The organism is Streptomyces sp. NPDC055400 (assembly GCF_053644375.1).
Genome location: NZ_JBSHLM010000012.1, coordinates 227,903 through 340,044, shown reverse-complemented (window position 1 = coordinate 340,044; position 112,142 = coordinate 227,903). Strand labels below are relative to the sequence as shown.

The following is a 112,142-nucleotide window of genomic DNA, read 5'->3' as shown; positions in this document are numbered from 1 at the left end:
CCGCCGCCATCGCGGCCACGCCCGGCTCGGCGGCGACGGCTTCGCTGAGCGTCGTCTTGTTGGGCACGTAGTTCATGGTCCTGGCCAGGTCCTTCTGCCACTTCTCGCCGACCAGGGCCTTGACGACCGCGACGGCTCCGTCGCGGTCGTCGGTGTTCTCGGGCACGACCAGGTCGGAGCCGCCGGTGAAGACGGACCCGGGCTTGGCCGCCGTCTTGCCGGGGATCGGGAAGTAGCCCAGCTTTCCCTTGAGTTCGGGGTTCTGCTGCTCGACGGCCTGGGCGACGCCGGGCACGGCGACGATCTGGCCGACGTCGCCCTTCGCGAACTCGCCCGACTGCGGAGGGTGTTCCTCGTCGGCGTCCTTGGGCCCGTGGCCGAGCGCCTGGAGCTGCCGGTAGAACTCCATGCCGCGCAGGGCCGCCGGTGACTGGAGGCTGCCCTCCCAGATGCCGCCGTCCTCCGTGGCGAGGTCGCCGCCCTCGTCCCAGATGAATCCGGCGAGCGTGTACCAGTCCTGGCCGGCCAGGTAGATGCCCTGGTCACCATGGGCGTTGAGACGCCGTGTGTCGTCGAGCCACTCGGCGCGGGTGCGGGGCGGCCTCTTGATGCCCGCCTTGGCGAACAGGTCCTTGTTGTAGATCACCACTCGGTTGGCCGCGTACCAGGGGATGCCGTACTGGTGCGAGTGGAACATGCCGGGTTCGGCGAGTCCGGGCAGCCACTCCTCCATGCCGAAGTCGCGCGCGGACTCCAGGCTGAGGTCGAGCAGTCCGCCCTCGTCGACGTACTGGGGCACCTGCGTGTTGCCGACCTCGATGACGTCGGGCGCCGGTCCGTCCGCCGCGTCGCCGCTGGCCGTGGCGCCCTTGTCCTGGGTGAGGGCCGCGCTCACCTTCTCGCCGATGCCGGTCCACTCCTGGATACGGATGTCCAGGCGCAGGCCGGGGTTCTTGTCCTCGAAGCTCTTGGTGAACCGATTGAGGAACGCGTCCGACGCGCTGTCCTTCATCAGCCAGACGGTCACCGTGCGCTCCTCGTCGCCCGCTCCTGGCAGATAGCCGCAGCCCGTGAGCAGCGAGGCGGACACGAGGGCGAGGGGGACGAGGGACGCGGCGGCACGGCGGTACTTCACGTGGGTCACTTTCTGCCTGCGGACAGGGAGGGGAGGCCCGACGTGGGGGTGAGCGTGACGCTCGCACGGGTGTGGCTGGATTTTGGTATGGACCAATCGAACGGTCAAGGGGGTGACGGCGGGTAAGTCGAACATCTGCGCTCTCGCTCGCGGTCCACGGTGACCTGAGGCACCGTGGAGGGACGTCCACCGCACGGGCCGAGGAGGCCTTCATGTCCAATCACACGTACCGGGTCACAGAGATCGTCGGCACCTCCCAGGAGGGCGTCGACCAGGCCATCCGCAATGGCATCGACCGCGCCTCCCAGACGCTGCGCGGCCTGGACTGGTTCGAGGTGTGCCAGGTACGCGGCCACATCGAGAACGGGCAGATCGAGCACTACCAGGTCGGCCTGAAGGTCGGCTTCCGGCTGGAGGACGAGGCCTGAGCGTGCGCGCCGGGGCCACTCAGTTCCGGCTCTGAACCCGCGTGCAGAGTCCGCTCAGCTCCGGCCCCGAACCCGCATGCCGGGTCCGCTCAGGTCCGCCCCGCGCGCTCCTGGGCGTCCTTCAGCGCCTCGGAACCGCTCGCCCAGCGGGCGCGTACGACGGTGAAGCCCGCCCGTTCGGCCTCGTCGCACACGAGCTGGTCGTCGTCGACCAGCATGCGCACCTCGCGGCCGCGGGAGAGCGTGCGCAGCGTCTCCAGTTTGGTGCGGCGCGCGGGCCTGCGGTCGTCGTTGCGGCGCATCCGGACGCGCCGCTCGGGCAGGCCCTGTCCGGCGAGCCAGGCCACCGTGTCGGCACGGCACCGCTCCGGCCTGCCCGTGAGGTAGACGACCTCGCGCTCGAGGGCGCTCTCCAGGGCCGGCTCGACGCCGCGCGCGAGCGGCGGATCTTCGGGCGCGGCCCCGAAGAAGGCCGACCAGTCACGCGGGGTGCGCTCCAGGAAGCGCTGCCGGTGGGCCGTGTCGGCGCGGGTGTTGTCGAGGTCGAACACGGCCAGGGGCCTGGCGAGAGGTCTGCTGTTGCCGATCACACGCCGAGCGTAGGGAATCCTGAAGAGGCACAGGCGTTGAACGGTGTGTGAGCTCAGTGATCGCATCGACCCGGTTCTCCGTCCTCGACCGTTCGCGCACCCGTGAGGGGCACGACGGGCCCTCGGCGCTGCGCGACACCGTGCGCTTCGCGCGCGAGCTGGACGCGCTCGGCTATCACCGCGTCTGGGTGTCGGAGCACCACGGGGTGCCGGGCGTCGCGGGGTCCGCGCCGACCGTGCTCGCCGCGGCGGTCGCGGCCGCCACCCGCACGATCCGGGTCGGCACCGGCGGCGTGATGCTGCCCAACCATCAACCCCTGGTGGTGGCCGAGCAGTTCGGGGTCCTGGAGTCGCTGTTCCCCGGGCGGATCGACATGGGTCTCGGCCGTTCGGTGGGCTTCACCGGCGGGGTACGCAAGGCGCTCGGGCGGGACAAGGATGCCGCCGGCACGGACGACTTCGCGGCGCAGCTCGCCGAACTGCTCGGCTTCTTCCGGGGGACCTCCGCGACCGGGGTACGCGCACGCCCCTCGGACGGGCTGGCCGTCCCGCCGTTCGTGCTTGCCATGGGCGAGGGCGCGACGATCGCCGCCGAGGCCGGAGTCCCGATGGTGATCGGCGACCTCAGGAACCGCGAGAAGATGCTGCGCGGAATCGACCACTACCGAGCCGCGTTCCGGCCGTCCGCGTGGGCGGGCGAGCCGTACGTCGTCGTCTCGGGGACGATCGCGGTCGCCGGGAGTCCGCAGGCGGCCCACCGCCTGCTGGTCCCGGAGGCCTGGTCGATGGCGTACTCCCGCACCCACGGCACGTTCCCGCCGCTGCCGCCCGCCGAGCGCGTGGAGGCGCTGACGATGACGGCGAAGGAGCGGGACTTCTACGAGTCCGGGCTGCGCGGCCACATCGCGGGCACGCAGGACCAGGTCGCGGACGGGCTGGAGACCCTGATCAAGGAGAGCGGCGCGCAGGAGGTCCTGGTCACGACCAGCTCGTACGACCGCGAGGGCCTCCTGGAGTCCTACCGCGGGCTCGCCCGGGTCGCGGGGCTGCGCCGGGCCTAGAATCGTGGGGTTTGCCCCCTCGCGTGACAGCACATCCAGCGCCCTACGGAGCCCGCCCCATGCACGAGCCCGACCACGATCCGTTCGTCCGTGTGCGGGGTGCCCGTGAGCACAATCTGCGGGGCGTCGACGTGGACATCCCGCGCGACGTGCTCGCCGTCTTCACGGGGGTCTCCGGCTCCGGGAAGTCCTCGCTCGCCTTCGGCACCATCTACGCCGAGGCACAGCGCCGCTACTTCGAGTCCGTGGCCCCGTACGCGCGCCGGCTCATCCACCAGGTCGGTGCGCCCAAGGTCGGCGAGATCACCGGGCTTCCGCCGGCCGTCTCGCTCCAGCAGCGCCGCTCCTCCCCCACCTCGCGGTCCTCCGTCGGCACGGTGACGACGCTCTCGAACTCGCTGCGCATGCTGTTCTCGCGCGCGGGCGACTACCCGCCCGGCGCGGAGCGGCTCGACTCCGACGCCTTCTCGCCGAACACGGCAGCGGGGGCGTGCCCCGAATGTCACGGGCTCGGCGTGGTGCACCGCACGACGGAGGCGCTCCTCGTACCCGACCCGTCGCTGTCCCTGCGCGAGGGCGCGATCGCCGCGTGGCCGGGTGCCTGGCAGGGCAAGAACCTGCGCGACGTCCTGGACGCCCTCGGGTACGACGTCGACCGGCCCTGGCGTGAACTGCCTCAGGGCGAACGCGACTGGATCCTGTTCACGGACGACCAGCCCGTCGTCACCGTGCACCCCGTGCGGGACGCGGGCCGGATCCAACGCCCTTACCAGGGCACGTACATGAGCGCGAACCGCTACGTGCTCAAGACGTTCGCGGATTCCAAGAGCCAGACGCTGCGGACGAAGGCCGAGCGGTTCCTCGACAGCGCGCCGTGTCCGGTGTGCGGTGGGGCGCGGCTGCGGGCCGAGTCGCTCGCGGTGACGTTCGGCGGACGGACGATCGCCGATCTCGCGCGTCTGCCGCTCGCGGACCTGGCGGAGATCCTCGACGCCCCCGGCGACGCCTCGGAGACGGCGCGGGTCCTCACCGGCGACCTCCTGGCCCGGATCGCCACCGTCGCCGAGCTCGGCCTGGGCTATCTCAGTCTGGACCGTGCCACACCCACGCTGTCCGCCGGTGAGCTCCAACGCCTGCGCCTGGCCACGCAGTTGCGCTCCGGACTCTTCGGCGTGATCTACGTGCTCGACGAGCCGTCGGCGGGCCTGCACCCGGCCGACACGGAGTCGCTCCTCACCGTCCTCGACCGGCTCAAGGCGGCCGGCAACTCGGTGTTCGTCGTCGAGCACCACATGGATGTCGTCCGCAAGGCCGACTGGCTCGTCGACGTCGGCCCGCTCGCGGGCGAGCACGGCGGCCGCGTCCTGCACAGCGGCCCCGTCGCGGACCTCGCGTCCGTCGCGGAGTCGGCGACGGCCCGCTTCCTCTTCGGCCGCGAGCGCGTGCCCGTGCGCACGGTGCGGGAGCCGCGCGGCCGGCTGAAGGTCGGCCCGGTGACCCGGCACAATCTGCGCAACGTGTCCGTGGACGTACCGCTGTCCACGTTCACGGCCGTCACCGGCGTCTCCGGGTCCGGGAAGTCCACGCTCATCGGCTCGATCACCGAGGACCTGGAGGGCGTGGGCCGCCTCGTGGTCGTCGACCAGAAGCCGATCGGGCGCACCCCGCGCTCCAACCTGGCCACATACACGGGCCTGTTCGACGTCGTACGCAAGGTGTTCGCGGCCACCGACGAGGCGAAGGCCCGCAAGTACGGCGTGGGGCGCTTCTCGTTCAACGTGGCCGGCGGCCGGTGCGAGACGTGCCAGGGCGAGGGCTTCGTCAGCGTCGAGCTCCTCTTCCTGCCGAGCACGTACGCACCCTGCCCGGACTGCGGCGGCGCGCGCTACAACGCCGAGACGCTGGAGGTCACCTACCGGGGGCGGACCATCGCCGAGGTCCTCGATCTGACGGTGGAGAGCGCGGCGGAGTTCTTCGCGGACACTCCGGCCGTGGCGCGCAGCCTCGGCACGCTGCTCGATGTCGGGCTCGGCTATCTGCGGCTCGGGCAGCCCGCCACCGAGCTCTCCGGCGGGGAGGCCCAGCGAATCAAGCTGGCGAGCGAGTTGCAGCGCGGGCGGCGCGGTCCCACGTTGTATCTGCTCGACGAGCCGACGACCGGTCTGCATCCGGCCGATGTCGACGTTCTGATGCGGCAGTTGCACGGGCTCGTCGACGCCGGGCACACCGTGGTGGTCGTCGAGCACGACATGGCGGTGGTCGCGGGCGCGGACTGGGTGATCGACCTGGGGCCGGGCGGCGGCGACGCGGGCGGCCGGATCGTCGCCGCGGGGCCGCCGACGGAGGTGGCGCGGGCGAGCGGGAGCGCTACGGCTCCCTATCTCGCCCGTGCCCTTCCGCCGGGCGCTGTGCCGGAAGCGCGGTCCTGAACCTGCGGGCCGTACGCGGCTGGTCGCTCCCCCAAGTTCTCGGCTCCGCTCGAACAGGGGGACCCCCATCGCGGCGGAGCCGCGTATCGGCACAGCCCGCGCCCCCGAAGCACCGGAGTTCGCCGTACCCCCTTCGGCGAGTCCTCAGGCCACCAGCACGGTGTGGGTCCTACGGGGCCGGCCCGTCGTCCCCGGCTCGGCGGCCCGGGCCAGCGAGCGGCGGTCGAGGTGAGAGCCCGGCGGGATCACGTCCCGTATCTCGACCTCGGCCACCACCCCCCGTGTCGACGCCACCCGCCACAGCGAGGCGAGCAGCGTGTCGTCGCCGACGAACGCGGCTGCGGTGCTGGCCGCCCCGTCCGCGAGCCGGTACCGGAGGCGGACCGGCTGGACCGGGACCCCCGCGTCCAGCGCGGCCTGGAAGACGGCGCGCCGGAACTGCCCCTGCGCGCGGCCGCACCAGGTGCTGCCCTCGGGGAACGCGACGACCGCGGAGCCGGCCCGCAGCGCCTCGGCGACGCGGGCGACCGTGTCCGGGAGGGCACGCAGCCGGTCCCGCTCGATGAACAGGACGCCGCCGCGCGCGACCACCGGCCCGGCCAGGGGCCACCGCCCGATCTCCGCCTTGGCGAGCATCCGGGCCGGGCGCACGGCGCCGAGCAGCGGGATGTCCAGCCAGGAGATGTGGTTGGCGACCAGGAGCAGACCGCCGGTGGGTGCGGCGGCGGTGCCGGTGACGCGGACCTGGACCCCGATGGCCCGCGCGATCGCCCGGCACCACCACCTGACCAGTCCGGCGGGGATCCGCCCGCCGAGCGGTGACAGCGCGATCCCGGTCAGGACCAGGACAAGGACCGCCGTCATCCGCAGCACGGCCCGGGGTACGGCCGTCGCGGACCCCGCCGGCTCCACGCATGCCTTCGGGGTGCAGGGCGCGCTGGGCAGCCAGACGCTCATCAGGCCGGGGCGAGAGAGAGGAAGTGCCGCAGATAGCGCGGGTTGACCCGGCGCATCGACAGCAGCACGTACAGGTCGGCGACCCCGAAGTCCGGGTCGTGGGCCGGCTCCGCGCACACCCAGGCGCCGAGGCGGAGGTAGCCGCGCAGCAGCGGCGGAAGCTCGGTGCGGGCGGGGAACTCCACACGCTCCGCGTTCCACGGCAGCAGCGCTCGTACGCGGTACTCCTCGGGAGCCAGGTACTTGGTGCGCACGCGGTCCCAGGTGCCCGCCGCGAGGGCGCCGCCGTCGGCCAGCGGGATGGAGCAGCAGCCGGCCAGCCATTCGTGGCCGCGGTCGACCATGTAGCGGGCTATCCCGGCCCAGATGAGCCCGATGACGGCGCCGTCCCGGTGGTCGGGGTGCACGCAGGAGCGGCCGACCTCGACGAGGCCTGGCCGGATCGCGTCGAGAGCGGTCAGATCGAACTCGCCCTCCGAGTACAGTCGTCCGGCGACGGAGGCCCGCTCCGGCGGCAGCAGCCGGTAGGTGCCGACGACCTGGCCGGTCACCGTGTCGCGGACGAGCAGGTGGTCGCAGTACGCGTCGAAGGCGTCGACGTCGAGGCCCGGATGCGGGGTGGTGAGCAGGGCGCCCATCTCGCCCGCGAAGACGTCGTGCCGCAGCCGCTGCGCGGCACGGACGTCGTCCTCGTCGCGGGCCAGGGTGACGGTGTAGCGGGTGGGTGCCTCGGGCTGTGGGGGACGGTCGAGCGTGGTGACGCCGGTCATGGCTCTCTCCTGGTCACGGGCCGGTTCGGCGGAGCGGTGGGCGGGCCGCACTGTCGTACGGCCTGCCGCTCCTGTTCTTCCGATACCGGTTGTCGTGTACGTGACCTGTGACAGGAGAGGGGATGTGGGGATGTTGAATGCCAGGAGCGCCGGTGAAAGCGAGACGGGGCCGGGGATGAGCACCACTCCCGGCCCCGCCCGTCCGCACATTGACGGCGAACGACGTACGGCTAACGCCTGCCCGCCTTACGGGTCGCGCGCAGCCATTCCCTGTTCATCCCGGTGATGGAGACCAGCGGGATTCCCTTCGGGCAGGCGGTGGCGCACTCACCGGTGAGGGTGCAGCCGCCGAAGCCCTCGGCGTCCATCTGCCCGACCATGTCTAGGACGCGGGTCTCGCGCTCGGGCGCGCCCTGCGGCAGGACGTTGAGGTGGTTGACCTTCGCCGAGGTGAACAGCATCGCGGAGCCGTTCGGGCAGGCCGCCACGCACGCGCCGCAGCCGATGCACTCGGCGTGCTCGAACGCGAAGTCCGCGTCGGGCTTGGGCACGGGCGTGGCGTGCGCCTCGGGCGCGGCCCCGGTCGGCGCACTGATGTAGCCGCCGGCCTGGATGATCCGGTCGAACGCGGTGCGGTCTACGACGAGGTCCTTCACCACGGGGAAGGCGGAGGCGCGCCACGGCTCGATGTCGATCGTGTCGCCGTCCTTGAAGGACCGCATGTGGAGCTGGCAGGCGGTGGTCCGCTCGGGGCCGTGCGCGTCGCCGTTGATGACGAGCGAGCAGGCTCCGCAGATGCCCTCACGGCAGTCGTGGTCGAACGCGACAGGGTCGTCGCCCTTGAGGATGAGCTCCTCGTTGAGCGTGTCGAGCATCTCCAGGAACGACATGTCCCGCGAGATTCCGTCCACGTCGTACGTGGACATGGCGCCTTCGGCGTCGGCGTTCTTCTGGCGCCAGACGCGCAGGGTGAGCTTCATGCGTAGCTCCGCTGAGTGGGGTGGACGTACTCGAAGACGAGGTCTTCCTTGTGCAGGACGGGGGCGTCGCCGGTGGCAGTGAACTCCCAGGCGGCCGCGTAGGAGAACTCCTCGTCGCGGCGGGCGGCCTCGCCGTCCGGGGTCTGCGACTCCTCGCGGAAGTGGCCGCCGCAGGACTCGGCGCGGTGCAGCGCGTCGAGACACATGAGCTCGGCGAGCTCCAGGTAGTCGACGATGCGGTTGGCCTTCTCCAGCGACTGGTTGAACTCCTCGCCGGTGCCCGGCACCTTGATGCGCCGCCAGAACTCCTCGCGGATCTGCGGGATCCGGTCGAGGGCCTTGCGCAGGCCTTCTTCCGTACGGGCCATGCCGCAGAACTCCCACATGAGTTCGCCGAGTTCGCGGTGGAAGGAGTCGGGGGTGCGGTCGCCGTCGACGGCGAGGAGGAGGTTGATCCGGTCCTCGGTCTCGGCCAGCACGTCCTGGACGACGGGGTGTTCGGCGCTCAAGGCGTCGTCGATGGAGTGGTGCGGGTTGCGCGCAAGATAGTCGTTGATGGTGGACGGCAGGACGAAGTAGCCGTCGGCGAGACCCTGCATGAGCGCGCTGGCGCCCAGGCGGTTGGCGCCGTGGTCGGAGAAATTGGCCTCGCCGATCGCGAACAGGCCGGGGATGGTGGTGGAGAGGTCGTAGTCGACCCACAGGCCGCCCATCGTGTAGTGCACGGCGGGGTAGATCCGCATGGGCGTCTCGTACGGGTTCTCAGCGGTGATCCGCGCGTACATGTCGAAGAGGTTGCCGTACTTCTCCTCGACGGCCTTCTTGCCCATGCGGCTGATCGCGTCGGCGAAGTCGAGGTACACGCCCTGGCCGCCGGGGCCCACTCCCCTGCCCTCGTCGCACACGTTCTTCGCGGCGCGCGAGGCGATGTCGCGGGGCACGAGGTTGCCGAACGCCGGGTAGATGCGCTCCAGGTAGTAGTCGCGCTCGCCCTCGGGGATCTCGTTCGCCGGGCGCGTGTCGCCCTTCGCCTTCGGTACCCAGATGCGTCCGTCGTTGCGCAGCGACTCGCTCATCAGCGTCAGCTTCGACTGGTGGTCGCCGGTGCGCGGGATGCAGGTGGGGTGGATCTGGGTGAAGCACGGGTTGGCGAAGTAGGCGCCGCGCCGGTGCGCCCGCCAGACGGCGGTCGCGTTGGAGTTCATGGCGTTCGTCGACAGGTAGAAGACGTTGCCGTAGCCGCCGGACGCGAGGACGACGGCGTCGGCGAAGTACGTGTCGATCTTCCCGGTGATCAGGTCGCGGGCGACGATGCCGCGCGCCTTGCCGTCGACGACGATCACGTCGAGCATCTCGGTGCGCGCGTGCATCTCGATGTTCCCTGCGGCGATCTGCCGTGACAGCGCCTGGTAGGCACCGAGGAGAAGCTGCTGGCCCGTCTGGCCGCGGGCGTAGAACGTACGGGAGACCTGGACACCGCCGAAGGAGCGGGTGTCGAGCAGGCCGCCGTACTCGCGGGCGAACGGGACGCCCTGCGCGACGCACTGGTCGATGATCTCGACGGAGATCTGCGCGAGGCGGTGGACGTTCGACTCGCGGGCGCGGAAGTCGCCGCCCTTGACCGTGTCGTAGAACAGGCGGTGGACGGAGTCGCCGTCGTTGCGGTAGTTCTTCGCGGCGTTGATGCCGCCCTGCGCGGCGATCGAGTGGGCGCGGCGCGGGGAGTCCTGGTAGCAGAACTGGACGACGTGGTAGCCCTGTTCGGCCAGCGTGGCGCCCGCGGAGCCGCCGGCCAGGCCGGTGCCGACCACGATCACGGTGTGCTTTCGGCGGTTGGCCGGGTTGACCAGCTTCGCCTCGAAGCGGCGGGTGTCCCAGCGCTCGTTGACGGGGCCCTCGGGGGCCTTGGTGTCGACGACCGGCTCACCGGTCGCGTACTCCGCGTAGGAATTCATGGGTCAGCTCACCACTCCGGTCATGACGCCCACGGGTACGGCGATGAAGCCGGCCGTGAGCAGCAGCGCGAGAACATTGGCGACGGTCTTCAGGACGCGGTCGCGGGTCGCGCTGCCCACGCCGAGGGTCTGCGCCGCGCTCCAGAAGCCGTGCTGGACGTGCAGGCCGAGGGCGAGCATCGCGACGATGTAGACGACGTTGCCGTACCAGGTGGAGAAGGTGTCGATCACGTTCTGGTACGGGTGGCCCGGCTGGAAGCCGCCCGGGTGCGCGGTGCCGGTCGTCAGGTCGAGGACGTGCCACACGATGAACAGCGCGAGGATGATGCCGCCCCAGCGCATCGTGCGCGTGGCGTAGCTCGAACGCGCCTTCTTGTGCACGTACTTGGCCGGGCGGGCCCTGATGTCGCGCCGGCTCAGCTGGTACGCGGACGTGGCGTGCGCGACGACGGCGGCCACGAGCACGACGCGGACGAGCCACAGCGTCCACTCGTAGTGCATGAACGGCTCACCGACCGTGCGCAGCCAGTGGGCGTAGTGGTTGAACTCGCCCGGCCCGAAGAAGATCTTCAGGTTGCCGATCATGTGGACGACCAAGTAGAGCAGCATGATCAGGCCGCTCACGGCCATCACTGTCTTCTTGCCGACGGACGAGTCCCAGAGCGTACGCGTCGTGGACGGCCGTCGGTCCGTCCGTGTTGCCAGAGCCATGTCACGCACGCTAGAGCCGAAGGGCCCGATCGGTCCAAGACATGGTCCGGCTCATTTCCATAGGCGCAGACTATCGAGCGATTACTGTGGGGGTCATGCAGTTCCAGCAGCTCCAGTACTTTGTCGCGGTTGCCGAGACCCGGCACTTCACCCGGGCCGCCGAGGTGGTCCATGTCGCCCAGCCGTCGCTGTCCCAGCAGATCCGGTCCCTGGAGCGGGAGCTGGGCGCGGATCTCTTCCTGCGCGCCCGCGGGAACATCACGCTCACCGACGCGGGCGAGGCGCTCCTGCCGCTGGCCCGCCGCATCCTCGCCGACGCGGACACGGCGCGGCAGGAGGTGCAGGAGCTGGCGCAGCTCAAGAGCGGCCGGGTGCGGCTCGGCGCCACGCCCTCGCTGTGCACGGGCCTGCTGCCCGATGTACTGCGCGGCTTCCACGACCGGTATCCCGGGATCCGCCTGATGATCGAGGAGGGCGGCTCCCACGACCTCGTACGCGAACTCGCGCGCGGCGCGCTGGATCTGGCTCTTGTGGTGCTGCCGCTGCCCGCGCCGGCGCCGGCGCTGACGACCGTGGAGCTGCTGCGGGAGGATCTGGTGGTCGTGTCCTCGCCTGATGCGCCGCGGCCCGGGCGGGGGCGGTCCGTGCGCATTGCCGATCTTGAGGGCGAGCGGCTTGTGATGTTCCGGCACGGCTATGACCTGCGGGAACTGACCGTCACCGCGTGCCGGGCGGAGGGGTTCGAGCCGGACTTCGCGGTGGAGGGCGGGGAGATGGACGCGGTGCTGGGGTTCGTGCGGGCGGGGCTCGGGGTGGCCGTCGTGCCGCATATGGTCGCGACGCGGGCGGGGGCCGATCTGCGGGTGACTCCGCTCGCCCGTCCCGGGCTGCACCGGACGATTGCGCTGGCCCATCGCAGCGATGTGGCTCCGCCTCGGGCCGCGCGGGAACTTCAGCGGATGTTGCTGGAGGGGTGACGTGGTTTTGGGCGGGGGAATGTGTGCGGGTGATTTTTGGGGGGTTTGCGCAGTTCCCCGCGCCCCTGGATTGCGGGGCCTCCGCGGCTTGGTCGGGTGCCGGTGCGTCGTGGGGATTTGCGCCGTTTCCCGCGCTCCTGATTGCGGGTTGTTCCCTGTGCCCCTAGGGGGTGGGGGGTCTGGATGTCAGGCAATACGGCGCTGCCGATGGGTCCTGTAGGACCAGCCAGTGTGCGCCCCTTGATACGAGTTTCGCGCCCAGGGATTCGTGCCAGGCCCGGGTTGCTTCCGTGTTGGTGCAGGCCAGGTCCAGGTGGGCGGCTGTGGGGCGGGCGGCCGCCAGGCGTTGCAGCAGGATTTGTACGGGGAGGTCCGTCGGGGGGCGGATCGTGTGGAACTCCGGCAGCGTGCCCGGCGACGAGGTCCAGGCGGTGAACCCGGTCCAGAAGTCGATCTCCGCCTCGTACATCGCCGGGGGCAGGTCGATGCAGACCTGGTCAAGGCGGCTCGTCGTCCCGTCGGGGCCCGCGACGGGGTCGGGGCGGCGGTGTTCGCCGGACCAGGGGACCAGGCAGAACAGCTGGCCGCCGGGTGAGCGCAGGACCTCGAGGCCTTCCTCCGTGTGGACGGGCGTCGCCCCCAGGTGGCGCGCCAGGCCGGCTGTCCGAGCGAGGTCGTCCACCGCGAAGTCCACGTGTGCGCCGCCGGGGCCGTCGACCGCCTGCGCCTTCAGGCACGGATCGGCGGAGCCGTCCGGCAGCAGCGTCGCGAACTCGTCGTGGTCGCCGCGGGGCGCCGACAGGTGCGTCCCCGTGACCCGCGTCCAGAAGTCGCAGGCCGCCCCGAAGCGCGCCTTTGGCCGGTCGATGAAGGCGTACACCCAGCGGATCACCAGGGCCTCACCCCGTCGCGTCGCACAGGGCGAGCTCGTGCAGGCGGTCGGGCGGGCCCGGGCGGGCGTAGTACCAGCCCTGCGCGGTGTCGCAGCCCAGGTCGCGCAGCTGCTCGGCCTGTGCGCCCGTCTCCACACCCTCCACGGTGACCGAGAGGTCGAGGCTGTGCGCGAGCGCGACGATGCCCTCGACGATCTTCAGGTCGACGGGGTCGGCGGGGTACCGCTGCATGCCCTGCGTGAAGGAACGGTCCAGCTTGAGGACGCTCACCGGGAGCCGGCGCAGGTTCGCGAGGTTCGAGTAGCCCGTGCCGAAGTCGTCCAGCGCGATGTCCACGCCCATCTCGGCGAGCCGCCGCAGCGGCTTCAGGAGGTCGTCGTCCGCGCCGATCAGGGCGGACTCGGTGACTTCGAGGCAGAGCGCGCCGGGTTCGAGTCCGAAGCGCTCCAGGATGTCGACGGTGTCGGAGACCAGGCCCGGGTGGGTCAGCTGCATCGGGGACAGGTTCACGTTGATCCGCAGGGGCCCTGCGTCCTCGTAACGCTCCTGCCAGACCCGGGCCTGGCGCACCGACTCCTCCAGGACCCAGCGCCCGAGCGGCACGATGAGGCCGGTGTCCTCGGCGAGCGGGATGAACTGGTCGGGCCCGAGCACACCGTGCTGCGGATGCAGCCACCGCACCAGCGCCTCGGCGCCCCGCACACTGCCGTCGCCGAGGTGCACGAGCGGCTGGTACTCGATGAAGAACTCGCCGCGCTCCAGGGCCGCGGGCAGCGCGGTCGTGAGGCCGTGCCGGGTGATGACGCGCGCGTCGGCCTCGGGGTCGGCGAGCTCGTAGCGGTTGCCGCCCGCCGACTTGGCCCGGTACATGGTGATGTCGGCGCTGCGCAGCACCTCCGCCGGGCTGCGCTCCCCCGCCGCGGGACCCTCCACGATGCCGATGGAGCCGCGCACGGTCAGCTCGCGGCCGTCGATGCGGATGGGGGCGGTCAGCGCGTGCATGATGCGTCCGGCGAGGTCGTCGACCTCGGCCGCGGTGTCACGGCCGGTGGTCAGCGCGACGAACTCGTCGCCGCCGAGCCTCGCCACCATCTCGCCGGGCGCGGTGGCGCAGGCCTGGAGGCGGTCGGCGACCTCGACGAGGAGCCGGTCGCCCGCCGCATGGCCGAGGCTGTCGTTGATGGTCTTGAAGCCGTCGAGGTCGAGGTAGCACAGGCCGAAGCGCATGCCGTCGCCCGCCGCGAGCGCCTTCTCCAGGCGCTCGAAGAACAGGGTCCTGTTGGGGAGCCCGGTGAGCGCGTCGTGGGTGGCCTCGTAGCGCAGCCGCAGGTTCAGGAGGCGGCGCTCGGTGGTGTCCTCCATCAGCGCCAGCTGGTACTGCGGCACTCCGTCGGCGTCCCGCAGCAGGGAGACGGTCAGGTTCGTCCACAGGGCGGTGCCGTCGGGGCGGTAGAACGCCTTCTCGACGCGGTAGTGCTCACGCTCGCCGCGCACCAGCTCCTCGTACAGGCGCCACACGTGCGGGGCGTCGTCGGGGTGGGTCCACTCGAGGACGTTGCGGCCGCGCACCAGGTTCTCGGCGCCGCCGAACATGCGCACCAGCGCGTCGTTGGCCTCCAGGACCGTGCCCTCGAGGTCCGCTATTCCGATGCCGATGGCCGCGCCGTGGAACACCGCGCGGAACCGGGCCTCGCTCGCGTGCAGCGCCTCGGCGACCGCGCTGCGCGCGCTCAGGGCGGCCCGTGAGATGGCCTCCTGCTCGGCGAGGGTCCGCTCGCGCAGGGCCTGGGCGAAGCCGGCCGCGACGGAGTGCTGGAGCCGGGCGCAGCGCGCCCGCAGCTCTTCCTCGCGCCGGTCTTCGTCGGTACGGCAGTACAGGACGAGGTAGGCGTCGACGACGTCGAGGGTGCGGGTGAGCGCCTCGGGGTCGGTGCAGTGCACGCCGATCAGTGCCGCGCCGACGGCCTGGGCGGCGGGCGCGTCCAGGGTCCGCTCGCCGAGCGCGTCCCGCAACCGCCGTGCGAGCGGCATGAGTTCCTTCTCGAACTCGACCCGGGACAGGGAGGTCGCCGTCACCGGGAAGATCGCCCGGCTCCAGATGGTGGCGAACCTGCGCAGTCTGCCCTCGGGCCCGTCCTGTTCGCCGCTCACGCCTTGCGCCCCACGCCGGCGCAGCCCGAGAAGGCATAGGGATCCTCGTCCGCGGGCGCGTTCTCCGGCCACCATTCGGGCATCTGTACGAGTCCGGGTTCCACCATCTCGTATCCCTCGAAGAATCGCGCGATCTCCTCGCGCGAGCGCATGATCAGCGGGTTGCGGATGTTCTTGTACACGTCGACCGTGCCGGCGGCCCGCGCGGCGGGTACCGGGATGCCCTCGTACGCGGCGTGCGTGACGATCAGGAGGCTGCCCGGCGCGAGGGCGTCGCGCAGCTCGGCGACGGCGCTCTGCGGGTCGTCGGCGTCCTCGACGAAGTGCAGGACGGCGACGAGGAGCAGGGCGACCGGCTTGTCCAGGTCGAGGAGTTCACCGACCTCGGGGGCCGCGAGGATCTCCCGGGGCTTGCGCAGGTCGGCGGTCACGACGGCCGCGCGGTCGTTGCCGTCGAGGACGGCCCGGCTGTGCGCGACGGCGACCGGGTCGTGGTCGACGTACACGACGCGCGCTTCGGAGTCGGCCGCCTGGGCCACCTCGTGGACGTTGCCGAAGGTGGGGATTCCGGATCCGATGTCCAGGAACTGGGTGACGCCCTGCTGGACCGCGTAACGCACTGCCCGGCGCATGAAGGCACGATTCGCCTGCATGATCTTCGGGAGCCCCGGCATGAACTCCATCGCCTTGCGGGCCGCCTCCCGGTCCACCTCGAAGTTGTGCGAACCGCCCAGGTAGTAGTCGTAGATCCGGGACACGCTGGGCACCGAGATGTCGATGCCCTGAGGGGCCCAGGCGGGACGCTCCATCAATGTCTCCAAGGCGTAGGCGAGCCGGTGTTCGAGCTGAGGCTACTGATCGCCCGCCAATGGAGCGAGTCAAAACGGAAATTGACCGTCCGTTCTCGGTCACTGCCTCCGGCAAGTGCCGAATGGCAATGATCCGAAATCACCCCGAAACCCTCTCTGTCGCAACGGAAAAGAACCGGCCTGTTCCCTCCGCGTGATCACGGGAGGAACAGACCGGCGATTCGCCAAATCCGCAGCAGACTCTACGCGGTACCCCTACTTGGGCGCTCCCACGGGCTTTCCCTCGGGTGAAGCGGCGTACCAAGTGCCGCCCACGCCCTGCCCATTGGTGTCGCCGGGCTTCTTGTCGCCGGAGTAGGTGTAGACCGGCCAGCAGTTGATCGTCTGCTGCTTGCCGCCGTCGGGGCGGTCGTACGTCATGAAGCCCTTCTTGAGGATGCCCTTGGTGTCGTTCTTCGCTACGGGGGCGACGGCCGGCCAGTTCTCCGCGCAGGTGTCGACACAGTTCGACTTGATGGGCCAGGCCGAGTCCTTGAGGAACCGGTAGACGGTCATTCCGTTCTTGTCGACGACGATCTCGCCGAGTTTCGGGTCCTTGCGCGTGGACAGACCGGCGAGGTCGGCGGGCTGCGCGGCGGCGGGGCTCGCCTTCTTGCCGTCGGGCCCGGCGGCGTACCAGACGCCTCCGACACCCTGCCCCTTCGCGTCGCCCGGCTTGGTGTCCATCGCGTACCGGTACATGGGCCAGCCGTCGACCGTCAGCTGCTTGGTGCCGTCGGCCGCGGTGATTTCGCCGAGCAGCGACTGGTCGACGCCGGGCGCCGCCTTGGCGCCGTCCGCGGGCACGACGGGCCACGCCTTGAGGCAGGCGTCGTCACAGTTCGACTTGGGCGGCTGCGCGGTGTCCTTGTCGAAGCGGTACATCGTGAAGCCCTCGCTGTCCGTGAGGACCTGACCGAGCTTCTTGCTGTCCCAGGTGGCGAGCTGCCCGGCCGGCTTCGCCTTGGTCGCCCCCGCGTCCTTCGCGCCTCCGTAGCCGTCGCCACTGCCGTACGCGTCCCCGTTGCCGTAACCGCCCTGCGCCGGGGCGGCGTTGCCCACGGACTGGCCATTGGGCGACTGGTCGCCCTGGTCCTGACCGCACGCCGTCGTCAGCGCCAGCAGGGCCGCAGCTGTCGCTACGAGTGAGGCGCTCCGCCAGGTGTTCATTGCCAACTCCCGCTGGTTGCTTGGGTGTTGTGCGATCCCGGAAGGGGCCGCACATGGCCCTAGGTACGCGCGGCGACGGCGGATGTGTTCAACGGGGCCGGAAATTTCTTTTTGCCGAGGGGGCGCGGGACGCATCCGGGGTGGGCCACGCGTGCGCTCCGGTGGCCGCGGGCAAACCTGGCGCCCCCCATCTCCCCACCTTCGGACCAATCCCCGGCGGCCGGGGCGTGGCGCCGCCTCCCGCCGCCCATGATCTCCGTCGTGTACGGATCCAGAGGGGCCAGGTCGACCCTGGTCACACGGGTGGTGGCGGCGCTCGCGCTGGCCTGGCTGCTGGGCTCGCCCGCGGCCGGCGCCACGGCGGCCGCACTGACCCCGGCCGACAACTGCGCGTACGCCTCGATCGGCAAGGGCGGCGACGCGACAGCCCGCGCCGGTGACGGCGTCGTCTGCCGGGCGGGCCCCGTCAAGCCACAGCCGCGCAAGCCCGCGCCGCCCCCGGCCCCGAAACCACCGCCTCCACCACCACCGCCGCCTCCTCCACCACCGCCACCACCTCCGCCGCCCGTGAAAGCGCCGCCGCCGCCCGCCCCGAAGCCGACGGTGCGCCCCAAGCCCTCGCCGACTCCGGTGAGTTACCCCGCATACCGCCCCGCGCCCCGCAAGGCGCCGCCGAGCGGCGGGCCTTCCCTGGTCTCGCTCACCCTGCTCATCACCGCGCCCGCGGTGCTCGCCGTAGCCGCGCTGCGCCCGCGCTGACCGCCCGGAGGTCCCTATGTCGGAATGGCTTGTTCTCACCCTCGCCATGGTGGCCGCGTGCGCGGTCGTGCTCGTCGTGACCGTTCTTCAGCAGCGCAGGATCGGCGACGACGACGACCCGAGCGAGACCCCCGACGTCATCGAGTACATGACGATGATGATCGGCGTGGTGTACGCGATCGTCCTGGGCCTCGCCATCGCGGGTGTCTGGGAGGGCCGCAGTGCCGCCCAGGACCACGTACGCAACGAGGCGCAGGCGCTGCACGAGATCCATGAACGCGTCCGCGTCTATCCGACGGAGGTCAGAACCCGTATCCGCTCGGATGTCGACACCTATGTCAGCCATGTCGTCACCACCGAGTGGCGCACGATGAAGAACAAGGGCCATCTCACCGCCGAGGGCACCCGGCTCCTCGACAAGGTGCGCCACGACGTCACCGACTACCAGCCGAAGACGGACTTCGAGGCGCAGGCCTACCAGCCGCTGCTCGACCAGATCACCGCCGCGGACGACGCCCGCAACGCGCGCGCGGACTCCACCGGGGCCACGATGCCGGGCGTGGTCTGGTTCGGCCTCATCGCGGGAGGGCTCGTCACGATCGGGATGGTCTTCGCGCTCCAGATCCGCAGAACGGCGCGCGAGCTGGTCCTCGCCGGGCTCTTCTCGGCGCTGATCGCGTTCCTGCTCTTCCTGGTCTGGGACCTCGACGCGCCCTACAGCCGCGGGGTCGCGGCCACCGTGGAACCCTTCCTCATGCTGTTCCCGCGCGCCGGGGGGTGAGACCGGCGGGCCGCGCTCATCTCCGGGTCGGCGCGGCCCGCCCTGCACCCTGCGCCCCGGCGACGCACTCTGGTGGCATGACTGCCTGGCACACCCCCATCGTCGTACACCCTCCCGCGCCCGAGGGCGGGCGGCACGTCACCGTGCGGGGGCGGGCCGTCGGGCTCGCGCACAGCGATCAGGACCTCATCCGGCTGCTGCGTTCGGCCGGGCTCGGGGAGTCCGACACGACGCTCGACGATCCCCATCTGGTCGAGTGGCGCGGCGCGGGCGCGCACGTATGGCACACGACGGGCCCCGACGAGCCGTCACCGCACCGCCCTGTCGCCTGACCGGCGGACAGCGTCGCCCCGTGTCAGCGATGCGGACCCGTATGGCGTACCGCACTCCTGGCCGCCACCCATTCGCTCCTGGGCTGTCGCCCCCCGCGTGCGCCGCGCTTAGTTTTTCAGTAAGCGCAAGTGCCGCGGTCTCGCCGCCGCGTCGAGAGGGGTGAACGAATGCCTTCGTCCCAGCCGGCCGACGAGGAGGGTCAGCAGAAGAAGCGCGCGCCGTGGGGCGTGATGGCGCTGGTTCTGCTCACCGGACTCGCGCTGATCCGCAATGGATCGGGGGAATTCGACATCGGTCCCCCGCAGCCCGCGTCGGCGGCGGCAGCGGATGCCAGCTCCCCGTCCCAGGCGGCGCCGAAGCCGCTGCCGTACTCCGTGGCGGACCGGGTGCAGATCCCGGCGATCCAGGTGGACGCCCCGGTCGTGCCCGTAGGCGTCGATGCGGACGGCTGGGTGGACGCCCCGCCGCCCGAGGACCCGAATCTCGCGGGCTGGTTCACCGGTGGCGTGACTCCGGGCGAGAAGGGCACCGCCGTCATCGTCGGCCATGTCGACAACCAGCAGGGGCCCGCGGTCTTCTACGGCCTCGGCTCGCTCAAAAAGGGGAATCGCGTCCAGGTCGTGCGCAAGGACCAGAAGACCGCCGTGTTCGAGATCTACGGCATCGAGGTCTTCGAGAAGGCGAAATTCCCGGGTACCCGCGTCTACGGCAGTAAGGGAGCGCCCGAACTGAGGGTGATCACGTGCGGTGGCGGTTTCTCCCAGCAGAACGGCTACGACGGGAATGTCGTCGTCTTCGCCCGACTGGTCGAGGTGCGCTGACCCGGCGGGCGAACGGACCAGCGGCGCCCGCGGCGGGCCTGTACGGAAAGCGTCGCCCCCAGCACCCGCGGGACCTGGGGTTTCCGCTAGCCTCACCGCTGTGAACGCAGAGCAGCCACACCAGTTCGAACGCGGTACGGACGGTCCCAAGGTGATCGTGGTCGGGGTGGACGGCTCCGATTCGTCGCTGCGCGCCGCGTCCTACGCCGGAGGCCTCGCGCGGCGCCAGCGCGCCCTCCTCGCCGTCGTCTACGTCCAGCCCGTCATGGCCACCGGCGCCGCGCTCGGCGTCCCCGTGGCCGACACCACGGACGAGATCGCCGAGGGTCTGATCACCGAGATCAGGGAGGCGGCGGAGCGGGTGAAGGACATATTCGAGGTGCGCTGGGAGTTCCACACCTTCCGCGGCGACCCGTACAACGGCCTGGTCACCGCCGCCGACGAACTGAAGGCGGACGCCGTGGTCGTCGGCGCGTCCGAACAGGCGGGACACCGCATCGTCGGGTCGGTGGCGATCCGGCTGGTGAAGGCAGGGCGCTGGCCCGTCACCGTGGTCCCGTAACCGCCCCCGAACCCTCACACCCCGTGAGGCGTGCCTTCTTCCGTAGTTGCAACGGCTGGGCCATCATGATCGACCGTCAGCCGACTGCCGTCCGCGAAGAGGTGGAACCCATGGCCGGTCCCAGAAGACTCCGGGTGGGGGAGGGCGTGCTGCGCCGCAAGCCCATCGAGCACATCGAGGAGGCGGAGGGCGGAGCGACGCAGCAGCTGACCCGCAGCCTCGGCCTGTGGCAGCTCACCGCGATCGGTGTCGGCGGCATCATCGGCGCCGGCATCTTCACCCTCGCGGGCACGGTCGCCAACGGAACGGCGGGGCCCGCGGTCCTGGTCTCGTTCCTCATCGCGGGCGTCGCGAGCGCCTGCGCCGCACTGTCCTACGCGGAGTTCGCCGGCCTGATCCCGAAGGCCGGCTCCGCCTACACGTACGGGTACGCCGTCCTCGGCGAGCTGGTCGGCTGGTTCATCGGCTGGGACCTGCTCCTGGAGTACACGGCGATCGTCGCGGTCGTGGCCATCGGTATCTCCGGCTACTTCGGCTTCCTGCTCGGCGAGGTCGGCCTCGATCTGCCGCACTGGATGCTGGGCGCGCCGGGCACGGGCGACGGCCACAAGGTCGACCTGTTCGCCGCGCTGCTGTGCCTGCTCATCGCGTATCTGCTGACGCTCGGCATCAAGAACGCGGCCCGCTTCGAGACCGTCGTGGTGGTCCTGAAGGTCCTCGTGGTGCTGCTCGTCATCGCCGTGGGCTTCTTCCACATCAATACGGGCAACTACTCGCCGTTCTTCCCGTTCGGCGTCAGCGGCGCGTTCACGGGCGCGGCCACCGTCTTCTTCGCGGTGTTCGGGTACGACGCCATGTCGACGGCGGCCGAGGAGTCCAAGGACGCACAGCGCCACATGCCCAAGGCGATCCTCTACTCGCTCGCGATCTCGATGGTCCTGTACGTGCTGGCCTGCCTGGTCCTGACCGGGATGCAGAACTACAAGGACATCGACCCGGAGAGCGGCTTCTCGACGGCGTTCAAGTCGGTGGGCCTGAGCGGTCTCGCGGATGTCATCGCGGTGGGCGCGATCATCGGCATCCTCACGGTGATGTTCACCTTCATGCTGGGCGTCACCCGTGTGTGGTTCTCGATGAGCCGTGACGGGCTGCTGCCCAAGTGGTTCGCGAAGACCCATCCGACCCGGCACGTGCCGACGCGCGTGACGTGGATCGTCGGGTGCGCGTCGGCCGTCATCGCCGGGTTCCTGCCGATCGGGGAGGCGGCCGAGCTGACCAACATCGGCATCCTGCTGGCGTTCGTCGTGGTGTGCATCGCGGTGATCGTGTTGCGCTACAAGCGGCCCGACCTGCCCCGCACGTTCCGCACGCCCGGCATGCCGGCGGTGCCCGCGCTCGGCGTCGTCTTCTCGATCTGGCTGATCACGTTCCTGCAGTGGCAGACGTGGGTGCGGTTCGCGGTGTGGTTCGCCATCGGGCTCGTCATCTACTTCAGCTACTCGTACAAGAGGTCGGAGCTGGCGAAGACGGACCCGTCGGCGACGTCCTGACCGCTACCTGCCCATGGTCAGGCCGTCCTCGGCCGCGCCGCGGCTGAGGACGGCCTGACTGATCCGGTCGCGGACGTCGTTCAGGCCGAGGCCGTCGTGGATGGCCTGGTTGACGTTGACGACGCGGCCCGAGCCGACGTTGAACCACTGGGGGAGGAACTCGGCCTTGCGCACCTCCCAGCGCCCGCCGGCCCGCTCCGGCGGCGCGAAGGTGAAGCGGCCGATGGTGCCCTCGTTGCCGCGCGGGTCGTGGGCGCCGTCGTAGTTGTACATCTCGCCGGCGATCTGGTCGCCCATGCCGTAGACCACCCAGGTGCCGTTGACCTTCTCGTACGCCTGCGGGACGTGCGCGTGCGTGCCGAGGATCAGGTCGATGTCGGGGCGGCCGTCCGTGCGGGACGCGGTGAGCTCGTCGCCGAGCCGCAGCTGGGTCTCGTCCGGATCGTCCTGCCACTCGGTGCCCCAGTTCAGCGAGAGGACCACCACGTCGGCGCCCGCCTTCCGGGCCGCCCGCGCGTCGTCGACGATCCTCTGACGGTCGATCGTGTTCACGGCCCACGGCCGCCCCTTGGGCATCGGGGCGCCGTTGGTGTCGTACGTGTACGCGAGGTGGGCGACCTTGGCGTCACCGGCGCGCAGCCACGTGGGGCTGCCGGCCTCGGCGGCGGTTCGCGCCGAGCCCGTGTGGCGGATGCCCGCGCGGTCCATGGCATCGAGGGTGCGGTCGATGCCGGGGGCGCCGTCGTCGAGGGCGTGGTCCGAGGCCGTGGAGCAGGCGTCGTAGCCCGTGTCGCGCAGCCCTTTGGCGACCTCGGGTGGGGACTTGAACTTCGGGTCGCCGGTGTAGTGGCCCGCGGTGCCGTAGACCGTCTCCATGTGACAGATCGCCAGGTCCGCCTTGGAGACGGCCGGCTGCACGCCGGACAGCATCGGCGCGAAGTCGTACCCGTCGCCGCCCGCGTCGATTTTCGCCTTCTTGATGATCGAGGCGTGCGGCAGTACGTCACCGGAGGCGACGAGCGTGAAGCCGCGGTGCCCGCCGGTGGCGCCGCCCGCGGCCGACGGCGCCGGGGTGTCGCTGCCGTGGGGCGCCGGGGTGCCGCTGCCCCGGGTCGCCGGACGATGTGCGCTGTCCGCGGGCGCGGCGCAGCCCGCGCCCGCGGCGATCAGGGCGGCAGCGAGGACCGCCGCGCCCTGCCGCGTGCGCCGCGCGCGTGGCGTGTGTCTGGTGCGTCCCGTGCGGCTCGTGGCCCGTGTGCGTTGCGTCATCGGCCCAACTCCATGATTCGGTGAATAAGGTGATTTTCGACATACGCATAGACGTACGGGCATCGGGTTGAGTCAAGGCTCCATACCGCCGCAGTCCCCAAAACGGCGTCACGTTCCGGCGCAGTCGGCCCCGTTCGCCGCACCGCTTGCCGACGGCATCGACCGCCCGTCGCAGACCGCTGCCCGCGCTCTGGGCGTGAGCGGCGCGCTGCGCTGCCATACGGCCATGACGACCGCCACGAAGACCGAAGGACCCGACCGCACGGCAGCCCATGTGCTGGCCCAGCTCCAGCGCGAGCACGGCAGGCCGCTTCTCTCCTTCCTCCTGCGGCTGTGCGACGGCGACCGGCAGCGGGCGGAAGACCTGGTCCAGGAGACGTTCGTCCGCGCCTGGCAGCATCCGGAGGCGCTGCGCGCCGACTACGAGTCCGTGCGGCCCTGGCTGTTCACCGTCGGCCGCAGGCTCGCCATAGACGCCCGGCGCGCGCGGCTCGCCCGCCCCCCGGAGATCGGCGGCACGGTCCTGGAGAGCGCGCGGGTCTGCGCCGACCACGCGGAGCGCTCGGCGGCCGCGCTCGATGTGCGGGAGGCCGTGGCGACGCTCAGCCCGGAGCACCGGGCGGTGCTCCTCCAGGTGTACTTCCGTGGCGCCTCCGTGGCCGAGGCCGCCGCGGCGCTCGGCATCCCGCCCGGTACCGTGAAGTCCCGTGCGTACTACGCGCTGCGCGCACTGCGCAGGGTGCTCCCGGGCTATGAGGCGAACACGGCCGGCCCGCGTTGAAACCGGACGGCAGGTCAAGCCTCCGTAAAGCGCCTTGCCCGGTGCCCCGGTCCTCGATTGAGTAATCGGCTGTCCTCCCCCGCCCGGTCGGGCGCGAGGGCCCGGGGGCCGGCACAGCGCACGGACCGGAGGAAGGCAGGAAGGGATGTTGCACGGGAGCAAGGAAGGCACATCGGGCGCCGGCGGCGGCGAACTGACGGTGCCGATGGCGTGGTTGTACGCCGAATACATCGCCGATGAGCTGCTGCGCACCGGTGATCTGATGCCGCCCACGTCCTTCGAGTTCCGGGCCGGGCGCGACGCACTCGCACTGACGATCTTCCTGTCGGACACGGACGGCGAGCTGTCCGGCATCCGGGTCGTGTCCCAGCTGGAGACCTGGCTGTCGCTGACGGCGTACGACCAGCCGTGGCAGTACTGGGTGCGGGAGCACATGGGCCGCCTTGCCGCGCAGGCGCTCGATGAGAACAGACCTTCGCCGGACCTCGAACTGGCCGAGGCGGCCTGGCGATGGCTGGAGGAGACGGAGCTGCTCGCGCCGGACCTGGACTCCGTGCCGGGCCGCGGGCCGCTGCCCGACGAGGACGACGACGGGCCGAAGGTGTGGACACCGGCGTGGCAACTGGGGCTGCCGCTCGGCCATCTGGCGATCCATCTGTTCTGAGGCCCCTCGGCCCCTTCGCAGGGCCCCTGCAGTCCCGCTATTCGACCTCGACGCCCGAAGAGTGCACGCCCGCGCGGTACTTGGGGATCCGCACGGTGATCTTCATGCCCGCTCCGGTGCCGGTCTCGATGACGAGGCCGTAGTCGTCGCCGAACACCTGCCTGAGCCGCTCGTCGACGTTCGAGAGGCCGATCCCGGTCGAGGTGCCGCCCTCGCCGCGCAGGATCGCGCGCAGCTCTCCCGGGTCCATGCCGACCCCGTCGTCCTCGATGACGACCTCCGCCTCCGCGCCCGCGTCCCGGGCGCCGATCGTGATGCGGCTGCCGGTGACGGCGCCCTCCAGGCCGTGCTTCACGGCGTTCTCGACGAGGGGCTGGAGGCACAGGAAGGGCAGCGCCACCGGCAGCACCTCGGGCGCGATCTGGAGCGTGACCGAGAGCCGGTCGCCGAACCGGGCCCGGACCAGGGCCAGATACTGGTCGATGGAGTGCAGTTCGTCGGCGAGCGTGGTGAAGTCGCCGTGGCGGCGGAACGAGTAGCGGGTGAAGTCGGCGAATTCCAGGAGGAGTTCGCGGGCCCGCTCGGGGTCCGTGCGGACGAACGAGGCGATGGCGGCCAGTGAGTTGAAAATGAAGTGCGGCGAGATCTGCGCGCGCAGCGCCTTGATCTCGGCCTCGATGAGGCGGGTGCGGGAGCGGTCGAGTTCGGCCAGCTCCAGCTGTACGGAGATCCAGCGGGCCACCTCGTCGGCAGCGCGGGCGAGGACGGCCGACTCGCGGGGCGCGTAGGCGACGAGGGCGCCGAGCACGCGCCCGTCGGTGACGATCGGGGCGGCCACGGCCCAGCGCAGCGGGCAGTCGACGGCGGCGCATCCGCAGCCGAACGCGGCGCTGCGCCCGGTGGCGAGCAGCCCTTCGAGATGCCCCATGACCTGTTTGCCGTGCTGGTCCCCCGCGCCGTCCCAGGCGAGGACGGCGGTGCGGTTGGTGAGGCAGAGCGCGTCGGTGCCGAGCAGCGTGCGCAGCCTGCGGGCCGACCTGCGAGCCGACTCCTCGGTGAGCCCGGCCCGCAGTGGCGGCGCGGCGAGCGAGGCGGTGTGCAGCGTGTCGAAGGTGGCCCGCTCCACGGGCGTACCGACGTCGCTGCGGCCCCCTGGGTGCGCCGTGCGACGGCCGAGGACAAAGCCGCCCGCGAGGAGGAGCGGGCACAGGGCGAGGAGTACGGCGGTGGCGGTCACGGGCGGGCTCCCTGCTCGCCCGCGGTGATCGTCCCGTCCGTGCTGAGCGACTCGGGCAGGTGCAGCCGCGTCATCGTGGCGCTGGTGTGCGGCGGTACGGAGTCCTGGGTGGCCAGCGATACGAGGATCATGGCCAGGAAGCCGACCGGGACCGACCACACGGCGGGCCAGGCGAGCAGGGTGTGCAGCCAGCCGCCCTGTGCGACGCCGGCGACGGTCAGGGTGACCGCGACGAGCGCGGAGCCGCCGCCGAGGAGCAGCCCCGCCCGCGCGCCGGGCGGGGTCAGCCGCCGCCACCAGATGCCGAGGACGAGCAGCGGGCAGAACGAGGACGCCGACACCGCGAACGCCATCCCGACGGCGTCCGCCACCGGCACCCCGCTGACCAGGAGCGCCCCGCCCAGCGGCACGGTCATCGCGAGGAGGGTCGCCAGGCGGAAGTGCCGTACGCCGCGGGCCGGCAGGACGTCCTGGCTGAGCACGCCGGCGACGGCCATCGTCAGGCCCGATGCGGTCGACAGGAACGCGGCGAAGGCGCCACCGGCCACGAGCGCCCCGAGCAGGTCACCGCCGAGCCCGCCTATGGCCCGCCCCGGCAGGAGCAGGACGGCCGCGTCGGCGTCCTGCGTGGCGCTCAGTTCGGGCGCGTACAGACGGCCGAGCCAGCCGTAGACCGGCGGCAGGACGTAGAAGAGCCCGATGAGGGCGAGCACGGCGACCGTGGTGCGGCGGGCCGCGCGGCCGTTCGGGCTGGTGTAGAAGCGGACGACGACGTGCGGCAGGCCCATCGTGCCGAGGAACGTGGCGACGATGAGGCCGTACGTCGCGTACAGAGGGTGGTCCGCGCGGCTGGTGGCGAGTGGCTGCCCGGAGCCCGCGCCGGACCAGAGCACGCCGTCGGCGGAGGGCGGGGTGCCGCCGTCGCCGTGCCAGGCGAGGACCAGGAAGAACGCGGGTACGAGCAGCGCGGTCAGCTTCAGCCAGTACTGGAAGGCCTGCACGAAGGTGATGGAGCGCATGCCGCCCGCGGCGACCGCCAGGACGACGACGGCGGCGACGAGCGCCCCGCCGAACCAGCGCGGCGCGCCCGTGAGGATCTGCAACGTGAGCCCCGCGCCCTGGAGTTGGGGCACGAGGTAGAGCCATCCCGCGCCGACCACGAGCATGCTGACGACCCTGCGGACGCTGCGGGACTCCAGGCGGCCCTCGGCGAAGTCGGGCAGCGTGTACGCGCCGGAGCGGCGCAGCGGGGCCGCGACGAACACGAGCAGGACGAGGTATCCGGCGGTGTAGCCGACGGGATACCAGAGCATGTCGGGGCCGTGCACGAGCAGCAGTCCGGCGACGCCGAGGAAGGAGGCGGCGGAGAGGTACTCCCCGCTGATCGCCGCGGCGTTGAGGCCGGGGCCCACCGTGCGCGAGGCGACGTAGAAGTCGGAGGTGGTGCGGGAGATGCGCAGGCCGAAGCCGCCGATGAGGACCGTGGCGAGGACGACCACGGCCACGGCGGGTATCGCGTACGCCTCGTTCACGGCGCCCCGTGACGTTCGCGGACGGCCCGGCCGTGCACGAGGCGGGCGAAGTCGCGTTCGTTGCGCTCGGCCCGGCGCACGTACCACCAGGCGATGAGGACGAGGACCGGGTAGCAGCCGAAGCCGAGGACGATCCAGACGACGGTGGTGTTGCGCAGCGCGCCGAAGAAGAGCGGCAGGGTCACGACGGGCAGCGCGAGGACCGCGAACGCGGTGAGTGCGGTGCGGAGTTGACTGCGCATCAGGGAGCGGACGTAGGCCGCGCCCAGCGTCGTCTGTTCGTCGATCTCCCACTGGGTGGGGTGGCCGGGCAGCCGGCGAGCCGCGCGCGGCTCGCCGGTCACGACCTCGCGGCGGGGTGCGGGTTCAGCGCTGGCGGACACGGCCGGAGTGTAGGCGGGGGTGCGGGCCGAGCGGAAGAGGCCGACGGGTATCGGCCCAGGTCACGCGGTTTCCGGTCAGCCGCCCGCGCGCCGCATCAGGAGTTCGCGGACGCGGCTCGCGTGCCGACGGCTCACGGCGAGTTCGGCGTCGCCTATCCGCACGCTCATGCCGCCGCCGTCGAGACGGAGTTCGTCGATGCGGTGCAGGGCGACGAGATGGCTGCGGTGGATCCGGACGAACCCGTGCGGCTGCCAGCGCTCCTCCAGGGTGGTCAGCGGTATGCGCACGAGGTGGCTGGCGTCGGCGGTGTGCAGGCGCGCGTAGTCGCCCTGGGCCTCGGCGTACGTGATGTCGGCGACGGCCACGAGGCGGGTGACGCCGCCCAGTTCGACGGGGATCCGGTCGGCGGAGAGGTCCACGGCGGGCCGGGCGACGGCGGCCTGCTCGGCGACGCGCCGCACGGCCTCCGCGAGGCGTTCCCTGCGGACGGGCTTGAGGACGTAGTCGACGGCCTTCAGGTCGAAGGCCTGCACGGCGAAGTCCTCGTGGGCAGTGACGAAGACGATCAACGGGGGCTTGGCGAACCCGGCGAGGAGCCGGGCCACGTCGAGGCCCGTGAGCCCGGCCATCTGGATGTCGAGGAAGAGCACGTCGATGGCGTTCGCGTCGTCGCCTCCCGCGTCCAGGGCGCGGCCGATGCGGCGCAGCGCCTCGTTCGCGTCGGTGGCGCCCTCGGCGGCGCGCACCCGCGGGTCGGCCCGCAACAGGTAGAGAAGCTCGGCGAGTGCGGGTTCCTCGTCGTCGACGGCCAGTACGCGCAGCATGCGGCTGGAGTGTAGGTGGTTGCCCCGTGGTGGCCAATCCTGGTGGGACTTGAGTGATTCGGCGGCCGGTTGCGTACGGAAGGGCGAGCGGCACACACCGTCCGGTCAGAGGTCAGACACGTACGACGCGAGGAACGGCATGAGGTCCCTGGATCGGCATCGCGACGCCGGCGCCTACGCGCTGGGCGTTCTCGACGAGGCGGACCGGTTCCGCTTCGAGGACCATCTCGGGCAGTGCCCCGGGTGCGTGGCGCGGGTCGGGGAGCTCGGGTCCACGACGGCGGCCCTGGCGCTGTACGCGCGGGCCACGCCGCCGGCCGTGGAGACGGTGGCCGAGGCAGGTCCCGTGCTCCTGGACGGGCTGGTCTCGCGGATGGAGCGGGTGCGCCGGGCGGGCCGGAGGCGGTGGCTGTGCGCGATGGCGGCGGCGGTCGTGCTCGCCGTGGCGGGGCCGGGTGTGGTGGTCCTGGGCGGGGCCGGCGACGGCGCCGTGCGCCTGGACGCGCGGGACGCGGGGACCGGGGTGTCGGCCTCGGTGACGGCGTCCGGCCACGCGTGGGGCACCGGGGTGGGGCTCGAGGTCCGCGACGCGCACGGCCCACGGGTGTGCGAGCTGGTGGTCGTCGGCAAGGACGGTGCGCGGCGGACGGTGACGAGCTGGGCCGTGCGGGCCCACGACGCAGGGGCGACCACGACGCAGAGCGCGGTGGCGCTCCGCCCTCAGGAGATCGCCCGCTTCGAGGTGCGGACCACGGACGGGGCACGCCTGGTGACCATCCCGATGCGGTGAACCCCCCTTCCTGGCAGGCGGCTTCGGGCGGCGCACGCCGGCACGGCCCTCACTTCAGGAGCTTCGACATCCTGCGGTCCGCGAGCGGCTTGCCGCCCGTCTGGCAGGTCGGGCAGTACTGGAGCGACGAGTCGTGGAAGGACACCTCACGGATGGTGTCGCCGCACACCGGGCACTTCTCCCCCGCCCTGCCGTGCACCCGCAGCCCGCTCTTCTTCTCGGCCTTGAGCCGCCCGGCCGCGACGCCCCGCGAGCGCTCGACGGCCTCGGTCAGCGTGTCGCGCAGGGCCTTGTACAGGACGGACACGTCGTCGGCGGTCAGGCTCGACGCGAGTTTGAACGGGGACATCTTCGCGGCGTGCAGGATCTCGTCGCTGTACGCGTTCCCGATGCCCGCGATGAGGCTCTGGTCGCGCAGCGCCCCCTTGATCTGCCGCCGCTCGCCGTCCAAAAGTGCGGCGAAGCGTGCCTCGTCGAAGCCGTTGGCGAGCGGGTCGGGGCCGAGTCTCGCGATGCCGGGAACATCGGCCGGGTCGTGGACGACGTACACGGCGAGGCTCTTCTGGGTGCCCGCCTCGGTGAGGTCGAAGCCCTCGCCGTCCTCCAGGGCGACGCGCAGGGCGAGCGGTCCTTTGCCGGGGCGGGGCGGGCCGTCGGGGAGCCGGTCCTTCCAGTGGAGCCAGCCCGCGCGGGCGAGGTGCGTGACGAGGTGAAGTCCGTCCGCGTCGAGGTCGAGGAACTTGCCGTGCCGCGTCACGCCCGTGACCGTGCGGCCCTCCAGGGCGGCGGGCGGCGGGTCGTACGTCTTGAGGACGCTCACGGCGACGGGCAGGACGCGGACGATCTCGTGCCCCACCAGATGCTCGGTGAGGAAGTCCGTCAGCGATTCGACCTCGGGAAGTTCCGGCATGGGTCCAGAGTGCCACCGGTCACTGACACCGCCATGTGAGCCGTCGCCACGGCCCCGGTCAGTCGCGGGCCGGCACCACGAACTCGCACCACACGCACTTGCCGCTCCCCCGCGCCTCCACGCCCCACACGTCCGCGAGCCGGTCCACGAGGAGCAGGCCGCGCCCCGAGACGCCGTCCTCGCCCGCCTCGCGCCGGCGCGGCAGCGCGCTGGAGGTGTCCTCGACCTCCACGCGCAGCCTGCGGTCGGACGCGGTGATCACGCGGAGGGTGACGACCGCGGGGCCGTCGGTGTGCATCAGCGCGTTGGTGATCATCTCGTCGGCGACGAGCTCGATCTCGTCCGCGCGCCCGCCCGAGCCCCAGGCCCGGACGGCGGCCCTGATCATGTGCCGGGCCTCTCTCAGGGCCTCGGGGTCGTTCGGCGCGACATGCTGCTGGAGCCGGCCGCCCGACTGGGGGGCGCCGATGCCGCGGCGGCGCAGCAGGAGCAGGGCGACATCGTCGTCACCGCCGCGGTCGTCGACGCTCTCGCACAGCAGGTCGCCGAGGTCGCCGAGGTCGTCGGGGCCGGTGCCGACGAGGGCCGTGAGCGCCTGGAGTCCGTCGTCGAGGTCGGTTCCGGGCTGCTCGACGAGGCCGTCGGTGCACAGGATCAAGGTCTGGCCCGGGTCGAGTTCGATGGTCCCGACCGGGTATTCGAGCTGCCCGAACTCGGCGGACAGGCCCAGCGGCAGGCCCCCGTCGACTTGCAGTCTGCGGCAGGTCCCGTCCATGAGGCGCAGCAGCGGGTCCAGATGCCCGGCCCGCACGAGCTGGACGACCCCGGTCGACAGGTCGGCCTCCGCGTACAGGCAGGTCGCGAACCGCTCCGTGTCGAGTTCGTGGAGGAAGACGGAGGCGCGGGCCATGACGGTGGCGGGCGTGTGCCCCTCGGCGGCGTACGCGCGCAGCACGATGCGCAGCTGTCCCATGACGGCGGCGGCGTGGGTGTCGTGTCCCTGGACGTCGCCGATGACGGCGCCGACGCGTCCGCCGGGCAGCGGAATCACGTCGTACCAGTCGCCTCCGATGTCGCGGCCGAGGGAGGCCGAGCGGTAACGGACGGCGATGTCGGCGCCGGACACGGCGGGGATGGTGCGGGGCAGCATGGCCTGCTGGAGGCCCTGGGCGAGGTCCTTCTCCTGCTCGTAGAACATCGCGCGCTGGAGGCTCTGGGCGATGCTGCTGCCGAGGGCGACGAGGACGTTGCGCTCCTCCTCGGTGAAGCCGCGTTTGTCGTTGTAGAGCAGGCCGAGCGCGCCGATGGGCCGGGCCTGGGCGATGAGCGGCAGGTAGGCGGCGGCCGTGATCTCCAGCTGGGTGATGTGCGGCCACAGCAGCGGGTAGGACCGGGCGAAGTCGTCGGGGGACACGATGAAGCGGGGCGCGAGGGTGCGCACGACATCGCCCATGGGGTACGGCTCGTCGATCCGCGTGACCTTGGTGCCGGGCACGAAGCTGCCCTCGGGGCCTTCGGCGACGAGGTGGATGCGGCCGGCCCGGACGAGGCCCATGACGAGGCTGGTCGCGCCGAGGTGCTGGAGGCCGTGGCTGTCCTTGAGCACGTCGATGACGTCCTGGACGGTGCGCGCGTGGGCGAGTGCGGCGGTGGTGCCCTGGACGACGCTGGTCTGGCGGCGGCGCATGGCGTCCTGTTCCCGCCGGGCCGTGCTGTCGCTGAGTTCCTGGGTGGCGTCGCGGACGAGGCCGACGATGCGGCGCGGGCGGCCGGTGTCGTCCCGCCTGACGTAGCCCTGGGTGTGGGTCCAGCACATCCTGCCGTCGCGGCGTTTGACGCGGAAGTAGGCGCCGTAGTTCTCGCTGCCGTCCTTCAGGGCCGTGGCGACGATGCCGTCGAGCCGGGTGGCCTCGGTCGGGGGAACGCGGATGCCGAGGGTCTCGGGGCGCCCGTCGTATTCGTCGGGGCGTATGTCGTAGATCTCGTGGGCCTTGGCGTCCATGTGCATCAGGCCGGTGCCGAGGTCCCAGTCGAAGCTGCCGATGCCCAGGTGGTCCCCGAACTCGGCGAGGAAACAGCAGGCCGCACCGTCTGCCGCCCTGCCGCAGTGGGTGCACTCGTTCGGCTCCCCGCCCCCCGTACCGGCTTCCATGGGGCCACGCTAGGCGCACGGCGAATCACTCGCATGCGGGGCGCGGTGTGCTCCGCATGGCCCCGTGCGCGCCACGAGGCGCGCCGGGCCGGGCCGCGTCAGCTGGAGAAGACGGTCTCGGCGGACGGCTCGCCGGGGATGAGGCCGTTGCCGTCGGGCTGGTCGGGGCTGTCGGGGACGGTGTCCGGGCCGAGGTCGCTGGAGCCGTCGCCGGGCGGCGAGTCCGGCGGGGTGTCTGTGTCGCCGGGTGCGCTGGTCTGCGGGCCGGCGGGCTCCGAGGCCGGTGCCGACTCGTCGGAGGAGGGCGGCGCCGACTCGTCCGAGGAGGGCGGCTGCGACGACGGCGGGCTGGCGCTGCTGGACGACTCCGACGGGCTGCTGCTGGAGCTGCTGCTCGAGCTCGGTGACGTGGACGACGGCGGGGGCGACTCGGAGCTGTCGGAGGGGTTGGGCTTCGGCATCGGGGGCGGCGGCACGCGCTTGTCGTGCTGTCCGTCGTCACCGACCTTCCGCTCGATCCACGTGTTGTCGGTGATGTTCACGATGACGATGTTCGTGATGACTTTCGGTGCCGGCGTGACGACCACGACCTGGGTCGGCTGGTAGCCCGACCACTCCTGTCCCTGGGTGTTCGGCGTTTCCGTGAACGCTACGGGCGGCGCCAGCGGGTTGCCGCACGCGCACCGCACCCGGGGCAGCCCGCGGTCGTCGACGAGTACGGCGGTGCCGGCCTGGAGCACGGACTGGTAGCTCGTGGCCTCTCCGGAGCGGTAGCCGTGGTTGGTGACGCGGGTGTCGGCGCGCAGTACGACGGGGGTGAGGCCGCGCAGGAAGCTGGGGACGGAGGTCGCGGAGATGCCCGCCGCGTCGGCGAAGGCGCGTTCCTTGGTCTGGTCCGAGGCGAGGAAGGCGACCTGCTTCTCGACGTCGCAGCTTCCGGCGGACTGGGTGCCGCCGTAGAGGCCGGGGGTCGCACCGTCGACGGGACGCATGCCCTGCGTGGTCGCGGTCGCGGTGCCGCTCGGTGACGGCGGCTGCGGCGTTCGGGTGACAGGGGCGGGAGTCTCGGTGGCGGTGGCGGTGGAGTCGGTGAACGGGTCCGGGCCCACCTGAGCCACGGGCTGGAGGAACAGCTCCCCCTTGTCGGCCGACGCGTCGTTGCCGCTGTCCCCGGAACATCCGGCGACCAGGAGTGCGGCGGATATCGCGAAGGCAGCGACAAGGGTCCTGGTGGGTGAGCGCACCGTGTTCTCCCGCCTGCATATGGGCACTTTGCCCCATTGTTTGCGGCGGAATCGGGCATCTCGCAAGCGCAGTGCGCTCCCGCACGCGCGTTGCCCTCACTCTCCGTCACACTGGAGAGGTGGAGTGGTTCAGCTCGCCCGGGTACTGGCTCGGCCGCCTGATCTTCCAGCGCGGTCTGGCGGCGCTGTATCTCGTGGCCTTCGTGGGGGCGGCGCTGCAGTTCCGGGCGCTGATCGGCGAGCGCGGGATGCTGCCGGTTCCGCGCTACCTGGAGCGGGTGCCGTGGCGGCAGGCGCCGACGCTGTTCAGGGCGTACTACTCGGACCGGTTCTTCGCGGGCGTCGCCTGGGGCGGGGCCGCGGTGTCGGCCGCGCTCGCCGCGGGACTGGCCGACCTGGTGCCGCTGTGGGGAGCGATGGCGCTGTGGGTCGTGCCGTGGGTGCTCTATCTGTCGATCGTGAACGTCGGGCAGACCTGGTACGCGTTCGGCTGGGAGTCGCTGCTGCTGGAGGTGGGCTTCCTCGCCGTCTTCCTCGGCAACGAACGCGTGGCGCCGCCACTGCTCGTCCTGCTGCTCCTGCGGTGGGTGCTCTTCCGCGTCGAGTTCGGCGCGGGGCTGATCAAGGTGCGCGGGGACGAGTGCTGGCGGAAGCTGACGTGCCTCTACTACCACCATGAGACACAGCCGATGCCGGGCCCGCTGAGCTGGTTCTTCCACCGGCTCCCGCGCCCCCTGCACCGCGTCGAGGCCGGCGCCAACCACGTGACCCAACTCGTCGTTCCGGTCCTCCTGTTCACCCCGCAGCCGATCGCGACGGCCGCGGCCTGCCTGATGATCCTCACCCAGCTGTGGCTGGTCCTGTCGGGCAACTTCTCCTGGCTGAACTGGCTGACGATCCTGCTCGCCGTGACGGCCGTGGACTTCTCCCTCCTGCGCGAGCCGCCGCACCCGGCCGCCGCCCCGCTCTGGTACGAGTGCGTGGTCATCGCCCTCACCGCGCTCGTCGTCGCGCTGAGCTACCACCCGGCGCGCAACCTCCTGTCCCGGCGCCAGTCCATGAACCGCACCTACGACTCCCTGCACCTCGTCAACGCGTACGGCGCCTTCGGCAGCGTGGGGCGCATCCGGCACGAGATCGTCATCGAGGGCACGGCCGACCCGGTGCCGCGCGAGGAATCCCCTTGGCTGGTCTACGAGTTCAGGGGCAAGCCGGGCGATCCTGGGCGCTGGCCACGCCAGTTCGCGCCCTACCATCTGCGGCTCGACTGGCTGATGTGGTTCGCGGCGCTCTCTCCCCTGTACGCGGAGTCCTGGTTCGGAGGTCTGGTGGAGCGGCTCCTGACCGGTGACCGCGACACACTGCGGCTGCTGCGCCACTCCCCGTTCCCCGCCGACGGCCCGCCCACGTACGTCCGGGCCCGCCTCTACCGCTACCGCTACACCACGTGGCGCGAGCTGCGAGCCACGGGCGCCTGCTGGGAGCGCACGTACGTACGCGAGTTCCTGCGTCCGACGCGGCTCGCCACCCCCCGGAGCCGGAGCCGGTAGAAGACCCCGGAGTCAGAGCCCGTAGACGCGGGTCGCCGTGCCGCCGAAGACCGCGTCGCGCTCAGGAGCGGTCAGCGATCCGGTCAACTCCTGTGCCACTTCCATGACTTGCCCGTACGTCGCCGCCAGGGTGCAGACCGGCCAGTCCGATCCGAACATCAGGCGGTCGGGACCGAACGCCTCCAGGACCGTGTCGGCGTACGGCCGCAGCGCCCCCGGCGTCCAGGACGCCCAGTCGGCCTCGGTGACCAGGCCGGAGAGCTTGCAGACCGTGTTGGGCAGGGCCGCGAGCGCCCGCACGTCGCCCGTCCAAGGCTCGGCGGCGCCCGACGCGATGAGCGGCTTGCCGCAGTGGTCGAGGACGAAGGTGAGGCCGGGCAGACCGGCGGCGGCCGCAGCGCAGGCGGGGAGCTGGTGGGGCAGGACCACGAGGTCGTAGACCAGACCGGCGTCGGCGACGGCCGCGAGGCCGCGGCGCACGTCGGGCCGCAGCAGCCACTCGGGGTCGGGCTCCCCCTGGACCTGGTGGCGGATGCCCTTCAGGTGACGCCCGCCGGGGAGTTCGACGAGACGGGCCAGGGTGTCGGCGATGTCGGGGCGTGTGAGGTCGGCCCAGCCGACCACTGCGGCCACGAGCTCGCTGTCGTGGGCCAGGGCGAGGAACTCCGGGGTCTCCTCCTCGACGCTGACGGTCTGCACGAGGACGGTGGCCGTGACGTTGGACTTGCGCGCGAGGGGTGCCAGGTCGTCCAGCGTGAAGTTCCGCCGGATCGGGGCGAGTTGCCTGCCGGTGATCCAGTCCTGGTCGCGCACGGAGAGGTCCCAGACGTGGTGGTGCGCGTCGACGACGGCGGGCATCACAGCTCCCAGACGACGGGCAGGCCCGCGTCCGCGCCGTCGGCCGAGTAGTCGTGGACGACGTCGAGGAGCTCGGCCATACGGGCCTGCCAGGCGATGTTCACCGGGAGCTTGTCCAGCTCGGCGAGCATGCGGGCGTAGTCCTCGCACTCCAGGACGTGGAACAGGTCGGTCCCGCTGCGCCAGATGGTCCAGGACGTGGCACCGGCCGCGCGGATGGCCTTCCGGAGTTCGGCCGGGACCTCGCGGTGCGCGGCCTCGTACGCGTCGACGCGGTCGGCGCGGACCTTGGTGTGCAGGGCGATTCTCACGCCTGCTCCTCTCCGGGTACGGGGGCGGGGGCCGGGACGGGGACGTCGCCGGCAAGGAGCCCTGCGGTGCGGGCGTCCTTCCAGAACGCGGCCGGTACATCCACGGCGGACTGCTCGGCGGCGTCCAGGACTTCGTGCGGCGAGCGCGTGCCGACCAGGACGCTCGCCACCGCCGGATGGCCGAGCGGGAAGGCGAGCGCGGCCGCCCGGAGGGTGATGCGGTGCCGCTGCGCCAGGTCCTTCAACCGGTAGGCGCGGTCGAGGACTTCGCGGGGCGCCGTCGCGTAGTCGTACGTCGCGCCGGGCCGCGGGTCGGCGAGCAGGCCGGAGTTGAACACTCCGCCGACGACGACCGCCGTGCCGCGCGCCTGCGCCTCGGGCAGCAGCTCCGCCAGCGCCCCCTGGTCGAGGAGGGTGTAGCGGCCCGCGCACAGGACGGCGTCCACATCGGTGTCGCGGACGAACCGGGTGAGCATGGCGGCCTGGTTCATGCCGGCGCCGATCGCCCCGACGACACCCTCGGCACGCAGCCGCTCAAGCGCCGGGTAGCCCTCGCGGAACGCCTGCTCACCGTGGTCGTCCGGGTCGTGCAGATAGACGAGGTCGACGCGGTCGAGGCCGAGCCGCGTCAGGCTGTCCTCCAGGGAGCGGCGCACCCCGTCCGCACTGAAGTCCCGGACCCGGCGGTGTGTGGCCGGCACGGCGAACCCGTGCTCCAGGTCGTCGCCCGCGCTCTCCCCGGCCGGTACGAGGAGGCGTCCCGCCTTGGTGGAGACGGTGTACGCGGACCGGTCCCGGGCCGCGAGCGCCTCGCCGAGGCGCCGCTCGGACAGGCCGATGCCGTAGTGCGGGGCCGTGTCGAAGTAGCGGATGCCCGCGTCCCAGGCCGCGTCGACCGCGGCCCTGGCCTCCTCGTCGGTGACGGGCGTGTACAGGTTGCCGATGCCGGCGGCGCCGAAGGACAGCTCGGTGACCTCGACGCCGCTGCGGCCCAGGGTGCGGGTGCGCATGGCGCTCACTGGCCCGCGGGGCGCAGGCGCAGGCCCTGCATGCCGCCGTCGACGGCCACGGCGGTGCCGGTGGTGGCGCCGGACAGCGGGCTCGCCAAGTACGCGACGGCGCCCGCGACTTCGGCGGCGGAGACGAGACGCCCCGTGGGCTGGCGAGATGCGAGGGCCGCGCGCTCGGCGGCCGGGTCGGGGGCGGCGGACAGCAGCCGGCCGACCCATGGGGTGTCCACGGTCCCCGGGTTGACGCAGTTGACGCGCACCCCTTCGCGGACGTGGTCGGCGGCCATGGCGAGCGTCAGGGAGTACACGGCGCCCTTCGACGCCGAGTAGAGGGCGCGCTGCGGGAGGCCGGCCGTCGCTGCGATGGAGCAGGTGTTGACGATCGCCGCGTGCGCGGAGTCCCTGAGGTGGGGCAGGGCCGCGCGCGTGGTGCGGACGATGCCGAGGACGTTGACGTCGAGGACGCGGTGCCACTGGTCGTCGTCGTTGTCCTCGACGGTGCCCTGGGCGCCGATGCCCGCGTTGTTGACGAGGACGTCGAGTCCGCCGAGGTCCGCCACGGCGGCGGCCACCGCGGCGCGGACGGAGGCGTCGTCGCTGACGTCGGCGGTGTAGCCGCGCAGTGGCTTGTCGACGCCGCCCGGGTCGAGGTCGAGCACGGCGACGCTCGCGCCGCGGGCGGCGAGGAGCTCGGCGGTGGCCCGGCCGATCCCGGACGCTCCACCGGTGACGAGGGCCTTGAGCCCCGCGAAGTCCTGCACGTCGCTGGCGTCGGTCATGCCGCTGCACCCTTCTGGTCGGTGGCGCCCTGCCGGGCGAGGTCGGCGGCCCAGAACGCGCCGTCGGGGTAGGTGTACTCCGCGATGGACTCGGGCCGCATCGCGGCGGAGAAACCGGGCGCCGTGGGCGCCGTGTAGTGGCCGTCGCGCATCACGACGGGGTCGATGAAGTGGCCGTGCAGATGGTCGACGTACTCGATGACGCGGTCCTGCGTGGTGCCCGCGACGGCGACGTAGTCGAACATCGAGAGGTGCTGGACGAGTTCGCACAGGCCGACGCCGCCCGCGTGCGGGCACACAGGGACGCCGAACTTGGCGGCGAGCAGCAGGATGGCGAGGTTCTCGTTGACGCCGCCGACGCGCGCCGCGTCGATCTGGAGGATGTCGATGGCGCCGGCCTGGAGGAGCTGCTTGAAGATGACGCGGTTCTGGACGTGCTCGCCGGTGGCGACCTTCACGGGCGCCACGGCCCTGCGGATCGCCGCGTGGCCGAGGACGTCGTCGGGGCTGGTCGGCTCCTCCACCCAGTACGGGTCGAATTCGGCCAGCGCCCTGGTCCACTCGATGGCCTCGCCGACGTTCCACCGCTGGTTGGCGTCGATCGCCATCCGGATGTCCGGGCCGATCACCGCGCGGGCGGTGCGGCAGCGCCGGATGTCGTCGGCGAGGTCGGCGCCGACCTTCAGCTTGATCTGCCGGAAGCCCTCGGCGACGGCCTGCCGGGCGAGCCGGCCGAGCTTCTCGTCGGAGTAGCCGAGCCAGCCGGGTGAGGTGGTGTAGCCGGGGAAGCCGCGCTCGCGCAGGGCGCTCTCGCGGTCCGCCGCGCCCTCACGGCCCGATCTGAGGAGCGCGAGGGCGTCGTCGGGCGTGAGGGCGTCGGCGATGTAGCGGAAGTCGATCTGCGAGACGAGCCACTCGGGCGTCGCGTCGGCCAGGAACTGCCACAGTGGCTTGCGGGCGCGCTTGGCCGCCAGGTCCCACACGGCGTTGACGACGGCACCGATCGCCATGTGCATCACGCCCTTCTCGGGGCCGAGCCAGCGTAGCTGGCTGTCACCGATCAGGTCGCGGTTCAACGTCCCCGGGTCGGCGCACAGTTCGTCGACCCCCCGGCCGACGACATGGTGCCGCAGGGCGTCGATCGCGGCGACCTGGACATCGTTGCCACGACCGATGGTGAACGTGAATCCGTGCCCCTCGACTCCGTCGGCGGCGTCGGTGCGGAGCACGACGTAGGCGGCGGAGTAGTCGGGGTCCGGGTTCATGGCGTCGGATCCGTCCAGCTCCCTGGAGGTCGGGAACCGGATGTCGAAAGTGTCAACCGCGATGATTCGGGCGGCAGTTGGGGACACGGGTGGCCTTTCTTGCTGAGGCGGGGGTCAGTCCTGGGCGCGGCCGGTCGTGACGCGGGCGATCATCAGGGCCAGGAGGATGATTCCGCCGTAGATGGCCTGGATCCAGAACGACGGAACCTGGGCGAGGGTCAGCAGGTTCTGGACGACACCGAGCAGCAGGACGCCGGTGAGCGCGCCGAACATGGTGCCCTTGCCGCCGTCGAGGCTGATGCCGCCGATGACCGCCGCCGCGAACACGGTGAAGATCATGTTGTTGCCCTGGTTGGCACTGATCGCGCCGACGTAGCCGGTCTGCATGATCCCGCCGACCGAGGCGAGGACGCCCGCGACGACGAACACGCCGAGCATCACGCGCTCGACGCGGATTCCCGCCGCGCGTGCGGCGTCTGCGTTGCCGCCGATCGCGTACAGGGCGCGGCCGATCCGGTGGTACTTCAGGATGAGGCCCACCACGCCGAAGGCGACGGCGGCCAGCCACACCGACATCGGGATGCGCAGGAACGTCGTGGTGGCTAGGGAGAAGAACGCGTCGGGCATCCCGAACAGCGTCTTGCCCTTGGTCGCGCCGACGAGCAGTCCGCGCAGGACGATCAGCATCGCCAGCGTCACGATGAAGGCGTTGAGCTTGAACTTCACGACGAGGATGCCGTTGAAGGCCCCGATCGCCGCGCCCACGACGAGGACCGCGAGCAGCGCCAGCACGGTCGGGAACTCGGTGCCGAATCCGGACTGGGAGACCGGCAGGACGAGCAGGGCGCCGACGGCGGGCGCGATGCCGACCACCGACTCCAGGGACAGGTCGAACTTGCCCGTGATCAGGACGAGCGACTCGGCGAGCACGACCATCGCGAGAGCGGCGGACGCGCCGAGGATGGAGATCAGGTTGCGTTCGGTGAGGAACGAGTCGTTGACGACCGCTCCGAGCACCATGAGCAGCAACAGGGCAGGCACGAGGGCGAGTTCACGGGCCCGGCGCAGCAGGACGCTCTTCGCGGACCCTTTGCCGGGCAGTCGTACGGGGGTGGCCGGCGAGGCCGACGGGGCCTTGATGTCAGCCATGGTCCACTCCTTCGATGGAGGCGATCAGCTCGTGGTCGTTCCAGCCGGCCGCGTGCTCGGCGACGACCTTCCCGTGGAAGAGGACGAGGACCCGGTCGCAGCGGCGCAGGTCGTCGAGCTCGTCGGAGACGACGAGGACCGCGGTGCCGTCCTCGCGGGCGCTGTCCATGCGGGACAGCAGGGACTCCTTGGACTTCACGTCGACGCCCGCGGTGGGGTTGATGAGGACGAGAAGGCGGGGGTCGGAGGCGAGGGCGCGGGCCATGACGACCTTCTGGGCGTTGCCGCCGGAGAGGTCGGACACGGGCTGGTCGGGGCCCTCCGCGTGGATGTCGAGGCGGTCGATGAGGTCGACGGCGAAGCGGCGCTTGCGGTCGGTGCCGACGAAGCCGTAGCGGCCCAGACGCCCGAGGACGCTCATGGTGGTGTTGTCGCCGATGGTCATGCCGGTGACGAGGCCCTGGTCGTGCCGGTCGCGCGGCACGCAGCCGACGCCCGCGGCGAGCGCCGCGCTCACATCGCCGAACGGCAGTGTCCTGCCGTCGAGTCGGGCCGTACCGGCGGTCGGCCTGTGCAGCCCGGCGAATGCCTCGGCGAGCTGGATCTTGCCGCTGCCGCTGGATCCGGCGAGTCCGACGACCTCGCCGCTGCGGATGGTCAGGTCGACGTCGTCGTACGCCTCCGAGGTGAGGCCGCGCGCGTCGAGGAGGACGGTGGCGTCGGGCTCGTGTTCCACGGCGGCGCGGGCGGCCGCGCGCTCCTCGGCGATGACCTCGCCGGCCATCGCCTCCACCAGCGCGGCGAGCGGCAGCTCCGCGACGGGCGCCGTGGTGATCCAGCGGGCGTCGCGCAGCACGGTGACCGTCTGGCAGACCTCGTACACCTCCTGGAGGTGGTGCGAGATGAACAGGAACGTGACGCCGGATTCCTGGAGGGCCCGCATGCGCGTGAAGAGGCGCTCGATCTCGCGGTTGTCGAGCTGCGCGGTGGGCTCGTCGAGGACGATGAAGCGGGCTCCGCCGCTCAACGCCCGTGCGATCTCCACCATTTGGCGGTCCTCGACCTTGAGGTCGGCGGTGCGGGCGTCGGGGTCGACGTGGATGTCCCAGGTGTCGAGAACCTGCGCGGCCTCCTCCTGGAGCTTGCGCCAGGAGAAGAAGCCGCGGCGGCTGCCGGGCTGGCGGTTGATGAAGAGGTTCTCGGCGACCGTCAGTTCGGGCACGACGGTCGGCTTCTGGTAGACGCAGGCGACCTTGGCGCGCCAGGCGTCGCGGTCGCTGAGCGGGGGCGCGGGCTCGCCGTCGAACAGGAGGGTGCCGGCGTCCGGTGCCTGGAGGCCGGTGAGGACCGTGACCAGGGTGGACTTTCCGGCGCCGTTGCGGCCCACGAGGGCGTGGGACTCGCCGGGCAGGACGGTCAGGCGACCGTCCTGCAGGGCGACCGTGGGACCGTACCGCTTGGCGATGCCCGACGCCTCGACCAGCGGCCTGACCGCCGGCGTGGTTGTCGTCGAGGTGCTCATTTGACCGTGTTTCCCCAGAGCTTCGGGTCGTCGACGTTGTCCTTGGTGACGAGCGGCGCGGGCAGCTGGTCCTCGAGGATCCCGCTGGGCAGCTTGACGATCTCCGAGTCGTGGTCGGTGGGGCCGGGCTTGAACGTCTTCCCCTGCATCGCGGCCTTGATGTAGTACATGCCGTACTTGGCGTAGGCGTCGGCGGGCTGGGAGACGGTCGCGTCGATCTGGCCCTTGCGGATCGCGGCGAACTCCTGCGGGATGCCGTCGTTCGAGACGATCGTGATGTGGCCCTTCTCGCCGGTCTTCTTCAGCAGGCCCTTGGACTTGAGCGTCTGCAGGGTGGGCGCGAGGTAGACGCCGCCCGCCTGCATGTAGATGCCCTTGATGTCGGGGTTGGCGTTGAGGAGGGTGTCCAGCTTGGACGCGGCGGTGTCGGACTCCCACTTGGCGGGGATCTCCAGGACCTTGAGGTCCGGGTACTTCTTCTTGACGCAGTCGCGGAAGGCCTGCGAGCGCTCGCGGCCGTTCACGGAGGCGAGGTCACCCATGATCTGGACGACCTTGCCGGTCTTGACCTGCTGACCGAGGTATTCACAGGCCTTCTCGCCGTACGCGACGTTGTTGGCGCGTACGACCATGGCGACCTTGCCCTTCTCGGGCGCGACGTCCACGGCGACGACGGGGACGCCCTTGCGTTCGGCCTGGTCGAGGCCGGCGGAGATCGCGGCGCTGTCGAGGGGCGCGACGACGAGGCCCTTGACGCCCTGGTTGAGCTGGTTGTTGATGTCCGTGATCTGCTGCGAGGGGTCGCTGTTGGAGTTGACGGTCTTGAGCGCGTCCACGCTCTCGGACTTCGCCATCTTCGGCACGTAGTCGTTGTACGACTGCCAGAACGGCGAGGTGAGCAGGGGCAGGATGACCCCGACCTTGCCCTTTCCGTCGCCGCCGCCCTTACCGCCGGAGGCGACGTCGTCCTTCGTGCTGCCGCACGCGGAGAGCACCAGGGCGGCGCAAGCGGCCACCGCCGCCACGCCGACGATCCGCGACCTGTTCCGCTTGCGCACTGTTCTGCCGGCCATCTGACGGCTCCTCATCGAGCGAGATCGACTGACTTCTGGTACCTGATGGCGGAAATATTTATCAGACCACTTGGCGGCCACAACACCCCTCGTCGTCAACTTTTCCGTGTTTTAAGCCGTAGTGGTCGGACCACATCTCTGGCTAGACTGCGGCGCACCCGGCAAATTGAGGAGCGTCCGTGGAACAGACCGCCCCGCAGAAGGGCACCGTGACGCAGCGGGCCATCGAGCAGATCAAGGCGATGATCGGCGAGGGTCTCCTCGAACCGGGTCAGCGGCTGCCCACGGAGCGCGATCTGGCCACCCAGCTCGGCATCTCGCGCAGCTCCATGCGCGAGGCGATCAGGGCGCTCACCGTCCTCGGCGTCCTGGAGGCACGGCACGGATCCGGCATCTACGTCACGCAGTTGAACGCCGGGGATCTCCTGGAGACGTTCGGCGTGGTCGCCGATCTCTCGCGCGGGGCCCGTCTCGTGGAGCTGATGGAGGTGCGCCGGGTGCTCGAGTCGACGGCCACGGCGCTGGCCGCGGCCCGTATCACGGCGGAGCAACTCGCCGAGGTGGAGCTGCATTTGGCGGCGATGGCGGCGACGGACGACCCCGAGGAGATCCTCTCCCACGACCTGGCGTTCCACCGGGCGATCGCCACGGCCGCGGGCAACGACACGATGGCGGCGATCCTGGACGGACTGTCCTCACGGACGTTCCGGGCGCGCGTCTGGCGCGGCTACCAGGAGGAAGGCGCGTTCGAGCGTACGGGCCGCGAGCACGCGCGGATCCACCGTGCGCTGGTCGCCCGCGACCCGGAGGCGGCACGCGCCGCGGCGGCGGCCCATGTGGGCGAGGTCGAGGCCTGGATGCGCAGCCAGCTCGACGCCGAACCGGCCTGACCGCCCCGCACAAGGGTCAGCGCGGCGCCTGTGCCGCCAGCGCCGAGAGCAGCAGCCCGAGGGCCGTCTCGAAGGAGCTCTCCGCCATCAGGGGCAAGTACCCGCGTACGGCGGCCAGTTGGGGATGCGTATCCGCCGGGAGTGACTGGTACGTGTCCGTCCAGGCGCTGTGGTCCTGCGCCCGGCGCTCGGGCGGCAGCGCCAGGTGGGCGGCGTCGAGGGCCGCGTGCCCGAGCGCCGTGTCGACGAACGCCGCGTAGTAACGCACGGCCATGGCGTCGTCGAAGCCCGCGCTCCGCAGCAGCCCGATGCCGGTCTCCACGGCCCTGACCTCGTGGATCCGGCGCGTCACCCGGTACGCGGCCATGGCGGCGATCCGCGGATGCTCGCTGTAGCCGCGATGGATCCGCCGCCCCATGCTCCGCAGGTCCGCGACCCAGTCGTCGCCGGGCGTGAAGCCGGCCATGCTCTCGCCGATGATCCGGTCGGCGACGGCGAGGAGCAGGTCGTCCGTGTTGTGGAAGTAGCGGTAGACGGCGCTCGGGTCGCAGCCGAGCGCGGCACCCAGCCTGCGCACGCTGAGTGCGTCGGGCCCGTGCTGCCCTACCAGGCGCATCGCGCAGTCGACGATCAGGTCGCCGGAGAGCAGCACCCCCGACTTGGTCGGCTTGCGGCGCCGCCGCTCCACCGGAATCCGCCCCTCGGTCATCCCGAATCCCCTTCCGTCCGCGCCTCCGTCCCCTTATGTCAACACCATTGACGCAACATTGACAAGGCCTGTTTGATCGCACCCTCCCTCCCCTCCTCCGGTTTCAGGAGTGTCCGAATGAGCAGCGAACCCCCTGGCCTGCGCCGTTCCCTCGGTGTCGTCGACGGCGTCGCCATCGCCGCCTCCAGCACAGCGGCCACCACCAGCATCGGGATCGGCATGGGTGCGCTCGCCGCGACAGTGGGCCTCCAGGCCCCGGCGACCCTCCTCGTGGCGTTCCTGCCGATCCTCGGCATCGCCTCCGCGTACGCCCGCCTCAACTGCTCCGAGCCGAACATGGGCAGCGGCTACGTGTGGGTCGGCAAGTCGCTCGGCCCGTGGCCCGGCTTCATCACGGGCTGGGTCACCCTGATCGGCACGGTCGTCTTCATGGCGTACACCAGCGCCGTGACCGGGTCGGTCTTCCTCCAGTTCGCGACTAAAGCAGGCTGGCACCACGCCCTCGGACTCACGCTGGACCCGAACTCGACGGCCCTCAGTACGGTGGTCGGCCTGGTGGTCCTGGCCGTCGTGACATACACGGCGATCACCGGCGTCCGCAAGGCCACCCGGCTCCAGACCTGGCTGCTCGTCTTCGAGTACGCGGTCCTGCTGGCGTTCTGCGGCTGGGCCCTGATCTCGGGCAGCCACGCCTTCCAGTGGTCCTGGCTGAACCCCCTCGCCATCCACGACGGCACGGCCTTCGCGCAGGGCCTCGTCCTCGCGGTGTTCTTCTTCTGGGGCTGGGACGCGGCGTTCAGCGTCACGGAGGAGACGAAGAACGTGCGCGACGCCGGCCGGGGCGGCTTCATCGCGCTCTTCACGATGCTCGCGATGTTCCTCTACGGTGCCGTGGCCTTCCAGCGCGAGATGAGCCTGCCCGAGCTGGTCGCCCAGGGCCCGCAGGGCCTGACGTATCTGGGCGCGAAGCTCGCCGACGAGCCGTGGGCGACGCTTCCGCTGCTCGCGCTGATGTTCTCCGCGGTGGCCTCGCTCCAGTCGAGCGTCATCCCGACGGCCCGCGGCCTCCTCGCGATGGGCCGCGACGGCACGATGGGCCCGGTGTGGACCCGCATCTCGCCCCGTTACGGGTCACCGGCCCTGGGCACGGTCCTCATCATGTCGATCTCCGCCGGCGTCTCCCTGCTCGCGCTGGCCATCCCCAAGCTCAACGAGATGATCCTCGCGGCCGTCAACTCCATCGGCCTGGTCGTCGCCCTGTACTACGGCCTGACGGCGCTCGCCTGCGCGGCCCGTTTCCGCACTGCCCTGCGCGGTCCGCTCTCCGGGGCGCTGCGCGCGGTCGTGGCGCCCGGGGTCAGCGGCCTCGCGCTCCTCGGGATCGGCGCCTACCTCGCCCGCTCGTACGTGACGATGAGCGACCGCTTCGAACTCAGCCCGGACAACGGGTGGTTCATGCTGTCGGTACCGGTCGCGATCGTCGCGTCCGGCCTGGTGATGGCCGCGTACGCCAAGTACGTGCGCCGCTCCCCGTACTTCGTCACGGGCAGCGGCACCGCGCCCGAGACGGCCCCCCTGGCTCCCGAACATTCCTGACCGGCACGAACCGACCCGTCCCCGCACCCCAAGGAGTCACGTCTCATGCCCGACACCGCCCCCGCCGATCTGGTCTTCACCGGCGGCCCGGTCCACACCCTCTCCCCCGCCCGGTCGCGCGCGACCTCGGTGGCCGTCCGCGGCGAGCGGATCGTCGCCGTGGGCCACGACGAGGTACGCGAACTCATCGGCCCGGCCACCGAAGTGGTGAACCTGAAGGGCAAGTTGCTCATCCCCGGGTTCCAGGACGCGCACGCGCATCCGGTCGGCGGCGGCATGGAGCTCGGCCAGTGCGACCTGAGCGGCGCGACGACCCTCGACGAGTACCGGCGCCGCATCGCCGCCTACGCGCAGGAGCACCCCGACACCGAGTGGATCACCGGCGGCGGATGGTCGATGGAGGCGTTCCCCGGCGGCCTGCCCACGGCCGCCGAGCTCGACGCCCTCGTGCCCGACCGCCCGGCCTACCTCGTCAACCGTGACCACCACGGCGCCTGGGTCAACTCCCGTGCCCTGCAAGCCGCCGGGATCGACCCCCGCACCCCCGACCCCACCGACGGCCGCATCGAGCGCGACGCCGACGGGGCGCCGACCGGCATGCTCCAGGAGGGCGCGGCGAACCTGATCGGACGGCTGCTGCCGCCCGCCACCCTGGAGCAGAGGATCACGGGCCTGCTGCGCGCCCAGGAGCTGATGCACTCCCTCGGCGTCACCGCGTGGCAGGACGCCCTCCTCGGCCAGCACGCCAACCTCACCGACCCCACGGACGCGTATCTCGCGACCGCCGGGGACGGGCGCCTCACCGCGCGGGTCGTCGGCTCGCTGTGGTGGGACCGCGCACGCGGCACCGAGCAGATCGACGAGCTGGTGGCGCGGCGCGCGGCCGGTACGCGCGGGAGGCTGCGCTGCACGACGGTGAAGATCATGCAGGACGGCGTGGCCGAGAACGGCACGGCGGCCCTCCTCGGCCCCTACCTGGACGGCTGCGGCTGCGCCTCCGACAACAGCGGCATCAGCTTCGTCCCGCCGCTCGACCTGCGGAAGTACGTGACCGAGCTGGACGCGCGCGGCTTCCAGGTGCACTTCCACGCCCTCGGCGACCGGGCCGTGCGCGAGGCGCTCGACGCCGTCGAGGCGGCGCGGCGCGCCAACGGCCGCACCGACACCCGCCCGCACCTCGCCCATCTCCAGGTGGTGCACCCCGACGACGTCGGCCGGTTCAGGGAGCTGGGCGCGACGGCGAACATGCAGGCGCTGTGGGCGGCGCACGAGCCGCAGATGGACGAGCTGACGATCCCGTTCCTCGGCCCCGAGCGCAGCGCGTGGCAGTACCCGTTCGGTGATCTTCAGCGTGCGGGGGCGACACTCGCCGCGGGCAGCGACTGGCCGGTGAGCAGCCCGGACCCGATCGAGGCCATTCATGTCGCCGTCAACCGCGTCCTGCCCGACGCGGCGCCCGGCACCCCGGTGTTCCTGCCGGAGCAGCGGATCGGCCTGGACGCGGCGCTCACGGCGTACACGGCGGGCAGCGCGTACGTGAACCACCTCGACGACGTGACCGGCTCGATCACGGCGGGGCGCCTCGCCGACCTGGTGGTCCTCGACCGCGACCCGTTCGCGGCGCCCACGGAAGAGATCGGCGCGACGCGCGTCCTGGAGACGTTCGTGGGCGGCGAGCGGGTGTTCGCCGCCGAGTGACCGGTTCCTACACGTCCGCCGCACACCGGAATCCGCAGTTCCCGCTGCTGGAGTCCGGTGTGTTGGCGGTGCGCGCGGCCACGCGGTAGCGGTTGCAGTACGAGTCGTGACACATGTACGAGCCGCCGCGCATCACGCGGGTGTCGCCCTCGGCGGGGCCGCGCGGATCGGTGAGCGGGGCCGCCGGGTGGTCGGTGGTGAACCGGTCCGCGACCCACTCCCACACGTTGCCGACGGTGTTGTGGAGGCCGTAGCCGTTGGGCCGGTAGGCGTCGACGGGCGCCGTGCCGGTGTACCCGTCCTCGCCGGTGTTCACGACGGGGAACTCGCCCTGCCAGATGTTGCAGCGCCAGTGGCCGCGCGGGGTCAGCTCGTCGCCCCACGGGTAGCGGGCCTGGTCGAGTCCGCCGCGGGCCGCGTACTCCCATTCGGCCTCGGTGGGCAGCCGCTTGCCGGCCCAGGCGGCGTAGGCGCTCGCGTCGTCCCAGCTGACGTGGATCACGGGGTGCCGCGACCGGTCCCCGATCCCGGACCCGGGGCCCTCCGGGGCGCGCCAGGTCGCCCCCTCGACGCCCCGCCACCAGGGGGTGCCGGCGGGGGCGGGCGTCGCGCGGGCGAGGCGGGGGTCGAGGAACCCGGCGAAGACGTACGACCAGCCGAACCGCTCGGCGGCGGTGACGAAGCCGGTGTCCTTGACGAAGGTGGCGAACTGGGCGTTGGTGACGGCGTGTTCGTCGATCCGGAAGGGGCTGACGGTGACCTCGCGGACCGGTCCCTCACCGTCGCCTGGGTTGGCCCGGTCGTCCTCGTTGCCCATGCAGAACGTGCCGCCGGGCAGGGTCGCCATGCCCTTTCCCGAGGAGCGACGGGCCGTCGGGGCGAGGCGCACGGGCTGCGGCTCGCCGCCGCCTCCACGGCGCGCGGCGCAGCAGGCCTTGGGGGTCACGTCTTCCGCAGTCATGGTTCCGCCTCGTACACACGCTGGACCGATTGCGGCCGATCCTCGCACGCGCGGGGCGGCCCGCTCCCGGCGGGCCACCCCACGCCCCGGCTCCCGGCTCAGACCCGGGAGCGGTACAGCCCGAACCGTGCGATGTGCGGGCCGGTGCGGGTCTGCGTGATCCGCAGGCGCCACTCGCGGGCCGTCACCGGCGCCGGCAGGACCAGGACGCGGCTGGCGCCGATCGTGCCGGCCCTCGCCACCTCGGTCCAGGCGCCGCCGGACTTCGCCTCCACGACGAACTGCTCCACCTGCTGCCCGTGCCGGATGTCCTCGGAGAGCCGGATCCGGTCGGCCTCCCGGGCGGTGCGCAGGTCGACCGTGCGGGTGCCCTCGCCGTCGTCGCGCACGCGGGCGCCGTCCGCCAGGTCCTCGGGCAGTTCGCGGTCGATGCGCTCGCGGAACTCCTTGAGCCGCGCCACGTCCGCCGCGGGCAGCAGGCCGTCCGTGTCCGGCGGGATGTTGAGCAGCAGCACGGAGTTGCGGCCCACCGACCGGAACCAGATGTCTGCCAACTGGTCGACGCTCTTGGGCTGTTGGTCCGCGTGGTAGAACCAGCCCGGCCTGATGGACACGTCGCACTCGGCGGGCCACCACTGGAGGTACTGGGCCACGGAGCGGGACTGCGCGAGCGCGTCACGGCTGCCCTGGTCCGGCGCGTCGTACCGCAGGGCGTAGTCGACGCTTCCGTTGCCCGAGTCCTTGACCGGGACGACGCTCCACTCGTCCTCGCGCGCCAGTCCGCCCTCGTTGCCCACCCAGCGCACGTCGGGTCCGCGCACGGCCATGGTGGCGCCGGGGGCGAGCGCGCGGATCACCGCGTACCAGCTGTCCCAGTCGTACGTCTCGACCTTCTCCGGCGGGATGCGGCCCTGGGCGCCGTCGAACCACACCTCGTCGACGGGCCCGTACTCGGTGAGCACCTCGTAGAGCTGGTTGAGCATGTGGGCGCCGTAATCGGTCGCGTCGAGGGTGAACGTGCGCGGGCTGTCACCGGCCCGGTCGTCGCCGTCGACGAGTGTGGGGATGGTGCGGGCGGACCGCTTGCTGCCGTTGGCGTAGACGCCGTCGAGGTACTGGTTCTCGTCCGCGGGCGAGATGTAGACGCCGACCTTGATCCCGTACTTGCGCATGGAGCCGGCGAAGGAGCGCAGCACGTCACCCCGGCCGTCGCGCCAACTGCTCGAGGCGACACTGTGCTTGGTGTAGCGGGACGGGTAGAGGACGAAGCCGTCGTGGTGTTTGACCGTGAGGATGGCGAGCTTGAAGCCGCCGTCGCGCAGGGCGCGTGCCCACTGGTCGGTGTCGAGTCCGGACGGCTGGAAGACGTCGGGGTCCTCGTCGCCGGTGCCCCATTCGAGGCCGGTGAAGGTGTTCACGCCGAAGTGCAGGAAGGCGGTCTTCTCCAGGCTCTGCCAGGCGATCTGACGGTCCGTCGGGCGCACCTGTGAGGCCTTGGCGACCAGTTCCTCCGGGGAGTCCGCGGTGCTGATGGGGATGCGGTAGTGCGGTTCTGCCGCCGTGGCGCCGGTCGCGGCCGGGGCGGCCAGGGCCAGGGAGCTGCTCGACGCGGCCACGGCCGTGGTCACGGCGGCGCCCATGAAAAGTCGTCTGCTGACGGTCATCTGCGGGTGGGGTCCCTTCGGGGCGGCGCTCGGTCAGCGCTGGGTCAGCGTCCAGATGGTCGGGGTCTGCCGGTCGGGCGGGTTCTGCACGAGACGTCCGTCGGATGTCGCGTTCAGGGTCATGCGCGTGATGGCGTTGGTGAGCACGTAGCCACCGCCGGAGCGGGACAGCTGCCACCGCTGAAGGGTGTTCTTCGCGTCGCAGGTCTCCTGCGTGACCGCCGAGCCGGGCTGCAGCGGCACGTTCAGGGTGAGCTTTCCGCTGCGGGTCTCCAGGCAGCCGCCGGTCTCGGTCGACTCGAGGGTCAGATAGCCGTCCGGGGTGCGGGTGAGCTCGAAGCCGGCCGCCTGCGTGCGGTGGCGAGTGTCGGCGAGGGTGTACGTGCCGTCGGCGACGGGCGGCCGTATCAGATCCCGCTGTCCCGGTGCCCGGCCGACGGCCTCGGCCCGTGCGGTGAAGCCGGCGTACGTCGCGTCGGGGTGCGGGTCGCTCCACGTCGCCTGCGCGATATGACTCAACGGCAACCGGGCCGCCTGCGCGACCTCGTTCTCCGTCTCGCCGCGCCCGTTGTCGGGCCACAGGCTGATCTTGGCGCCGGTGATGCCGTCGCGCGAGGCGAGCCTCTCGCCCTCGAAGCTGCGCGGGTCCCACTGCTCGTCGTAGAGCTTCTGCGTGTCGGTGTGGAAGCCGCCGCGCACGAGATAGAGGGCGTAGGCGGCGTTCATCACGGGGTAGCCCTGCGCGATCAGCTCACTGGGCTTCACCTTGACGCCGAGCCAGTGCTCGACGGTCGTGCCGGCCGTCACCGGGACGGTGTTGGCGCCGGTCAGGCCGTCGTTCCAGATACGCAGCCGCTTGCCCTTGCGCGCGGCGTACGCGTCGACGCGGTTGACGAAGTCGATGAACGCGTCCTGGGGCGTGGCGTTCTCGCCGTACTTCCTCTTCGCGTACGCGGCGATCTGCGGGTACTTGGCGAAGTCCGAGCCGAGCATGTACTCGTCGGCGCCCATGTGCCACCACTTGGCGGGGAACACCTCGCCGTACTCGTCGATGAGGCTCTTGTAGTAGTCGAAGGCCGCGGGTTCGGTGATGTCGAGGCGGGACGGCTGCGGCTTGCCGTCGGAGTCGGTGAGCTGGAGGTCGGGGCGGTTCTCGATCCAGGGGTCCATGTGCCCCGGGGAATTGATCTCCGGAACGATGGTGACGTGGTACTTGTCGCCGAGCGCGACGAGGCGGCGTATCTCGCTCTTGGTGTAGTAGCCCCAGGTATTGGCCTCGGGGTGCCGGTCGCTCTTCACCTTCAGCTCGACGAGCAGCTGGTTGAGCTTGTGGTACGCCATGTCGCGCACCAGGTTCTCCAGCCAGTCCGTGGAGATGTGCACGTAGCAGGCACAGACGCCGACGCCGCGTTCCTTGTACCGGGGCACGTCGACGGTGCGTCCGGCCGGCACCCGGTCGCTCTGGGCGAGGAGCTGGAGGAGGGTGCGGGTGCCGTAGAAGGCTCCGGCCTCGGCCGCTCCGGTGATCTCGAGCCGCTGTGCGGCGCGGAGTTCGTAGCCCTCGGCGCCCAGGGATCCACTCCGTGACGGCTCGACATCGACCACGATGTCGCCGGTACGGGACGGACCGCCGGTGACCGGCACGGCGCCCCTGCCCGCGGCGCGCAGGTCATCGGCGAGGGTGGCGGCGACGCGGCGCGACGCAGCGTCGTGCGCGACCAGGCGGGCGCCGGGACCGTAGGAGTAAGTGCCCTGCCCGGGCGTCCAGTTGGTGAGGCTCGGCAGGGTCCGGGGCACGGAGTCCTGGGGTGCCGCCCGCGCCAGGGGGGCCGGTGCCGCAAGCAGCAGGAACGCCGCGACGGTGCCGATCAGTCGGTGTCTGCGCCGGGGCGCGATCTTGGAGCTCAGATCCGTCATGAGATCCGATGATTCAAGCCCTCCGGCGGGGTGTCAATGGATCTTTCCCGGCGACCACTTGGACATCTCGCAAGACTCATCGGATGAATCAGCAGGGCTGAGCTACCGAACGCAGAGCGGGCGGCGGGCCCCCGGTCCGCCGCCCGCCGCCGCTCACTCACGGGTCACCCCGGCATTCCTCAGCCGCTCCACTCCACCTTGAACACCCACACGTGCTCGCCCGCCGCGCGTGCCGCCGCCGGCACGTCCACGACGAACGACCCGCCCTTGGTACGCCAGTTCAGCGGCCGGTCGTAGCCGAGCATCGTGACCTTGTCCCCGGCCCTGACCGGCACCGCGGCCCCGACCGTGAGCGTCGCGCCCGGCTCGGCGAGCGAGTGGATGTAGAACGCCTTGTTCGGCCTGACCGTGAACCGCAGGTCCTCGCCGAGCTGCGCCATCCGCGACCAGTACGTGGTGTCGTAGACGGCCTCGCCGTTGGTCTTGAGCCAGTGGCCCGTCTCGCGCAGCCGGGTCTGCATGATCTCGGGGATGGTGCCGTCGGCGCGCGGCCCGATGTCGAGGAGGAAGTTGCCGTTCTTCGACACGATGTCGACGAGGCTGTGCACGACCTCCTCGGTCGTCATGTAGCGGTCGTCGGGCGTCTCGGCGTTGTAGCCGTAGCTGTACGGGTCGAGGCCGCGGCTCGACTCCCACTTGGCGACGACGGTGTTGTCGTACGTCGTGTACTCGGGCGTCGTGAAGTCGTGGAAGCCGATCCCGGAGCGGTTGTTGACGGCGACCTCGTAGGGCTTCGGGCGGTTCTTGCCGTGGTTGAAGAACTCGGCGAGGACGTTGCGCGAGTCGTTGACGCCGCCGATGTCGCACCACAGGAGCTGCGGGTCGTAGTCGTGGATCAGTTCCAGCATCTGCGGGGCCTGGAAGCCCTTCACATAGTCCTTGCCCGACGTGTAGCCGGTGTAGGGGACAGGCTCCAGGGTGTACGGGTTGCGCGGGGCGTGCCCCATCCACGGGTTGTCCGGGTTGAACCACTCGGGCATCGAGAAGTACAGGCCGCGGTGCAGCTCGGGGGTGTAGCGGCGGGACGCGTCGAAGAGCTCCTTGATGATGTCCCGCTTGGGGCCCATCTTCACGGAGTTGCGGTCCGACAGCTTGGTGTCCCAGAGCGCGAAGCCCTCGTGGTGCTTGGACGTGAGGACGTGGTACTGGGCGCCCGCGTCCTGGAACAGTTCGACCCACGCGCGCGGGTCCCACTTCTTCGCGGTGAACATCGGGATGAAGTCGTCGTACGCGAAGTCCTCACCGTACGTGGCCTTGTGGTGGGCGTACGTCGGGTTGTCCGGGTCCTGCATCTGGTCCCAGTACCACTCGGCGTACTGCTTGCCGACCGGCGCCCACGCGGGCACCGAGTAGACGCCCCAGTGGATGAAGATGCCGAACTTCGCGGAGTGGAACCAGTACGGGGCCTGGTGTCCGGAGAGCGACGCGTCGGTCGGCTCGTAGTCGGGGACGCCGAGCGTGAGCTTCCTGGAGCTGGCCGCGGCCTGGTGTCCGCGCCCGGTGGCGACGACCTTGCCGTCCTGGACGGTGCCGAGCGCGGTGCCCGCGCGATTACGGATGCCGACCCGGACGCGGGCCTGCTCACCGGGGGCGAGGCGGGTGACGCGGGCGGGCTCGACGGTGCGCGCGCCGGGCACGTCGACACTGACGGTGAGGGCGTCGGCGGTGACGATGCCGACGGTGCCCGCGTTCACGACGGTCGCCTCGACGCTCTGCGCGCCGGTGGACTCCAGGAGCGAGAACGTGGAGTGCGCGTCGCGCAGCGCGAGCGCCCGGCCCTGCGCGGCCGGCTGGAGCGAGAGCGCGAAGACGTGCAGGGCGGTCTTGTTCGCCTCGGCCGGGTTGAGTTTCGGCAGGGTGATCGCGACGGCCTCGCGCTGCGGGTCGAGGGGGATCTCGCTGGTGCCGATGCCGACGCGGTTGGTGTCCTTGGTGCCGTCGGGCTTGTAGCGGTAGGCGGCGGAGAGCGGGCCTCCGGAGGAGTACCAGTCGGCGCCGCCGAGTCCGGCGCTCGCGGTGGAGCCGTCGGCGTAGTGGACGGTCGCGCTGCCGGAGGCGTTGCCGTAGCTGCCCGCGGTGAGGAACAGGGCGGACAGATAGCGGCCCTTGGGCAGCTCGACGCGCTGGCCCATGGCCACGACGTTGTTCTTCGCGCCCGCCGCCGACGACGGGAAGACGTAGGCGATCCCGTCGACTTGGACGGGCCCCGCGGGGAGTTCCTCGCCGGGGAAGGTGTAGCCGCTGCCGTCGAAGTCGCCTCCGCGGGCGGCCGAGGTGTCGACGCCGTCGTTGTCGAAGAGGGCGTCGAGCGGAACGGGCACCGGGTCGGGGACGGGCTCCCAGACGGCGTCCGCGGACGCGGTCCGGGCGGTGGCCGTCGTGTCGGACGCGGCGGCCGGTCCGGCGGCGAGCGGCACGGCGGCCGCGGCTGCTACGGCCGCGGCCGTCCCGAGGACCTGGCGTCTTGGGTACGAACTCATACTCAGCACTCCCTGATGCGGCTCAAGGCTGGGCATTCATCGGAGGTCTGATGATGGTGGGGGTCCGCGAGCACGTCAATGGGCCGCGCAGAGGCGGTAGTTGAGGGAATGATCCGATGACCGCTCATCGGCACGGGGCCCGGGGCGGCACCCGCAGTGAATGTCCGAAAACGGCCGTCTGTCAGCGGGTGCGAAGAAGGCGCGAAACCGGTCTCCGGGGACCTGGCGCCGCCGGGGGCCGGCGCGTCACAGCGCGCGGTACATGATGTGCAGCCCCACCCGGCCGTGCCGGGCGTGCTCGTACGCGTCCGGGACCGTGCCCAGAATCGTGAAACCGAGGGAGGTCCACAGGCCGACGGCGGGGTTGGTCTCGACGACCGCGTTGAACACCATGGCACGGTAGCCGTCGGCCTTCGCGCGCTCCAGTACGTGCTCGGCGAGGGCGCGGCCGATGCCGCGGCCGCCCTGGGCGGGGTCGACCATGAAGCCCGCGTTCGCGATGCCGGCGGCGGGACCGCCGTAGTTCGGCGCGACGTAGGCCGAGCCGACGACGACGCCGTCCGCCTCGGCCACGTACACGCGCTTGCCCGGACCCATCCACAGGGTCCGGGCCTGCGCCTCGGGGGTGTCCGGGTCCCAGGCGTACGTCTCGCGGGATCCGACGATCTGCCGCCAGAACGGCCAGATCTGCGCCCAGTCCTTGTCCTGCGCGTCTCTGATCAGCATGTACGCGAGTCTGGCACGCGGCCGGTCAGAGGCGGTTACCGGGGCCGGGGCCGGTCAGTCCACGCTCGGCAGGATGTGGGGCTCGGCGAGGTCGTCCTCGTAGCCCGCGAGTCTGATCGGGGCCGAGCGGGCCCACACGTCGAGGCTGCCCAGCTTCTCGGGCCGCCGCCCCGTGCGCTCCGTGCGTTCTCGGGGGCGCTGCTCGCGATTCGTCTTCTCTGGTGTCACCGCGCACTCCTTGTGTGTCGGGTAACCCTGTCCGGCGCGTCCCGCCCGGCGTTCCCGTCGGGCGTCCGGCGCCCGGTCGGGCTGGTTCATACCGGTTCGGGCGCGGTGGCGCCGGCTTCCTGCCTGGGCGGCCCGGGATCGGGCCGTCCCGCGACGGACCACGGGTGCTGGTAGGACCTCGTTGTGCTGTCCGTCGGCTAGAGACAGAGTAACCATATGAGCAGGGTCCCGCTCGATGGGGCCGAAACCAGAGGGACGGCTGGGGGTCGCCGGGGATTCATTCGGCCACCGGCGGCATGACACCCGACTGGGTGGCGGCTACGTGGGGTCCGGCCGGTCCGTGTTGATCGATCGCCCCGGATCGTCGGTCGGCTCGGCCGACGGCTGGGACGTCAGATACGGCGAACCGGAGGGCTCGGCGGGGGGCGGAGCGGGCGGCAGCACGCCTCCCGGGGGCGGCGGTCCGGTGGGGCTGGCGGTGGCGGTGCCCGCGGCCTCGTTCGCGATGGCGTCGAAGTCCACGTCGCCCGTGTTCTCCAGCATGGTGATGTGGTCGAGGACGGTCTGGTTGGCGTCCGTGGCGAGCTCGCGGACGAGGGTGTTGCGGGTGGTGTGGCGGACCTGGGCGACCAGCGCGAAGACCTTGCCGTGGGAGTCGCGCAGCAGGTTGGCGAACTTGTTCTCGTAGTCCTTGCCGCTCGCCGCGGTCAGCTGGTCGAGCCAGCCCTGCTGCTGAGGGTTGGGCTGGTTCGGCAGCTCGACGCCGAGCCGGCCCGCGACCGAGCGGACGCGCTTGTCGAGGTCGGTGTGGCCGACGACGAGGTGGTCGCCCGCCATCCTGATCGCCTGCGTCGGTGCCCGCTCCATGGCCTGCTGGCCGGCCGGTATCTCCCAGAGCCCGGCGAGTCGCACCTTGACCAGGAAGTCCCGGTCGGTTGCCGACAGGGGACCCCATTGGGTGGCCACGCTGCCCGCGTTCAGATTGGCCGCACCGGTGCCCGAGCGGTCGGCGTACGACCAGATCGGAAAGGCGAGCGCGCCCAGGGTGGCGACCAGGGCGGCGAAGATGAGCGCGGTCCCGTTGATGCGTCGCAAGCAATCCTCCCGATACCGGCGTCAACTCGCCGCGGGGGCGAGCTACTTGTTGGTACGGGAGGGTACGGACGTGACGGGCGTGGCGTTCAGACTTTCGCGCCCCCCTTTTTTGGACCTACCCCCAGAAGGCGTCGGCGAGGGCGACCCCCGCGAAGGCGGCTCCGAGGCCGGAGGCGACACTCGCGGCCACGTTGGTCACGGCGAAGAGCCGCGCCCCGTCCTCCCCGAGCCGGAGCGTCTCGTACGAGAACGTCGAGTACGTCGTCAAGGCCCCGCACAGGCCCGTGCCGATGAGCAGCTGCACCTGCGACGAGGCGGCACCCGCGGCGACGGCGCCGGTCAGCAGGCCGAGCACGAGGCTGCCGCACACGTTCACCGTGAACGTGCCCCACGGGAACACGCTGTCGTGGCGGGTCTGGACGGCCCGGTCGGTGAGATAGCGCAGGGGTGCGCCGACCATCGCGCCTGCGATCACGAGCAGCCAGTTCACGCCCGCGTTCCGCCCTTCTCCCGGCCCACGTACCGGATGACCTCGCAGTCGTCGAGGACGACCAGGCCCTGTGACACCAGCTCGTCCAGCTCCGGCAGGAACGCCCTGATCCGTTCCTCGGTGTCGACGATCACGACGGCCACGGGCAGGTCCTCGCTGAGCGACAGCAGCCGCGAGGTGTGGATCAGGGACGACGCCCCGAACCCCTCGATGCCGCGGAAGACGCTCGCCCCCGCGAGGCCCGCCTTGTGCGCCCGGTGCACGATCTCGCTGTACAGGGGCTTGCGGCGCCACGTGTGGTTCTCACCGATGAAGACGGTCAGTCGCAGGGCACGCCCGGTCAGTCGCGTCATCGCTTCCTCCACGCCAGCACGCGGCGCGTCAGCGCCACTCCGAGCCCGACGGCGGCGAGCGCCGCCAGGAGCGTCGCCGCGAGATAGACCAGGCCCGTACGGACCCGGCCGCCGTCCACCAGGCGCTGGATGTCCACCGCGTACGTCGAGAACGTGGTGAAGCCGCCCAGGACGCCGGTGCCGAAGAACGGCCGCACCAGGCGGTGCGCCGCCCACACATCGGTGATGACCACCATGAACACGCCGATCACGAAACAGCCGAGCGTGTTCACCCACATCGTCGTCCAGGGGAACGCCCCGGGCGACGTGGGCCACAGGAGCGCGGCGCCGTAGCGGGAACAGGCACCGACGGCGCCGCCGAGCGAGACGACCGCCACGATCGGGCCCTGTGCCCGCAGCCCCCCGCGCCTCTGGGCCGGCACGCGCAGATCGACGTCCGGATCACGGGGTTCGTCCACCGCCGGGGACTGCCCACCTGTCATCCGTACCCGTCTCCTCCTCGGCCCAGTGCCGCGCCACCACTGAAGATCACCGTCTGCGATCAGCTTATAGCCGGTCCGGACGCGCCGTTAATGTCCCGTTGTCCCCGGCGAAAGATGGCCATGGTGTCCTGCCGGAACACCGGCTTACGGGTCCCAGGGAGGAGTCACACATGACACAGGTCGAGCTGCGCAGCGTCGACGAGCTGATGGATCTCCTGCACGCCTGCCGCGGCGCGTGGGACACCCCCGACCGCAGCGGCGACCCCGTCGATCTGCACGACCACGCGCTGCAGACCGCCGCGCTGCTGCGCCGCGGCCACCCCAGCGACAAGGAGCTCCAGCTCGCGGGGCTCGTCCACGACATAGGCCACCTGCTGCGCCCGGGCGACGACGCGGGTCACGCGGACACCGCGGCGGCCGCCGTGCGGGGGCTGCTCGGGGAGCGGGTCGCCCGTCTTGTGCAGCTGCACGTCCCGGCGAAGCGCTACCTCGCGACATCGGATCCGGCGCGCGGCCTGTCACCGCAGAGCGCGCTGACGCTGGAGACGCAGGGCGGGCCGATGACGCCCGAGGAGGCGGCGGCGTTCGCCCATGACCCGCTGGCCGACGACGCGGTGACGCTGCGTCAGGCGGACGACGCGGGCAAGGTCGTGGGCCTCGACGCGGGGGTCATGGAGGACTGGCGGCCGGTGGTGGAGCTGGTCGCGCAGGGGGTCCGTTCCAGCAACTTCACACCATCCCTACGTAGTTGACATGTCGGACTGACGCCCCGTCATGAGACCGTACGCCCCATGACTTCGGAGCTCTCGCTGGAAGGCAGGGTGGCCGTCGTGACAGGGGGGTCGCGGGGCATCGGCCGGGCCGTCGCCGTGGCGCTCGCGGCGGCCGGGGCGCGGTTGTGTGTGACGGCGCGCGATCCGGACGGGGTCCGCGAGACCGTCGCCGCGCTGACGAAGAGCGGCGCCGAAGCGATGGGACTGGCGGGGTCCGTCGCCGACCCCGCGCATCTGTGGGAGCTGACGGAGCGGGCCCTCGACGCGTTCGGCCGGCTCGACATCCTGGTGAACAACGCCGCGACCAATGAACCGTACGGGCCGCTGATGGAGGCGGATCCGGAGGTCTGGCGCGAGGCGTTCACCGTCAACGTGGAGGCGCCGCTGCGGCTTGTGCGGTGCGCCTGGCGGGCCTGGATGTCGGAGCACGGCGGGGCCGTGGTGAACATCTGCACCGAGGGCGCCGGCCACGTCGGCCCGCGCGTCGGCGCCTACGGGACGAGCAAGGCGGCACTCCTGCACCTGACGCAGCAACTCGCGGGCGAACTGGCTCCGTCGGTGCGGGTCAACTCCGTCTCGCCCGGGCTCGTACGCACGGAGATGGCGCGCTTCGTTTGGGAGCACGCCGAGGAGTCCGTGGCGGCGGGGCTGCCGCTGGGCCGGATCGGGGAGCCGCAGGACGTGGCCCGGGCGGTGCGCTGGCTGGTGTCGGACGAGGCAGCCTGGGTGACGGGCGCCGACCTCCTGGTGGACGGCGGAACCCGGGTCAGGGCCGCGTCGCCGGACCTGACCGATTCCGTCCACCAGCAGCTCCGCCACCGGCTGCCTGGCACTCGCTAGCGCACTACCACTTGCCGGGCGCGTAGTCCTTCATGAAGACGCCGTACAGGTCCTCGCCCGCCTCGCCCCGGACGACCGGGTCGTAGACGCGGGCCGCGCCGTCGATCAGGTCGAGGGGGGCGTGGAAGCCCTCGTCGGCGAGGCGCAGCTTGTCGTAGTGCGGGCGCTCGTCGGTGATCCAGCCCGTGTCGACCGAGGTCATGAGGATGCCGTCGGTCTGGAACATCTCCTGCGCGCTGGTCCGCGTCACCATGTTCATGGCGGCCTTCGCGGCGTTCGTGTTCGGGTGCCCCGCGCCCTTGTAGCCGCGGCCGAAGACGCCCTCCATCGCCGAGACGTTCACGACGTACGCGCGTCCGCTGGACGCCTTCTTCGCGGCGTCGGCCATCGCCGGGCGCAGCGCGCTGATCAGGATGAACGGCGCCGTGTAGTTGCAGAGCTGGGTCTCGAGGAGCTCCACCGGGGAGATCTGCTCGATCGTCTGCACCCACGTGTTGCTGTCGACGACGTCGGGGACGAGGCCGCCCGCGTCGATGGCGCTGCCGTCACGGTGCCGGGCGACGCTGGCGTTGCCGGCGACCAGGGCGAGATCGGCGACCTTCTGGGCGTCGAGGCCGGAGATACCGGCGGGCAGCGCGGTCAGGCCGTCGACCGCGCCGGAGTTGAACGCGCCGATGACGTGGTGGGCGGGGAGCTCACCGGCCGGCAGCGGGGCGCTCTCGCCCTCGACGAGGGCGGCGTACGCGGAGGGCAGCCGGCGTACGGTCTGCGTCGCGTTGTTGATGAGGATGTCCAGCGGGCCCTGCTCGGCGACCTGCTCGGCGAGCGCCACGGCCTGGGCCGGGTCCCGCAGGTCGATGCCGACGACCACCAGGCGGTCCATCCAGTCCGCCGAGTCGTCCATCGCCTTGAAGCGGCGGATGGCGTCCTTGGGGAAGCGCGTCGTGATCGTCGTGTGCGCGCCGTCACGCAGCAGGCGCAGCGCGATGTACATGCCGATCTTGGCGCGGCCGCCGGTGAGCAGGGCGCGCTTGCCGGAGAGGTCGGCGCGGATGTCGCGCTTGGCGCGGTTCACGGTGGCGCACTCGGGACAGAGCTGGTGGTAGAAGTAGTCGACTTCCACGTACCGGGCCTTGCAGGTGTAGCAGGAGCGGGGACGCTGGAGTATCCCCGCGAGCTTGCCCTCCTCGACCTGCGAGGACGGCAGGAGGCCCTCGGTCTCGTCGTCGATGCGCTCGGCGGAGCCGGTCGCGGTCGCCTCGGTGACGGCCTTGTCGTGGGCGGTCTTCGCGGCGCGGCGCTCCTGGCGGCGGCGCTGCTTCACGGTCCGGTAGACACCGGCCGTGGCGCGCCTGACCTGGATCGCGTCGGGGTGGTCCACATCGAGCTTGTCGAGTTCGTCGAGCACGCTCAGGCAGACGGCCAGCCGCTCGGGGTCGATCCCGGGGCCGAACGACTCCTGCGACACCACCATGGCGTCGGTGGCGCCCGTCGGGCTGTCCTGTGTCATCGTCATCGCCGCTGCGTTCCTCGCGTCACTCGGACCGCGGCGTGCTGTGAGTGACCGCGGATACTCCCAAAAGGCGGAACCTTACAACCTGCTGTCGACATTCCGCCAAGTGGGCAGTTTATCCCGCTCCCGGGCCCTTCCGGGAACGCCGGTCCTTGACCTTGATCCGGTACGGCCGTAGAACGCGGCCCGCCCCCTCCCCCGTCAGGACGGACCGCCCCCCGTCAGACCGTTCCCCGCACCGTCTCGCACACGCGCACCAGCGCCGCGAGTTCCTCGCGGATGCCGGTCGCGAGTACGTCCAGGTCGGGGACCGCGGCCGCGTCGGCGACCAGGCCGTAGTGGACACGCCCCCGGTACGTGGACACCGCGACCGCGAGGGACTGTCCCTGCGCCAGTGGCGCGAGGGGGTAGACCTCGGTGAGCGGGCAGCCGCCGAGCCGCAGGCCGAGGCTCGGCAGCGGAACGCTCGTGACGAGGATGTCGAACAGGAGCCGGGCCGCCTGGGCGACGACGGGCCCGCCGATCATGTGACCGAGCGGCGGCACATGGTCGGCGAGCAGGGCCACTGCGCCGGCGCCGCGCTGCGGGCCCGCGTCCTTGTTGTGGTCCATGGCCGTACGGACCGCGCGCAGCCGGGCGAGCGGGTCCCGCTCGTCGACCGGCAGCTTCACCAGGTAGCCGGAGAGGCGGTTGCCCTGAGGGTGGGCCGTGCGGGGACGGCGCCGCGAGACGGGGATCAGGGCCCGCGGGCGCACCCCTTCGCTGCCGTTGCCGCGCTCGTCGAGCCAGCGCCTCAGGGCCCCGGCGACGACGGCGATGAGGACGTCGTTGACGGTGCCGCCGACCGTCTTGCGGACCCGGTGCACATCGTCGAGTTCGAGGACGACGCCCTCGGTGCTGCGGGTGCCCGTGGCGTTCGAGGAGAAGGCGGGCGAGGTGTGCACGTCCCAGGTGGCGCGGACGACGGAGGTGCCGATGTCGAGCGCCGTGACGGCACTGGAGGCGCCCTCCCGCAGGAGGCCGGGCAGCTTGCGCGGGTCGAGGTCGCCGAGCCGCAGGTCGCGCATGCCGGGGAACGGCAGCCGGAACCCGCGGGGCGCCGCGACGGCGGGCGCCGTCCGCGAGACGGGCAGGTCCATCGGGTCCATCACCCCGGCGGCGAGCGTCAGCGCCCGCAGCCCGTCGGCCAGCGCGTGGTGGAACTTGAACAGGACGGCGAACGAGGTGCCGTCCGCGCCCGGCAGGACATGCGCCTCCCATGGGGGCCTCGCCCGGTCGAGCGGTCGCTCCATCAGGGCGCCGGCCGCGGCGTGGAAGTCCGCGGTGGGCTCGCTGAGCCGTACGTGGTCGAGCGGATCGAAGTCGGGTACGGGCACGCGTGCCGCGCCGCCGACGGGGATCCGTACCCCCTTGATGCGCATGCGCAGGCCGGGGACCGCGGGGGCGCGGGCGGCGAGCAGCTCCACCGCGTGCTGGACATCACCCGGCGAGCTCGCGGCGAACACTCCCAACGCGCCCAGGTGCATCGGGTGTTCGGCGGTCTCGATGTTCCAGAACGCCAGGTCGAGTGGTGCGAGGAGGTCCGGGCTCGGCGCGGGCCGAGAGTGCTGGGACTGGTGAGAGTTCACTGAGGGCCGCTCTCGCGTCGACGTCGGGGGAAAGCAGTCAACCGCTCTCCAGTGATTACGGTCAAGTACGATCAAGCTACACACAGTAAACAACAGATTAAGACCCGCCCCTCCGATGAAGGGGCGGGTCTCGTGGTGCTGGTGGGGCGTGCGGTGCCGCTACTTCAGCGCCGGCGGCGCCGCGTCGGCGGAGGTGCCCCAGGTGGAGGGCTTGTCGCCGACCGTGAAGGACAGCTCCCGCAGCCCGCGGATGTCGTCCGTGGTCAGATACGTCTTCCCCAAAGCGGTCCCGTCGGACTGCGCCGACTGGATGTACCGCGCCGAGTCCGAGGTCCCCGGAGCCTTCACCGTGAGGCGGCCCTTCGGGTAGTAGCGCCGGTCGAGGGTCACGTCCACCCGCTCGAAGACCGGGGTCGACAGGCCCCAGGTGTCCGTGCCGGGCTGGACCGGGAAGATGCCGATCGACGACAGGACGTTCCAGGCGGACATCGTCCCGAGGTCGTCATTTCCGGTCATGCCGGTGGGGGCGTCCGTGAAGAGCGTGAGCGCCGCGTGCACGACGTCGGTGGTCTTCCAGGGCTGACCGGTCGAGAGGTACGTGTAGGGCGCGATCAGGTCGGGCTCGTTCTGCGGGTTGTACTTGTCCGCGTTGTAGTAGTCGTACGGACCGTTGACCCACACCTCGCGGGCGGTCTTCGCGGGGTCCTGCACCAGCTGGTCGTACGCGAAGAACGAGTCGAGGCGGTCGTTGGCCGGCTTGGTGCCGCCGATCAGGCCGACCATCCCGGGCAGGTCCTGCGGGACCAGCCACTGGTACTGCCAGGACGTGCCCTCGTGGAAGCCCTCGCTCTTGGCGGGGTCGGCCGGGCCGGTGAAGGTGCCCGCCGCGTCCCGCGCCCGGAAGAAGCCGGTCGAACTGTCGAAGATCTTCCGGTAGTTCTGCGCCCGCCGCGCGTACCGCGCCGCGTCGTCCTTGTGGCCCAGGTCCTTCGCCATCTGCCCGAGCATCGCGTCGGACAGCGCGTACTCCAGGGTGGCGGATGCGCCGTGGTCGTAGTCGGAGTCGCCCGGCTTCACGTGCGCGCGGTTCTTGATGTACGGCGCGAAGCCGTCGGCGATGTACTCCTTGTTGGCCTCACGGCCGACCGGCGCGGAGTCGGCGGGCGGGACTCCGTCGGCGTTCTTCTTCAGCGCGCGGTACGCCTGCTCCGCGTAGCCCTCGGATCCCTTGAGCAGACCCTGCTGATAGGCGTTCGTGAGGAACGGGGTGACCGGGTCACCCGTCATGATGTTCGTCTCGACCGTGCCGTAGCCCCACTTGGGCAGCCAGCCGCTCTCCTCGTCGATCTTGATGACGGAGATCGCCATGTCGCGGGACTCGCGCGGCGCGAGCAGCGACAGGAGCTGCGCCTGCGTGCGGTAGGTGTCCCAGAGGGACCAGTTCTGGTAGTACGTGTAGCCCTTGGCGCGGTGGATCTTCTGGTCCCAGCCGGTGTAGCGGCCGTCGACGTCGCTGCCGATGTTCGGCGCGAGGAACGAGCGGTACAGGGACGAGTAGAAGGTGCGGCGGAGCGTGTCGCCGCCGCCCTGCGCCTTGACGTCGTCGAGCCGGTCCTCCCAGGCGGCCTGCGCCGCGTGCTCGACACGGTCGTACGAACGGCCGCCCTCGGAACGGAGGTTGAGTGCCGCGCCCTTCGCGTCGACGTACGAGATCGCCGTGGTCGCCTCGACGCTGCGGTCCTTGGACGTGTCGAAGCGCACGAACGCGCCGCTGCGCTCGCCTGTGGCCGTCGACTCCTTGGAGCCCTCGGTGACCGCGTCGCCCTTCCATGTGCCCGACGTGGTGAACGGCCGGTCGAAGCGGGTGATCGTGTACACCGTGTACGGCTTCGTGTCCTGGCAGAAGCCGCTGCCGGTGATGGCTGTGCGGACGGTGCGGCTGTCGAGGATCTCGACCTTGGTGTTCAGGGTCTTGTGCAGCGACTGGCCCGCGTTGATGAGGACGTTGGCCTTGTCGGTGGCGGGGAAGGTGTAGCGCTGCACGCCGGTCCGCTTCGTCGCGGTCAGCTCGGCCTCGATTCCCGTCTTCAGACCGACCTTGTACGAGCCGGGGCTCGCCTTCTCGTTGTCGTGGCTGAACTCGGCCGCGTACTTGGCGTAGTCGGTCGACGTGATGTCGCCGGTCGTGGGCAGCACGGGCAGATCGCCGCCGAGCCCGCAGCCGACGCCGGACAGATGCACCGTGGAGAAGCCGCGGATGTGGTTCTCGGAGTAGTCGTAACCCGTGTTGTGGCCCGTGTCGGGCGAGAACTGCACCATGCCGAAGGGCACGGCGGCGCCCGGGTAGGTGTTGCCCTCGTTCTCGGTGCCGATGAACGGGTTGACCAGATCGGTGAGCCGGCCCTCGTCGGACACGGCCGCCTGGGCCGACGGCACGGCGAGCGCACCGCCCAGGAGCGCGGCCGCCGCCACCGCCGTCCCCGCTCCGCGCAGCCGTTGGGTCCATCTCATGGCGAGACCGCCTCCTCGAGTACTAGACAACGTTGTCAAAACGCAGCGCGGTCATTCTTCTGGCGCGTGCGTGTACTCGTCAAGGGACACGACAGCGGGAGCCTGCGAACGAGGCACGGCACAAGGCACCCGCCGACGAGGGGTCAGGTCCGGTCAGACGACGACCTGCCGGCCCTTCCCCAGTGCGATCACCCCGCCCTTCGACACCGTGTACAGCTCGGCGTCCCGCCCCGGGTTGACGCCGATGGCCGCCCCCGGCGGGACGTCCACGTTCTTGTCGAGCACGGCTCCGCGCACCACCGCGCCCCTGCCGATCCGCACGTTGTCGTGCAGGACCGAGCCCTGGACGACGGCGCCTTCCTCGACGGTGACACCCGGGGAAAGGACGGAGCGGGTGACCTGGCCGCGGATGACGCAGCCCGGGCTGACGATCGACTGCCCCGCGATACCGCCCGCGCAGAACTTGGCGGGCGGCAGCTGCCCGGGGTGCGTGTAGATGGGCCAGCGCCGGTTGTCCAGGTTGAAGGCGGGCTTGTCCGAGAGCAGGTCGAGGTGGGCCTCGTAGTACGCGTCGAGGGTGCCGACGTCGCGCCAGTAGCCGTGCTCGTGGGGCGTCTCGCCGGGGACGTGGTTGCCGTCGAAGTCGTAGAGCTGGGCGACGCCGCGATCGGTGAGCATCGGCAGGATCGAACCACCCATGTCATGAACGGAGTCGGGCGTCTCGGAGTCCTGCTGCAACGCGTCGATGAGGGCCTTCGTGGTGAAGACGTAGTTGCCCATGGAGGCGAAGACCTCGTGCGGGGAGCCGGGGATGCCGGGTGGGTCGGCCGGCTTCTCGAGGAAGCGGTCCACGCTCGTGCCGTCACCGGCCGGCGTGATGATCCCGAACGCCGAGGCGTCCGCGCGGGGTACGCGGATGCCCGCGACCGTGACGCCCGCGCCGCTCTCGATGTGCTGCTGGAGCATCTGGCGCGGGTCCATGCGGTAGACGTGGTCGGCGCCGAACACCGCTATGTAGTCGGGCTGTTCGTCGTGGACCAGGTTCAGGGACTGGAGGATGGCGTCCGCGCTGCCGAGGTACCAGCGCGGGCCGAGTCGCTGCTGGGCCGGTACGGGCGTGACGTAGTTGCCGAGCAGGCTCGACATGCGCCAGGTCGTCGTGACGTGCCGGTCGAGCGAGTGCGACTTGTACTGGGTCAGGACGCAGATACGCAGGATGTCCGCGTTGACCAGGTTGGACAGGACGAAGTCGACGAGGCGGTACGTGCCGCCGAAGGTGACCGCCGGTTTCGCCCGGTCGGCGGTGAGTGGCAGCAGGCGCTTGCCCTCCCCGCCCGCCAGTACGATCCCGAGCACCGAAGGTCCACCGCGCATCCCAGCCCCCAGCTTCACCTTGAGGATCCAATTGGCCTTGTTGACGGACTACTTCACCTTGAGGATCTCGTCGTACACGTCGGCCGTGCGCCGGGCCACGGTGTCCCAGCCGAACTCGCGCTCCGCGCGCTCCCGCCCGGCGGCGCCCATGCGTGCCGCCTCGCCGGGGTCACCCACCAGCCGGTTCAGGGCCCGCGCGAGCCCGCTCTCGAACGCCCGCGGGTCACGCTCCTCGTAGGGCACGAGGAGGCCGGTCGTCCCGTCGGCGACGACCTCCGGGATGCCTCCGACGGCGGAGGCCACGACGGCGGTGCCGCACGCCATCGCCTCCAGGTTCACGATGCCGAGCGGTTCGTACACCGACGGGCAGACGAACGCCCGTGCGTGGGTGAGGAGTTGGACCAGTTCGGTACGGGGCAGCATCTGCGGAATCCAGTGGACGCCGCCCCGCAGCGCACGCAATTCGTCCACGAGGGTACGGAATTCACGCCCGACGGCCGGGGTGTCGGGCGCTCCGGCGCACAGGACCAGCTGAGCCGACGGGTCCAACTCCTTTGCCGCTCTGAGGAGATGCGGCACACCCTTCTGCCGTGTGATGCGTCCGACGAAGACGACGTACGGGCGGTCCTGGTCGATGCCGATGCGGGCGAGGACGTCCGTGGCGGGGTCGGGGCGGTAGAGGGCGGAGTCGATGCCGTTGTGGACGACGCGGACCTTCGCCGGGTCGATCGCCGGATAGCAGGCCAGGATGTCGTCGCGCATGGCTCCCGAAACCGCGATGACCGCGTCGGCCGCCTCGACGGCGGTGCGCTCGGCCCAGCCCGACAGGGCGTATCCGCCGCCGAGCTGCTCGGCCTTCCAGGGGCGCAGGGGTTCGAGCGAGTGCGCGGTCACGATGTGCGGGATGCCGTGGAGCAACTTGCCTAGGTGGCCCGCCAGATTGGCGTACCAGGTGTGGGAGTGGACGAGTTCGCGGCCTTCGAGCGCGGCGGCGATGGACAGGTCCACGGAGAAGGTGCGCAGTGCGTCGTTCGCCCCGTCGAGCGCCTGCCACGCGCGGTGGCGCCGCAGCCCCTCGGCACCGCCCTCGCCCCACGTGTGGACGTCGAGGTCGACGAGGGGTCGTAACTCCCTTGCGAGGAACTCGACATGGACGCCCGCGCCGCCGTAGACGTCCGGCGGGTACTCCCGGGTCAGCAGCCCCACTCTCATGCAGAACCCCCGTCGTCCGTAGCGTGCCCGGCCGCGCACCTTCATGGTCACCCAGAAGCGGCCGGTGGGGAAGAGTGCTGCGGCGGCCGCTCGAAGCAGCAGTCGCCGCAGAGACCGCCGCCGGGGGCACGGTAGATGAGGCAGCAGCTCGCGCGGCGGAAAGCGGTGCCGGTGCGGGTGCCGGTCGCGGTGAGGCGGGGGTCCGCGAAGAGTTCCGTGGTCAGGAGGCGGGCGCGGGCGGCGACGTCGGGGCGCCCGGCGCAGCGCGCCCAGCGGCTGATCTCGCGGGCGGCGCCGGCGAGCGCGGACCCGGCGTTGCCGCGCAGCAGCGGGGCCGAGACGCGGTAGCGGGCGCGCAGGGCGGCCGACAGCGGCTCCAGGTGGCGGTCCAGCACGAGCTCCGCGATGTGCGCGCTGTCGGCGGGGAGGTGCCCCGTACCGGCGAGGAACAGGTCGTCGGGCGCACTGGCACCGGGGTTCCAGTGCAGCAGCGCCGGGTCGAGGTCGGGGACGCGCCCGAAGAGCGCCGCGCTGCCGAGCGCCACCGACCAGAGGCGAGCGGCGAGGCCGAGTTGGGCGACGGACACCGCGACGCGCGGTTCGGGCACGGAGAGTGCCCGCGCGACCTTCTCGACGCGGTACGCGAGGGGGTCGCGGACCGATGCCCCGCTCTGATAGACGCGCTCCAGCGTCAGCGGATCACTCTCCGCTTCTCTCATGTCGCGCAGTACGAAGAATCCGCCGAGGAAACCGAGTTCGCGCAGGTCGATGTGGGCTGTCACGGCCTCAGTACAGCAAGTAGGCGTCCGCAGGTCACGGGTGGGGTGCGCCCCGGGTCCCCCACCGGGTGGAGGACCTGGGGCGGGTCGTACTCCATCGGCAGTAGGACCCAATGCGTGCTCAGGTACGACGACGCGAACGCCGGAAAGAGAGATCGTAGAGGTATGGAAACCGACCGTTCGCCGCACCACGGGATGCGCCGCCGCACAGTGAGGAGCGGCCGATGAGTGCACTCACGCTGGCTGTGCTGCTCTCCCTCGTCTCCGCGGTGGCGTACGCGGGCGGCGCGATCCTCCAGGAACGCGTCGCGGTGTCCACGCCCGAGCACGCTTACGCGCCGCTGCGCCGCCCGGTGTGGTGGTGCGCGGTCGCGCTCAACGGTCTGGGAGCAGTCCTGCACGTGGCGGCCCTGGCGTACGGGCCGCTCAGCCTCGTGCAGCCCCTCGGCGCGCTGACGATCGTGTTCGCGCTGCCGATGGCGGCGCTCTTCGTGCATCGCAAGGCCGGGGCCACCGCCTGGCGTGGCGCGATCATGGCCGCGGTGGGTCTCGCCGGTCTGCTCTCCCTCACGGGGTCGGCGTCCGAGCAGTCCCTCGAAGGCACGGAGCGGCTGATGGTCGCCCTCGTGACGGCCGGCACGGTCCTCGCCCTGATGACCCTCGCGCACGCGGTGCACCGCCACCCCGTGGTGCGCAGCGTCCTGCTCGCGGGCGCGGCGGGTGTCGCGTTCGGCATCGCGTCCGTCTTCACGAAGTCCGTGGCGGTGGAGTGGACGGAGGACGGGACGTTCGCCCAGTTCTCGAGCTTCCTGGTGATTGCGGCGCTCGCCACGTCCGGCCTGCTCCTGTCCCAGGCGTCGTACCGCGGCGCGGGCCTCGCGGCTCCGCTCGCCACGGTGACCGTCGTGAACCCGGTGGTCGCGGCGGCGGTCGGTCTCACCCTGTTCGGCGAAACGTTCCGATACGGCACGACAGGCACCGCCCTCGCGCTCGCGTGCGGTGTCGTCGCCGCGGGCGGCCTGATCCTGCTGACGACGGAACGGATCAGCGGGACGCGCAGGGCGGCCCCGGAGTCGGTCGTCGCGGCGATGCCCGCCCAGCCCACGCCCGGGTCACCGCGCGCGATCACCGACGGCGAGCCGCTGGTGCGGCGCGTCGGGGCGCCCGCGCGGGATGCCGATGCGCAGGTAGGCACCAAGGGCAGGGGCCGCCGTTACGACGAGTGGCACAGCCCCCGCGACGAGCGCATCAAATCCTGACGCCGTGCGCCCGCAGATACGCCAGCGGGTCGACGTCTGAACCGAAGCCGGGCCCCGTCCGCACCTCGAAGTGCAGATGCGGGCCCGTGCTGTTGCCCGTGGAGCCGGAGCGCGCGATGCGCTGGCCGGCCACGACCCGCTGTCCCGCCTTCACACTGAGCGCCGAGAGATGGCCGTACTGGCTGTACTTGCCGTCCGCGTGCCGGATCACGACCTCGTACCCGTACGAGCCGCCCCAGCCCGCGGAGACGACGTTGCCCGCGGCGATGGCCTTGACGGTCGTACCGGTGGACACGGCGAAGTCGACCCCCGTGTGGTAGCCCTTCGACCAGGAGGAACCCGCCGCGCGGTACGGGGTGCTGAGGTTCGCGGAGACGGGAGCGGTGACGTCGTGCGACGGGGCGGGCTTCTCGGTCCGGGGCCGGGTGGCGGTGGCCGTGCCGGTCTTTTTGGCGGGGGCCGCCGTCTCCCGTTTCTGGTCGCTCTTGTCGTGCTTCTGGGTCGGCTTCTGGGCCGGGTGTTCGCGTTTGTTTGGGGCGGCCGGGTCGCGCGGCTTCGCCGACGGGTGCAGGGCGAGGCGCTGTCCCGGCAGGATGAGGTCGGGGTCCGAGCCGATGGTGCGGCGGTTCGCCTCGTACAGCTTCCGCCATCCGCCCGGCACTTCGCGGGCGTCGGCGATGCCGGAGAGCGTGTCGCCGCCGACCACCGTGTACATCTGGGCCCTGCCCGCCGTCGACTGGGGCGTGACCTCGGGCTTGACGTCCTTCACCGTCCGCTGGGGCTTCTGCCGGACGGTTTCGGTGTGCGGTCCCGGAGTGTCGCCGCCGCGGGTCAGGCCCGCGCGGGCCGAGCAGACCGGCCAGGCACCGGGGCCCTGTCCGTCGAGGACTTTCTCGGCGACGGCGATCTGCTGGCCCCTGGTGGCGCGGTCGGCACGCGCGGCGTAGGCGGTGCCGCCGTAGGCCTCCCAGGTGGACTGCGTGAACTGGAGCCCGCCGAAGTAGCCGTTGCCGGAGTTGATGCTCCAGTTGCCGCTCGACTCGCAGGCCGCGACCTTGTTCCAGGTGTTCGCGTCGGCCGCGTGCGCCACGCCCGCGCCGATGAGAGGGATCGCCATACCCGCGCTGCCCGCGGTGACGGTGAGCGACGCCCGGTTGATCCGGTTCGGCTGATACCGGCGATGCCGGCCGCGTACGGCCATGGAAGCCCCCTCAGACACACGTCAGAAGCGGCAAGTTAGCCGCTCCGGCACACTCATGACAAGACCCGCACAGGGGTGACACGGGTAGTCAAGAGAGGTCAAGGGGGCATCCCTCAGGCGTAGTTCACATATCAGCCGCGCAACCGCAGCGGCAGCCAGTCGAGTTGGGCGGCCTGGTGGAAGGGCCCGCCGCCCTCGTGGTCGTTGAAGGTGTACACCTTGATCGTCTTGTCCTGCCCGGCATAGGAGTTGAACGCCGCGAAGACCGTGGAGGGCGGGCAGGTCTGGTCCTCGAGCGCCACCGAGAAGAGGGCGGGCGCGGTGCCGCGGGCCGCGAAGTGCACGCCGTCGAAGTACGACAGCGTGCGGAAGACCTGTTCGTCGGCGCCGATGTGCGCCTTCAGATACAGGGCTATCTCGCGGTACGGGTGGCGTTCGGTGAGGGTGGCCGCGCGGGGGAACTGGCACAGGAACGGCACGTCGGGCGCGATGGCGACGAGGTCGGGCACCAGCCCGCCGACCGCGATCGTGATGCCGCCGCCCTGGCTGCCCCCGAGCGCGGCGACGCGCGACGCGTCGACGAGGGGGTGCGAACGTGCCGCCTCGACCGCGCGCACGGCGTCGGTGAAGACACGCCGGTAGAAGTACTCGTGCGGGTCCTCGATACCGCGCGTCATGAAGCCGGAGTGCGCGGGTCCGCTGCCGACCGGGTCGGGGGTGTCGCCCACCCTGCCGCCGGAGCCCTGGCCGCGCGTGTCCATGACGAAGTGCGCGAAGCCGGCCGCGGCCCACATCAGGTTCGTGTGGGGCAGGCCGCGCCCGCCTCCGTAGCCGATGTACTCGACCACGGCGGGCAGCGGCCCGGTCGTCCCCGCCGGCAGGACGAGCCAGCCCTTGACCGGATGCCCGCCGAACCCGGCGTACGTAACATCGAAGACGTCGACCGCGGACAGCGGCACATCGACGGGGACGAAGCGCGCGTCGAGGTCGTGCTCACGCGCCTCGGCCAGGGTCTTCTCCCAGAACGCGTCGAAGTCCTCGGGCTGCGTCAACGTCGGCCGGTAGGCCCGCAGTTCGTCGAGCGGCAGGTCGAAATGAGGCACGGGCAGCTCCTCCTCCGTAGAGATATCCGTCGAGACTTCCGCAGCGAGTCCTGAGGGCTCGAGAGAGCGTCGCAGCGTCACGGTACGCCTCACCACGCTACAAATGAACAGGAACGATCACCTCCCTACGTCAGGAGCGACAGGCATGAGCAAGTCAGCGCAGATCGGTGTCACGGGGCTCGCTGTCATGGGGCGCAACCTCGCCCGGAACTTCGCCAGGAACGGCTACACGGTCGCCCTGCACAACCGCACCGCGTCCCGCACGCACGACCTCGTGGCGGAGTTCGGCGGCGAGGGCGAGTTCGTCCCCACCGAGACCGCGGAGGAGTTCGTGGCCGCGCTGGAGCGGCCGCGCCGCCTGGTGATCATGGTCAAGGCCGGTGACCCCACGGACGCGGTGATCCAGGAGTTCGCGCCCCTCCTGGAGACCGGCGACATGATCGTCGACGGCGGCAACGCCCACTTCGCTGACACCCGGCGCCGCGAGCGCGAACTGCGCGAGCGCGGCATCCACTTCGTCGGCACGGGCGTCTCCGGCGGCGAGGAGGGCGCCCTGAACGGGCCCAGCATCATGCCGGGCGGCAGCGAGGAGTCGTACGCGGCGCTCGGCCCGATGCTGGAGAAGATCTCCGCGAAGGCCAAGGACGGCGCCCCGTGCGTGACGCACGTCGGCCCGGACGGCGCCGGCCACTTCGTGAAGATGGTCCACAACGGCATCGAGTACGCCGATATGCAGCTCATCGGCGAGGCCTACCAGCTCCTGCGCGACGTGGCGGGCTACTCCCCCGCGCAGATCGCCGACATCTTCCGCAAGTGGAACACCGGCAGGCTCGACTCGTATCTGATCGAGATCACGGCCGAGGTCCTGTCGCACGTGGACGCGGCGACGGGCAAGCCCTTCGTGGACGTCGTCGTCGACGAGGCGGAGCAGAAGGGCACGGGGCGCTGGACCGTGCAGATCGCGCTCGACCTGGGCGTCCCGGTGTCGGGCATCGCCGAGGCCGTCTTCGCGCGCTCACTGTCCGGCCACGCGGACCTGCGCGCGGCCTCGAAGGACCTGGCGGGCCCGACGCCGACCGCGCTGAGCGAGCCGGAGGCGGCGGCGTTCGCCGATCGGGTCGAGCAGGCCCTGTACGCGTCGAAGATCGTGTCGTACACGCAGGGCTTCCACGAGATCACGGCGGGCAGCGAGGCGTACGGCTGGGACATCGACCTGGGCGCCGTCGCCTCGATCTGGCGCGGCGGCTGCATCATCCGGGCCGCGTTCCTCGACCGGATCACCGCCGCGTACGACGCCCGGCCCGACCTGCCGAGCCTCCTCGCGGACAAGACGTTCGCGCAGGAGATCGGCGCGGCGCAGGACGACTGGCGTGCCGTCCTGGTCGCCGCGACGGTCGAGGGCGTCCCGGCGCCCGGTTTCGCCGCCGCGCTCGCGTACTACGACGCGCTGCGCGCCGACCGCCTCCCCGCCGCGCTCACGCAGGGCCAGCGGGACTTCTTCGGCGCCCACACGTACCGCCGCACGGACCGCGAGGGCGCGTTCCACACGCTGTGGGGCGGCGACCGGTCCGAGGTGTCGGCGTAGGGGCTTGCCGCTACATGGGTGAAGGCTCCGGCTCGGGCGGCGCCGGCTCCGGGTCGGGGTTCGGCGGGCCCGGGGACGGCGGCGGGGGCGGGGGCTGCGGTGTGGGTCCCGGGCGGGGCGGCTCAGGCGCCGGGATCGGGGAGGGGAACGGCCCCGGATCGGGAACGTCGGGCCCCGGTGTCGGCGGGGTGACGGGATCGGGGATGGGATGCGTCATCGATTCCTCCAGGAGGGGTCGGAGGCCGGCCGCGCTCCGGCGGGGCGCGGCCGGTCCCTGCCACTGTCTCCCGGCACGCGTGCCCACGCCCGCCGGGTCCACACACCGCCCCCGCCGACGCTCAGCCCTTGATACGGGTGAGGCGTACGACGGGAATGTCCCGCTCGGTCTTCTTCTGGTAGTCCGCGTACGGGGCGAAGATCTCCACGAGATGGGGCCACACCCTGGCCTTTTCCTCCGGGGAGAGGGTCTCGGCGCGGGCGGCGAACCGCTCGGTCTCGACGCGCAGCCGCACGTCCGGGTTGGCCACCAGGTTCAGATACCACTCGGGGTGCTGGTCGGCGCCGCCCTTCGAGGCGACGATCAGGTAGTCGTCGCCGTCGCGGTCGTAGATCAGCACCGTGCGGCGCCACTTGCCGGAGTGACGCCCCTGGTAGTCGAGGAGCAGACAGGGCGCGCTCATCGGGCCGGGGATCGTGGTGCCCTCGGTGCCGCCGGACTCCTCGTAGAGGCGGGCCTGCTCGGCGACCCAGCCCGTGGGGCTGATCACGACGTCGGTGCCGGTCTCGTCCTGGGCCATCTGACTCTCCTCGTTCAGCTCAAGCCGGTCGCATGCGGTTCAACGCGTTCAACTCGGCTCAGCGTAGGCCGTGTTGCCCGCCGCCGCGCGCAGGCCGGGGCGGGGGCTGGAGAGGACGGGGACCGTCGTGGTGGTCCGGTCGGCCGCGGGCGCCATGGAGGCCTGGGCGAGCACGACGACGTCGGCATCGGTGAGGGCGTCCACGGCGGCGGCCACGAGGTCCCGGTACCCGTCCCGGTCACCGGCCTCGAAACGGTCCCAGGCCCCTGCCACCAGCACCGTGCGTACGTCGACGGGGCGGCCGGCGCGGGCGGCCTCCTCCTCGACGAGGGCGACGGTCGGGTCGAGGGTGCTCTCCAGGGCGGCGACCACGGCGACGGCCCGACCGGCTTCGACCGCGGCGGCGGCCATCGGCCGGTCCACGCGCAGGACGGGGACGCCGACGGCGGCGGACTGGGCCTCGGCGACGCCGCCGATGGTCGAGCAGGTGCAGAGCACGGCGCTCGCCCCGTCGGCCACGGCGGTTTCGAGGAGCGCGCGCACGTCGTCCGTGACGGCGTCGGGCCCGGCGGCCCTGGCCCGTTCGAGCAGGCTCTCGTCCACGAGGTGACGCAGGGCGAGACCGGGGTGGTCGGTGTCGCGCAGGGCGTCGAAGACGGGGACGTGGACCGGGGAAGTGTGCAGGAGGGCGAGGTTCACGCGGTCACCACTTGGTCGGGTCGTCGGCGAGAGCGCGCTGGGCGGCGTCCATCAGCTCGGGCGGGGCGACGGGGGCCTCTCCGGGGTGGCGCGCGGCCCACTCCACGACGAACGGGCACAGGGGCGCGACGGCGACGCTCTCGCGGGCGGCGATGGCGTACAGCTCGCGGGCCATCGATCCTGCGATGCCCCGGCCCTCGTGCTCGTGTTCCACGATGGTGTGCACGGGCACGAGGGCCCTCTCGGGCGCGTCGAGGACGAAGTACTGGATGTACCCGAAGACTGCACCTTCGGGCTCTCCCGCCGCACTGGCCACGAGGAGGCCCTTGTCCCGTTCGTCGCGGATCTCGATGTCGGTCATGGGGGTCTCCTCGCGTCTGCGGCGGGACGGTCAGCCGCCGGTGGCCGAGACCGCCTGAGGGCTGCGCTCCGTGTCCCCGCCGGGAACCGGCTCGGACGGGTCGGCGCCCAGGGCCACGATCCGGTTCTCCCGGTCCACGTGCACGACCTGGGGCCGCAGCGCACGCGCCTCGGCGTCGTCGACCTGAGCGTAACTGATGATGATCACGAGGTCCCCGGGATGCACGAGGTGGGCCGCGGCCCCGTTGATCCCGATGACACCGCTCCCCCGCTCCCCCTCGATGACGTACGTCTCCAGGCGGGCGCCGTTGTCGATGTCGACGATGTGGACCAGCTCGCCGGGCAGCAGATCGGCGGCGTCGAGGAGGTCACGGTCGATGGTGACGGACCCGACGTAGTGCAGGTCGGCCTGGGTGACGGTGGCGCGATGGATCTTGGACTTGAACAGAGTACGCAGCACTTTGGACTCCTGGAATACGGCTCCCTGCCGGCTTTTTGCAGGTCAAGGGCGTTGTTCACTGTACACCGGCATACCTTCGACTCGAAGACCTTCCAGAACATCGTGCACCGTGGCGAGCAGGTTCCTCACCTGCGCGATCTGCGCGAAACAAGCTGCCGCGAAGCCGTCGACCAGGAGCATGTACGGAAGACTCTCCCGGTCCAATGCTGATTGGATGCCGACTTACCTGATGAGTCATCAGGTAGGTCGAGGGATCCAGAGCAAGTTGCCGACCGGGGTCAGCGGCGGTGAGGTGGAGGACCAGGGCCGCGACCCGCTCCTCCACCACACGACCGAGCACTTCCGCTTTATTTCCCCTCTTCGCCATACCCAAGGCGCATGAAAAAGTCTCGGATGACGACGGTTGCAGGCGCCCGTTCGGCCAGGACTTCCAGCAGATCGGGGCGGATCACGACGGCACAACCGGTCCTCCGCGGCCAGGCGAGGTGGTAGGAGCGCCTCTCGTACTCGGTGCAGCAACAGGTAACAAGCCACTTCATCTGGGGATTTCGGCACGGCCGAGAGCACACACCTGATCATGCGTCGCCGTCACCGCCACCACAGCTTGCGGCCGAGCCGGCTCCGGCCGATGACTGCGAGCGCCGCACACTCCTGACACGTCGGCGCCACAGGGTGGGTGTGAAAACGCGCGCAGCCCGGACACGCGGCGCTCGCCGAGGGGCGCATCGCGTGCCCCCAACAGACAAGGATGTGATCCGCGGCGGCCAGCGCCGTTTTCACAGAGCCGAGGGACGGGATGACCGCCTTCCCGCGGGCGTACTCCGGCTTCTGGCCCCCTCACCGGGTCGTCCGCGATGAACGCCGCCCCCAGGCCCGCCACCACACCGGTGATGACATTGGCGGCGGCGAAGAACCGCAGGAGCAGTGGGTCGACGGGCGGCTACCGACTCTGGACGCGGGGCTGCGTGAGGACCTGGACCGGGACGTCGGAGTCCTGCGTGGGGAGATCAGCGATCTGCTCGGCGTACATCCGCTGCTGGAGTACAACGCACACCCCTCGCCCCGAATCCCCGCTTCCGCTATCACTCACCGAGGACGTCGGACAGAGCGAGCTGCCGGCCGGCTGGGTGCGCCGCACCTGCCCACGCCCTGGCGTCGTGGCCGCGCCGAGTGTCATCTGCGGAGCGAGGCGGAGAACCTGGTGCGATGCAGATCGGCCGTATCAGCTCGGACCTGCACCAATGCCGGGGCGCTGGAAGCGCGGTACGAGGCCGTGGTCTGCCGCATCCGTATGGCGCCTGGAAACCGCCGACGGGCTCCGGAGTGCGGACCAGCGCCGAGCGTGCCCAGGGGTACCGCCACAGCCGGCGTGCATGTGGCCGAGCGGCGCCATCGGTAGGGATTCGATGACCGCCAGCAACTCCTCTTGCATGTTCTATGGCATACACCTTAAGTTACTGACAGGTAGACCGTTTGGTGGGCCGTACGGCCATGGGGAAGCTGGTGAGCAGATGAGCCCGCGCAAGAGTGAAAGCCGTGACCGGATGGTCCTCAGTGCTGCAGCTCTGCTGCGTGAATACGGTGCGAGCGCGACCAGCATCGACCGGGTGCTCGCCCACAGCGGAGCTCCCCGGGGCTCGGTGTATCACCACTTCCCCGGCGGGCGGACGCAGCTCATCGAGGAGGCGCTGGCACTGGCGGCGGACTTCCTCACGGGGCTGATCGACACCGCGATGCAGGTGGATGACCCGGTGGCGGCCGTCGACGCGTTTTTCCGGCTGTGGCGTGACCGGCTCGTGGAGAGCGGCTTCCGGGCCGGCTGCCCGATCGTGGCGGTGGCCGTGGAGACCAACGACGATGCACCCCAGCTCGCCCGCTCGGCCGCCGCAGTCTTCGCCCGCTGGCAGGAGGCCCTCACGGCTTTTCTCGTCCGGCACGGCCTGACCGAGGAACGCAGCCGCCGGCTCGGTGCCTTCATGATCGCCGCCGTCGAAGGCGCGGTGATCATGTGCCGGGCCGAACGGAGCACCGCCCCGATCGAGGCAGCCGCCGCCGAGATCCACGACCTGCTCCTCCACGCCCTGCGCGACCGCCCCGGTGCCGAATCCGGTCCCCGGCCGTAGCCCGCAGTCGCTTGTCCAAGTCAGCTCAGCCCGAAGGAGTCGCCATGCCCTCACTCGACCGTCAGGACAACGTCTTCGTCCTCGACCTGGGAGACGGAGAGAACCGCTTCCACCCCGACTGGCTCACCGCCGTCAGCGCCGCGCTCGACGAGGTGGAGAAGGCGGAAGGCCCTCGCGCCCTGGTCACCGCCGCCACCGGCAAGTTCTACTCCAACGGGCTCGACCTGGACTGGCTGTCCGCCCACACCGACCACTACCAGGACTACGTGGTCACCGTCCATGAGCTGTTCGCGCGGATGCTGTCGCTGCCGGTCATCACGGTGGCCGCGCTGCAGGGGCACACCTTCGCCGCCGGCGCGATGTTCTCCCTCGCTCACGACTTCCGCGTCATGCGCGCCGACCGCGGCTACTGGTGCCTGCCCGAAGCGGACATCAACATCCCCTTCACCCCCGGCATGGCCGCCCTCATCCAATCCCGGCTGGCGCCGCAGACCGCGCACGAGGCCATGATCACCGCCCGCCGCTACGGCGGCGCCGACGCCGCGGCCACCGGCATCGTCGACCAGGCCGTCACCGAGGAAGCCGTGCGCTCCACCGCGATCGAGATCGCCCAGGCACAGGTGAACAAGGCCGGCGACACCCTCGGCACCATCAAGGCCCGCATGTACGCACCGGCCCTGGCCACCCTGCGCGACACCACCAACCCGCTCGGCTGACCAGCACCTCACCGACCGCACCAAGCCGTGCCCCGGGCGCCGTCCCCCGGGGCACGGGCTGCCCCAACTGCCCACCGCATCAGGGCGTTCACCACAAACACCATCTTCCGCGCGACAACACCTGGCGCGAGCGCGACCAGCAGGACGCCCTGCGCGTCAGCCCGCACGACGCCGAACGGCTGAGCCTGTCCGACGGCGCCCTCGCCCAGATCACGGCGTCGCGCGGCACCGCTGAGGCGGTGGTCGAGAGCGACGCCCGCCTACAGCCCGGCCCAGCCGCCGGCGGTGGTGTCGAGCGTCGTCGTGCGGTGGGCGAGCGGGCGGGCCATCAGCCGCGCGACCAGGTAGTTGCCGCGGGCGCGGTCGGCGATGGCGTCGGCCGGGGCCGCGGCGCTGTCCTCGGTATAGGTCCTGTGGCTGCCCGGACCGTCCGGGGCCAGCAGGAGTTCCTCGCGTACGCGGCCAGGTCGTCGGGCGCCCGCCAGCGGCTGTCGTCCAGGTTCAGCGGAGCGAAGTCCGGGCCCAGTGCGGGCAGGATGTGGCCGCGGGCGTCGACGAGGGGGATGGCTTCGGCTTCAGTTATCCGGCGGACTTTCCTGTAGCGCGGATCGACCAGGCCCCGGTCCGGGGCGTCATGACGGACCGCTCCTGAGTGCTGTCGGCGGCTGGCAGCGGCCATCGGCCGGTAGCGGCCGGACTCAGCTGGAAGGCGCCGGCAACCACACACGAGTGCCGGGCCCCACCGTGGGTTGGGGCCCGGCACATGGCCGGCCGCTGTGGAGCGGCCGTCCCGGCCGGTCGGCGCGACATGGGATACGGCCGGGAAGACGGCGAGCCGGGGGTCAGTTCCCCAGTGCGTCGGTCAGCGCATTGGTGACGTCCTCGGTGGACGCGGTGCCGCCGACGTCGCGGGTAAGGACCCCGGCTCCGGTGACGGCCTCGATCGCCTTGTTGAGGCGGGCCGCCTGGTCGGGCAGCCCGAAGTGCTCCAGCATCAGAGCGGCGCTGCCGACCGCACCGATCGGGTTGGCAAGGCCCTGCCCCGCGATGTCCGGGGCGGATCCGTGCACCGGCTCGAACATGCTGGGAAAGCGCCCCTCAGGGTTGAGGTTGGCGCTGGCGGCCAGGCCGAGGCTGCCTGCGAGGGCGCTGCCGAGATCGGAGAGGATGTCGGCGTTGAGGTTCGAGGCGACGACGACGGACAGGTCCTCGGGCTTGAGCACGAACTTTGCGGACATCGCGTCGACGAGCACACTCTCGGTCTCTACGTCGGGGTAGTCGGCAGCCACCCGCTTGAAGACGTCGTCCCACAGGACCATGCCGTACTGCTGGGCGTTGGACTTGGTGACGGAGGAGACCTTGCGGCGCGTGCGGGTGCGGGCCAGGTCGAAGGCGAAGCGGATGATGCGCTCGCAGCCCACCTCGGTGAACAGGGAGGACTGGACGGCCACTTCGCCGCCAGGGCCGCGCCCGGACAGGTTGCGGCCGCCGAGCCCCGCGTACTCGCCCTCGCTGTTCTCCCGGACGACGACCCAGTCGAGTTCGGTGTCGTCGGCCTTGCGCAGCGGGCTGACCACGCCGGGCAGGAAGTGCACGGGGCGGACGTTGGCCCACTGGTCGAAGTTCTGGCAGATCTTGAGGCGCAGGCCCCACAGGCTGACATCGTCGGGGACGGTGGGCCAGCCGACCGCGCCGAAGTAGATGGCGTCGAACTCCTTGAGCAGCTCCAGGCCGTCGTCGGCCATCATCCTGCCGGTGCGGGCGTAGTACTCGCAGCCCCAGTCGAACTCCTGCCAGTCGAAGGCGAAGGCCCCGTCGGACGCGTCGGCGAGGGCATCCAGTACGGCGCGCCCCGCCGCCACGACCTCGGTGCCGACTCCGTCGGCGGGGATGGCGGCGATGCGGAAGGTGCGGAGCTCGGACACAAGGGCCTCCAGAGGTGCGGGAAACGCCCGTGCTCACAGGAGCGGTCAGGGTTCGCTCAAGGGAGCCTGGCCGGGCGGCGGTCGGTGTGTTCCCGAGTCAACAGGCCGTCTCGCGGGGCGTCCAAGACATGCTTCCGATGCGACTCATAGGTGCGGCTGATAGGTGCTGCAGCTGGTACGTGCTTGTGGCTGGTGGGTCTGCGTTACGTCGACGGGGTCCGGGCGCGGCGCTCGGCCAGGGAACGGGTCAGCTCCAGGAAGGCGCGCGCGCCGGGCGTCAGATGCGCGGGCAGGCTGATCATCGCGACGTGCAGATGCGCGGTCGGTGCGAGTGAGGCGACCACGAGGCCGCAGCGGCGGGCGAGCCGGATCCAGGCCGCGGGCAGCACGGCTACGCCCACGCCGGTGAGCACCAGCGGAAGTATGGAGGTGCGGTGGTCGACCACGGCAACGATCTCCGTGCCCCCGCTGCGAGCGGTGATGTCGTCGACGATGCTGCGCATCAAGCTGCCGGGCCGGGAGGCGATCAGCTTGTGTCCCGCCAGGTCCTTGGGGTGCAGAACGGCGCCGTCGGCGAAGGGCCCGTCGGCTGCCCCGACGACGACGAAAGGCTGCTCCTCCACCGGCAGCATGTCGATGCCGGGCGCGGCCACCGGCTTGTCGGCACCGAGGAGCCCCAGCTCGCAGGCGCCGCTGCGGACCAGTTCGACGGTTTCCTCGGGGGTGAAGGCGGCGCGAGTCGTGATCGTGACGTCCGGGTGCAGTTGCGCGAACCGGTGGATCAGCGTGGTCATCGGCTCGATGCCGGGTGACGGCATGGCGGCGACCTCCACGGTGCCGCTGCCGAGTCCGGCCAGGGCCGCGGCCCGTTCGCGTACGGCGGCCAGGTCGCGCAGCACGCGGCGGCTCGGCTCGAGGAGTTCGGCGCCCGCCTCGCTCAGGACGACGCCGCGGCCCATGCGGTGGAAGAGAGAGACCCCCAGGTCCGCCTCCAAGTTGGCCATAGCCTGCGACAACGACGGCTGCGCCACGTGGAGCGCGGCGGCGGCCCTGCTGAAGCCGCCGTGCTCCACGATGGCGAGAAAGTACTGCAGTTGCCGCACGTCCATCCTGCTTCCTCCACCTGCTGCCATAACGGCAACCTATCGACAGGTCGACATGATGCTTTCAACGGGGAGGCAGGGACGCGGCTGTGCGGTTTCAGGCGGGCCGAGAGGGCTCCGGCGCCGGCGCGGACTGCTGCCGGGGTTGTGGCACCTCGGCGTCGAACGTGTCGTCCGGCGCAGCCCCGGCGTACGGCTCGGCAGGTGTCTCGACCGGCTTCCCCGCCAGGACCCGACGCGCCCGTTCCAGGTCCAGCGCGTTCTCCCAGCGGGCGACGACGAGGGTGGCGACCGCGTTGCCGCAGAAGTTGACGAGGGCCCGGCACTCGGACATGAACTTGTCGATGCCGAAGACCAGCATGATGCCCGCGGCGGGGACGTGCCCGACCGTGGAAAGGGTTGCGGTGAGCGCGATGAACCCGCCGCCCGCCACTCCGGCCGCCCCCTTGGACGTCAGCAACATGACCGCGAGCAGGCCGAGTTGCTGGCCGATGGACAGTGAGGTGTCGGTGGCCTGGGCGATGTACAGCGTCGCGAGGGAGAGGTAGATCGCCGCGCCGTCGAGGTTGAAGCTGTAGCCGGTCGGCACCACCAAGCCGACGGTAGGCCGGTCGGCGCCCATGAACTGCAGCTTGCGCATCAGGCCCGGCAGCGCGGGCTCGGCCGTCGAGGTGCCCAGGATGAGCAGCAGCTCTTCCTTGAAATGGCGCAGCAGTTGGAAGAGGTTCAGCTTCACGTACAGCGCCAGCACCGCGCCGAGAACCAGCACGACGAACACGATGGATGTGACGTAGAACAGCAGGATCAGCGAGCCGAGGCTGGTCAGGGTGGACAGGCCGAACTTGCCGATCGCGAAGGCCATCGCGCCGAAGGCGCCCAGCGGGGCCGCCTTCATCACGAACGAGAGGACCTTGAACACCACCTCGGTGAGGCGGTTGACGGACGCGATGATCGGCTCACCGGCTGCGCCGACCATCTTCAGGGCGATCCCGAAGATGACCGCGAGGAAGATGACCTGAAGGATGTCCCCCTCGACGAACGCGCCGAGGAAACTGTTCGGGACCAGGTTGGTGATGAACTCCCACCAGTGCTGGTGCTCGCCCTGTTTGACGTACTGGCTCGCCTCACCCGAAGTGTGCAGGCCTCCGGCGTCGGCGTGCACGCCGACGCCGAGCGGGAACAGGTTGATCGCGAGGAGCCCGAAGCCGAGTGCCACGATCGTGCCGACCTGGAAGTAGACGAGCGCCTTGACGCCCGTACGCCCCACCTTCTTCAGGTCGGCCACACCCGCGATGCCGCCCATGATGGTCAGGAAGACGATCGGACCGATGAGCATCTTCATCGCCGTGACGAAGGTCGTGCCGACCGGCTCCATCGCCGTACCCGCGTCGGGCCATCGCCAGCCCAGCACGATGCCGACGACGATCGCCGCCAGCACCTGCACGTAGAGCTGTCGGTACCACGGCTTGGCCTTCACCACGGGGGTGGCGCCTGCGGCGGCGTCCGGGGCATGCGTCATTGCAACCTCCATCCGGGCACGGCTGAGCCCGCCCGCACGCGACCGGAGGATGCGGCACCGACAGCCGCGACGGCGAAACCCCTGCGGCACCGGGCCCGTCCGGCGCCGCCCCAACTACCGGATCAGTGAAGCGGCTCACACACACGGAGGTCCACGACCAATAATCGATGCCCCGGATAGGTAGCGCCTATGGCCCCGACGGCAGCTGCACGGTCTTGATCAGGACAGATCTCGTCACCCGTGCCCCGGTAGGTGTGCGCGGCAACGCTCCATCGATGACATCCCCCTGGCCGAGCGCCACGGGCGGCCAGGGCACACCGCGCCCTTGTCCCGCTCTTCGACCTCCCCCAGAGGACGTGCCGCGTGCCGCGTGCCGCTCAGGATGGTGTGGGTCCGCCGGGGGCCACGGCAGGCACCCGCCCCGTGGCCCCACACCCGCCGCCGTACTCGGATCGGCCGTTCAGATCACGTGCTCCGGCCCCGCGCCCGGGTCAGCTGCTTCAGTTCGATGATGGTCGCGACCGCGCGCAGCCAGTCGGCCGCGGTGTCGTCGGCGGCGATCCCGCCCACGAGTTCGGTGCCGGCCCGCAGCCACTCCCGTACGAGGACGGCCGCCTCCCGGCGGGGCAGGGGCTCGGGCAGCTCTGCGGCGTGGGCGAGTCCGCCGGCGCGCACGGTGTCGGCGAGGAAGGCGACCGAGCGCGGCTCGGTGCCGAGGCGGTCGAGGATGACTGCCGCGGCCGCGGCGCCGTCGCCGAACAGGGCGGTGCGCCGGGTGCCGGGCGCGGCGGTGAGGCCGTAACGCAGCAGAACAGTGATGTCGAGCCGGGCCAGCTCGTCGTCCGTGCGGTCCGGCGGGTAGGGGGCGTCGTCGTTCATGGCGGGGCCTCGGGTGTCTCGTCTCATCTGACTGGTCCGCTGCGGCTCAGTTGACGGTGACGGTGTAGGTGATGCGCTCGGGGGCCTGGGAGGGGGTGGGCTCCCCCGTGGTCGCGGTGGCGGAGGGTCCGGTTGTCTCGGGGGGCCGGGCGGAGGTGTTGCCCTGGCAGGTGGTGAAAGTGCAGTGCAGCAGCGTGAACCGGGTGGTCCCCTTGCCCTTGGCCTCGAAGGTGAAGGTGAGCCGGCCGCCGGCACCGGCCCCCGGCTCGTCGCCGGAGTCCGACGCATAGTCCTGGCCGCGGCTGACGAGCACCGAACTGTCGGGCTCGGGGCCGACGAGGTACCAGTACTCGCGGGTGGATGCGTTGTGGTCGACGGTGAGCGTGAAGCGCTCGCCCGGCTCGGCGGTGATGCTGGTGTCCTTCACCGGGTGGCTCACGGTGCTTGTGGGGTGGTTCGCGGTGCTCGTGGAGCCGCCGGCCGGTTCGTCGGTGCCTGAGCCGCAGCCCGTGGCGAGAGCGAGGAGCGCGGCCGCCGCGATCGCGGCACCGCGCCTGCTACCGCGGAAGATAGACGCTGTACGCCTTGGGAAGATCACTGGTGGAAGCCTTGCCCATGTGGCCGTTGATGAAGTCGTCCTCGCTGACCCAGGTGGTCTGGCCCCAGGGGTTGTACACGTCAACGACCCGAGACTCAAGGTCCCGGGCTTGCACAACGGGCGCCACTGGCTGTGGTGCTGCGTTTGCGTCCTGTCCCACGCCCGGTGTTCGGGGGTGGGTCTGGGGCGGTTGACTGCGCCCCGCATCTCCACAACTCCTCCGCACGGTGGCGGATGTTGCGGGAGCCGTTCCAGTCCGCGTGTGCAACGACACCGCAGGACCGGCATACGAAGCGGGCCTGACTGGCCCGGTTCGCCTTGTCGATGTGCCCGCATTCGGCGCAGGTGCGGGAGGTGTACGCCGGATTGACGTGCACCACGGGTACCCCTGCCTTGCGGGCCTTGTACGCGATGAATTCTCCGAGCTGGGCAAAGGCCCAGGAGTGGAGGGTGGCCCTCCCCCACTGCCTTAAGGGCGTGGGAGGTACCCCCAGGCTTGCGAAGCCGTACCCGTGCGCGGATGCCTGTCAGGTCTTCCAGGGCGATTCCGCGACCGGTGCGTTCTGCCTCGGCCACCACATGTTTCGCGATCTTGTGGTTGATGTCCCGTACCCGCCGCGCCTCCTTACGGCGCCGCTTCTTCAACCGGCGCTTGGCGGACGGGGTGTTCTTCTTCTGGAGTTTCGTACGCAGGGTGCGTTCGCGCAGGCGCCCGCGATTCAGCTGACGTCCGGCCATGATCTGACCGTCTGAGGTGGTGGCGATGTTCACGATTCCGAGATCGATCCCGAGAAACTCCGTGACGCTGGTGTTGAGTTCGGCTTCGGGGAGCTCGCAGGTGGCGGTCAGGAACCACATGCCGTCGCGGTACAGCAGGTCGGACTCGCCCTTGCGGTACAGGGTCAGGCGGGCCAGGTGTTCGGGGCGGCTGTGAACGCCACCTCTTTCATGCGGCCCGACAGGGTCCAGATCGACACGGTGCGCTCTGTGTACTGCCAGGACAGCATCCGGTCGTCGTAGGGCTGCGCGCCCTCGGGCCGGAAGGCGATCGGTTTCTCGACCGCCCGCCGGTAACGCTGCGAGCCCGGCTTGCCGAGGTTTCCTGCCTGCAGGTTCGCCCTCAACGTGCGGTAGGCGTCGCAGGTCTTCTTGATGACGTGCTGGGCGGCCTGAGCTCCGAGCCCCCACCGGTCCTTGACCTGGGTGTAGGTGTGCTCACGCAGGGGGAAGTTGCGTTTCACATCTCTTTCGAACGCCACGGACGACACCCAGGTCGCCGCCCTGTGCAGGCATGCGGGGTCTCCTCAAGAGCCGCCGCCTGCACGGGCGTCGGCAGGAGCTTCACCTGCACGGTCAATTTCACGATCGTGACATTACCTGCCGCCTGACGTACCGGCATTCGAACATCGCACATTCCTCACCGGGCACTCCGGGCCGGTCTTCTTGCGGGCGCTCCGCTCCCGTTGCCGGATGCGATTCCTCCCGGGGGTGAACCCCCGGGGTTCCTCGCAAGAGCACGCTGAAGGGCGGCAGGGCGTACGGCGCCGAGGCGTTGCCGCAATGGCGTCAGGTGGTGAGGCCGTCGATCGCCACGGGAAGGTGGCGGGGGCCGCGCAGGACGGGGTTGACGCGGTAGGTCGGCGGGTCCGCCAGCAGCCGTGGGTTTCTGATCCGGCGGAAGAGCTCGGGCAGGGCGAGCTGCGCCTCCATCCGGGCCAGCGGTGCGCCGAAGCAGTAGTGGCTGCCGGTGTAGAACCCGAGGTGCTGGTTGTCCGCGCGGTCGGGATCGAACCGGTCGGGGTCCTCGAAGCGCTTCGGGTCGCGGTTGGCCGACGCCAGCATCAGGCTGACCGGCGAACCCTTGGGGATGGTGGTGCCGGCGACGTCGATCTCGGCCAGGGCGGTGGTGAACGGTATGAACTGGACCGGCGGCTCGTAGCGCAGCACCTCCTCAATGAGCGGAACGACCAGGTCCGGTTCCGTCCGGTTCCGTCCGGAACCGTTCGAGGACGTCGGGGTGGCGCAGCAATGTGAGCGTCGCGTTGCTGATCAGGTTGACGCTTGTCTCATGGCCTGCGATCAGGAGCAGTATCGAGGTGGCCACCAGCTCCCCGGTCGACATGCTGCCGCCGGGCCCCGTTTCGCGGGCGAGGGGGCCGAGGATGCCGCTGCCCTGGTCGTGGCGCTTGGTGTCGATGGCGTCTCCTGAGGGGCCGACGTTCGAGGGCGATGGTCAGGCGCGCGCCGCGACGAACGGGACACGGAACGGCCTGGACCGGACACGCGGCCGCAGCCTTGCGAAGCCCTGACAGCGCTTGAGATCGACGACGAGCCTCATCTGGAACCCGCTCCTTGCCCGGGTTGCGATGACCGCCGGCCCCGCAGCCCCCGTGGGTTCGGTTCACTCGAATGGTTGGTACGCCTCCTCTCCAGGATCAGCTCGGCCGGGGGCCTCGCAACGCGGGAGCCGTGCGGTGGCGGCCCTCCACGAAGGGGACCGCGGACTCCTGGCCGGGCCAGGGATCGAACTCACGGCTCAAGAAGCACGTCCAGTGGTACTTCCTGCCCCAGCCCGATCTCGGCCCAGATCGTCTTGCCCTGGCGGTCGTAGCGCGTGCCCCACATCGCGGTCAGCTGCGCCACCAGGAAGAGGCCACGCCCTCCTTCGTCCTCGTCGCCGGCGTGGCGGAGATGCGGAGAAGTGTGGCCTCCGTCCGAAACCTCGCATATCAGTGTGCGGTCGACGTCCCGGAGCAGGCGCAGAGAGACAGGGGGGCGGCCGTACCGGATGGCGTTGGTGACGAGTTCACTCACGACCAGTTCTGAGACGAACGCCGCCTCGTCCAGCCCCCAGTCCTCCAGCTTCTCCCGGACGAGTGCACGGACGCCGGCCACCTCGGCCGGGTCGGAGGCGACATGCCAGGAGGCCACGCTGTCCACGGGGAAGGCGTGGACGCGCACCAGCAACAGCGCGGCGTCGTCGTCGGCGGATCCCTTGGCACACAGGGAGACGACCTCGTCGCACGCTTTCTGCAGGGACCCGGCCGAGGCGTCCAGGGCGCCGCACACGTCTTTCACCCCCTCGTCCACGTCCCGGCCGCGCGCCTTGACGATTCCGTCGGTGAACAGGGCGAGCACAGCACCCTCGGCGAACTCGAATTCCACGCTCTCGAAAGGCAGTCCGCCGATGCCCAACGGGGGACCTGTGGGCAGGCCGAGCGGTTCAGCCTGCCGGGTGCCTGTCCCACGGCCGGTGGCGACCGGTGGGAGGTGGCCCGCGCTGGCCATGGCGCACGTGCGGGAGGTGGGGTCGTACACGGCGTACAGGCAGGTCGCCCCGAGCGCCCGGTCCGTCCCCTCGTCGCCCGGCGTCCGGTGTACTCCGACACGTGCCTGACCCACCAAGTCGTCGAGCCGGGTGAGGAGTTCGTCCGGCGGCAGGTCCAGGGCGGCCAGTGCCCTCACGCTCGTACGCAACCGTCCCATGGTGGCCGCGGCGTCCACCCCGTGCCCCACCACGTCACCGACCACCAATCCGACGCGGGCGCCCGACAGCGGAATCACGTCGTACCAGTCGCCCCCGACTCCGAGAGGACCGGTGGTGGGGATGTAGCGGTGCGCGAGCTCGATGCCGCTCGGTTGCGGCAGTTCTCGCGGGAGGAGGTCACGCTGCAGCTTCAGTGCCGTGGTGTGCTCGCGGACGTAGCGGCGAGCGTTGTCCACGCACAGCGCGGCGCGCGAGGCCAGTTCTTCGGCGAGGGCGCGGTCCTCCTCGGTGAACGGTGCACGGGGCGGCTGCCGCAGGAGGGTGACCGTGCCGAGCGCGGCGTCACCCAGGAGCAGCGGCAGGGCCAGCAGGCGTTGGTGCGCGGTCACCGGCCGACTGCCGATGACACCCAGCAGCGCATCACTTTGCGCGACGGACGGGGCGCTCATGGTCCGCTCCGCCATGAGCCGTAGCCCCGTAGGTGCACCGGACGCCGAGGACGGGGGTTCTTCTCCGGCCAGGACCGGCTCCGCCACCTCGATGCGTACGGAGTCGGCGAGGTCCGGAACCACGAGCCCGGCAAGTTCCTCCGCGGTTTTCCCGACGTCGAGCGTGGTACCGATCCCGCTGGCCCGGCTGAGCAGCGCCAGGCGAGTCTGTGCCTCGTAGCGATCGGTGACGTCGACGGACGCCTCGCAGACGCCCAGGGGGTGGCCCGCGTCGTCCTGCAGGCGGAAGTACGAGCACGAGTAGACCCGGTGGTAGGCGCAGGCGGCGGGGGTGGGCCCGCGCCAATGGACGTCGAGCACGGCTTCGCCGGTGCGCAGCACTTCCTCCAGTACCTCCTCCGTCTCGTGGTACCGAGGAGGGGACAGGATGGTGCCGTGCGGATAGAGCACACGGTCGGCTTGGCCCTCCCACTCACCGGCGTGCCAGCCCATGACCTGCTGCACGACGTCGTTGGCCCAGTTGAGGTGGGCGTCGGGGCCGTAGACGCTGAGCCCCACGGGAGCCTGGGTGAAGAGCCCGGACAGCATCGACTGGTCGGTCACCCACTCCTGATAGCGGTCGCTCGCCGCCGCCATCACGACCCAGGCGGGCCTCCCCCGGCCCTGCTCCACCGGAAAGACGCGCAGGACCGTCTCCACCAGTGACCCGTCCGGGCGGCGAACGGTACGTCTCTCGGTCCGGGCGTCCTCGGACGCCCCCGCTGCCCCGAAGCCCTGCAGCGTGTCGTCCGGGGCGCGGACATCCCGCAGGACCTCGCTCGCCGGGCGACCGAGCACATCCCGGGTGTCGGCCCCGTAGAGATTGCGGGCTCCAGGGCTCCAGCCAGTCACTCTCCCCTGCGCATCCAGCACGATCATCGCTGCGGTGGTCGTGTCGAAAGGGTTCTGATGACCGGTCTCGCATGATGCGTGCATCGTGGCCATGCGACCTGCCCAGTACTGGAATGTCTGAATTCAAGGCTACGCCTGGCCTCCGCAGCACGGCTTGCAAGGAGATCACCGGATGAGCGTGGCAGGCCGCACCGTGCCCCTGTCCGCGGGAGGGAACGCGGGCGTCAGCCCGTCGTCAGGGCGAAGATGAGGACGGTCAGCGCCCAGCACAGGGCCACGAGCGCGGCGCCGGCCACGTCGACCCGTACGGTGCGGGTCCGGCCGGGGCGGAGCCAGAAGGCCAGGGCGCGGTTCACCAGGGGCATGAGCAGCCAGGTCAGAATGCTGACACTCAGTACGTTGCCGAAGAAGAGGCCGAGGTATCCGGGGACGCCCAGGACGTCGAATTCATGGCCCACGGTCAGGTTCAGGGCCATGACGGTGGGATAGAGCGCCAGCACGACGGTCATGGCCTGTTTCCAGTTGGGCGGGACCTGCTCCTCCTCGCCCGAGCCGAACCTGAACCAGCCGCCGAACGCGGTCCCCACCTTGCGGACCTCGTAGGACGCGAAGTAGTTCTGCCCTTCCTTGAGGAGGCGCTCCCTGCTGCTGGAGTCCAGCCAGGCGTCGAGATGTTCCCGCGTGTCGTAACGGAATACGACCACCCAGTGGTCCTGGATTCCCTCGACGGGCTTGAAGAATTCCGTTCCCATGAAGCCCGGATATTTCTCCTGCTCCCTCAGGACCTTTTCCTGCCAGCGCTCGAATTCCTGCTCCCTGCCCGGCCGTACGTCGTGCGAGATGACGGCCGTGACCCCCTCTTCCCGGTCGGGCTCCTCGATATGGCCACCGGCGAGGACTTCCTGGGTCGGGGTGCCGTCCAGCAAGGCGCTGCCTTCGGCGAGCAACTCGCGGCGGGTGGCGGAGTCCAGCCACGCCGTGAGCTGGTCCGTCCCGGCGAAACGGAACACGACAACCCATTCGTGATCCTCGCCGGATCTGGGAGGATAGGTCTCCGTCCCCTGGAACCCGTCGAAGTCCCGAACGGCCCGGTTCACCTTCTCCTGCCAGCGGTCGTACTCCTCGTCGAGTCCGGCCCGCACCTTCTGGGAGGTCACGACGGTCGCACTGCCGCTTGCACGGATACCCATACGGCGTAGTCTAGTTCAGAGGGAATTCCGACGACATTTGAATTTTCACGATGCTCGGGGGATATCCAGCGCACGATGATCGCGCGAGAGATCAGTCTCCATGGACCTCAACACCATCTCGGAAGTCGTCCGGCGCCCGCTCGACCGGCCCGGCGCCGACTGGCGCGAGGGTGATGCGTGGCTCGCGGGCGGTACGTGGCTGTTCTCTCAGGAGCAGCCGAGTCTGCGCCGCCTGGTCGATCTGACGGCGCTGCACTGGGATCCCCTCGTCCCGGGCCGCGCGGGGCTCGAGATCGGCGCCACGTGCACCATTCGCCATCTGCATTCCATTGCCGTTCCGGAGTCCTTTGCTCCGCCGGGTTCTTCTACTTTTCCGGGCGACTGGACCGCGGTCGCCCTTTTCGCGAAAAGCTGCGACGCCTTCCTCTCCTCGTTCAAGGTATGGAATTCGGCGACCGTCGGCGGGAATATCTGCCTGTCCCTGCCCGCCGGACCCATGATCACCCTGACGGTCGCTCTGGAGGCCCGGTACGAGCTGTGGGCTCCCGACGGGTCCACACGCACCGTCGACGCCCTCGACTTCGTAACCGGCAATCACCAGAACATTCTCGGACCCGGGGAAATCCTGCGGCGCATCCGTATTCCGGCCCACGCTCTGAGGAAACGCACCGCGCACCGTCGCTTCTCGCTGACCCGTCTCGGCCGTTCCACGGTCTTCGTCGTCGGCACTCAAACACAGGGCACGAGCGACCTGCTGCTCACCGTCACCGCCGGGACCACACGCCCCGTACGCCTTGCTTTCGACGCCATGCCCGATGCCTCGGCCCTGCGGCACAGCATCGACGCCATCCCCGCCGGCCTCTGGTTCGCGGATCCCAATGGGACCCCCGATCACCGCCGCCATCTGACGAAGTACTTCGCCGAAGAGATTCGCCGCGAACTGTCGCCCGGTAGCCTGCCATGACGTACATCGTGAACGGCACGCATTTCGACGAGGGGCCGGGCCCCGGCCAGTGCCTGCGGACTTTCCTGCGGTCGCTCGGGCACCACGGCGTCAAGAAGGGGTGCGACGCGGGCGACTGCGGTGCGTGCACGGTGTGGCTCGACGGCGATCCGGTGCACAGCTGCATCACCCCCGCGTTCCGCGCGGAGGGCCGTGAGGTGACCACGATCGAAGGGCTCGGGTCTCCCGGTCAACTGCACCCGATGCAGCGGCAGTTCCGTGATGCGCCGGGGTTCCAGTGCGGCTTCTGCACCGCGGGGATGATCATGACCTCGGCGACCTTCACGGAGGCCCAGAAGGCGGACCTGCCGCGCGCACTGAAGGGCAACCTCTGCCGCTGCACCGGCTATCGGGCGATCGAGGACGCCGTGAAGGGCGTCGTCGGCGTCGAGACCGCCACGCCGGGAAAGGCCGTCGGGACGAGCGTCGGCGCCCCGGCGGGCGACGAAGTGGTGACCGGGCGCGCCGAGTTCACGATGGACACCGATGTCGAAGGCCTGCTCCACCTCAAGGTGCTGCACTCCCCGCACGCGCACGCCCGGATCGTGTCGGTCGACAAGACCGCCGCGCTCGCGGTGCCGGGCGTGCATCGCGTCTACACCTGGGAGGACGTGCCGCGCAGGCGGTTCTCCACTGCCATCCACACCGATCACCTCGTCGATCCGGACGACACGTACATCCTCGACGACACGGTCCGCTTCGTCGGCCAGCGCGTCGCCGCGGTCGTGGCCGACACGGTCGGCGCCGCGGAGGAGGGCTGCCGAAGGGTCGAGGTGGAGTACGAGGAGCTGCCGGCGGTGTTCGATCCTGAGGCCGCGATGGCCGAAGGCGCTCCCCAACTGCACCGTACGGACGACCCGTTCGTCCGCGATGCCGTCCACAACATCCTGCTGGAGATCCACGCACACATCGGCGATGTCGACGCGGGGTTCGCCGAGGCGGACGTGATCCATGAAGGAACGTACTCGTCCCCCCGGGTGCAGCACGCGCATCTCGAGACCCATGGATCCATCGCCTGGGTCGAGGACGGCCGGCTGAACGTGCGGACCAGTTCGCAGTCGCCGTCGATCGCGAAGGTCAAGCTCGCGCATCTCTTCGCGCTGCGCCCGGACCAGCTCCGCGTGTTCTGCAAGCGGGTCGGCGGCGGCTTCGGCGGCAAGCAGGAGGTCATCTCGGAGGATCTGGCCGCGCTCGCGGCCCTGGACACCGGGCGGCCCGTCTGCTTCGAGTACACCCGCGAGGAGGAGTTCACGACGGCCTCGCCGCGGCACCCGATGACGCTGACGGTCAGGCTCGGCGCGAAGGCGGACGGCACGCTGACGGCATTTCAGGTCCGCAACGTGTCGAACACGGGCGCCTATGGCAATCACGGCGGCGAGACCCTGTACGCAGGCGGCGCGGCCGTCATGATGTACCGCTGCCGCAACAAGAAGTACGACGGGTTCTCCGTCTACACGAACACCGTGCCGAGCGGGGCGCTGCGCGGCTACGGGATGACGCAGCCGGCGTACGCCGTGGAATCCGCGATGGACGAACTGTCCCGCGCCCTGCACCTCGACCCGCTCGAACTGCGACGCCGCAACATCGTGCGGCCCGGCGATCCGCTCGTCGCGATGCACGACGGCCCCGACGACGTGATGTTCAACGAGAACGGGCTCGGCAAGTGCATCGATCTCGTGGATCACGCCATGGCCCGTGCGGCCGACGAGCCGCCGCCCGGACCCGGTTGGCTCGTGGGGTCCGGGGTCGCGAGTTCCCTGCACGAGACCGCGCCCCCGACCGAGCACCTCTCCGAGGCCTGGGTCACGCTCGGCGACGACCTCGTGTACGAACTGGCCGTCGGTACCGTCGAGTTCGGCGAGGGCACGTCGACCGCGCACGTCCAGATCGCGGCCAACCAGCTGGGTACGACGCCCTCACGCATTCGCCTGGTGCAGTCGGACACGGACCGCACGGGATTCGACACCGGCGCCTTCGCGAGCGCGGGCCTCTTCGTGGCGGGCAACGCCGTACTCAGGGCGGCCAACGCCGTGCGCGACCGCATCCTCGAATTCGCCGCAGCGCGCACGGGGGTCCACGTGGTCATGTGTTCGCTGGGCGACGGGGAAGTGGTCTGCGGGGACCAGCACGTGCCGCTGGCCGACCTCGTCGCGCTGGCCCGGGCACGCGGAATCCGGTTCACCGCCGCACGCAAGGCCTACGGCTCGCCGCGAAGCGTCGTATCCAACACGCACGGATTCAAGATCGCGGTGCACCAGGTGACGGGCGAGATCCGCATCCTCTACAGCGTTCACGCCACGGACGCGGCCGTCGTCATCAACCCCGCGCAGGTCCGGGGTCAGGTGGAAGGCGGGGTCGCCCAGGGCATCGGCTTCACACTGACCGAGAACTACCAGGTCGACGCGGGCGGAGCCATGGTCAACCCGAACCTGCGCAACTACCGCATCCCCACCTACGCCGACGTCCCCCGCACCGAACTGCTTCTGGTGAAGTCGGCGGACTCCTTCGGACCCATGGGGTCGAAGGGCATGGCGGAATGCTGCATCAACCCGGTGGCCCCCGCGCTGGCGAACGCGCTCCACGACGCCACCGGCGTCCGCTGTCGCGCACTGCCCCTGACGCCGGAGCGCATCTACAGCCGGCTCAAGGAAAACCGGTCGATACGCACGGCCTGAGCCCCGCCCGCATCCAGGAATCGGGTCGGCGCCCGCCCGTGGAAACCTGGCGGCAGCATCAGTCCTGGAGAACCTGGTGGCCCGGAAGCGTCCGTCCCAGGCGTGCCAGCGGGGACAGCGCCATCAGCAACGGGGACAGCATCATCCCTGCCGCCGTCACCACGAGGCTGAGGCGCAGCCCCCACTCGCCCGCGAGGAAGCCCCCGAGCAGGGAGCCGAGCGGGGTCAGCCCCATGCCGACGAACGTGATGGTCGCTGCCACGCGGCCCTGCATCCCGTCCGGGGTGAGGGCCTGCCGGACGCCCATCACCGTGACGTTCACCAGTTGGCCGAAGGTCCCGAACACGAGGCTGACCGCGACGAGGGCGACAAGCGTCGCCGCTGAGGAGCCGTGCAGCGCGGGCACGAACAGGAACGCGCCGTCGCCGAGGGCCGCCGCGGACACGAGCACCACGCCGTGCCCCAACCGGCCCGGCAGGCGCGCGGCCAGCAGCGATCCGAGGAGCGCGCCCGGCCCGGTCGCCGCGAGCGCGAGGCCGGTCTCGGCGCCGGACAGGTGCAGTTCCCGTGGCAGAAAGAGCAGGTGGACGGTCATCGTGGCCGCCAGCGAGAACTGGAAGGCGGCCGAGGCGAGGCACACGGCCCGCAGCGAGGTGTCGCCGGCTACGAAGCGAAGGCCCTCCAGGATCCGCCGCCAGACCCGTGGAGGACGCTGCGCGGTCTGTTGCGTGGGCTGTGGGGTTGGCTGCTGCGTCGGCTCCGGGTACGACTCGCTGCGGCGGATCCGTCGGATCGACAAGAACGACAGGGCGAAGAGCGGCGCGCCCGAGGCGGCAGCGATCGGTGCCGCCAGGACGGAGACCAGCGCCCCGCCGAGTGCGGGGCCGGCGATCTGGGCGGCGGAGCGGCTGCCCTCCAGCGCGCTATTGCCCCGCACCAGCTGATCGCGTCGCACCAGCCGTACGAGAGACGTCTGGTAGGCCACGTCGAAGAACACGGAGAGGGCGCCGACGGCGAAGGCGGCCACGAGCAGCGCGGGCAGGCCCAGCGCGCCGAAGAGCCCTGCCACGGCGGTCGCCCCCAGGGCCAGCGCCCGGCCCACGTCCGCGAGCACCATCACCGTGCGCGTCCGCCACCTGTCCACCCACGCGCCCGCCGGAAGCGAGAGCAGCAGGATCGGCGCCTGCCCCACCGCGCGCAGGACGCCCAGCTCACCGGCGTCGGCGCCGAGCGTCAGGACGGCGCAGAGCGGCAGAACGACCAGAGTTGTGTGTTCAGCGAGTTGGGAGACCGTCTGGCCCACCCAGAGTCGTCGGAAGTCTCGGTCGCGCCACAGGCTTGGGGAAGCAGGCCGACCAAAAGCGGATCCGGCGGAGGAAGCGGAGGAAGCAGAGGGATCGGAGGGATCGGAAGGTTCGGAGGGATCAGACGAAGCAGAGGACGCGGAGGGCACAGGGATCCCTTGCAGTGCGGACGACGAGACCCGCCAGCGGGCGCGCGGAAGGCGCACCGGCGGTACAGGCAGGAGAGAGCTCGCTGTGCCACGCGACAAGGGCAGCACGCGATGACGGGCCGATCACGGCCAACAGCGTCACAGCGTGCGCGTACGACCGGGCATCTCTCACTCCTCGCAGGTCACTCGTCGCCCCGACACTAGCCCGTACCGAAGGAGACCGACATGGGAAAAATCGTGATCAGCGAGAACGTCTCGCTCGACGGGGTCGTCCAGGACCCGACCGGCGACGAGGGCTTTCGGCGTGGGGGCTGGTTCGACCGGATGGCGGACAAGGACCGGCTGGAGTGGACCAAGGTCGAGTTCGATGAGGCGCTCGGCACCGAGGCCCTGCTCCTCGGCCGGCGCAGCTACGAGTGGTTCGCGGCCCGCTGGCCGTCCCGCACCGGCGCGTGGGCGGAGCGGCTGAACGCCCTGCCCAAGTACGTGGTGTCCTCGACCCTCGTCGACCCCGAGTGGAACAACTCGACGGTTCTGGACGGCGAGGTGGTGGCCGCGGTCTCGAAGCTGAAGCAGGAGCTGACCGGGGACATCGTCGTCTACGCCAGCCGCCGGCTCGTGCGCACGCTGCTGGCGCACGGCCTGGCCGACGAGCTGCGGCTGATCGTCCACCCGGTCGTGCTCGGGGCCGGCGAGCGCCTCTTCGGCGAGACCGGCGACGAGCTGTCCCTGCGCCTCCTCGACACCCACACCGTCGGCGACGGCCTCGCGGCGCTCACCTACGGGATCGTCCGGGACGCCGCGGGGCAGGCGGAAAGGTGAGGACAGGCCGCGGGGATACGTGGCCTGGACCCGGGTCACCCGCGGTGCGCCGCACCTCCTGCGCGGTCACGATGAAGGAGCCGTCACAGAAGGTGGCGTCACAAAGGGACGCTCCCCCTTTGCATAATCATTCTTTGGGATGCATACTCTTCCTATGTCTAAGGTTCTCACCTCCCTTCCCGCCGGCGAGCGCGTCGGCATCGCCTTCTCCGGCGGCCTCGACACCTCCGTCGCGGTCGCGTGGATGCGCGACAAGGGTGCCGTCCCGTGCACCTACACCGCCGACATCGGCCAGTACGACGAGCCCGACATCGCGTCGGTGCCCGGCCGTGCCAAGGCCTACGGTGCCGAGATCGCGCGCCTGGTCGACTGCCGTGCGGCGCTGGTGGAGGAGGGCCTGGCCGCGCTCGCGTGCGGCGCGTTCCACATCCGCTCGGGCGGCCGTGCCTACTTCAACACGACGCCGCTCGGCCGCGCCGTCACCGGCACGCTGCTGGTGCGGGCGATGCTCGAGGACAACGTCCAGATCTGGGGCGACGGCTCGACGTTCAAGGGCAACGACATCGAGCGGTTCTACCGCTACGGCCTGCTGGCCAACCCGCACCTGCGCATCTACAAGCCGTGGCTCGACGCCGACTTCGTGACCGAGCTGGGCGGCCGCAAGGAGATGTCGGAGTGGCTGGTCGCCCATGACCTGCCGTACCGCGACAGCACCGAGAAGGCGTACTCGACCGACGCCAACATCTGGGGCGCCACCCACGAGGCGAAGACGCTGGAACACCTCGACACCGGTGTGGAGACGGTCCAGCCGATCATGGGCGTGCGGTTCTGGGACCCGTCCGTGGAGATCGACGCCGAGGACGTGACGATCGGCTTCGAGCAGGGCCGCCCGGTGACGATCAACGGCAAGGCGTTCGCCTCCGCGGTCGACCTGGTGATGGAGGCGAACGCGATCGGCGGCCGCCACGGCATGGGCATGTCGGACCAGATCGAGAACCGGATCATCGAGGCGAAGAGCCGCGGCATCTACGAGGCCCCGGGCATGGCGCTGCTGCACGCCGCGTACGAGCGTCTCGTGAACGCGATCCACAACGAGGACACCCTCGCCCAGTACCACAACGAGGGCCGGCGCCTCGGGCGGCTGATGTACGAGGGCCGCTGGCTGGACCCGCAGGCGCTGATGGTCCGCGAGTCGCTCCAGCGCTGGGTCGGCTCGGCGGTCACCGGCGAGGTGACGCTGCGGCTGCGGCGCGGTGAGGACTACTCGATCCTCAACACCACCGGCCCGGCGTTCAGCTACCACCCGGACAAGCTCTCGATGGAGCGCACCGAGGACTCGGCGTTCGGCCCGGTGGACCGGATCGGCCAGCTCACCATGCGCAACCTCGACATCGCCGACTCGCGCGCCCGGCTCGAGCAGTACGCGGGCCTCGGCATCGTCGGCACGACGCACCCCGAGCTGATCGGCGCCGCACAGGCGGCGGCGACGGGCCTGATCGGCGCGATGCCGGAGGGCGGCGCCGAGGTCATCGCCTCCCGCGGTGAGGTCTCCGAGGAGGACGAGCTCCTCGACCGCGCGGCGATGGAGTCGGGCACCGACTAGCCCCGACGGGCAGGGCGTGAGCGAGGAGGAGGGGGTGGCCGCCGTGGCCACCCCCTCCTCCTCGCTCGTTCACAGGGTTACGCGGCTTCCACCACGTCCGTCGGGTTCGCGAACTGCGTCCGGTACAGCTCCGCGTACCGTCCCTCCTCGGCGAGCAGCGTCTCGTGGGTGCCGCGCTCGACGATGTGGCCGTCCTCGACCACCAGGATCTGGTCGGCGGACCTGATCGTGGACAGGCGGTGGGCGATCACGACGGCGGTACGGCCTTCGAGTGCCTCCGCGAGCGCTTCCTGCACGGCCGCTTCGGACGTGTTGTCCAGGTGGGCGGTCGCCTCGTCGAGGATGACGACGCGCTGCCGGGCGAGGAGGAGGCGGGCGATCGTCATACGCTGGCGTTCGCCGCCGGAGAGGCGGTAGCCGCGCTCGCCGACGACGGTGTCGAGGCCGTCGGGCAGGGAGTGGACCAGGTTCTCCAGGCGCGAGCGGCGCAGCACGTCCCAGAGGTCGTCCTCGCTCGCTCCGGGCCTGGCCAGCAGGAGGTTGGCGCGGACGGAGTCGTGGAAGAGGTGGCCGTCCTGGGTGACCATGCCGAGGGTCTCGCGCAGGGATTCGGCGGTCAGGTCGCGGACGTCGACCCCTCCGATGCGTACGGCGCCCTCGTCCGTGTCGTAGAGGCGGGGCATGAGCTGGGCGACGGTCGACTTGCCCGCGCCGGAGGTTCCGACGAGGGCGACGGTCTGGCCGGGTTCGGCGCGGAACGAGATGCCGTGCAGGACCTCGGCTCCCCCGCGGGTGTCGAGCGAGGCGACCTCTTCGAGGGAGGCGAGGGAGACCTTGTCGGCGGACGGGTAGCCGAAGCGGACGTCCTCGAACTCCACGGCGACCGGCCCCTCGGGGACCTCACGGGCGTCCGGCTTCTCGTCGATCAGCGGCTTGAGGTCGAGGACCTCGAAGACGCGCTCGAAGCTGACGAGGGCGCTCATGACCTCGACGCGGGCCCCGGCCAGGGAGGTCAGCGGCGCGTAGAGGCGGGTGAGAAGCAGGGCGAGGGAGACGACGGCGCCCGCGTCGAGGGTGCCCTCGATCGCGAAGTAGCCGCCCAGACCGTAGACGAGCGCGAGGGCGAGGGCCGAGACGAGGGTGAGCGCGGTGATGAACGCGGACTGCGCCATGGCCGTGCGGACGCCGATGTCCCGTACGCGGGCCGCGCGGGCGGCGAACTCGGCGGACTCGTCGCCGGGCCGGCCGAACAGCTTGATCAGTGTGGCGCCGGGCGCCGAGAACCGCTCGGTCATACGGGTTCCCATGGCCGCGTTGTGCGCGGCGGCCTCGCGCTGGAGCCGGGCCATCCGCGTACCCATGCGCCGCGCGGGCACCACGAACACCGGCAGGAGCACCAGCGCGAGGAGCGTGATCTGCCAGGACAGCGTGAGCATGACGGCGAGGGTGAGGAGCAGGGTCACGACATTGCCGACCACGCCGGAGAGCGTATTGCTGAACGCTCTCTGCGCGCCGATCACATCGTTGTTGAGGCGGCTGACGAGGGCGCCGGTGCGCGTACGCGTGAAGAAGGCGACCGGCATGCGCTGCACGTGGTCGAAGACAGCGGTGCGCAGGTCGAGGATCAGTCCCTCGCCGAGGTTGGACGAGAGCCAGCGGGCGAGGATGCCGAACCCCGCCTCCGCGAGGGCGATCACGGCGATGAGGAGGGCGAGGCGGATGACGGTGCCCTCGTCCTTGCCCGCGACGATGGTGTTGACGACGTGCCCCGCGAGGACGGGGGTCGCCACCGCGGTCAGCGCGGTGACCACGCTCAGGACGACGAACTGGGCGATCCGGCGCCGGTGCGGGCGCGCGAAGGCGGCGATGCGGCGCAGGGTGGCGGGGGCGAAGGGTCGGGTGTCCTGCTGGGCGTTCATGACGCTGTGCAACTGCGTCCACGCCGTGGTCTCCATGCTCATGGAGTAGACGGTAAGACCTCAAGCAAGCTTGAGGTCAACCAGATGCCTCGATTCGAGGCGGGCGGACCTCTGGGAGGGGCGCGGTCGGCGTGCCACGCTGACCATCGACTCAGCGACGATCACTCAGGAGGGTTCGGATGCCGGTCCGCGTCGAGCGCCGAGGACATGTCACCACGGTCGTACTGTCCCGCCCCGAGGTCCGCAACGCGGTCGACGGGCCCACGGCCGCCGAACTGGCCGCCGCCTTCAAGGAGTTCGACGCCGACGAATCCGCCCGCGTAGCGGTGCTCTGGGGCGAGGGAGGCACGTTCTGCGCGGGCGCCGACCTCAAGGCCATCGGCACCGAGCGCGGCAACCGGGTCGCCGAGGAGGGTGACGGACCGATGGGCCCGACGCGGCTGCGCCTGTCCAAGCCGGTGATCGCCGCCGTGAGCGGGCACGCGGTGGCCGGCGGCCTCGAACTGGCGCTCTGGTGCGATCTGCGGGTCGCCGAGGAGGACGCCGTCTTCGGGGTGTTCTGCCGGCGCTGGGGCGTGCCCCTCATCGACGGCGGCACGGTGCGCCTGCCCCGGCTCATCGGCGAGAGCCGCGCCATGGACCTGATCCTCACGGGCCGCCCGGTGCCCGCCCTGGAGGCGTACGCGATGGGGCTCGCCAACCGGATCGTGCCGCCCGGCCGGGCGCGCGCCGAGGCCGAGGAGCTCGCGGAGCAGATCGCGGGCTTCCCCCAGGCCTGCATGCGCGGCGACCGCGCCTCCGTGCTCGACCAGGCGGGGCAGGGCGAAGAGGCGGCCATGGCGGGTGAACTGCGCTACGGGACAGCCGTGCTGGAGGAGAGCCTGAAAGGGGCCGCGCGGTTCGCGTCGGGGGCGGGGCGGCACGGGTCGTTCACCGACGGGTGACCCGCCGCACCCGCCCCGGCGGCGGATCAGGCGGAGGTGTGCAGCGGCACCGTCAGTTGCTTCAGCCAGGTGCCGGTGGTGAAGTCACGCGCCTTGATGACGACCGAGCGGGGGCCCACCTCGACCTGGAGGCCCTGGTTGAAGGCGCCGCCGAGCGAGACCTCGCCGCCCTTGCCGTCGTCCATCCAGCCGACCTGCACGGCGGCGGTGTTGACGACGGTGAAGCCTTCGATGTTGCCCGTGGCGGGCACGACGCGGCGTACCACCCAGTCGGACAGGTTGAGGTCCCAGTGAGTGTGCCCGGAGAACAGGAACACGTCCTTGTGGCGGCCCAGGATCGACAGGAGCCGGTCGGGCTGGAGGTAGTCACTCATGTAGAGCTTGTTGTGCGTGCCCGACACGGTGTTGGGCAGCGGGTGATGGGTCAGGACCATGACGGGGCGTCGGCGGCGCGCCCAGTGGGCGAGCCGGTCCTCGAGCCACGCGAACTGCTCGTCACTGATCCACACCTCGTCCCACAGCTTCACGTCGTGGTAATGCGAGTAGCGCTCGGTCCCGAGGCTGAGGACCGGCACCCCGCCGAACGACGTCTCCGAGTAGACCTTGCCCCGCTCCGCGAACGTGTAGAAGCTGCGGAAGAGGGAGTCCTCGGTGGTGCCGTTGGGCCAGGTCGCCTGGGCGAGGGTGTTCGGATCGCTGTACTTCGGCACGTAGAACTCGTGGTTGCCGATGGCCCACGCCACGTTCTCGGGGTGCGGGTGCTTGTCGAGGGTCTGGCGGACGGCCGCGTACTCGAAGTCGTAGCCGCGCGGGGTGATGTCGCCGGCTATGCCGAGGCCCGCGCTGCGGGGGTTGACCGAGTGCAGGTCGTCCAGCGCCTTGCCGAAGTCCGTCAGGTCGCCCTGGATGTCGCTGATGATGTTGAACCGCACGGTGCCGTCGTCGTCGTGGCGCTGGGCCGCGGGCTCGGCGGCGGGTGCGGCGGCGGCCGCGGGCGCGGAGACCAGGGAGCCGGTCGCGGCGAGCGCGCCGCCCGCGAGCGTCGCGCGCCCCGTCGTGGCCATGAACGATCTGCGATCCATCGGTGTTTCCTCCAAAGCGACTGCCCCGTGAGCAGGTGGCCGGTCACCTCGAGCGTTACCGGTCGTGGTGGCCTGACGACATACCGCAGGTGAGCGACTCCTTAAGACTGGTCTAGCCCAGTTACCTTTTCGAGATGTCCCCGTGCCCGATGCGCCTTCGTACCCCTTCAGCCGAGTTCGAGGGTGGTGACGCCGAAGACCCTTTCCCGGGCGAACGGCCGGACGGGGCCGGTGTACATGCGGGCCGTGGCGAACCCGGGGGTCAGGCCGTACGCCTCGGCGAGTGCCACGGCGGCTGGGTTGGATCCGGGCACGTCGACGGCGACCGGGGCCCTGCCGACCGTGGCCAGCAGGGCGTCGAACAGCGCGCGGGCGTCCTGCGGGGTGTCCGCGAAAAGCGGGCCTACACGGAAGGTCTCGCGGCCCGGGCGGATGACGCCGTAGCCGGTGACGCGGCCGTCGACGACGCGGGCGAGCGCGCGATGTCCGTCGCCGGCCAGCCAGGAGGCGAGGAAGCGGGGCCGGTCCGCGGGGTAGCAGGCGCTGTCGTACAGAGCGATGGACTTGAGGCCGCCCGCCTCGGCTACGGGGATGACGGTGCCGGATGCGGGGTCGCCTTCGGCCGGGCGCGGGGCCTGGGCCTGCGGTACGCCTGCGTAACGGACGGTCGTGTGCGCCAACTCGAAGCCGGACTTGCGGTAGTTGTCCTGCTGCGCGGGGACGCCGTCGAGGCCGACGGTCCTGCTGCCCGCGTGCGCGAGGCCCGCCTTCCAGGTGGCGATGCCGTAGCCGCGGCCGCGCAGGTCGGGCCGTACGAGGTAGAAGCCGAGGAACGCGTAGTCGTCGCCGTAGTTGACCACGGAGATCGCGGAGACGGGCTCGCCGTCGACCCGGCCGATGAAGAAGCCGTCGGGGTCCTGGGCGAAGAAGCTGCGGGCGTCGGCGAGGCCCGGGTTCCAGCCTTCTTCCGCCGCCCAGCCGCTGATGACGGACCAGTCGTCGAGCGTGGCCCGGGTGATGTCGAGCCGCTCGGGCACCTCGGGGGCGCCGACGGTCCGGTCACTGCCGGAGGTGTGGGAGTTGCCGGCGGTGTGGGGGTCCGGTCGCGTCATCGTCGCCTCTCCGTTGCTGCGCGGCGCGCCCCTGGCCCGCCGCCTTGATCCATGCCAGGTCCATCCTTCCCGATCGCCTCCCTCCGCCGCGACCACCGAGGCACGCTGATCGGACACCTGACCGAACTGAGCTGCTTCGCAAGGGAGTTGCCGCACGGGGAGACCACGCCGCCGCCCGTCGACCGGATCGAAACCGGCAAGCCGCATCCCGCGCGCGTCTACGACTGGACGACTGGCTCCTGGGCGGCAAGGACAACTACCCGGTCGACGAGGAGCCCGGCCGGCGGATCGTGACCCTCGAACCGCAGTCCAAGTACGCGGGGGTGGCACGCAAGCCGTAAGCCTCAGCCGAACCCCCGAAAACCCTCAGACGCACCCTCGAATCTTTATGGTCATCTTGACTATATTCAAGGCGCGCCATATCGTCGCCGTGACGAAAACAAACAGGGGGTTCCCGTCATGGCCGACATCAAGCGACGCTTCGGACTGCACCACTTGCGCTCCGCGCCCACCGCCCACATCCGTCACCACAAGCGCGGCGCGCTCGCGCACGACGGCACGGGCCTGAGCTTCTGGTTCCGGGCGCTGAGCGCGGCGCTGTCCGAAGTACCCGTGGACGACCGGGAGTTGGCGGTCACGTTCCACGCCAGGACCGCCGACTTCCAGGACGTCGCCGTACAGGCCTCGGTGACGTACCGGATCAGCGACCCCGCGCTCGCCGCCGCCCGGCTCGACTTCTCGCTCGACCCGGACACCGGCGCCTGGCGCGGCACTCCCCTGGAGCAGCTGTCCGCGCTGCTCACGGAGACGGCGCAGCAGCACGCGCTGGACGTCCTGGCGCGCACCCCGCTCGCGGAGGCCCTTGCCGACGACGTGACGGCGGTGCGTGAACGGGTCGCGGCGGGTCTCGCCGCGGAGCCCCGGCTCCCCGCGACCGGTGTGGAGGTCGTCACCGTGCGCGTCGTGGCGCTGCGTCCCGAGCCCGAAGTGGAGCGGGCGCTGCGGACTCCGGCCAGGGAGCGGATCCAGCAGGAGGCCGACCGGGCGACGTACGAGCGGCGCGCTGTGGCGGTCGAGCGGGAGCGCGCCATCGCCGAGAACGAGCTGGGCAGCCGCATCGAACTGGCCCGGCAGGAGGAGCAGTTGGTGGAGCAGCGCGGCACGAACGCGCGCCGCGAGGCCGAGGAGGACGCGGCGGCCGACGCGGTACGCGCCGAGGCGGAAGCCGCGCGCGCGGTGCGTCTGGCGGGCGGCGAGGCGGAGGCCGCACGCGCGGTCGGCGAGGCGCGGGCGCACGCGCAGGAGGCATGGCTGCGGGTCCACTCCGAGGTCGACGCCGCGACCCTGCACGCCCTCGCCGCCACGCAGCTGGCGCAGAACGTGCCGCGGATCGAGAACCTGACCCTCTCCCCCGACGTGCTCACGGGCCTGCTCGCCCGGCTCGGCCACGACCGTGGTGAGCGGTCGTGACGCTCGCACCGCGGGCGGTACTCGTCCACCGGACCACGGAGTACGAGGAGTTGCTGGCCCGGCACGGCACGCACGGCCAGGCCGCCTTCTTCCTCTCCTCGCGCGGGCGCTCCGCCGAAGAGGTGGCCGAGCGCCATCACCGTACGACGCGCGCGCTCGCGGAGGTCGCGGCGGCCGTGCCGCTGTCGTGGCGCAGGACCCGCCTCGAGCGGGCGGATCTGGACCGGTTCCTGTTCGGCCCGGAGGACGTGGTGATCGTCGTCGGGCAGGACGGTCTGGTCGCGAATGCCGCCAAGTACCTTTCGGGCCAGCCGGTCGTCGGCATCAACACTGATCCGGGGCGGAATCCGGGGGTTCTGGTGCGGCACCGAGCGGCCGACGCGGCGAAACTGCTGCCGGCCGCCGGTTCCGGCCGGGCAACCGCCGACGAACTCACCATGGTGGAGGCCGTCGCCGACGACACACAGCGGCTGCTCGCGCTCAACGAGATCTACCTCGGCCCGCCGTCGCACCAGACGGCGCGCTACCGGATCGGCCCCGACGACGACACGCACGCGCCCGAGCCCCAGGCCTCCTCAGGCGTCCTGGTCGGCACCGGTACCGGCGCCACCGGATGGCTGCGTTCACTGTGGCAGCAGCACGCGAGCACACTCCCGCTGCCGGGCCCCGCGGAGCCCCGGCTGCTCTGGTTCGTACGGGAGGCCTGGCCCTCCCCCGCCACCGGCACGTCCCAGGTGGAGGGCTCCCTCGGCCCCGCCGACCGCCTGCGCGTCACGGTCGAGTCCGACCGCCTGGTGGCCTTCGGCGACGGCGTGGAGAGCGACGCGCTGGAACTGACCTGGGGTCAGACGGTGTGCGTGGGACGGGCGAAGGAGCGGCTGCGGCTGGTGACGTGAGCCTCCCGGCGCCGTGACTACTCCGGCGGCGTCGGTGTGTCGCGGCTGTGGTGCATCGCCTGGATGTCGAGCTCCAGCTTCACCGTGGGTCCCACCACGGCGATGCCGCGGGCCAGCATGCTCCGCCAGTCCAACGTGTAGTCCTCCCGGTGGAGTTCGGCCGTGGCGAGGGCCGCGCAGCGCAGCTCCTCCGCGTAACCGCCGTTGACCATGCCGAGATAGCCGGTGTCCAGCTCCACCGTGCGGCTCACGCCGTGCATGGTGAGGGCGCCCTGGATCGTCCACTTGGTGCCGCCGCGGTACAGGAAGCGGTCGGAGGAGAAGTGGATGTACGGGTAGCGCTCGACATCGAGGAAGTCGGCCGAACGCAGGTGGTTGTCCCGGGTCTTGTTGCCCGTCGTGATGCTCGCCGCTTCGATCTGCACCTCGACCCGCGAGTCGGCCATGTCGTTCGCGACCTGGATGCCGCCGTCGAAGCGGGTGAACCGGCCGTGGACGTTGGCCATGCCGACGTGCTTGGCGATGAACCGGATCGCGGTGTGCGGCGGGTCGAACAGCCAGGTGCCGGGCTGCGGCAGCTCCGGCGGGCGCCCCATGTGCAGCTGCACCGAGGTCAGAGGGAGCGTCTCACCGGCGACGACGTCGAGGGTCTGCTGGTGGGGCTGGAGGCCGTTGGCCGCGATCATGACGCCGTACCGGCCGGGCGGCAGCGTGAGGAAGACGAGGCCGTACGGGTCGCTGGTCGCCTTCGCCACGACGCGGCCGTTGGCGACCCGCGTCACCGTGACGTCCGCCCCCGACATCGGCTGCCCCATGGGGTCGGCCACCTCGCAGTGGAAGGCGCCGGCGCCCTGCGGCACGGGATGCACCAGTCCTGCCCCGCGCGGGCCCCGTCCGGACCGGCTCCTCCTGAACAGCGCGAGGGGCATGCAGATCACCTTTCCGACTCGGCCGCAGAACCTCCGCAGCGGGCTCGCACATACGATCCCATGTCTGCGATCTCCGCCGATCAAGGGCGCCGGGGGTTACCGGCGGCAACTGCATGGGGAATACACGGGAATCCGACATACCGCCGCCGGGGCGTGTCAGATTCCACACTTCCCTCACCTTTCAACCGCCCCTCGACCACGCCCTCACCCCCGCCCCCGCCGCTTCCGCCTCCACTTCCGCTTCCGTTGCCTGACGGCCCTGGGAGGGCCAGGACGAGTTGGGGAGGGCCAGGACGGACACGGTCGAACCACTGGGACGCAGCGCCACTTCCGCGCCATATGTCTGCCGATTACGGGTCAACCGTTGACTCGCTCGATCGCGCTCTGACAGATTCTCGACGCCATGAATGCGACAGAGCCCGACCTCTCCGCCAGGTGGAATCGGTTCGCCGAAGCACACTGGGGCAGGGAGCCCGCCGCGGTCCCGTTCGCCACGGGCCTCGGGCCGGAGCAGGTGTACGGGGCCGTCGCCGCCTCCTGCGCACCGCCCGCCGAGGACGCGGCCGGCGTCCGCTTCGCCACCGCGACGCAGGGGCGATTACGCGACGCGGGCGCGCTACTGCCCGGCCATGACGATCCCGGCCCGGACGCGTACCGGGACCGACTCGCTCGTCAACTCGACGCGTCCGGCTGGCTGTTGAGCGTGCGCCAGCCGCTGTGGCGCGACTTCGGGCTCTGGACTCGTGTACGCGAACTCGTCTGCGGGCTGTGGCGGGCGGTGGGCTGGCCCACTCTGCCGGTGACGGCCGAAATCGCCCTCGGAGAGCACTGCACCGGCCCCGACGCCCCCGCCCCGCGCCCCGGCTCGTTCGCGCTCACTTGGGTACTCGCCGGGACCATGACGGTCAGGCTCTGGCCCGAGCACACCGGCACCGAGTACCAACTCGCCGCAGAAACAGGGGACTTGGTGTACTGGCCCGCCGGATGCCGTCACCTCGATCACTACCTCGACCGCTGCACCACGTTACGGATCGTCGTCCCCGCGCGCCGCGCCGCCGCCCTCACCCACGTACGGGGACTCCTCGCGGACCGGATGCAGGAGGACCGCGTCTACGCGGGCGCCCCCGGTGTCCTGCCGTTCCCTCCCCCGGCGGACCCCGACGGCGGGATCGGCGCGGCGGAGCCGGTCGCCGCCGCCGCGCGGCTGTTCGCCGGGCTGGCAGCCGGCCCGGGACCGGCCGGGGAGTTGCGCCTGGCGTGGGCGGCCCGCAGATCGGCGGCGGGGCTCGAACCGGTGCCTCCGCCACGGCCGGCCGTACCCCTGAATCCCGCGCTGCGCGTGCGGGCGTCGGCCGAGCTCATCCGGACACCGGACGGACCCGGACGCGCCGTGTGGGCCGCGAACGGGCACACCTTGGTGGTCGAGGGGGCCGGAGCCGAACGCGTCAGGAACCGGTTGTGGTCCGGAAGGGCGTTCGCCATAAGGGAGTTGGGCCGCGGCTCGCGCATGCCCGCCAAGGCACTGATCCCGCTCCTGTCCGACCTGCATCGCATTCGCGCCATCGAACTGATGGACGGAGACGGGGCGGAATGAGGGAAGATCCCCGCGCCGCCGGGCCCGCAAGCTGCGCTGCTGCTCCTGTCGAGCAGGGGCAGCTGGGTCAGCTCGACCGGCTCGACCGGCTCGACTGGCAGGTCTTCGGCGAGCGGTACTGGGACCGGCAGCCCGTGCTGATCAAGTCGGTCGCCCCCGACCCCTTCGACGCCCACGAGGTGTTCGAGACCGCCGTCGCCGCGGCGCACCGAGGCGGGCCGTTCGGGGTGCCGTCCTACGCGGGGTTCGCGGTCGGCGGCGAAACGCAGACCGACCCCGGCGACTTCCTGCCGCAGCCGAGGGACGGCTCGTTCGCGGGCTACCACCAGCGGCTCGTCCGGCAGCTCTCCGGCGAGCCGTACTCCCTGTCCCTTCAGGCGTTTCACGCGTTCCACCATCCGCTGTGGGCACGCGAGCGCGCCTTCTTCGCCGGGCTGTGGGCGCAGGTGGGGCAGCCCGTGCCGAGCGCCTTCACGACGCTGGTCCACGGCACGTACGAGCAGCCGCTCGCCGAGGCGCTTCCCGGGCAGCGCGTCGCGACGTTCCTGTACGTGATGGGCGGGCGGCAGCGGATGCGCTCCGGTCCGGCGGACCGGGGCGCGTCGTTCACCGTCGAGGCCGATCCGGGCGACCTGCTGTACTGGCCGTCGCATCTCGCCCCCGTCGCCGAGCCCTACGCCGGGTGGGCGTCGACCGGCGTGCGCGTGAGCGTCGTTCGGGAGGGGCGGGATGCGGCGTCCGAGCTGTACGACCTGCTGCACGACGTGACGCCCGAGACGCTGCTCACGCCGGACCCGGATCCCGCGGGCGCCGCTCCGGACGCAGAGGAGGGGCTTCTCGTGCCCGACGCCGGGGCCGGGTCGGAGTTGCCCGCACCTCTGGAGCGCGCGCTCGCGCACTTCCGTTCGGCGGGCGCGCGCGGGCCGCTGGAGGAGCGCGTCGCCCGGCAGTCCCTGCGGCACTGGACGGCCGGGGGTTTCCGGCCCGTGCCGCCGCCGGCGCCGCGCGGCAGGTTCGGGGACGACGACGTCGTGCGCGCCACGGAGCGCGTGCTGTGGACCGAGGCGGCCGGCCGGCGCCTGTTCTCCGCGTGCGGGCATGTGGCGGCCACGGAGCTGCCGGCCGCCGACCTGTCCGCCGTACTACGGGTCCTCAACTCCGGACGGCCGCTGGCCCTCCGTGAACTCACGCCCGCGGCAAGGGTGTTGCTGGCGGAGCTGACGGCGTTCCGCGCGCTGGAACGCCTCTGAGGGCCCGCCGGTCCGTCACTGCCCCGGCGCCGGGATCGCCAGGTACTTGTACTCCAGGAACTCGTCGATGCCGACCCGGCCTCCCTCACGTCGGATGCCGGGCTGCTTGACGCCGCCGACGGGGAGCAGGATCTCGCTGCGGACGCGGTGCGCGGCGGCGGCCCATGACTCCTGGGCGGCCTCGGCGGCGCGCCGGTCGTCGTCGGGCCCGGCATCGGCGACCTCGCACAGGCTCCGGCCGGTGGCGGGGTTGCCGACGGAGCAGGTGCAGCCCCCGGCCGCGTCCTGGAGCCGGCCGCCGATGACGAGCTGCTCGGGGACGTCCTCGACGACTTGGGGCGTGGGGTGGGTCGTGGTCATGCCTGTCCCTCCGTCGCTGGTCAGCGCGTTGCCGTCGCGGTCTCCACGGCCGCTGCCCAGGCCCGCAGGCCGTCGTCGATCTGCCCCTCGTCGACGACGAGCGCGGGGATCATCCGCACGACGTTGCCCCAGGGGCCGCAGAGCAGGAGCAGCAGCCCCTCGTCGGCGGCGGCCTGCTGGGCGCGTACGGCCGTGGCCGCGTCGGGTTCGCCTTCGGGGGTGGTGAACTCGCTGGCGAGCATCAGGCCGAGTCCCCGTACGTCGCCGATGGCCTCGGTCTTCGCGGCGACGTCGTCGAGGCCGGAGCGCAGCCGGGCGCCCATGGCGGCCGCGTTGGCGACGAGCCCTTCCTCCTCGACAACCTCGAGGGTGGCCACCGCGGCGGCGCAGGCGACGGCGTTGCCACCGTAGGTGCCGCCCTGTGAGCCGGGCCGTGCCTTGTGCATCAGCGCCTCGGGCGCGGCGATCCCGGAGAGCGGGAAGCCGCTCGCGAGGCCCTTGGCGGTGATGAGGATGTCGGGGCGTACGCCGAAGTGGTCGTGGCCCCAGAAGCGGCCAGTGCGGCCGACGCCCGTCTGCACCTCGTCGAGGACGAGCAGGATGCCGTGACGGTCGGCGCGCTCCCTGAGGCCTTGCAGGAAGGCGGAGTTGGCGGGGACGTAGCCGCCTTCTCCGAGGACGGGTTCGACCAGGACGGCCGCGGTGTCGTCGGGGTCGGAGACGGTCTGGAGGAGGCGGTCGAACTCGCGCAGCGCGAACCTCGTTGCCGTCTCCTCGTCCCAGCCGTAGTGGTAGGCGTTCGGGAACGGGGTGATGGCGACGCCCGCCATCAGGGGGCCGAAACCGGTGCGGATCTTGGTGCCGGAGGTGGTGAGGGAGGCGGCGGCGACGGTGCGGCCGTGGAAGCCGCCGTGCGCGACGACGATGTTGGGCCGGCCCGTGGCCTGCCGGGCGAGCCGCATGGCCGCTTCGACGGCCTCGCTGCCGGAGTTGGCGAAGAAGAGGCTGTCGAGTCCTTCGGGCAGCACGGATCCCAGCTTCTCGACGAGGCGCTGAAGGGGCCGGTGCAGGACGGTCGTGTACTGGCCGTGGATGAGGGTGGCCACCTGCTCCTGGGCGGCGGCGACCACGCGCGGGTGGCAGTGGCCGGTGCTGGTGACGCCGATCCCGGCGGTGAAGTCCAGATAGCGGCGGCCGTCGGTGCCGTAGAGATGGACGCCTGCCCCGCGTTCGGCGACGACGGGGGTGGCCTGGCGCAGATGCTCGGACAGTCGCGTCATGCCTCCACCCTCGACGCTGAGCCGAAAGGACGTCAATGGGCCATCTGTGCCGATCGGCCCGCTGGGTGCCACGGGTCACCCGGGTGGCCTGAGCGGCTCCTCGGCTCCGTCACCGGCCGGACGCACGCGCAGGCGATTCGCAGGAGTTCTGCGTAATAGGCACAACCGGCAGGGTTCCCAAGGGAGTCGGGTTATGCAACAGTCCTGCGCAACCCGATGTGAGGGGAGCGGATCGGCATGACCGGGGCGCGGGGACATGATC

General features: G+C 71.1%; 101 protein-coding genes and 2 pseudogenes (2 of these 103 running past the window's edge). 35 read left to right on the top strand and 68 right to left on the bottom strand.

From position 1 onward, the window contains the following. Positions 1–1,135 carry the 5' portion of an extracellular solute-binding protein gene (locus ACWIGU_RS30170; RefSeq protein WP_454404848.1) on the bottom strand. It extends 170 nt beyond the left edge of the window, so only the first 1,135 of its 1,305 coding nucleotides appear in the window; it begins with the start codon at positions 1,133–1,135; its stop codon lies beyond the left edge, outside the window. Positions 1,136–1,347: 212 nt separating this feature from the next. Here ACWIGU_RS30170 and ACWIGU_RS30165 point away from each other — a divergent pair, with 212 nt between their 5' ends. Next, positions 1,348–1,563 (top strand): dodecin, encoded by a 216-nt coding sequence (locus ACWIGU_RS30165; RefSeq protein WP_454404847.1) that lies wholly within the window; start codon positions 1,348–1,350, stop codon positions 1,561–1,563. Between the two features lie 89 nt (positions 1,564–1,652). On the opposite strand, the gene ACWIGU_RS30160 is transcribed toward ACWIGU_RS30165, so the two are convergent. Further along, a complete protein-coding gene (locus ACWIGU_RS30160; protein WP_454404870.1) occupies positions 1,653–2,150 on the bottom strand; it encodes a phosphatase domain-containing protein in 498 nt (165 codons plus the stop codon). A 50-nt stretch (positions 2,151–2,200) separates the two neighbouring features. Here ACWIGU_RS30160 and ACWIGU_RS30155 point away from each other — a divergent pair, with 50 nt between their 5' ends. Continuing rightward, positions 2,201–3,214, top strand: coding sequence for an LLM class flavin-dependent oxidoreductase (locus tag ACWIGU_RS30155; protein ID WP_454404846.1), 1,014 nt, complete (start codon positions 2,201–2,203; stop codon positions 3,212–3,214). 59 nt (positions 3,215–3,273) lie between these two features. Beyond that, positions 3,274–5,643, top strand: a complete 2,370-nt coding sequence (locus ACWIGU_RS30150; protein ID WP_454404845.1) for an ATP-binding cassette domain-containing protein — start codon at positions 3,274–3,276, stop codon at positions 5,641–5,643. Between the two features lie 144 nt (positions 5,644–5,787). Here ACWIGU_RS30150 and ACWIGU_RS30145 read toward each other — a convergent pair whose 3' ends face one another. The 5 genes from ACWIGU_RS30145 to ACWIGU_RS30125 form a co-directional block, all read right to left on the bottom strand. Next, positions 5,788–6,600 carry a lysophospholipid acyltransferase family protein gene (locus ACWIGU_RS30145; protein ID WP_454404844.1) on the bottom strand — a complete coding sequence of 271 codons (813 nt, stop codon included), beginning with the start codon at positions 6,598–6,600 and terminating at the stop codon, positions 5,788–5,790. Further along, complete coding sequence (locus ACWIGU_RS30140; protein ID WP_454404843.1) at positions 6,600–7,370, bottom strand: GNAT family N-acetyltransferase; 771 nt, start codon at positions 7,368–7,370, stop codon at positions 6,600–6,602. Before ACWIGU_RS30140 ends, ACWIGU_RS30145 begins: the two co-directional genes overlap by 1 nt. A 230-nt stretch (positions 7,371–7,600) precedes the next feature. Further along, positions 7,601–8,350 (bottom strand): succinate dehydrogenase/fumarate reductase iron-sulfur subunit, encoded by a 750-nt coding sequence (locus tag ACWIGU_RS30135; RefSeq protein WP_356290882.1) that lies wholly within the window; start codon positions 8,348–8,350, stop codon positions 7,601–7,603. After that, the gene (locus tag ACWIGU_RS30130) at positions 8,347–10,305 is read right to left on the bottom strand and encodes a fumarate reductase/succinate dehydrogenase flavoprotein subunit (protein ID WP_454404842.1); all 1,959 of its coding nucleotides are present in this window, start codon (positions 10,303–10,305) and stop codon (positions 8,347–8,349) included. Before ACWIGU_RS30130 ends, ACWIGU_RS30135 begins: the two co-directional genes overlap by 4 nt. A gap of 3 nt (positions 10,306–10,308) precedes the next feature. After that, positions 10,309–11,016 carry a succinate dehydrogenase gene (locus ACWIGU_RS30125; RefSeq protein ID WP_454404841.1) on the bottom strand — a complete coding sequence of 236 codons (708 nt, stop codon included), beginning with the start codon at positions 11,014–11,016 and terminating at the stop codon, positions 10,309–10,311. A 95-nt stretch (positions 11,017–11,111) separates the two neighbouring features. On the opposite strand from ACWIGU_RS30125, the gene ACWIGU_RS30120 reads away from it, so the two are divergent. Next, positions 11,112–11,993 (top strand): LysR family transcriptional regulator, encoded by an 882-nt coding sequence (locus tag ACWIGU_RS30120; protein WP_383089970.1) that lies wholly within the window; start codon positions 11,112–11,114, stop codon positions 11,991–11,993. A 163-nt stretch (positions 11,994–12,156) separates the two neighbouring features. Here the strand turns inward: ACWIGU_RS30120 and ACWIGU_RS30115 are convergent, their stop codons facing one another. From ACWIGU_RS30115 to ACWIGU_RS30100, 4 genes are all read right to left on the bottom strand, one after another. Next, positions 12,157–12,885: a VOC family protein gene (locus ACWIGU_RS30115; protein ID WP_454404840.1), complete on the bottom strand. Its 729-nt coding sequence runs from the start codon at positions 12,883–12,885 to the stop codon at positions 12,157–12,159. A 7-nt stretch (positions 12,886–12,892) separates the two neighbouring features. Beyond that, positions 12,893–15,037, bottom strand: a complete 2,145-nt coding sequence (locus ACWIGU_RS30110; protein WP_454404839.1) for a putative bifunctional diguanylate cyclase/phosphodiesterase — start codon at positions 15,035–15,037, stop codon at positions 12,893–12,895. Next, entirely contained in the window at positions 15,034–15,846 is an 813-nt protein-coding gene (locus tag ACWIGU_RS30105) for an SAM-dependent methyltransferase (RefSeq protein WP_454404838.1), read from the bottom strand. Before ACWIGU_RS30105 ends, ACWIGU_RS30110 begins: the two co-directional genes overlap by 4 nt. A 255-nt stretch (positions 15,847–16,101) precedes the next feature. Then, the gene (locus tag ACWIGU_RS30100; protein WP_454404837.1) at positions 16,102–17,055 is read right to left on the bottom strand and encodes an SCO0930 family lipoprotein; all 954 of its coding nucleotides are present in this window, start codon (positions 17,053–17,055) and stop codon (positions 16,102–16,104) included. A gap of 261 nt (positions 17,056–17,316) precedes the next feature. On the opposite strand from ACWIGU_RS30100, the gene ACWIGU_RS30095 reads away from it, so the two are divergent. From ACWIGU_RS30095 to ACWIGU_RS30070, 6 genes are all read left to right on the top strand, one after another. Then, positions 17,317–17,814, top strand: a complete 498-nt coding sequence (locus tag ACWIGU_RS30095) for a hypothetical protein (RefSeq protein WP_454404836.1) — start codon at positions 17,317–17,319, stop codon at positions 17,812–17,814. Between the two features lie 16 nt (positions 17,815–17,830). Continuing rightward, complete coding sequence (locus ACWIGU_RS30090) at positions 17,831–18,595, top strand: bestrophin-like domain (protein WP_454404835.1); 765 nt, start codon at positions 17,831–17,833, stop codon at positions 18,593–18,595. A 77-nt stretch (positions 18,596–18,672) separates the two neighbouring features. Continuing rightward, complete coding sequence (locus tag ACWIGU_RS30085; RefSeq protein ID WP_356288600.1) at positions 18,673–18,927, top strand: hypothetical protein; 255 nt, start codon at positions 18,673–18,675, stop codon at positions 18,925–18,927. A 168-nt stretch (positions 18,928–19,095) separates the two neighbouring features. Further along, positions 19,096–19,749 carry a class F sortase gene (locus ACWIGU_RS30080; protein ID WP_454404834.1) on the top strand — a complete coding sequence of 218 codons (654 nt, stop codon included), beginning with the start codon at positions 19,096–19,098 and terminating at the stop codon, positions 19,747–19,749. A 100-nt stretch (positions 19,750–19,849) separates the two neighbouring features. Beyond that, positions 19,850–20,311: a universal stress protein gene (locus ACWIGU_RS30075; protein ID WP_454404833.1), complete on the top strand. Its 462-nt coding sequence runs from the start codon at positions 19,850–19,852 to the stop codon at positions 20,309–20,311. 110 nt (positions 20,312–20,421) lie between these two features. Next, positions 20,422–21,861 carry an amino acid permease gene (locus ACWIGU_RS30070; RefSeq protein ID WP_454404832.1) on the top strand — a complete coding sequence of 480 codons (1,440 nt, stop codon included), beginning with the start codon at positions 20,422–20,424 and terminating at the stop codon, positions 21,859–21,861. A 3-nt stretch (positions 21,862–21,864) separates the two neighbouring features. Here the strand turns inward: ACWIGU_RS30070 and ACWIGU_RS30065 are convergent, their stop codons facing one another. After that, the gene (locus tag ACWIGU_RS30065; RefSeq protein WP_454404831.1) at positions 21,865–23,130 is read right to left on the bottom strand and encodes a CapA family protein; all 1,266 of its coding nucleotides are present in this window, start codon (positions 23,128–23,130) and stop codon (positions 21,865–21,867) included. Positions 23,131–23,356: 226 nt separating this feature from the next. Between ACWIGU_RS30065 and ACWIGU_RS30060 the strand changes: the two genes are divergently transcribed. Both ACWIGU_RS30060 and ACWIGU_RS30055 read left to right on the top strand, forming a co-directional pair. Beyond that, entirely contained in the window at positions 23,357–23,911 is a 555-nt protein-coding gene (locus ACWIGU_RS30060) for a sigma-70 family RNA polymerase sigma factor (RefSeq protein WP_454404830.1), read from the top strand. A gap of 145 nt (positions 23,912–24,056) precedes the next feature. Further along, positions 24,057–24,575, top strand: a complete 519-nt coding sequence (locus ACWIGU_RS30055; protein ID WP_454404829.1) for a hypothetical protein — start codon at positions 24,057–24,059, stop codon at positions 24,573–24,575. A gap of 37 nt (positions 24,576–24,612) precedes the next feature. Here ACWIGU_RS30055 and ACWIGU_RS30050 read toward each other — a convergent pair whose 3' ends face one another. The 4 genes from ACWIGU_RS30050 to ACWIGU_RS30035 all read right to left on the bottom strand — a co-directional run bounded on the left by ACWIGU_RS30050 (position 24,613) and on the right by ACWIGU_RS30035 (position 28,552). Next, positions 24,613–25,812, bottom strand: coding sequence for a sensor histidine kinase (locus ACWIGU_RS30050; RefSeq protein ID WP_454404828.1), 1,200 nt, complete (start codon positions 25,810–25,812; stop codon positions 24,613–24,615). Further along, the gene (locus ACWIGU_RS30045; protein ID WP_454404827.1) at positions 25,809–27,344 is read right to left on the bottom strand and encodes a sodium/solute symporter; all 1,536 of its coding nucleotides are present in this window, start codon (positions 27,342–27,344) and stop codon (positions 25,809–25,811) included. The genes ACWIGU_RS30050 and ACWIGU_RS30045 overlap by 4 nt, the downstream gene beginning before the upstream one ends. Beyond that, complete coding sequence (locus ACWIGU_RS30040; protein ID WP_454404869.1) at positions 27,341–27,688, bottom strand: hypothetical protein; 348 nt, start codon at positions 27,686–27,688, stop codon at positions 27,341–27,343. Before ACWIGU_RS30040 ends, ACWIGU_RS30045 begins: the two co-directional genes overlap by 4 nt. Before the next feature lie 114 nt (positions 27,689–27,802). Then, positions 27,803–28,552 (bottom strand): LytR/AlgR family response regulator transcription factor, encoded by a 750-nt coding sequence (locus ACWIGU_RS30035; protein WP_454404826.1) that lies wholly within the window; start codon positions 28,550–28,552, stop codon positions 27,803–27,805. Positions 28,553–28,691: 139 nt separating this feature from the next. On the opposite strand from ACWIGU_RS30035, the gene ACWIGU_RS30030 reads away from it, so the two are divergent. Then, on the top strand, positions 28,692–29,342 hold the full coding sequence (locus ACWIGU_RS30030) for a zf-HC2 domain-containing protein (protein ID WP_454404825.1): 651 nt from the start codon (positions 28,692–28,694) through the stop codon (positions 29,340–29,342). 49 nt (positions 29,343–29,391) lie between these two features. Here the strand turns inward: ACWIGU_RS30030 and ACWIGU_RS30025 are convergent, their stop codons facing one another. The 3 genes from ACWIGU_RS30025 to ACWIGU_RS30015 all read right to left on the bottom strand — a co-directional run bounded on the left by ACWIGU_RS30025 (position 29,392) and on the right by ACWIGU_RS30015 (position 33,648). Then, the gene (locus ACWIGU_RS30025; protein WP_454404824.1) at positions 29,392–30,252 is read right to left on the bottom strand and encodes an Fpg/Nei family DNA glycosylase; all 861 of its coding nucleotides are present in this window, start codon (positions 30,250–30,252) and stop codon (positions 29,392–29,394) included. Positions 30,253–30,310: 58 nt separating this feature from the next. Beyond that, complete coding sequence (locus ACWIGU_RS30020) at positions 30,311–32,404, bottom strand: SpoIIE family protein phosphatase (protein ID WP_454404823.1); 2,094 nt, start codon at positions 32,402–32,404, stop codon at positions 30,311–30,313. 98 nt (positions 32,405–32,502) lie between these two features. Further along, the gene (locus ACWIGU_RS30015; RefSeq protein ID WP_454404822.1) at positions 32,503–33,648 is read right to left on the bottom strand and encodes a DUF6777 domain-containing protein; all 1,146 of its coding nucleotides are present in this window, start codon (positions 33,646–33,648) and stop codon (positions 32,503–32,505) included. A gap of 119 nt (positions 33,649–33,767) precedes the next feature. Here ACWIGU_RS30015 and ACWIGU_RS30010 point away from each other — a divergent pair, with 119 nt between their 5' ends. Next, complete coding sequence (locus ACWIGU_RS30010; RefSeq protein ID WP_454404821.1) at positions 33,768–35,198, top strand: lipase maturation factor family protein; 1,431 nt, start codon at positions 33,768–33,770, stop codon at positions 35,196–35,198. 12 nt (positions 35,199–35,210) lie between these two features. Here the strand turns inward: ACWIGU_RS30010 and ACWIGU_RS30005 are convergent, their stop codons facing one another. From ACWIGU_RS30005 to ACWIGU_RS29970, 8 genes are read right to left on the bottom strand one after another with little or no spacing between them, the layout of a single operon-like run. Further along, positions 35,211–36,056, bottom strand: a complete 846-nt coding sequence (locus ACWIGU_RS30005; protein ID WP_454404820.1) for an amidohydrolase family protein — start codon at positions 36,054–36,056, stop codon at positions 35,211–35,213. Further along, complete coding sequence (locus ACWIGU_RS30000) at positions 36,056–36,367, bottom strand: L-rhamnose mutarotase (protein ID WP_100592968.1); 312 nt, start codon at positions 36,365–36,367, stop codon at positions 36,056–36,058. Before ACWIGU_RS30000 ends, ACWIGU_RS30005 begins: the two co-directional genes overlap by 1 nt. After that, complete coding sequence (locus ACWIGU_RS29995; RefSeq protein ID WP_454404819.1) at positions 36,364–37,377, bottom strand: aldo/keto reductase; 1,014 nt, start codon at positions 37,375–37,377, stop codon at positions 36,364–36,366. Before ACWIGU_RS29995 ends, ACWIGU_RS30000 begins: the two co-directional genes overlap by 4 nt. 5 nt (positions 37,378–37,382) lie before the next feature. Beyond that, the gene (locus tag ACWIGU_RS29990; protein WP_454404868.1) at positions 37,383–38,138 is read right to left on the bottom strand and encodes an SDR family NAD(P)-dependent oxidoreductase; all 756 of its coding nucleotides are present in this window, start codon (positions 38,136–38,138) and stop codon (positions 37,383–37,385) included. A 14-nt stretch (positions 38,139–38,152) separates the two neighbouring features. Further along, positions 38,153–39,508 (bottom strand): L-fuconate dehydratase, encoded by a 1,356-nt coding sequence (locus ACWIGU_RS29985; RefSeq protein WP_454404818.1) that lies wholly within the window; start codon positions 39,506–39,508, stop codon positions 38,153–38,155. A 27-nt stretch (positions 39,509–39,535) separates the two neighbouring features. Next, complete coding sequence (locus tag ACWIGU_RS29980; protein ID WP_454404817.1) at positions 39,536–40,570, bottom strand: ABC transporter permease; 1,035 nt, start codon at positions 40,568–40,570, stop codon at positions 39,536–39,538. Further along, positions 40,563–42,092 (bottom strand): sugar ABC transporter ATP-binding protein, encoded by a 1,530-nt coding sequence (locus ACWIGU_RS29975; protein ID WP_454404816.1) that lies wholly within the window; start codon positions 42,090–42,092, stop codon positions 40,563–40,565. Before ACWIGU_RS29975 ends, ACWIGU_RS29980 begins: the two co-directional genes overlap by 8 nt. Next, positions 42,089–43,165: a sugar ABC transporter substrate-binding protein gene (locus tag ACWIGU_RS29970; RefSeq protein WP_454404815.1), complete on the bottom strand. Its 1,077-nt coding sequence runs from the start codon at positions 43,163–43,165 to the stop codon at positions 42,089–42,091. Before ACWIGU_RS29970 ends, ACWIGU_RS29975 begins: the two co-directional genes overlap by 4 nt. Before the next feature lie 179 nt (positions 43,166–43,344). Between ACWIGU_RS29970 and ACWIGU_RS29965 the strand changes: the two genes are divergently transcribed. Next, entirely contained in the window at positions 43,345–44,055 is a 711-nt protein-coding gene (locus ACWIGU_RS29965) for a FadR/GntR family transcriptional regulator (protein ID WP_355896500.1), read from the top strand. Positions 44,056–44,071: 16 nt separating this feature from the next. Here ACWIGU_RS29965 and ACWIGU_RS29960 read toward each other — a convergent pair whose 3' ends face one another. Further along, positions 44,072–44,764, bottom strand: coding sequence for a TetR/AcrR family transcriptional regulator (locus tag ACWIGU_RS29960; protein ID WP_454404814.1), 693 nt, complete (start codon positions 44,762–44,764; stop codon positions 44,072–44,074). 117 nt (positions 44,765–44,881) lie between these two features. Here ACWIGU_RS29960 and ACWIGU_RS29955 point away from each other — a divergent pair, with 117 nt between their 5' ends. Together ACWIGU_RS29955 and ACWIGU_RS29950 are read left to right on the top strand one after the other, a co-directional pair. After that, a complete protein-coding gene (locus ACWIGU_RS29955; protein ID WP_454404813.1) occupies positions 44,882–46,360 on the top strand; it encodes an APC family permease in 1,479 nt (492 codons plus the stop codon). A 45-nt stretch (positions 46,361–46,405) separates the two neighbouring features. Beyond that, positions 46,406–48,058: an amidohydrolase gene (locus ACWIGU_RS29950; protein ID WP_454404812.1), complete on the top strand. Its 1,653-nt coding sequence runs from the start codon at positions 46,406–46,408 to the stop codon at positions 48,056–48,058. A gap of 7 nt (positions 48,059–48,065) precedes the next feature. On the opposite strand, the gene ACWIGU_RS29945 is transcribed toward ACWIGU_RS29950, so the two are convergent. The 10 genes from ACWIGU_RS29945 to ACWIGU_RS29900 form a co-directional block, all read right to left on the bottom strand. After that, positions 48,066–49,019 (bottom strand): formylglycine-generating enzyme family protein, encoded by a 954-nt coding sequence (locus ACWIGU_RS29945; RefSeq protein ID WP_454404811.1) that lies wholly within the window; start codon positions 49,017–49,019, stop codon positions 48,066–48,068. Between the two features lie 98 nt (positions 49,020–49,117). Next, the gene (locus ACWIGU_RS29940) at positions 49,118–50,683 is read right to left on the bottom strand and encodes an alpha-L-fucosidase (RefSeq protein WP_454404810.1); all 1,566 of its coding nucleotides are present in this window, start codon (positions 50,681–50,683) and stop codon (positions 49,118–49,120) included. Positions 50,684–50,716: 33 nt separating this feature from the next. After that, complete coding sequence (locus tag ACWIGU_RS29935; RefSeq protein ID WP_454404809.1) at positions 50,717–52,600, bottom strand: family 20 glycosylhydrolase; 1,884 nt, start codon at positions 52,598–52,600, stop codon at positions 50,717–50,719. 179 nt (positions 52,601–52,779) lie between these two features. Beyond that, a complete protein-coding gene (locus ACWIGU_RS29930) occupies positions 52,780–55,140 on the bottom strand; it encodes an alpha-L-fucosidase (RefSeq protein ID WP_454404808.1) in 2,361 nt (786 codons plus the stop codon). A 246-nt stretch (positions 55,141–55,386) separates the two neighbouring features. Beyond that, the gene (locus ACWIGU_RS29925) at positions 55,387–55,866 is read right to left on the bottom strand and encodes an N-acetyltransferase family protein (protein WP_454404807.1); all 480 of its coding nucleotides are present in this window, start codon (positions 55,864–55,866) and stop codon (positions 55,387–55,389) included. Positions 55,867–55,920: 54 nt separating this feature from the next. After that, complete coding sequence (locus ACWIGU_RS29920; protein WP_453722561.1) at positions 55,921–56,094, bottom strand: hypothetical protein; 174 nt, start codon at positions 56,092–56,094, stop codon at positions 55,921–55,923. Positions 56,095–56,412: 318 nt separating this feature from the next. Continuing rightward, positions 56,413–57,189 (bottom strand): DUF4142 domain-containing protein, encoded by a 777-nt coding sequence (locus ACWIGU_RS29915; RefSeq protein WP_454404806.1) that lies wholly within the window; start codon positions 57,187–57,189, stop codon positions 56,413–56,415. A 115-nt stretch (positions 57,190–57,304) separates the two neighbouring features. After that, a complete protein-coding gene (gene crcB, locus ACWIGU_RS29910) occupies positions 57,305–57,679 on the bottom strand; it encodes a fluoride efflux transporter CrcB (protein ID WP_454404805.1) in 375 nt (124 codons plus the stop codon). Then, positions 57,676–58,032, bottom strand: a complete 357-nt coding sequence (locus tag ACWIGU_RS29905) for a DUF190 domain-containing protein (protein WP_356288543.1) — start codon at positions 58,030–58,032, stop codon at positions 57,676–57,678. The genes crcB and ACWIGU_RS29905 overlap by 4 nt, the downstream gene beginning before the upstream one ends. Continuing rightward, on the bottom strand, positions 58,029–58,514 hold the full coding sequence (locus ACWIGU_RS29900) for a fluoride efflux transporter FluC (RefSeq protein ID WP_454404804.1): 486 nt from the start codon (positions 58,512–58,514) through the stop codon (positions 58,029–58,031). The genes ACWIGU_RS29905 and ACWIGU_RS29900 overlap by 4 nt, the downstream gene beginning before the upstream one ends. 170 nt (positions 58,515–58,684) lie before the next feature. Between ACWIGU_RS29900 and ACWIGU_RS29895 the strand changes: the two genes are divergently transcribed. Together ACWIGU_RS29895 and ACWIGU_RS29890 are read left to right on the top strand one after the other, a co-directional pair. Further along, positions 58,685–59,266 (top strand): inositol oxygenase family protein, encoded by a 582-nt coding sequence (locus ACWIGU_RS29895; protein ID WP_454404803.1) that lies wholly within the window; start codon positions 58,685–58,687, stop codon positions 59,264–59,266. Positions 59,267–59,305: 39 nt separating this feature from the next. Next, on the top strand, positions 59,306–60,127 hold the full coding sequence (locus ACWIGU_RS29890; protein ID WP_454404802.1) for an SDR family oxidoreductase: 822 nt from the start codon (positions 59,306–59,308) through the stop codon (positions 60,125–60,127). A gap of 4 nt (positions 60,128–60,131) precedes the next feature. On the opposite strand, the gene ACWIGU_RS29885 is transcribed toward ACWIGU_RS29890, so the two are convergent. The 6 genes from ACWIGU_RS29885 to ACWIGU_RS29860 all read right to left on the bottom strand — a co-directional run bounded on the left by ACWIGU_RS29885 (position 60,132) and on the right by ACWIGU_RS29860 (position 69,147). Beyond that, positions 60,132–61,643 (bottom strand): SDR family NAD(P)-dependent oxidoreductase, encoded by a 1,512-nt coding sequence (locus tag ACWIGU_RS29885; RefSeq protein WP_454404801.1) that lies wholly within the window; start codon positions 61,641–61,643, stop codon positions 60,132–60,134. A gap of 218 nt (positions 61,644–61,861) precedes the next feature. Beyond that, on the bottom strand, positions 61,862–63,268 hold the full coding sequence (locus tag ACWIGU_RS29880; RefSeq protein WP_454404800.1) for a wax ester/triacylglycerol synthase family O-acyltransferase: 1,407 nt from the start codon (positions 63,266–63,268) through the stop codon (positions 61,862–61,864). Positions 63,269–63,427: 159 nt separating this feature from the next. Beyond that, entirely contained in the window at positions 63,428–65,779 is a 2,352-nt protein-coding gene (locus ACWIGU_RS29875; protein WP_454404799.1) for a GH92 family glycosyl hydrolase, read from the bottom strand. Positions 65,780–65,932: 153 nt separating this feature from the next. Further along, positions 65,933–67,153 (bottom strand): glucose-1-phosphate adenylyltransferase, encoded by a 1,221-nt coding sequence (gene glgC / locus ACWIGU_RS29870; RefSeq protein WP_454404798.1) that lies wholly within the window; start codon positions 67,151–67,153, stop codon positions 65,933–65,935. A gap of 48 nt (positions 67,154–67,201) precedes the next feature. After that, on the bottom strand, positions 67,202–68,365 hold the full coding sequence (glgA, locus tag ACWIGU_RS29865) for a glycogen synthase (protein ID WP_454404797.1): 1,164 nt from the start codon (positions 68,363–68,365) through the stop codon (positions 67,202–67,204). 47 nt (positions 68,366–68,412) lie between these two features. Then, positions 68,413–69,147: a (2Fe-2S)-binding protein gene (locus tag ACWIGU_RS29860; protein WP_454404796.1), complete on the bottom strand. Its 735-nt coding sequence runs from the start codon at positions 69,145–69,147 to the stop codon at positions 68,413–68,415. A gap of 221 nt (positions 69,148–69,368) precedes the next feature. Between ACWIGU_RS29860 and ACWIGU_RS29855 the strand changes: the two genes are divergently transcribed. Next, positions 69,369–70,403, top strand: coding sequence for a DMT family transporter (locus ACWIGU_RS29855; RefSeq protein ID WP_454404795.1), 1,035 nt, complete (start codon positions 69,369–69,371; stop codon positions 70,401–70,403). Here the strand turns inward: ACWIGU_RS29855 and ACWIGU_RS29850 are convergent. Both ACWIGU_RS29850 and ACWIGU_RS29845 read right to left on the bottom strand, forming a co-directional pair. After that, a complete protein-coding gene (locus ACWIGU_RS29850) occupies positions 70,393–71,604 on the bottom strand; it encodes a transglycosylase family protein (RefSeq protein WP_454404794.1) in 1,212 nt (403 codons plus the stop codon). The genes ACWIGU_RS29855 and ACWIGU_RS29850 overlap by 11 nt on opposite strands. A 131-nt stretch (positions 71,605–71,735) precedes the next feature. Next, complete coding sequence (locus ACWIGU_RS29845; RefSeq protein ID WP_454404793.1) at positions 71,736–72,707, bottom strand: acetylxylan esterase; 972 nt, start codon at positions 72,705–72,707, stop codon at positions 71,736–71,738. 145 nt (positions 72,708–72,852) lie between these two features. Here ACWIGU_RS29845 and gndA point away from each other — a divergent pair, with 145 nt between their 5' ends. Continuing rightward, positions 72,853–74,292, top strand: coding sequence for an NADP-dependent phosphogluconate dehydrogenase (gene gndA / locus ACWIGU_RS29840; protein WP_454404792.1), 1,440 nt, complete (start codon positions 72,853–72,855; stop codon positions 74,290–74,292). A 338-nt stretch (positions 74,293–74,630) separates the two neighbouring features. Here the strand turns inward: gndA and ACWIGU_RS29835 are convergent, their stop codons facing one another. Genes ACWIGU_RS29835 through ACWIGU_RS29815 form a run of 5 tightly spaced genes read right to left on the bottom strand, consistent with a single transcriptional unit; the run spans position 74,631 to position 76,788 of the window. Next, positions 74,631–75,089, bottom strand: coding sequence for a nitroreductase family deazaflavin-dependent oxidoreductase (locus ACWIGU_RS29835; protein ID WP_454404791.1), 459 nt, complete (start codon positions 75,087–75,089; stop codon positions 74,631–74,633). A gap of 48 nt (positions 75,090–75,137) precedes the next feature. Then, entirely contained in the window at positions 75,138–75,788 is a 651-nt protein-coding gene (locus tag ACWIGU_RS29830; RefSeq protein ID WP_454404790.1) for an aspartate/glutamate racemase family protein, read from the bottom strand. A gap of 4 nt (positions 75,789–75,792) precedes the next feature. Next, positions 75,793–76,149, bottom strand: a complete 357-nt coding sequence (locus tag ACWIGU_RS29825; RefSeq protein WP_454404789.1) for a GNAT family N-acetyltransferase — start codon at positions 76,147–76,149, stop codon at positions 75,793–75,795. A gap of 30 nt (positions 76,150–76,179) precedes the next feature. Beyond that, positions 76,180–76,608 (bottom strand): aspartate 1-decarboxylase, encoded by a 429-nt coding sequence (gene panD, locus ACWIGU_RS29820; protein WP_454404788.1) that lies wholly within the window; start codon positions 76,606–76,608, stop codon positions 76,180–76,182. Positions 76,609–76,650: 42 nt separating this feature from the next. Beyond that, positions 76,651–76,788, bottom strand: coding sequence for a hypothetical protein (locus ACWIGU_RS29815; RefSeq protein ID WP_454404787.1), 138 nt, complete (start codon positions 76,786–76,788; stop codon positions 76,651–76,653). 1,226 nt (positions 76,789–78,014) lie between these two features. Between ACWIGU_RS29815 and ACWIGU_RS29810 the strand changes: the two genes are divergently transcribed. The 3 genes from ACWIGU_RS29810 to ACWIGU_RS29800 are packed head-to-tail and all read left to right on the top strand — an operon-like array spanning position 78,015 to position 80,049. Then, positions 78,015–78,731 carry a TetR/AcrR family transcriptional regulator gene (locus ACWIGU_RS29810; protein ID WP_454404786.1) on the top strand — a complete coding sequence of 239 codons (717 nt, stop codon included), beginning with the start codon at positions 78,015–78,017 and terminating at the stop codon, positions 78,729–78,731. A gap of 44 nt (positions 78,732–78,775) precedes the next feature. Further along, the gene (locus tag ACWIGU_RS29805) at positions 78,776–79,447 is read left to right on the top strand and encodes an enoyl-CoA hydratase-related protein (RefSeq protein WP_073898657.1); all 672 of its coding nucleotides are present in this window, start codon (positions 78,776–78,778) and stop codon (positions 79,445–79,447) included. Beyond that, entirely contained in the window at positions 79,444–80,049 is a 606-nt protein-coding gene (locus ACWIGU_RS29800) for a molybdopterin dinucleotide binding domain-containing protein (RefSeq protein WP_454404867.1), read from the top strand. The genes ACWIGU_RS29805 and ACWIGU_RS29800 overlap by 4 nt, the downstream gene beginning before the upstream one ends. Before the next feature lie 240 nt (positions 80,050–80,289). Here the strand turns inward: ACWIGU_RS29800 and ACWIGU_RS29795 are convergent, their stop codons facing one another. The 10 genes and pseudogenes from ACWIGU_RS29795 to ACWIGU_RS29750 all read right to left on the bottom strand — a co-directional run bounded on the left by ACWIGU_RS29795 (position 80,290) and on the right by ACWIGU_RS29750 (position 91,488). Further along, positions 80,290–81,372: a tartrate dehydrogenase gene (locus tag ACWIGU_RS29795; protein ID WP_454404785.1), complete on the bottom strand. Its 1,083-nt coding sequence runs from the start codon at positions 81,370–81,372 to the stop codon at positions 80,290–80,292. A 203-nt stretch (positions 81,373–81,575) separates the two neighbouring features. After that, the gene (locus ACWIGU_RS29790; protein ID WP_454404784.1) at positions 81,576–82,481 is read right to left on the bottom strand and encodes a LysR family transcriptional regulator; all 906 of its coding nucleotides are present in this window, start codon (positions 82,479–82,481) and stop codon (positions 81,576–81,578) included. A 91-nt stretch (positions 82,482–82,572) separates the two neighbouring features. Next, positions 82,573–83,994 carry a C4-dicarboxylate transporter DctA gene (dctA, locus tag ACWIGU_RS29785; RefSeq protein ID WP_454404783.1) on the bottom strand — a complete coding sequence of 474 codons (1,422 nt, stop codon included), beginning with the start codon at positions 83,992–83,994 and terminating at the stop codon, positions 82,573–82,575. Between the two features lie 465 nt (positions 83,995–84,459). After that, a complete protein-coding gene (locus tag ACWIGU_RS29780; RefSeq protein ID WP_454404782.1) occupies positions 84,460–84,900 on the bottom strand; it encodes a hypothetical protein in 441 nt (146 codons plus the stop codon). Between the two features lie 19 nt (positions 84,901–84,919). Continuing rightward, on the bottom strand, positions 84,920–85,300 hold the full coding sequence (locus ACWIGU_RS29775; protein ID WP_454404781.1) for a protease inhibitor I42 family protein: 381 nt from the start codon (positions 85,298–85,300) through the stop codon (positions 84,920–84,922). Between the two features lie 266 nt (positions 85,301–85,566). Then, positions 85,567–86,834 (bottom strand): annotated as a pseudogene (locus ACWIGU_RS29770) (RNA-guided endonuclease InsQ/TnpB family protein). 203 nt (positions 86,835–87,037) lie between these two features. Then, the gene (locus ACWIGU_RS29765) at positions 87,038–87,418 is read right to left on the bottom strand and encodes a cytochrome P450 (protein WP_454404780.1); all 381 of its coding nucleotides are present in this window, start codon (positions 87,416–87,418) and stop codon (positions 87,038–87,040) included. Between the two features lie 4 nt (positions 87,419–87,422). Further along, positions 87,423–87,593 (bottom strand): cytochrome P450, encoded by a 171-nt coding sequence (locus tag ACWIGU_RS29760; protein WP_454404779.1) that lies wholly within the window; start codon positions 87,591–87,593, stop codon positions 87,423–87,425. A gap of 407 nt (positions 87,594–88,000) precedes the next feature. Then, positions 88,001–90,382: a SpoIIE family protein phosphatase gene (locus tag ACWIGU_RS29755; RefSeq protein ID WP_454404778.1), complete on the bottom strand. Its 2,382-nt coding sequence runs from the start codon at positions 90,380–90,382 to the stop codon at positions 88,001–88,003. A 140-nt stretch (positions 90,383–90,522) separates the two neighbouring features. Continuing rightward, positions 90,523–91,488, bottom strand: a complete 966-nt coding sequence (locus tag ACWIGU_RS29750; protein WP_454404777.1) for an antibiotic biosynthesis monooxygenase — start codon at positions 91,486–91,488, stop codon at positions 90,523–90,525. 100 nt (positions 91,489–91,588) lie between these two features. Between ACWIGU_RS29750 and ACWIGU_RS29745 the strand changes: the two genes are divergently transcribed. Together ACWIGU_RS29745 and ACWIGU_RS29740 are read left to right on the top strand one after the other, a co-directional pair. Continuing rightward, positions 91,589–92,452 carry an FAD binding domain-containing protein gene (locus ACWIGU_RS29745; RefSeq protein WP_454404776.1) on the top strand — a complete coding sequence of 288 codons (864 nt, stop codon included), beginning with the start codon at positions 91,589–91,591 and terminating at the stop codon, positions 92,450–92,452. Further along, positions 92,449–95,166, top strand: coding sequence for a molybdopterin-dependent oxidoreductase (locus ACWIGU_RS29740; RefSeq protein ID WP_454404775.1), 2,718 nt, complete (start codon positions 92,449–92,451; stop codon positions 95,164–95,166). The genes ACWIGU_RS29745 and ACWIGU_RS29740 overlap by 4 nt, the downstream gene beginning before the upstream one ends. A 58-nt stretch (positions 95,167–95,224) precedes the next feature. Here ACWIGU_RS29740 and ACWIGU_RS29735 read toward each other — a convergent pair whose 3' ends face one another. Continuing rightward, complete coding sequence (locus tag ACWIGU_RS29735) at positions 95,225–96,502, bottom strand: MFS transporter (protein ID WP_454404866.1); 1,278 nt, start codon at positions 96,500–96,502, stop codon at positions 95,225–95,227. Between the two features lie 342 nt (positions 96,503–96,844). On the opposite strand from ACWIGU_RS29735, the gene ACWIGU_RS29730 reads away from it, so the two are divergent. Together ACWIGU_RS29730 and argG are read left to right on the top strand one after the other, a co-directional pair. Then, complete coding sequence (locus tag ACWIGU_RS29730) at positions 96,845–97,441, top strand: dihydrofolate reductase family protein (RefSeq protein ID WP_454404774.1); 597 nt, start codon at positions 96,845–96,847, stop codon at positions 97,439–97,441. 154 nt (positions 97,442–97,595) lie between these two features. Then, complete coding sequence (argG, locus tag ACWIGU_RS29725; RefSeq protein ID WP_454404773.1) at positions 97,596–99,044, top strand: argininosuccinate synthase; 1,449 nt, start codon at positions 97,596–97,598, stop codon at positions 99,042–99,044. Between the two features lie 77 nt (positions 99,045–99,121). Here argG and ACWIGU_RS29720 read toward each other — a convergent pair whose 3' ends face one another. Continuing rightward, entirely contained in the window at positions 99,122–101,005 is a 1,884-nt protein-coding gene (locus tag ACWIGU_RS29720; RefSeq protein ID WP_454404772.1) for an ABC transporter ATP-binding protein, read from the bottom strand. Positions 101,006–101,142: 137 nt separating this feature from the next. Here ACWIGU_RS29720 and ACWIGU_RS29715 point away from each other — a divergent pair, with 137 nt between their 5' ends. Further along, positions 101,143–101,907, top strand: coding sequence for a crotonase/enoyl-CoA hydratase family protein (locus ACWIGU_RS29715; RefSeq protein WP_454404771.1), 765 nt, complete (start codon positions 101,143–101,145; stop codon positions 101,905–101,907). 26 nt (positions 101,908–101,933) lie between these two features. On the opposite strand, the gene ACWIGU_RS29710 is transcribed toward ACWIGU_RS29715, so the two are convergent. Both ACWIGU_RS29710 and ACWIGU_RS29705 read right to left on the bottom strand, forming a co-directional pair. Then, the gene (locus ACWIGU_RS29710) at positions 101,934–102,989 is read right to left on the bottom strand and encodes a metallophosphoesterase family protein (protein ID WP_454404770.1); all 1,056 of its coding nucleotides are present in this window, start codon (positions 102,987–102,989) and stop codon (positions 101,934–101,936) included. 167 nt (positions 102,990–103,156) lie between these two features. Next, entirely contained in the window at positions 103,157–104,101 is a 945-nt protein-coding gene (locus ACWIGU_RS29705) for a GNAT family N-acetyltransferase (RefSeq protein WP_454404769.1), read from the bottom strand. Between the two features lie 147 nt (positions 104,102–104,248). Here ACWIGU_RS29705 and ACWIGU_RS29700 point away from each other — a divergent pair. The 3 genes and pseudogenes from ACWIGU_RS29700 to ACWIGU_RS29690 all read left to right on the top strand — a co-directional run. Next, positions 104,249–104,409: pseudogene (locus ACWIGU_RS29700) on the top strand (SAM-dependent methyltransferase); the annotation flags it as partial. Positions 104,410–104,560: 151 nt separating this feature from the next. Continuing rightward, a complete protein-coding gene (locus ACWIGU_RS29695) occupies positions 104,561–105,571 on the top strand; it encodes an SPFH domain-containing protein (protein ID WP_454404768.1) in 1,011 nt (336 codons plus the stop codon). Further along, complete coding sequence (locus ACWIGU_RS29690; RefSeq protein ID WP_454404767.1) at positions 105,568–106,467, top strand: hypothetical protein; 900 nt, start codon at positions 105,568–105,570, stop codon at positions 106,465–106,467. The genes ACWIGU_RS29695 and ACWIGU_RS29690 overlap by 4 nt, the downstream gene beginning before the upstream one ends. 17 nt (positions 106,468–106,484) lie before the next feature. Here ACWIGU_RS29690 and ACWIGU_RS29685 read toward each other — a convergent pair whose 3' ends face one another. After that, a complete protein-coding gene (locus ACWIGU_RS29685) occupies positions 106,485–107,396 on the bottom strand; it encodes a YceI family protein (protein WP_454404766.1) in 912 nt (303 codons plus the stop codon). A gap of 403 nt (positions 107,397–107,799) precedes the next feature. On the opposite strand from ACWIGU_RS29685, the gene ACWIGU_RS29680 reads away from it, so the two are divergent. Next, a complete protein-coding gene (locus tag ACWIGU_RS29680; protein ID WP_454404765.1) occupies positions 107,800–108,990 on the top strand; it encodes a hypothetical protein in 1,191 nt (396 codons plus the stop codon). Next, positions 108,987–110,240 carry a hypothetical protein gene (locus ACWIGU_RS29675; protein WP_454404764.1) on the top strand — a complete coding sequence of 418 codons (1,254 nt, stop codon included), beginning with the start codon at positions 108,987–108,989 and terminating at the stop codon, positions 110,238–110,240. The genes ACWIGU_RS29680 and ACWIGU_RS29675 overlap by 4 nt, the downstream gene beginning before the upstream one ends. Positions 110,241–110,255: 15 nt before the next feature. On the opposite strand, the gene ACWIGU_RS29670 is transcribed toward ACWIGU_RS29675, so the two are convergent. After that, positions 110,256–110,600: a hypothetical protein gene (locus ACWIGU_RS29670; protein WP_454404872.1), complete on the bottom strand. Its 345-nt coding sequence runs from the start codon at positions 110,598–110,600 to the stop codon at positions 110,256–110,258. 20 nt (positions 110,601–110,620) lie between these two features. Continuing rightward, positions 110,621–111,880: an aspartate aminotransferase family protein gene (locus ACWIGU_RS29665; RefSeq protein ID WP_454404763.1), complete on the bottom strand. Its 1,260-nt coding sequence runs from the start codon at positions 111,878–111,880 to the stop codon at positions 110,621–110,623. A gap of 237 nt (positions 111,881–112,117) precedes the next feature. Between ACWIGU_RS29665 and ACWIGU_RS29660 the strand changes: the two genes are divergently transcribed. Further along, on the top strand, positions 112,118–112,142 hold the beginning of the coding sequence (locus ACWIGU_RS29660) for an ROK family transcriptional regulator (protein ID WP_454404762.1). Its footprint extends 1,127 nt past the window's final position; the window shows 25 of its 1,152 coding nt (coding positions 1–25); its start codon is at positions 112,118–112,120; the stop codon falls past the right edge of the window.

Bases quoted from the DNA above. Each gene is read 5' to 3' on its own strand.
- ACWIGU_RS29805 (WP_073898657.1), top strand. From the start codon at position 78,776: ATGCCCTCACTCGACCGTCAGGACAACGTCTTCGTCCTCGACCTGGGA.
- ACWIGU_RS30070 (WP_454404832.1), top strand. From the start codon at position 20,422: ATGGCCGGTCCCAGAAGACTCCGGGTGGGGGAGGGCGTGCTGCGCCGC.
- ACWIGU_RS29715 (WP_454404771.1), top strand. From the start codon at position 101,143: ATGCCGGTCCGCGTCGAGCGCCGAGGACATGTCACCACGGTCGTACTG.
- ACWIGU_RS29760 (WP_454404779.1), bottom strand. From the start codon at position 87,593: ATGTCGACCGGGGAGCTGGTGGCCACCTCGATACTGCTCCTGATCGCA.
- ACWIGU_RS30030 (WP_454404825.1), top strand. From the start codon at position 28,692: ATGAGGTCCCTGGATCGGCATCGCGACGCCGGCGCCTACGCGCTGGGC.
- ACWIGU_RS30105 (WP_454404838.1), bottom strand. From the start codon at position 15,846: ATGGAGCGTCCCGCCTGGGCCCCTCAGGGCATCGACATCTCGGTGCCC.
- ACWIGU_RS29685 (WP_454404766.1), bottom strand. From the start codon at position 107,396: ATGCCCCTCGCGCTGTTCAGGAGGAGCCGGTCCGGACGGGGCCCGCGC.
- ACWIGU_RS29995 (WP_454404819.1), bottom strand. From the start codon at position 37,377: ATGCGCACCCGCACCCTGGGCCGCAGCGGCGTCGAGGTCACCGAGCTG.
- ACWIGU_RS29890 (WP_454404802.1), top strand. From the start codon at position 59,306: ATGACTTCGGAGCTCTCGCTGGAAGGCAGGGTGGCCGTCGTGACAGGG.
- glgC (WP_454404798.1), bottom strand. From the start codon at position 67,153: ATGCGCGGTGGACCTTCGGTGCTCGGGATCGTACTGGCGGGCGGGGAG.
- ACWIGU_RS30120 (WP_383089970.1), top strand. From the start codon at position 11,112: ATGCAGTTCCAGCAGCTCCAGTACTTTGTCGCGGTTGCCGAGACCCGG.
- ACWIGU_RS29885 (WP_454404801.1), bottom strand. From the start codon at position 61,643: ATGACGATGACACAGGACAGCCCGACGGGCGCCACCGACGCCATGGTG.
- ACWIGU_RS29815 (WP_454404787.1), bottom strand. From the start codon at position 76,788: ATGCTCCTGGTCGACGGCTTCGCGGCAGCTTGTTTCGCGCAGATCGCG.
- ACWIGU_RS29740 (WP_454404775.1), top strand. From the start codon at position 92,449: ATGACGTACATCGTGAACGGCACGCATTTCGACGAGGGGCCGGGCCCC.
- ACWIGU_RS30055 (WP_454404829.1), top strand. From the start codon at position 24,057: ATGTTGCACGGGAGCAAGGAAGGCACATCGGGCGCCGGCGGCGGCGAA.
- ACWIGU_RS29675 (WP_454404764.1), top strand. From the start codon at position 108,987: ATGAGGGAAGATCCCCGCGCCGCCGGGCCCGCAAGCTGCGCTGCTGCT.
- ACWIGU_RS29895 (WP_454404803.1), top strand. From the start codon at position 58,685: ATGACACAGGTCGAGCTGCGCAGCGTCGACGAGCTGATGGATCTCCTG.
- ACWIGU_RS30150 (WP_454404845.1), top strand. From the start codon at position 3,274: ATGCACGAGCCCGACCACGATCCGTTCGTCCGTGTGCGGGGTGCCCGT.
- glgA (WP_454404797.1), bottom strand. From the start codon at position 68,365: ATGAGAGTGGGGCTGCTGACCCGGGAGTACCCGCCGGACGTCTACGGC.
- ACWIGU_RS30100 (WP_454404837.1), bottom strand. From the start codon at position 17,055: ATGAACACCTGGCGGAGCGCCTCACTCGTAGCGACAGCTGCGGCCCTG.
- ACWIGU_RS29900 (WP_454404804.1), bottom strand. From the start codon at position 58,514: ATGACAGGTGGGCAGTCCCCGGCGGTGGACGAACCCCGTGATCCGGAC.
- ACWIGU_RS30135 (WP_356290882.1), bottom strand. From the start codon at position 8,350: ATGAAGCTCACCCTGCGCGTCTGGCGCCAGAAGAACGCCGACGCCGAA.
- ACWIGU_RS29730 (WP_454404774.1), top strand. From the start codon at position 96,845: ATGGGAAAAATCGTGATCAGCGAGAACGTCTCGCTCGACGGGGTCGTC.
- dctA (WP_454404783.1), bottom strand. From the start codon at position 83,994: ATGACGCATGCCCCGGACGCCGCCGCAGGCGCCACCCCCGTGGTGAAG.
- ACWIGU_RS30090 (WP_454404835.1), top strand. From the start codon at position 17,831: ATGTCGGAATGGCTTGTTCTCACCCTCGCCATGGTGGCCGCGTGCGCG.
- ACWIGU_RS29705 (WP_454404769.1), bottom strand. From the start codon at position 104,101: ATGACGCGACCGGACCCCCACACCGCCGGCAACTCCCACACCTCCGGC.
- ACWIGU_RS29680 (WP_454404765.1), top strand. From the start codon at position 107,800: ATGAATGCGACAGAGCCCGACCTCTCCGCCAGGTGGAATCGGTTCGCC.
- ACWIGU_RS29875 (WP_454404799.1), bottom strand. From the start codon at position 65,779: ATGAGATGGACCCAACGGCTGCGCGGAGCGGGGACGGCGGTGGCGGCG.
- ACWIGU_RS30035 (WP_454404826.1), bottom strand. From the start codon at position 28,552: ATGCTGCGCGTACTGGCCGTCGACGACGAGGAACCCGCACTCGCCGAG.
- ACWIGU_RS29950 (WP_454404812.1), top strand. From the start codon at position 46,406: ATGCCCGACACCGCCCCCGCCGATCTGGTCTTCACCGGCGGCCCGGTC.
- ACWIGU_RS29980 (WP_454404817.1), bottom strand. From the start codon at position 40,570: ATGGCTGACATCAAGGCCCCGTCGGCCTCGCCGGCCACCCCCGTACGA.
- ACWIGU_RS29745 (WP_454404776.1), top strand. From the start codon at position 91,589: ATGGACCTCAACACCATCTCGGAAGTCGTCCGGCGCCCGCTCGACCGG.
- ACWIGU_RS29945 (WP_454404811.1), bottom strand. From the start codon at position 49,019: ATGACTGCGGAAGACGTGACCCCCAAGGCCTGCTGCGCCGCGCGCCGT.
- ACWIGU_RS29750 (WP_454404777.1), bottom strand. From the start codon at position 91,488: ATGGGTATCCGTGCAAGCGGCAGTGCGACCGTCGTGACCTCCCAGAAG.
- ACWIGU_RS30130 (WP_454404842.1), bottom strand. From the start codon at position 10,305: ATGAATTCCTACGCGGAGTACGCGACCGGTGAGCCGGTCGTCGACACC.
- ACWIGU_RS29835 (WP_454404791.1), bottom strand. From the start codon at position 75,089: ATGGCCCAGGACGAGACCGGCACCGACGTCGTGATCAGCCCCACGGGC.
- ACWIGU_RS30140 (WP_454404843.1), bottom strand. From the start codon at position 7,370: ATGACCGGCGTCACCACGCTCGACCGTCCCCCACAGCCCGAGGCACCC.
- ACWIGU_RS30025 (WP_454404824.1), bottom strand. From the start codon at position 30,252: ATGCCGGAACTTCCCGAGGTCGAATCGCTGACGGACTTCCTCACCGAG.
- ACWIGU_RS29720 (WP_454404772.1), bottom strand. From the start codon at position 101,005: ATGAGCATGGAGACCACGGCGTGGACGCAGTTGCACAGCGTCATGAAC.
- ACWIGU_RS29790 (WP_454404784.1), bottom strand. From the start codon at position 82,481: ATGGACGTGCGGCAACTGCAGTACTTTCTCGCCATCGTGGAGCACGGC.
- ACWIGU_RS30085 (WP_356288600.1), top strand. From the start codon at position 18,673: ATGACTGCCTGGCACACCCCCATCGTCGTACACCCTCCCGCGCCCGAG.
- ACWIGU_RS30125 (WP_454404841.1), bottom strand. From the start codon at position 11,016: ATGGCTCTGGCAACACGGACGGACCGACGGCCGTCCACGACGCGTACG.
- ACWIGU_RS29935 (WP_454404809.1), bottom strand. From the start codon at position 52,600: ATGACGGATCTGAGCTCCAAGATCGCGCCCCGGCGCAGACACCGACTG.
- ACWIGU_RS29955 (WP_454404813.1), top strand. From the start codon at position 44,882: ATGAGCAGCGAACCCCCTGGCCTGCGCCGTTCCCTCGGTGTCGTCGAC.
- ACWIGU_RS29850 (WP_454404794.1), bottom strand. From the start codon at position 71,604: ATGGCCGTACGCGGCCGGCATCGCCGGTATCAGCCGAACCGGATCAAC.
- argG (WP_454404773.1), top strand. From the start codon at position 97,596: ATGTCTAAGGTTCTCACCTCCCTTCCCGCCGGCGAGCGCGTCGGCATC.
- ACWIGU_RS29940 (WP_454404810.1), bottom strand. From the start codon at position 50,683: ATGACCGTCAGCAGACGACTTTTCATGGGCGCCGCCGTGACCACGGCC.
- ACWIGU_RS29665 (WP_454404763.1), bottom strand. From the start codon at position 111,880: ATGACGCGACTGTCCGAGCATCTGCGCCAGGCCACCCCCGTCGTCGCC.
- ACWIGU_RS30165 (WP_454404847.1), top strand. From the start codon at position 1,348: ATGTCCAATCACACGTACCGGGTCACAGAGATCGTCGGCACCTCCCAG.
- ACWIGU_RS29930 (WP_454404808.1), bottom strand. From the start codon at position 55,140: ATGAGTTCGTACCCAAGACGCCAGGTCCTCGGGACGGCCGCGGCCGTA.
- ACWIGU_RS29695 (WP_454404768.1), top strand. From the start codon at position 104,561: ATGGCCGACATCAAGCGACGCTTCGGACTGCACCACTTGCGCTCCGCG.
- ACWIGU_RS29810 (WP_454404786.1), top strand. From the start codon at position 78,015: ATGACCGCCAGCAACTCCTCTTGCATGTTCTATGGCATACACCTTAAG.
- ACWIGU_RS29670 (WP_454404872.1), bottom strand. From the start codon at position 110,600: ATGACCACGACCCACCCCACGCCCCAAGTCGTCGAGGACGTCCCCGAG.
- ACWIGU_RS30005 (WP_454404820.1), bottom strand. From the start codon at position 36,056: ATGCCCGCCGTCGTCGACGCGCACCACCACGTCTGGGACCTCTCCGTG.
- ACWIGU_RS29780 (WP_454404782.1), bottom strand. From the start codon at position 84,900: ATGAGACGAGACACCCGAGGCCCCGCCATGAACGACGACGCCCCCTAC.
- ACWIGU_RS30145 (WP_454404844.1), bottom strand. From the start codon at position 6,600: ATGAGCGTCTGGCTGCCCAGCGCGCCCTGCACCCCGAAGGCATGCGTG.
- ACWIGU_RS30020 (WP_454404823.1), bottom strand. From the start codon at position 32,404: ATGGAAGCCGGTACGGGGGGCGGGGAGCCGAACGAGTGCACCCACTGC.
- ACWIGU_RS30060 (WP_454404830.1), top strand. From the start codon at position 23,357: ATGACGACCGCCACGAAGACCGAAGGACCCGACCGCACGGCAGCCCAT.
- ACWIGU_RS29925 (WP_454404807.1), bottom strand. From the start codon at position 55,866: ATGCTGATCAGAGACGCGCAGGACAAGGACTGGGCGCAGATCTGGCCG.
- ACWIGU_RS29905 (WP_356288543.1), bottom strand. From the start codon at position 58,032: ATGACGCGACTGACCGGGCGTGCCCTGCGACTGACCGTCTTCATCGGT.
- ACWIGU_RS29970 (WP_454404815.1), bottom strand. From the start codon at position 43,165: ATGGCCGGCAGAACAGTGCGCAAGCGGAACAGGTCGCGGATCGTCGGC.
- gndA (WP_454404792.1), top strand. From the start codon at position 72,853: ATGAGCAAGTCAGCGCAGATCGGTGTCACGGGGCTCGCTGTCATGGGG.
- ACWIGU_RS30065 (WP_454404831.1), bottom strand. From the start codon at position 23,130: ATGACGCAACGCACACGGGCCACGAGCCGCACGGGACGCACCAGACAC.
- ACWIGU_RS29825 (WP_454404789.1), bottom strand. From the start codon at position 76,149: ATGACCGACATCGAGATCCGCGACGAACGGGACAAGGGCCTCCTCGTG.
- ACWIGU_RS29960 (WP_454404814.1), bottom strand. From the start codon at position 44,764: ATGACCGAGGGGCGGATTCCGGTGGAGCGGCGGCGCCGCAAGCCGACC.
- ACWIGU_RS29855 (WP_454404795.1), top strand. From the start codon at position 69,369: ATGAGTGCACTCACGCTGGCTGTGCTGCTCTCCCTCGTCTCCGCGGTG.
- ACWIGU_RS29710 (WP_454404770.1), bottom strand. From the start codon at position 102,989: ATGGATCGCAGATCGTTCATGGCCACGACGGGGCGCGCGACGCTCGCG.
- ACWIGU_RS30080 (WP_454404834.1), top strand. From the start codon at position 19,096: ATGCCTTCGTCCCAGCCGGCCGACGAGGAGGGTCAGCAGAAGAAGCGC.
- ACWIGU_RS29975 (WP_454404816.1), bottom strand. From the start codon at position 42,092: ATGAGCACCTCGACGACAACCACGCCGGCGGTCAGGCCGCTGGTCGAG.
- ACWIGU_RS29755 (WP_454404778.1), bottom strand. From the start codon at position 90,382: ATGCACGCATCATGCGAGACCGGTCATCAGAACCCTTTCGACACGACC.